This window comes from Flavobacterium channae (assembly GCF_021172165.1).
Taxonomy (GTDB): Bacteria; Bacteroidota; Bacteroidia; order Flavobacteriales; family Flavobacteriaceae; genus Flavobacterium; species Flavobacterium channae.
The window spans coordinates 2,651,993-2,767,335 of record NZ_CP089096.1 but is presented as its reverse complement, the minus strand read 5'-3'; the positions used below and the strand labels follow the sequence as shown (position 1 = coordinate 2,767,335).

The following is a 115,343-nucleotide window of genomic DNA, read 5'->3' as shown; positions in this document are numbered from 1 at the left end:
TTCTCAAAATCAGCCTGAGCTTTCACAATCGGAAAACCGCTTAATTTTAAAGAAAGATGAAACAAGTTGAACATTTGTTGGAATTTATCCAAAAGTAATAAATCTGAAAATAATCTTTCTTCTTTTTTCTTTTTTCTTTCTTCTTAAGAAATAGTACTTTTGCCAAACAACATAACAACACACAAAATGACTATTTTACTTCTTGGTTCTGGCGGTCGCGAACACGCACTAGCTTGGAAAATGCTTCAATCTTCAAAATGTACGTCTCTTTTTGTTGCTCCTGGAAATGCAGGAACAGCATCCATCGCAAAAAATGTGGATTTAAACCCAAATAATTTTGATGCTGTTAAAGCTTTTGTTCTACAAGAAAAAGTAGCAATGGTAGTAGTTGGACCAGAAGATCCATTGGTGTTAGGAATTTACGATTTCTTCAAAAATGATGCTGCACTTAACCATATTCCTGTAATTGGACCATCAAAAGTTGGTGCACAATTAGAAGGTAGTAAAGAATTTGCTAAAGAGTTTTTAGTAAAACACAACATTCCAACCGCTCGTTACGAAAGTTTCACTAAAGAAACCGTAGAGCAAGGTTGTAAATTTTTAGAAACTTTAGAAGCGCCATACGTTTTAAAAGCAGATGGATTAGCTGCTGGAAAAGGCGTTTTAATCTTATCGGATTTAGAAGAAGCGAAAACCGAATTACGAAATATGTTAGTTGGAGCTAAATTTGGACAAGCAAGTTCAAAAGTAGTTATCGAAGAATTTTTAGACGGAATCGAATTAAGCTGCTTCGTTTTAACCGACGGAAAATCATATAAAGTATTACCAACAGCAAAAGATTACAAGAGAATCGGAGAAGGCGATACAGGATTAAATACTGGCGGTATGGGTGCGGTTTCTCCAGTTCCATTTGCCGATGCGGTTTTATTAGAAAAAATCGAAACTCGAATTGTAAAACCAACCATCGCAGGTTTACAAAAAGACGGAATTGAATACAAAGGATTTGTTTTCATTGGATTAATCAACGTGAAAGGCGAACCAATGGTTATCGAATACAATGTTCGTATGGGCGATCCAGAAACAGAAGTGGTGATGCCAAGATTAAAAAGTGATTTAGTTGAAATTTTTGAAGCCATCGGAAATCAAGAATTAGATAAAATTACTTTGGAAATCGATGAAAGAGCAGCTACAACGATTATGGTTGTTTCAGGAGGTTATCCAGAAGATTACGAAAAAGGAAAAGAAATTTTCGGTTTAGAAAATATGACCGAGTCTATTCCATTTCATGCCGGAACAAAATTAGAAAACGGAAAAGTGGTAACTAACGGAGGTCGTGTAATTGCGGTAACTTCGTATGGAAATGACTTTCAAGAAGCCATAAAAAAATCTTATCAAAGTATAGCAAAACTACAATTTGATAAGATGTATTTTAGAAGAGATATTGGTAAGGATTTATAATCCTTGCTAATATCTTAAGATTATTTTAAAAATGAGTGTGCAGTAGTATCTTGTTCATCTTCATTGTTTGCTTTGAAGATGTTTAATTGCTTAATCCAATATGTCATTGCACCACAACAAATAATAATAAAAATCCAGTTTAAGATATTTGCAGTCCACCAATTAGTTAATTCTAGTTCTCTTAACCAATCCATTGGTAAGAATAAAAAATCTACGAAAAGTGATTGTATTCCTTCAAAAAATGATTTCATTTTGATAAAGTATTATATTTACACCACAAAAATATAAAATATTCGGATGTTAGCAAGCATTTTTAGTAAAACAAGACCATTTAATTATTTAGTAGTAGGTATTCTATCGCTTTTTTTCTTTTCTGTGAAGATAATTGCGTTAGCACAACCTAATGCTAATTGGATTTATTATGCTGAAGAATTTGGTTTGTATCTATTACTTTTTGGGTCATTATTCATTTTAAATTTCATTACCCTTAAGAACGGATTAACCAAAGGAAACAATTATGCGTTATTTTTATTCTTTGTTTTTCTTTTGTTCTTTTCCTCTATTTTCCAGAATAAAAACATCATTATTTCTAACTTTTTATTGCTTTTAGCATTAAGAAGATTAATTTCCTTGAAATCTTTATTGCAAACAAAAGAGAAAATTTTTGATGCTTCGTTTTGGATTTTCCTAGCGGCTTTATTTCACTTTTGGAGTATTTTTTACATTGTTTTGGTGTTCATAGCTATTATCCTTCACGTTTCAAAAGATTACCGAAATTGGATTATTCCTTTCATCGCTTTGTTTGCCGTAACCATTTTGTTCTTTCTAGCGAATAGTATTTTAGACAATACACTATTGAGTACACTGTTAGATAAAACGTATATCAGTTTTGATTTTTATTATTTCGAAAATGTTTACCAACGAATTGCTTTGGCCTTATTTACCTCAATAAGTTTGTTTTTCTTTGTAACGCATGTTTTTGATATACCAAATAAAGCTCTGAACATGCAATCGTCTCACAAAACCATTTTGTTTTCATTTATTCTTGGAGTTGGAATTTATTTACTTTCTGCCAATAAAAACAACGGATGTTTAGCGTTCTGTTTCGGACCTTTAGCTATAATTGGAGCCAATTTTATAGAGAAAATCGAAAACAATTGGGTGAAAGAAATTGTAGTTTATGCGTTATTAGGTTTGGGAATTTTCTTCTTTGTGATGCAATTATAATTTGATTCCGTAAGCTAAATCTCCAGCATAGCCTAAACCCGGAACAATGTAGTTGTGTTCGTTTAGTTTTTCATCCAAAGCCGCTACCCATAAGTGACAAGTTGAAGGAACGTTTTTCTCTAAATATTCAATTCCTTCTGGAGTTGCAATAACAACAGCAATATGAATCTCTTTAGGTTTTTGTTCCAAATGTAATTTGTGTAAAACTGCAACTAATGATTGTCCAGTGGCTAACATCGGGTCAATTAAAATTAAATTTTTTTCTTCGAATGATGGCGCTGCTTGATATTCTACTAAAATTTCAAACTTATCATCGTTGTTGTAATGATGACGGTAAGCAGAAACAAATCCGTTTTCTGCGTTGTCAAAAAAGCTCATAAAACCTTGATGCAAGGCCAAACCAGCACGTAAAATCGAACATAAAACGACAGGTTCTGCAATAGTTGTTGTGTGTTTGATGCCAAGAGGCGTTTGCACATCGATGTTTTTATAATCAAGTGTTTTGCTTAATTCATATGCCATTATTTCTCCAATACGTTCAATATTTTTTCGAAAACGCATGCTGTCTTTTTGGATGTTCACATCACGAATTTGAGCTAAAAAATGATTAAGAATACTGTTTTGTTCGGAGATATAATGAATGTGCATCGATTTTATTTTTTGTAATTCAGGATAAAAGTACAAAAAATCGCTATTTTTGTATCAATTTAAAAGAGATAATTATGTTTGCTGAATTTGCATTTCCCATTTTTGAACAAAGTATCAAAACGTATCACATTATTGACGATGTGTATCAACCAGTTGTAAATCCTTATGAAAAAGGGACAATTGAATATTTGTTGTTTGCAAAAAACTGGGTAGATACGGTGCAATGGCATTATGAAGATATCGTTCGTGATCCAAATATTGATCCGGTTGCCGCTTTAGATTTAAAACGTAAAATTGATGCTTCTAACCAAGTTCGTACGGATATGGTGGAATATATCGATAGTTATTTCTTAGATAAATACAAAGATGTTCAGGTAAAACCAAATGCAAAAATCAATACAGAAAGTCCAGCTTGGGCAATTGACCGTTTGTCGATTTTAGCTTTGAAAATTTATCACATGAACGAAGAAGCAACTCGTGCTGAAGCTACGGCTGAACACAGAGCAAAATGTCAAGAAAAATTGAATGTATTGTTAGACCAAAAGAACGATATGTTTACGTCAATCAGTCAATTAATCGAAGAAATTGAAGCGGGTGACAAATACATGAAAGTGTATAAACAAATGAAAATGTACAACGACGAGGAGTTAAATCCGGTGTTGTATCAAAATAAAAAATAGTCATCGTTTGATGTCTAAACCAAAACACATATTGGTAATAAGGCTCTCAGCCATGGGTGATGTTGCTATGACAGTTCCTGTGTTGAGAGCCTTAGTTTTGCAATATCCCGAAGTAAAAATCACAGTAGTTTCACGACCTTTTTTTCAGCCTTTTTTTGATGGAATTCCAAATGTGAATTTCTTTGGTGTGGATTTGAATAAACATCACAAAGGTTTTATCGGATTACTTCGATTATTTTCCGATTTGCGAAAATTAAATATTGATGTAGTTGCCGATTTACACAATGTACTTCGTTCTAAAGTTGTTCGAACCTTATTCGCTTTAAGCGGAAAAAAAGTCGCCGCAACCGATAAAGGAAGAACTGACAAGAAAGCCTTAACCAGTTTAACCAACAAAGTTTTTGCTCCAGTAAAATCAATGGTTGAAAGACATGTTGAAACGTTCAAGCAACTTGGATTTTCAGTTGATTTAACGAGTCCTAAATTTCCTAAAAAAGCAAATCTGTCGGATGAAATCATCTTAATTACTGGAAATAAAAACCAAAATTGGATTGGAATTGCGCCTTTTGCTCAATATGAAAGTAAAGTGTATCCAATTGATTTAATGCAAGAAGTAATTGATGGTTTAGCAGAAAATAAAAACCAAAAAATCTTCTTATTTGGTGGAGGCGACAAAGAAATTCAATTGTTAAATCAATTACAAAACCAACACGAAAATGTAATTGTTTTAGCTGGAAAACTAAAATTCAAGCAAGAATTAGAAGTGATTTCTAATTTAGACGTTATGCTTTCCATGGATTCCGGAAATGCACATATTGCAGCGATGATGGGTGTAAAAGTGATAACACTTTGGGGCGCCACACATCCTTATGCTGGTTTTAAACCATTCAATCAACTCGATGATTTTTGTTTGACTTCAGATAGAACTCAATATCCATTATTACCAACTTCTATTTATGGAAATAAAAAAGTGGAAGGTTATAAGGATGTGATGCGAACGATTTTGCCATCTCAAGTTATTGAAAAAATAAATTCCAATCTTACCTAGATAAAATTGGAATTTAGAATTTATTATTTGGAATTTCAACGATTATACATCATCAAAATCTATCTTAATAGTAGCTGTTGTTGGATGCGCTTGACATGCTAAAGTTAAACCTTCTGCAATTTCAGCATCGGTTAAAATTTGGTTCTTTTTCAAGACCGCTTCACCTTCTGTAATTCTACAAATACAACTGCTGCAAATTCCACCTTGACAAGAATACGGAACATCTAAACCTTGTTTCAAAGCCGCTTCTAATAATGTTTGCTTTTGACTCATTTCGAAAGTTGTTTCTTCATCATCAACTAAAATTGAAATTTTAGTGTGACCATCGGCGCTTACAACTGTTTCTCCTTCGCTTGAAGAGGTAGAGAATAATTCGAATTTAATATCTGAATCGGAAATATTATTTTCTTTTAAAGTGTCCGAAACCAAATTAATCATCTCTTCAGGTCCGCACAGATAAAATTTTGAAAATTCCATTTCGGCATGTTTGTTTTTCAAGATGAAATTCACCGTTGATTTATCAATTCGACCAGATAAAGCATTATCAGCCGTTGATTGACTGTACACATATTGCACAAACAAACGTCCTACATATTGTAACTGTAAATCATGTAATTGGTTGTGGAAAATGGTATCTTTTTCTGATTTATTTCCGTAAACCAAAACAAAAGTACTATTTGGTTCTTCTTCTAAAACCGATTTTAAAATCGAATAAACAGGTGTAATTCCGCTACCCGCCACGAAAGCCGCGTAATTTTTTTGACGTTCTGCTTTTGGTTCGAAAGTGAATTTTCCTTCTGGAGTTCCTACTTCGATTACATTCCCAACCGCTAATTTTTCATTGGCAAACTTAGTGAAGAATCCGTTTTGGATGGCTTTAACAGCAATTCGTAATTCGCCACTTTTTGGAGATGAGCAAATCGAATATGCTCTTCTAATTTCTTGTCCGTCAAGGGTGATTTTTAAGTTTACATATTGTCCTGCAACGAATTGGTAATATGATTTTAATTCGTCTGGAACATTAAAAAGAATCGAAACCGCATCGGCTGTTTCTTTGATGATTTCTTTAATGCTTAATTTATAAAATGATGACATGGTATTTTATTTTTTACAAAAATACTATTTATCAAGAAAATAGAAGATAGAATTTAGAAAATAGAGGTCAAAAAAATATACTTAAGAATATTATACATAAGAAAATTATGTATATATTTGTTTTGAAATTTTAGATTTATGAAAAATTCACAATTATATAAAGGTAGTTTAAACACCATCATTATGAAGCTTTTAGAAGAGCAAGGCCGAATGTATGGTTATGAAATTACGCAGAAAGTAAAAGAAATTACAAAGGGAGAATTGAACATCACCGAAGGTGCTTTGTATCCTGCTTTACACAAATTAGAAGCCGAGGGTTTACTGGATGTTGAGGTGGAAAAAGTAGACAATCGCCTAAGAAAATACTACAAGCTTACCGAAAAAGGCACCACAGAAACCGTAAATCGTTTAGCCGAATTGGAAGAATTCATCAAAAACATGCAAACGATTGTAAATCCTAAATTGAGTTATTAAGATGAAATTGACAGAAGAACAAATCACCTACATAGAGAACTACATCAAAAGTTTTGACATTAAATATTATGAAGTCTATATGGAAATTTTAGACCACATGATTTTGAGTGTGGAAGCTATTTTGGAAGAAAAAACAGAGATTTCTTTTGAAGATGCTGTGGTACAAGCGAAAAATGAAGGCTTTGGCAAAAAAGGGTTTAAAGGCATGATGGATGAAAAACTAAAATTAGCACAAAATCAAGCCAGAAGGCAAAACAACAAAATGATTAAGGAATATTTTACATTTCCTAAAATTGTGATGACTTTGTCTGTTTTTGTAGGTTATTTTGTTTTTTTGGGCTTTTTTGATGACCCTAAAAAAATCAACATCAATTGCATTGTTTTTATTGCATTATTGGCAATATTACAATTTGTTTATTTTTGGAAATTTAGAAAAATAAACAAATTGAATGTTTTAAAGACACAGGTTTTAAGTAATATGTATTTTTTGTCTTTTGCAGGGGTTAATATTACACAATTAATCTACAATTTAGGCAAAGAAACCCTCGATTTCAATCATATTCTAATGCGATTATTCATGACATCAGTTTTCACTTTTTCCTTGATTTCTTTATTGGTTTACATAGAAATTAGAAAGAAAACAATAGAGGAATTAAAAACTCAAATTTTTGTTTAAGATGATGTTGACCTCACAAAACATAAAATTTATAGACAACTACCTAAAAAACAGCGAAGTCATTTATTACGACATTCGCATGGAAATGCTCGACCATGTAGCGACGGCAGTAGAGCGAAAAATGCAAACCGAAAATTTAGATTTTTATGATGCTTTCAAAAGTTATATGGTGACGAATAAGAAGGAAATTTTGAAAGGAAATAAAGAAGAAGGATTATATTTTAAAGAACCTTTGAAAAAGTTTGTCTTATTTTCAATTCAACCAATTCAGATACTTTTAGCAATAGGTATTTTTTCTATAGTTTATTTTTTTTCTAATATATATGGGTTAAATGTATACTCAAATTATCTTTATCTATTCATAATTATAACTTATTTAATATTTGGCATTTCACATTTTTTACTAACTAAAAGAAAGAAATTCTATTACATTGATAGAAATTTTTCAATCATTTTTCTACTTTTTCAAATCGCAAATCCACTGCATAGAAATGCTAATGAAAATTTAGTAACTTTTGTTGTTTTTAATTCCAGTATATTATTTGTCTTTTTTGCTTTTCTCCGATTTTATTATTTAGAAATGAAGTCTTTTAAACAAAAAAATCGATTTTTATTCCAATGAAACTAACACCAGAACAAATAGAACGTCTTTACCAATTCACACGGCAACATTACGTGGAATGGTATGATTTACAAACGGAATTAGTAGATCATTTGGCTAATTCAATTGAAGCACAATGGCAAGAAAACCCTAAAGTTTCTTTTGAAGATGCTTTGCAAGTGGAATTCAAAAAATTTGGGGTTTTTGGGTTTATGACAGTTGTAGAAGAACGTCAAATTGCTTTAGGAAAAAAATACAATAAATTGGTTTGGAAACATTTTAAGTCGTTTTTTACAATTCCTAAAATAATTGGCACAGCTACTGTTTTTGCAATTTTAGTTCAGTTGATGTTGAAATTTGAACATGCTTATTTAATTATAATTCCAATTTTTGTGCTTTTTACTTTCTTGTTTTGGATTGGAATTGTAAAAATGTCAAGAAAAAACAAAAAAGAAGCGAAGCTTTCTGGAAAAAAATGGCTGTACAAAGACATCATTTTTGGATTAGGTTCATTCACAGGTTTTATTCCATTACCACTTCAGTTTGGATTACGAATAGAAGATACCGCTCAATTTGGTATAATTTCAGCTACAATTATTAGCGCAACGGTAGTTTGTTTTTTCTTATTGGGTTTTGTTATTCTTAAAATTATCCCATCAAAAGCAGAAGACTATTTAAAAGAAACCTATCCCGAATATGCATTAGAAAATGCCAATTAAACAAAAAGCCTACTTTATGAGTAGGCTTTCGTTTGTTATTCCATAAACAAGGCTTTTAATTCCGTTGCTTCGCTTGGTTTCATTTTTCCGGCTAAGACTAAGCTTAGTTGTTTTCTTCTTAATGCTGCGGCAAATCGCTCTTTTTCTAAATCGGTTTCAGGCACAATTGGTGGAACTGGAATTGGTCTTCCCGTTTCATCTACTGCTACAAAAGTATAAATCGCTTCGTTCGCTTTATTTTTAATTCCTGATTCACGGTCTTCAATCCAAACATCAATAAAAATTTCCATTGAAGTGTTGAATGTTCTAGAAACTTTGGCCTCTACAGTAACAACACTTCCTAACGGAATGGCTCTATTAAAAGCCACATGGTTTACAGATGCTGTAACGGTAATTCTTCTCGAATGTCTTCTTGCGGCAATACTCGCTGCTCTGTCCATACGCGCTAGCAATTCACCACCAAATAAGTTGTTTAATGGGTTCGTTTCACCTGGTAAAACTAAGTCGGTTAAAGTAGTTACCGATTCTGAAGGGAATTTTGGTTGCATTGTTTTTTTTGCAAAGATAAAGAGGAATTTTAAAATTAAATGCAAAAAAAAATCCCAAAATTGGGATTTCAATAATTATTACGCAAAGTGTTAAATTTTTATTCGATTAACAACCAAGCTTCCGCATTGTGCGATTTTTGAATGTTTTTTCTTTCAGTTTGAGCCTCGTTTAAGTTTTTGAAACTTCCGTAAACCACAGGATATAAATTGTGTTTGTTTATAGGAAGCATCTTAGCATTTTCAAAACCAGCGGCTTTTAATTCGGCAATAGCTTTGTTAGCATTCACTTCACTTCTATAAGCACCAGCTACCAAATGATAAGGCATTTTTTCTTCAACTGGAGCAGCTACACTTAATTCAACGGCTTCAACCGGAGCGCTAATTACAAAAGTCGCTTCTTGAATTTGTTGTTGTACTTTTTCTTGTACGTTTTTCTGAACCGCTAAAGTTTTAGTCTCAATTTGTTGATCGTAATACGTTTTATATCCAAAACCACCAGCGCCCAACATCACCACAAAAATAGCAGCATATTTCAAATACGAGTAATCTTTCTTTCTTTCAGGAGTAAAAATAATCGGAGTTTTTTCTTCTAAAGCTTCTACTTCTTGTTTTAAAATTTCTCTTGTAATTTCTGGAGAAACAAAAGGAGTTAATCCAAAAGAATCTGTTAAATAGTTTACCGTATTCGCCGGTTCAAAAACCCAATTCATTTCATTGTTAACCGAAATTTCGCCAATGTTTTTCAACACCACACGATTGCGGTTTTGTAACAAATACGTCCATTCGTTCACCACATCACCAATTTTGACTACGGCTAATTCGTATGACATTTTTTCTTGTAATGCCACATGATTTACCAATAAACCATCATTGTTTTTTACATTCACATTAAACGAAACCACTTTTTTAGGTGGAAAAAACGAACTTGCGCTTCCAGTAACGTTAGCGGACACAGTTTCGGTTAAAAACGCACCAAAGCCAGGAACAGTAACGCACTGATAACGATATAATAAGTCGGATATGTGTTTTTCTATCTGCATAACAACAAAGTTAGATAATCAATAGTAATATCAAAATTTTATCAACAAAAATTATTAACAATTCGCCATTGTGCTTATGTTTCTGTAAAAGAAAGCGTTATAAATTTCGATCTTTTATTTTATAATTTGGATTACAATTAAAAACTACTATTTTTGCTATCAATTATATATGCCAATTAAATTTTTTATACGCCATGACACAGTCAGATTTGTACTACACGCTTGCGTTGATGCAAGTGGAAGGAGTGGGCGATGTAATCGCTAAAAAACTCATCCAAAATTGCGGAAATGCCGCTGAAGTTTTTGCTTCAAAAAAATCACATCTTCAAACAATTGACGGAATTGGTTCGGTCGTAATCAAAAATTTGCAAGACAAATCGGTTTTTGCAAAAGCAGAATCAGAGTTACAATTCATTTCCAAAGAAAATATTTCTACTACGTATTTTCAATCAGAAAATTATCCCGAAAGATTAAAACATTGCTTTGATTGTCCTGTTCTTTTGTTTCAAGCAGGGAATATCGATTTACAAAATCGAAGAATAATCAGTATTGTAGGAACGCGCCAAATTACAACCTATGGGATGGAGTTTACCAAAAGACTAATTGAAGATATTACGCCATTAAATCCAATCATTGTAAGCGGTTTTGCTTATGGAGTTGATATTTATGCACATCAAATAGCGATGGATTGTGGATTGCAAACAATAGGTGTTTTGGCGCACGGATTGAATCAAATTTATCCTAAAGTACATAAAAAGTACATGGTAAAAATGGAACAAAATGGCGGTTTTTTAACTGAATTTTGGAGTACGAGCAAGCCAGATAAAGAAAATTTTATAAAAAGAAATAGAATAGTGGCAGGTATTAGCGAAGCTACTATTGTTATAGAAAGTGCCGAAAAAGGAGGTTCGTTGGTTACGGCAAATTTGGCTAACGAATACAACCGAGATGTTTTTGCAGTACCTGGGAGAATTTCAGACAAATACAGTCAAGGTTGTAATAATTTGATTAAAACACAGCGAGCTAATCTACTTTCTTCAGCGGCAGATTTGGTTTATATCCTTAATTGGGAATTACAACGCGAATCACAAAAAGTAGTACAAAAACAATTATTCATTACATTAACCGAAGAGGAGCAAACCATTTACAATTATCTTCAAAGAACGGGAAAAGAACTTATGGATATTATTGCACTAGAATGCGATTTTCCTATTTACAAGATTTCCACCATTTTATTAAATATGGAACTAAAAGGAATTATTAGACCATTACCAGGAAAGATGTTTGAGTTGGTGTAAATTTAGGACTCAAAATGTTATAAATTTTATGGTTTTGTTATAAAATTTAATCGATTTATATTTTTTAAAATAAAAGCAGTACTTTAGTAAAAAAGATTTTTTAGCATGTATACGCTTCCAAAAATTGAGCGATTTAATCAAAGTGTCGCTTCAAAATACAACATTTATAACAGTGTTTTTATCACTTTACCTTTCGACGAAATTAACAACACCGGTGTTTTGTTGCCTTTGTTTGCAGAGGTTTGCGAAAATGGATTTAAAAACCATCATAGCCCAGAAGAGATTTTTGACACATTTGTTTCAAAATATTTAGACAATCCAACACAGCACGAAAAGGAAACGTTGATGTTCCGTTTTATTCAATATATAGAAAGACAAGTTGTTCTTTTTGATGCTATTGAAGATGCAGCTTTTGCTGTTGTGAATAATTTGGAAGGAAGAGGTTCGCTTCGTGATATGAAAGAAAATGCGGAACAAAAAAACAAACAAGCCGATTTAAAAGAATTTTTAAATAGTTTTAAAATACGAACTGTTTTAACAGCGCATCCCACACAATTTTACCCAGGTTCAGTTTTGGGAATTATAACCGACTTAACCGAAGCTATCCGACTAAACGATTTAAATTCTATAAAAGAATTATTGGCGCAATTAGGAAAAACACCTTTTATTAAAAAAGAAAAACCTACGCCTTTTGATGAAGCGGTTAGTTTAATATGGTATTTGGAAAATGTATTTTATGAAACAGCTGGTGCCATGATGCAATACATCCAAAAGAACATTTTAAATGGCGAATTACCTAAAAACGACATTTTAAATCTTGGTTTTTGGCCTGGTGGCGATAGAGACGGAAATCCTTTTGTTACCACGGAAATCACTTTAAAAGTTGCTGATCGTTTACGAACTTCTATCTTAAAAAGTTATTATACTGATATTAGAAAATTAAAACGAAAACTTACTTTCTTAGGAGTCGATACCATAATCGCGGAAATTGAAAGCAAGTTGTATCGTTCTGTTTTTTATTCTCAGGGTGAATTATTTATTTCATTAGAAGAATTAAATCAAAAGTTATTAGAAGTAAAGCAATTGGTAACCGAAAAGCATCAGTCGTTATATATTGATGAAATCGATTTATTATTGAACAAATTAAATTTATTTGGTTTCCATTTTGCAACATTAGATATTCGTCAGAACAGTAAAATTCATGCAAAATTTTTTGATGCTATCATTGCTAACAAAAAATCAAGTTTCCCTGAAAATTACAAGAGCTTAACCGAAAACGAGAAAATACAATTTTTATCAGATGTTTCGTCTAATTTAGAAGTTACTGATTTTGATGACGAAATGGTAAAATCAACTATCGGATCAATTCGAGCAATGAAAACCATACAAGAAAATAATGGAGAAAGAGCTTGTAATCGATACATCATTAGTAATAACGAAAGTGCTTTGCATGTTTTCGAAACTCTAAGTATGTTCCATTTGTGTGGTTGGCAAAACCCTACAGTTGATATTGTACCACTTTTTGAATCGGTAGACGATTTAGAAAAAGCGGATCAGGTAATGGAAAAATTGTATACCAATCCTACTTATGCCAAACATTTACAACAACGCGGAAATGAACAAACCATTATGCTAGGTTTTTCCGATGGAACAAAAGATGGTGGTTATTTAATGGCCAATTGGGGTATATACAAAGCAAAAGAAGCACTAACTGCAATTTCAAGAAAATATGATATTAAGGTAGTGTTTTTTGATGGTCGTGGTGGACCTCCAGCTCGTGGTGGTGGTAAAACCAATAAGTTTTATGCTTCTTTAGGTCCAACGATTGAAAACCAACAAATTCAACTTACGGTTCAAGGGCAAACCATTAGTTCTAATTTTGGAACCTTAGATTCTTGTCGTTATAATTTAGAGAATTTATTAAGTGCTGGAGCAAGTAATCAGGTATTTACTAAAACCGAAAATGAGTTAACGGCTGAAGAAAAAGTAGTTTTACAAAAACTTTCAGAAATTAGCTATCAGAAATACGTTGATTTTAAAAATCACGAGATGTTTGTGCCTTATTTGGAACGAATGAGTACGTTGAATTATTACGCAAAAACCAATATTGGAAGTCGCCCTTCAAAAAGAAATGCTTCTGATAAATTGAATTTTGCCGATTTAAGAGCCATTCCTTTTGTAGGTTCGTGGAGTCAATTGAAGCAAAACGTTCCTGGTTTTTATGGCGTAGGAACAGCTTTGAAAATTTATGAAGAAAACAACGAATGGCAAAAAGTTTCCGATTTATACCACAATTCGTTATTCTTTAAAACCCTTATAGAAAACAGTATGATGGCATTGAGCAAATCGTTCTTTCCGTTAACTGCTTATATGAAAAACGACAAAGAGTTTGGCGAATTTTGGCAACTGATTTACACCGAGTTTTTAGAAACCAAACGTTTGTTATTAAAACTTTCGGGATACAAAGAACTAATGGAAAACTATCCAGACGGGAAAGCTTCCGTTGAACTTCGTGAGAAAATCGTGTTACCTCTTTTAACCATTCAGCAATATGCGTTATTAAAAATCAAAGAATTAAAAGAGAGCAAAAACCCAGATGAAAAACAAATTGAGGTATACGAAAAAATTGTAACACGTTCGTTGTTTGGAAATATTAATGCAAGCAGAAATTCGGCTTAGTTTTTGTGTTTGAAAAGAAAATTCAATGTTTATGCAAAAACTAGTAGTGTTAACGTTATTTTCTTTTTTCTTACTTTCTTGTACTGAGAAGGAAAAAACCTATGAAGAATTAGAAGCGGAAGTTTTGTGTGATGTGTTGCCGGAGGTTGCTAAATATGAATTGGAAAACTATTTTTTGTATTATCGACTTGAATCTCTACAAATTGATAGCACCAAAATTGAAGACAAGAAATATTTAAAAAAAATAAGAGATGAAAAAATTTCTAATATTATAAGTTTATTGAATGAATACAAAAAAGTTGAGATTGGAGTTTTAGATACTTTATATACTGCAAATAAAGTAAAAGAGGATAAAAATAATTATAAATTTGATTCATTAGGAGTTAGAGGATTAGATATAAAAGAATTTGAAAAATCCAATCTTAAAGTCCATTTAGTAAACTATAAAAACACTTTTGAAGGAGATGAAAGGAACTCTGAAACCCCTTTATTATTTTTATGTAGAGTTCTTATTAGTAAAAATGAAAATACAGCTAGATTTTCAGTTTATAAGTATTATGGTGGTTATGATGTAATTTGTTCCTTTTCAAAAGAAAACCAAAAATGGATTGTAAAAGAAATCATTAAAGAATAAAAAACCTCAAAATTTATACATCTAAACTTTGAGGTTTTTAATTTAATAGGAATTGGTTCTTAATATCCCAACTTCTCTCTTACTCTTTTCAAAACACCATTTGCTACTTCACCAGCTTTTGCAGCGCCTTCTAACAACAAACGATCTACTTCTTCTAAGTTGTTGATGTAGTAATTGTATTTTTCTCTAATTGGACCAAACTTGTCTAAAATCAATTCAAACAATTCTTGTTTGGCATGACCATAGCCATAATTTCCACCTAAATAATTAGCTCTCATTACTTCAGTTTGTTCAGGAGTTGCTAATATTTTATATAATGCAAAACAATTACAAGTGTCTGGGTTTTTTGGTTCCTCTAGTGGTGTACTATCGGTTTGAATTCCCATAATTTGTTTACGAAGCGCTTTATCATCTAAAAAGATATTGATAAAATTGTTTGCCGATTTACTCATTTTTCCACCATTTGTTCCAGGAACATACATGGTTTCTTCACTTGTTTTTCCTTCTGGTAATACAAAGGTTTCTCCCATTTGATGGTTAAAACGCGAAGCAACATCTCTGGTAATTTCGATATGTTGTAATTGGTCTTTTCCTACTGGTACAATATTGGCATCATACAATAAAATATCGGCCGCCATTAACATTGGATACGTAAATAATCCAGCATTTACATCTTCTAATCGATCAGCTTTATCTTTGAAAGAATGTGCTAATGTTAATCGCTGAAACGGAAAGAAACAACTCAAATACCAAGACAATTCTGCTGTTTGTGGTACATCAGATTGACGGTAGAAAATGACTTTATCAGTATTTAATCCGCAAGCAAGCCAAGTTGCTGCCGTACTATAGGTATTTTGTCTTAATTCTGCTCCATTTTTGATTTGCGTAATTGAGTGCAAATCGGCAATGAAAAGAAATGATTGATTATCAGGATTTTCTGCCATTTTAATTGCAGGTAAAATTGCTCCTAATAAGTTTCCTAAGTGAGGCGTTCCTGTACTTTGAACTCCGGTTAAAATTTTTGCCATTATTAAACTAATTTTTGCAAATGTAATCCATAATGTAAAAACGGAAAAGTAAAAGAGTTAAGTTTTATTAAAATCACTACTTTTGGAAATATAATTTATACCAATCGATGAAGTTTTTAAAATATCCACTGACCTTATTATACCGAATTTGGTTTTATATTTTGGTTTTGGTTCCTATAATCGTTTTATTTCCATTAATTTTTGCAACTATAATTAGCGAAAAAACGTATCCATTATTTTTTAAAATTGCTCGTATTTGGGCAAAAGTTATTTTAATAGGAATGGGTTTCAATTATTCTATTGAAGGTGATGAGGTTTTTGAAGAAGGTAAAAGTTATATGTTGGTGGCTAATCATACTTCAATGACAGATATTATGTTGATGTTGATTGCTGTTAAGAATCATCCGTTTGTTTTTGTAGGAAAGAAAGAATTGGCTAAGATTCCAATTTTTGGGTTTATTTACAAGCGTGTTTGCATAATGGTAGATAGAAGTAATAGCAAAAGTAGATATGCTGTTTTTGAAAGAGCTCAAAAAAGAATTCATCAAGGGTTGAGTATTTGTATCTTTCCAGAAGGAGGAGTTCCAGAAGAACATGTTGTACTAGATGAATTTAAAGATGGTGCTTTTAGAATTGCTATTGAACATGGTTTGCCAATTGTTCCAATGGTGTTTTTTGACAACAAAAAACGTTTTTCATATACATTCTTCAGCGGAAGTCCTGGAAGAATGAGAGCCAAAATATTTCCAATAATTGAAACAAAAGGAAAAACATTAGACGACAGACATGAGTTGAAAAAACAAGTTCGTCAAATTATTTTAACGCCATTAGAAAACGATTTAAAATAAAAAAGTCCAAACGCATTTGGACTTTTTCAGCTTCATTTTAAAAAGAAATGAAACATAACTTAACTAAAAATTTAAGCTTAACCAACAAAGCTTAAAAACTAAAACTTACACCAGTATACAACCCTATGAAATAAGGTTTAAAATTACTAGTGTTTTCACTAAACGTATTGATTTGGTATTTAAACATAGGTTGGAAATTAGCATTGAAGCTTTTCCAAAATGAATATTTAAAACCCAAACCGACATTACTACTAAAATGTATATTGTTTAAATTATTAGCTTTTCCAACTTCCATTTCTACACCATTTGCAACCAATGAAATATTGTTTTGGTTTAGAAATAAAGTACTCATACCGCCAATTAGTTCGATACCAAATTTTTTATCAATCAATTTGTAACTCAGTTCTAATGGAACTTCAATATAACTGATGTTTTGTTTTAAAGCACCTACGTTATTTTGAATCGAAACATTTTCAATATCGCCAGATAAAGTTTGTATTTCACTACTTTTTGAACTAAACACCATTTGACTCGCATCTGCATTTCTTGAAATTGCAGGAACATTACTTTCGGCACCACTCATTCTAGAATCAAAAATTACATCGTTTGTATTGTAACTAAGATTTATACTATTAACTCCAGTTTTTACACTCAATTTATCATTTATAGCGTAAATTCCAGCTAAACCATAACTTAAAGTAGTTGTGTAGTTTTTGCTATTTGAACTGAATTGCTCGTCAAGAGAAGAACCTTCTGCTAAGGAATTGAAATAAACAGGCGACGCGTTAGTGCTAATCGCCCATTTACTTCTTTTTTCTTCTTTTTCATCTTCATTTTTCCCAGCCTCTTTTTCTTTTAGCAATTCCTCTAACGGATTCGTTTCTTTCAAAACTTCAGCCACTAGAGTACTATCTTGAGTAATGATTTCATTTGAAACAACAACATTTGAATTGATTGTTTGAGTTGTAATGGAATCATTATTGTTGTTATTGACAATAGTTGAATTAGACGACTCTTTACCAAAGTAAGCATCAATACCTTCTTTATTAATTGAAGCCTTATCTTTTTTCTTATTGTCAACAACTAAATCAGTATCGTTTAAAATTTCATTCTCTACAATAGAATTGTTTTTGTTAGAATTGAATTTAGTTTTTCTTTTCGATTTGTTTTTTTGAACATTAGAAACAACAGCTGCGTCAGAATTTGTAAAAACAGCACGTTGTTGTTTGTTGTATTTTTTGTTTGTTTTTCGTCTTGAATTTTGATCAGCATTTGGTTCGGTGTATTTTTCAATTTTGTTGTTAGAAACCACAGAATTTTGTTGACCAGAATTGTTTCGAACTTTTTTATTTAGTAAATTCTTTTTAATTGTTGATTTGTTTTCTCTTCCGTTAAACTCTCGATAGGAGTTCTCTTGTTTTTGATATGAGTTTTCTGAATTGGTTTCAGATTCTGAACTGTTTAATTCAGAATCGTAAACTATTGCATTATCATTATCAATCGAAGAATTTGTTTCTAATCCGTTTTTATTTGTTGAAGATTCATCAGCATTTACAATTGTGTTTTCAAAATTTGGAACATTTTCAGTTTCATTATTATTTGCTGTAAAATTCCAAATTAATCCACCAACTAAGAACAAAGAAGCAGCTATTCCAGAATAGCGGAACCAAATTGGTATAACGCGTTTCTTTTTCTTCTTTTCATTAAGTCGACTAGCGATAATATCCCAAGATTCTTGAGGCGGTGTGGCTTCAAAATCTTTGAATTTCTCCTGAAATAATCGTTCTATATTTTTATTGTCTTTCATCTACTTTTTTTTACATCAAAACTATTATTTGATTCAATTTTATTCTTCAAAATTGCTTTAGCTCTTGCTAAATTTGATTTCGAAGTACCAATGTTAATTTCTAACATTTCTGAAATTTCTTTATGTGAGTATCCATCTAAAACATAAAGATTAAAAACCAATCGATACCTATCTGGTAATTCTTGAATGATTTTTGTTAGAAATTCCAAACTCACATTTTCATCGTCAATTTCTATTTCTTCTTCATCAGGAATTTTTTCAGAAACTATTTCAAAAACATTTTGTTTTCTGTATTGTTGTAAAACATAATTTATAACAACTCTTTTTGCCCAACCTTCAAAAGAACCTGTATTCTTATATTGACTTATTTTATCAAAAATTATTAAAAAACTTTCTTGTAAATTATCTTGAGCTTCTTCATAATTACGCGAATACTTCAAACACACAGTAAACAATTTTGGCGCTAGTAAGCGATAAATTTGCTCTTGTGCTTTAGTATTGTTGTTACTACATTCATGTATTAATTGCTCTAAGATCAATTTACTAAGTGTTAATTAACAGGAATATCATATTCTAAAAATGTGTCATTACCTTCTGTGTCTTCTCCAGTCCAAAATTTAAAAATGTAATTTCCAGTATTTGTAACTTTAAACGTAAAAGTTTCTTGAACTAAAACATTTTCAACAGGAGCACAATTGCCTCTTTCTTCAACTAAATTTTGTACTGCACAAGTTCTAACATTCAAGTCTTTTTCATAGTAAATCCCATACGGCGAATGACAATTTGTAGGTCTGTAATATTCCATCGTAATTTGATAAACTGCTCCAAGTTCAAATTCAGCTGGCATTTCAACTGAATGAACAGGTAAAATTTCAACATGAAAATCGTTGTCATCTAATTGACAAGAATTGAACAAAAACAGAATACTTACTAATAAAACTAATTTTTTCATTTTAATGATTTGTTATATAAGATAGATTCAAATTTAATTAAAAGGTTGCGTAACCTTAAAAAAAAATCACGCACTAGGCGTGATTTTTCTAAACGTTATTTTCTTTAATGGTTTCTTTGATTTTTTGTTCCAATTCGTCCATTAATTCTGGATTGTCTTTTATTAAGGCTTTAACCGCATCACGACCTTGTCCTAATTTTGTTTCACCATAACTAAACCATGAACCGCTTTTTTTGATAATTTCAAATTCTACAGCCAAGTCTAAAACTTCACCTACTTTAGAAATCCCTTCTCCATACATGATGTCAAATTCAGCAGTTCTAAATGGTGGTGCTACTTTGTTTTTTACAACCTTTACTTTAGTTCTGTTTCCTAAAACATTATCACCATCTTTAATTTGTGTCGATTTACGAATATCAATACGAACTGAAGCATAAAACTTCAACGCGTTTCCACCCGTTGTTGTTTCAGGGCTTCCAAACATAACACCAATTTTATCACGTAATTGGTTAATGAAGAAAACAGTACAGTTTGTTTTATGAATAGTTCCTGTTAATTTTCTTAATGCTTGAGACATCAAACGAGCGTGTAATCCCATTTTAGAATCACCCATGTCGCCTTCGATTTCACTTTTTGGAGTTAAGGCAGCAACCGAGTCAATTACCACAACATCTACAGCTCCAGAACGAATTAAACTTTCAGCAATTTCTAATGCTTGTTCTCCATTGTCTGGTTGCGAAATAATTAAATTGTCAATATCAACCCCTAATTTCTCAGCATAAAAACGGTCAAATGCGTGCTCGGCATCAATAAATGCTGCAATTCCACCCGCTTTTTGAGCTTCTGCAATGGCGTGTAATGTTAACGTGGTTTTACCTGACGATTCTGGTCCGTAGATTTCTATGATTCTTCCTCTTGGATATCCATTTACTCCAAGAGCCAAATCAACACCTAATGAACCTGACGGAATAGCTTCTACTTCTTCAACAGCGCTATCACCTAATTTCATTACGGTTCCTTTTCCGTACGTTTTGTCAAGTTTGTCTAATGTTAGTTGTAAGGCTTTTAATTTTGCGTCTTTATCTGAGCTCATAATAAAATATTTTTCGTAAAAATACATCTTTTTTTATTCGATACAAAAAATGTTAATATGTTTTGATAGGCTATTAAAGATTTGATTTTTAATCAATTTTATTACCTTTGTGCCCGAATTCTTCCATTTAGAATTCATAACATAATTCTGTACAGACGTGATTTATCACGTCTCTAATCTTAAAACGTTTATAGCATGCAACTGTATAACACTTTAAGCGCAGAAGAAAGAGCTCAATTAATTGATGAAGCCGGAAAACAACGTCTTACATTATCTTTCTATGCGTATGCCAAAATTGAAGATCCCAAAAAATTTCGCGACGATTTATTTATCGAATGGAACAAACTCGATGCTCTTGGTCGAACGTATGTAGCCAAAGAAGGTATCAATGCTCAAATGTCGGTTCCAGCCGAAAATTTTGAAGCTTTTAGAGAAACTTTAGAAGCTTACGATTTTATGCGTGGCATTCGATTGAATGTTGCTGTAGAACACGACGACCATTCGTTTTTAAAATTAACGGTAAAAGTTCGTGATAAAATTGTAGCCGATGGTTTGAACGACGAAACGTTTGATGTAACCAATATTGGAGTGCATTTAAAAGCGAAAGAATTCAATCAAATTTTAGAAGATCCAAACACGATTGTAGTAGATTTTAGAAATCATTACGAAAGTGAAATCGGTCATTTTAAAGGTGCAATTACTCCAGATGTAGAAACTTTTCGTGAATCGTTACCAATTATTAACGAACAATTAAAAGATTTCAAAGAAGATAAAAACTTGGTGATGTATTGCACCGGAGGAATTCGTTGCGAGAAAGCATCGGCGTATTTCAAACACCAAGGTTTTAAAAATGTTTTCCAACTTGAAGGCGGAATTATTAATTACGCCAAACAAATCAAAGAAGAAGGTTTGGAAAGTAAATTCATTGGAAAGAACTTCGTTTTCGACCACAGATTAGGGGAAAGAATTACCGACGATATCGTTTCGCAATGTCACCAATGTGGAAAACCTTGCGACAATCACACGAATTGTTTGAACGATGGTTGTCATTTATTATTCATTCAATGTGACGAATGTAAAGCAGCTATGGAAAATTGTTGTTCTACCGAATGTTTAGAAATCACGCATTTACCATTAGCCGAACAAGTAAAACTTCGTAGAGGAAAACAAGTAGGAAATAAGGTTTTCCGAAAAGGAAAATCAGAAAATTTGAAATTCAAACATTCAGGAGAACTTTCTGACAAACCTTTGGCTGTAGCCCAAAAAACCAAAGACATTCGTCAAAAAATAAAAGTAAAAAAAGTATTGCTTGGTAAAGCCGAACACTATTATGTGAAAGCACAAGTAGGACTTTTCGTTATAGAAAATCAAGAGTTAAATCTTGGTGACAGCATTCTAATTTCGGGACCAACAACTGGAAACCAAGAATTGATTCTAGAAAAAATGTTCGTAAACGGAACTGAAAATTCATCAGCTAAAGTTGGCGATAAAGTAACTTTTGAAGTGCCTTTTAGAGTAAGATTATCCGATAAATTATTTAAAATTATCAGCTAATGACAACTTCTGGAAGAATAGAATTAATGGCGCCTGCAGGAAATTTCGAATCCATGCAAGCAGCTTTAGATAATGGTTGCGACTCAATTTATTTTGGTGTAGAACAATTAAACATGCGAGCTCGTGCAACTGTGAATTTCGTTTTAGATGATTTGCCAGAAATTGCGCGTCGTTGCAACGAAAAAAACGTTAGAACCTATCTAACTTTAAATACCATTATTTACGATCATGATTTATCGATTGTAAAAACACTTTTGACTAAAGCTAAAGAAGCAGGAATTACAGCCGTAATTGCATCTGACCAAGCGGTGATTATGACGGCTCGTACGATGGGAATGGAAGTGCATATTTCTACCCAATTGAATGTAACCAATATAGAAACGGTAAAATTCTACGCCATGTTTGCTGATACGATTGTTCTGTCTCGCGAGTTGAGTTTACGCCAAGTAAAGAAAATCACCGATGATATTGAAAAAGAGCAAATAAAAGGACCAAGTGGCAATTTAGTTGAGATTGAAATCTTTGGTCACGGAGCTTTGTGTATGGCGGTTTCAGGAAAATGTTATTTGAGTTTACATTCGCATAATTCTTCTGCTAACAGAGGCGCTTGCAAACAAAATTGCCGAAAAAAATACACGGTTATTGATCAAGAATCGGGATTTGAAATTGAGATTGACAACGAATACATGATGTCTCCAAAAGATTTGTGCACGTTGGATTTTCTTGACCAAGTAATCGATTCAGGAATAAAAGTTTTGAAAATTGAAGGTCGTGGTAGAGCTGCTGATTATGTTGCAACAGTTATCAAAACGTATCGCGAAGCTATTGACTCGTATTACGAAGGAACTTTTACTAAAGAAAAAATCAATACTTGGATGGCTGCTTTGGCAACGGTTTATAATCGAGGTTTTTGGAGTGGTTATTATTTGGGACAAAAATTAGGCGAATGGTCTGATAACCCTGGCTCAAATGCAACTCAACGAAAAGTATATGTTGGAAAAGGAATGCATTATTTTCCAAAATCGAATATTGCCGAGTTCAAGATTGAAGCTTATGATATTAAAAAAGGCGACAAGATTTTGATAACCGGACCAAGCACTGGAGCTCAAGAATTAATTTTAGATGATTTCTTTGTTAATGATGCATCTTCAGAAAAAGCTACAAAAGGAGATAGTTGTACATTGAAAGTTCCATTTAGAATTCGTTTATCGGACAAAATGTATAAAATTGTAGAAAACTAATGGTTGTTGTTACGCTTCAAAGAGACAAATGTATTGGTTGCAATTATTGTGTTGAAATGGCTCCGGCGCAATTTCAAATGTCAAAAAAAGACGGAAAATCTGTATTAATTAAAGCGGTCGATTCTAAAGGATTTCACACATTAAAATCGCCAGATCACGCAATAGTAGAGAATTGTGAATTAGCAGCAAAAGCTTGTCCAGTACATATAATTTCCGTAAAAGAAACATAATTTTTTAAGTTTAAAATACTAATAAAAGACCTATTTCGTTTTAAATGAGATAGGTTTTTTTGTTTTGTAAAACTTCAAAAGGCTAATTTGAAAGTTTCCATAAAAAATCAATATCTTTACGCTCAAAAACATTTTGAAACGTAGTCCTTTTGAGGACAATCACTATATATTTAAATTATGGCATGTACAAACTGTTCAACCGCTGATGGTGGTGCACCAAAGGGGTGTAATAATAATGGGACTTGCGGCACCGATAGCTGCAACAAACTTTCGGTATTTGATTGGTTGTCAAACATGACATTACCAGGAGGGCAGGCGCCTTTTGATGCGGCTGAAATCCGTTTCAAAAATGGTAGAAAAGAATTTTTTAGAAATACAGAAAAGCTAACTTTAGCAATAGGAGACATTGTAGCTACAGAAGCTTCTCCGGGTCATGATATTGGGATAATAACTTTAACAGGCGAATTGGTTAAAATTCAAATGAAAAAGAAAGGTGAAAATCCTGATAAAGAATTAGCTAAAATTTATAGAAAAGCTTCACAACGCGATATTGATATTTGGACAGAAGCTCGAAATAAAGAAGAAATTGTGCGTATGCGTGCAAGAGAAATTGCCATAAATTTAAAACTAGAAATGAAAATTTCTGATGTAGAATTTCAAGGTGATGGATCAAAAGCAACGTTTTATTATACAGCAAATGATCGAGTAGATTTTCGTCAATTAATTAAAGAATTTGCACAAGAATTTAAAGTAAGAATCGAAATGAAACAAGTTGGTTTCCGTCAAGAAGCAGCTCGTTTAGGAGGAATTGGTTCTTGCGGAAGAGAATTGTGTTGTTCAACTTGGTTAACCGATTTTAGAAGTGTTAATACTTCAGCAGCTCGTTATCAGCAATTGTCATTAAATCCACAAAAATTAGCAGGTCAGTGTGGTAAATTAAAATGTTGTTTAAATTACGAATTAGATACTTATTTGGATGCGCTTAAAGACATGCCAGATATTGATACTAAATTATATACGGAGAAAGGTGATGCGTATTGCCAAAAAATCGACATATTTAAAGAAATTATGTGGTTTTCTTATGCAAATGCACCAGCACAATGGTTAGTATTGCCTGTGTCTAAAGTAAAAGAAATCTTGGCTGTTAATAAGAAAAAAGAACGTGTTGCTGCTTTAGAAGATTATGTAGTTGAAACAGTTCAAGAGGTAGAGAAAAAATTTGAAAATGTTGTTGGTCAGGATAGTTTAACACGTTTCGATCAGCCTAAGAAAAAGAATAACAATAAAAATAAAAAACGTAAACCATCAAATTTTAAAAATGCTCCAAAAAAAGAATAAACTTATTGGGTTAATGATGTTGTCAATGCTTTTTTTCTCTTGTGATAAAAAGCAGTTTTTTAGCGAATACAAAGAGTTAGACGGCACATGGAAAAAATCGGACACTTTGCGTTTTGCATTTGAACAAAATGATACTGTAAACCCGTATCATTTGTTTTTAAATGTAAGAAACAATAACGATTATCCGTTTAATAACATGTATTTGATTGTTACTTTAAAAGAGCCAGGAAAAAAACCTACGATTAAAGTGGATACTTTAGAATATCAAATGGCAAATCCAGATGGGACTTTAATGGGTGAAGGTTTTTCGGATATTAAAGAAAGCAAACTGTGGTATTTAGAAAATTTTATTTTCAAAAGACCAGGAAAATATAACGTTGAGGTAGTTCAGGCGGTTAGAGAAACAGGAAAAGTAGATGGTGTTGCTGAACTTAACGGAATTACAGAACTAGGATTAAGAATTGAAAAAATAAAATAGTATGGCTACTAAAAAAGCAAATACAAACGATTTTTCAGAGTACAAAAGAAAATTTTGGCAATTATTCGCTTATGGATTTTTAGGGGTAATCTTATTATTCCTTTTTGCTTCATGGGGATTTTTCGGAAAAATGCCATCGTTTGATGATTTAGAAAATCCAGATTCAAATGTTGCAACCGAAATTATTTCTTCAGATGGAGTTGTAATTGGTAAATTCTACAAAGAAAATAGAACACCTGTTAAGTATGAAGAATTGCCTCAGCATTTAGTAAAAGCTTTAGTTGCTACTGAAGACGAACGTTTTTATGAGCACTCAGGTATCGATGCTAAAGGAACATTAAGAGCCGTTGTTCGTTTAGGTAGAGATGGTGGAGCAAGTACATTAACACAACAGTTAGCAAAAAACCTTTTCCATGGTGAAGGTTCTAAATTTATTTTATTCAGAATTATTCAAAAAGTAAAAGAATGGATTATTGCTATTCGTTTGGAACGTCAATATACAAAACAAGAAATCATTGCTTTGTACTTGAACCAAGTAGATTTTGTTAATGGTGCAGTTGGAATTCGTTCTGCAGCAAAAATCTATATGAATAAAGAACCAAAAGATTTAACTATCGAAGAAGGCGCTTTATTCGTTGGAATGTTAAAAAACCCATCGTTGTATAATCCAAACAGAAAAAAAAGAGCCCAATTAGTATTAGATAGAAGAAATACAGTTTTGGGACAAATGGTTAAAAACGATGTAATTACTGAAGCTCAAAAAGAGCAGTTAAAAAAGTTGCCAATCAAACTGGATTTCAGACCAGAAAGTCATTCTGAAGGTAGTGCAACTTATTTCAGAGAGTACTTAAGAGATTACATGAAAAAATGGATTAAAGACCATTTAAAACCTGATGGAACAGAATATGATTTGTATCGTGATGGGTTAAAAATTTATACTACTATCGATTCTAAAATGCAACAATATGCTGAGGAAGCGGTAACCGAACATTTAAAAAATTTACAAAAAGAATTTTTTATAGCGGCTAAAGGAAAAGAAAACGCACCTTTCGTAGACATTACTCCAGAGCAAACGCAGCAAATCATGATGCAAGCCATGAAAAATTCAGAACGTTGGAGAAAAATGGACTTGAATGGCAAGACAAAAGATGAAATAATAAAATCTTTTGAAGTTCCTGCAAAAATGAAAATCTTTACTTATGAAGGTGAAAAAGATACCATCATGAAACCTAAAGATTCTATCATTTACTACAAACACATGTTACAAACCGGTATGATGGCAATGGAGCCAAGAAACGGTCACATTAAAGCATGGGTTGGAGGAGTTAATTATAAATATTTCCAATACGATCACGTAGGTCAAGGAGCAAGACAGGTAGGGTCAACATTTAAGCCTTTCTTATATGCAACTGCTATTGAACAATTGGGTATGTCGCCTTGTGATTCAATTATTGATAGTTATTTTACAATGCCAAAGGGTAAATGGGGAATTGATGCTGATTGGTCGCCTAAAAATTCAGATGGAAATTATAGAGGAACCATTACGTTACAAAAAGCACTTGCCAATTCGGTCAATACGGTTTCTGCAAAATTAATTGATAGAGTGGGTCCACAAGCTGTAGTTGACATGGCAAAAGAATTGGGTGTTACTTCAGATATTCCAGTTCAACCTTCAATTGCGTTAGGAGCAGTTGATATTACAGTTGAGCAAATGGTAGGTGCCATGAGTACATTTGCTAATCAAGGAGTTTATGTAAAACCAACATTCATTATCAAAATAGAAGATAAAAATGGTGTGGTTTTAGATCAGCCAACTCCAGTTACAAAGGATGTAGTTAACAAAGATGTAGCCTATACAGTAATTAAATTAATGGAAGGTGTAACTCAGTCTGGAACAGGAGCAAGATTGAAATACGGTGGTGGTGGTTTTATCCAATACGATTATAGTTTTGGAAACCCAATTGCAGGAAAAACAGGAACTTCTCAAAACAATTCTGATGGATGGTTTATCGGAATGGTGCCAAATTTAGCTACTGGAATTTGGGTAGGAAATGAAGATAGAGCAGCTCACTTTAGAGCAACAAGATTAGGACAAGGAGCTACTATGGCATTACCAATTTGGGGTCTTTTCATGAAGAAATGTTATGCTGATAGCGATTTAGATGTTTCTAAAGAACCATTTGAAAGACCCGAAGATTTATCGATTAAGGTAGATTGTTGGACACCTAAAAAAGTAGTAGATTCTACTGCAGTTCCAACAGACGAACCTGACATGGATGAATTTGGATTATAAAAAACAACAACAAACTAAATATGATTTCTAGAAAAGTTAACAACGTTAAAGAGGCTTTAGAAGGCATTCAAGACGGACAAACCATCATGTTAGGTGGTTTTGGTCTTTGTGGTATTCCTGAAAATAGTATTGCTGAATTAGTTCGTAAAAATGTAACCAATCTAACTTGTATTTCAAACAACGCAGGAGTTGATGATTTCGGATTGGGATTACTATTACAAAAACGCCAAATTAAAAAAATGATTTCTTCGTATGTGGGAGAAAATGCAGAGTTCGAACGTCAAATGCTTTCAGGGGAATTGGAAGTGGAATTAACACCACAAGGAACCTTAGCGGAAAAATGTCGTGCTGCACAAGCCGGAATTCCTGCATTCTTTACGCCAGCAGGTTACGGAACTGAAGTAGCGGAAGGAAAAGAAGTTCGAGAATTTAACGGAAAAATGCATGTTTTAGAACACGCTTTCAAAGCTGATTTCTCTATTGTTAAAGCATGGAAAGGTGACGAAGCAGGAAATTTGATTTTCAAAGGAACAGCTCGTAACTTTAATGCACCAATGGCTGGCGCAGCAAAAATTACTATTGCTGAGGTAGAAGAATTGGTACCAGCTGGTACTTTAGATCCAAATGAAATTCACATTCCAGGAATTATGATTAATCGTATTTTCCAGGGTGAGAAATTTGAGAAAAGAATTGAGCAAAGAACCGTTAGACAAAAATAATTAGCCAATGTGCAAATGAGCCAATGTGACGATGAGCCAATTAGTCAATAAAATAATTGACATATTGATACATTCTCAAATTGACACATTAAAATAGGCACATTGACACATTATCAAATTGACACATTACATTATGGCATTAGATAAAAATCAAATCGCAAAAAGAATAGCACAAGAAGTTAAAGATGGTTATTATGTTAATTTAGGAATCGGAATACCAACTTTAGTTGCCAATTATGTTCGTACAGATATTTCAGTTGAATTTCAATCAGAAAATGGTGTTTTAGGAATGGGACCTTTCCCTTTTGAAGGTGAAGAAGATGCCGACATCATCAATGCTGGAAAACAAACTATTACTACTTTACCAGGAGCGAGTTTCTTTGACTCAGCATTTAGTTTCGGAATGATTCGAGCTCAAAAAGTAGATTTAACCATTTTAGGAGCTATGGAAGTTTCTGAAAACGGCGATATTGCCAACTGGAAAATTCCAGGAAAAATGGTAAAAGGAATGGGTGGCGCTATGGATTTAGTAGCTTCGGCAGAAAATATTATCGTAGCTATGATGCACGTAAATAAAGCAGGAGAATCTAAAATCTTGAAAAAATGTACGCTTCCATTAACGGGTGTTGGTTGTGTGAAAAAAGTCGTTACGGAATTAGCGGTTTTAGAAATCACACCAAAAGGATTCAAATTGTTAGAACGCGCACCAGGAGTTTCAGTAGAAGACATCATCAAAGCAACAGAAGCCGATTTAATCATCGAAGGAGAAATTCCAGAAATGAAAATCGATTAGCCAATGAGGCAATTAGTCAATGTGTCAATTTGCTTAACTATAGTTCAATTGAAACATCGACACATTAAACAAATATATAAGCCATGATAACATTTCAAGAAAAGTACAAAAACAATTTAATTCTTTTAAAATCATTTGAATTTGCTAAAAAAGTAGTTCAATACACAGAAAAATTAGAAGAAGACAGAAAGTATGTAATCGCCAATCAACTATTAAAATCAGGAACTTCAATAGGAGCAAATATTAAAGAAGCTCAAAATTCTGAAAGCAAAGCAGACTTTATTCATAAAATGAAAATTGCAATGAAAGAAGCCGATGAAACCGAATTTTGGTTATTTCTTTGTAACGAATTAGAAAATTATCCAAATGCAGAAGAATTACTAACGGAAGTTTTTGATATATTAAAAATTACAAATAAAATCATTTCAACAACCAAAAAAATTAGTCAATAAGGCAATGAGACAATATGCCAATTAATTGATGAGTTAGCAATTTAATAATTGACTAATTTTCAAATTGACACATTGTATCGGCACATTGACACATTTTCAAATTGACACATTAACATGTTCCCAAAAGTAATTTTAAAATCAGGCAAAGAAAAATCTATACAACGTCGTCATCCTTGGATTTTCAGCGGTGCAGTTTATGGCGTAAGTCGTGAAATTAACGATGGTGAAATGGTTGATGTTGTGGATGCAAAAAATAACCATTTAGGAACAGGTTATTTTAGCGATAAAGGAAGTATTGTTGTCCGAATTTTGACTTTTGGTGATGAAGTTTTTTCTGAGAATTTTTGGGTAACCAAACTACAATCGGCTTGGTATTTACGCACCCAAATATTGGATTTTGAAGTTACGAATGCTTTTCGTGTGATTCACGGAGAAGGCGATGGGATTCCTGGATTAATCATTGATTATTACGATAATAATTGGGTAATTCAAGCGCATTCCATTGGAGTTTTTCTTCAAATGGAGAAAATAGCTGAAGCCATAAAATCCAATTTTCCAGACTATTGCGAAACTATTTATTGCAAAAGTTCAGGAACTTTACCAAATACAGGAACTGATTATTTCTTATTCGGAAATAAAGTAGAAGCAGTTGCAAAAGAGAACAACATTTTGTTTTCGGTAAATTGGGTAGAAGGTCAAAAAACAGGTTTCTTCTTAGACCAACGCGAAAATAGAAAGTTACTAGGCGAATTTTCAAAAGGCAAAAAAGTACTAAACACCTTTTGCTACACAGGCGGATTTTCAATTTACGCCATGAGTGCTGGAGCAGAATTAGTAACTTCGGTAGATATTTCTCAAAAAGCTGTGGATTTAGCAGCCAGTAATATGGAATTAAATTTCCCAAAAGCCAATCATAAAGCTGTTGCTGACGATGTGTTCAACTTCATGAAGGAGAATCATCAAATTTACGATGTAATTGTTTTAGATCCACCAGCTTTCGCGAAAAGCATCAAAAGTAAACACACCGCAACGCAAGCTTACAAACGTTTAAATATTGCCGGATTAAAAGCTTTAGCTCCAAACGGAATTTTATTCACATTCTCGTGCTCGCAAGTCATTGACGATGTTTTGTTTTACAATACGGTTGCCGCCGCCGCGATTGAAACAGGAAGAAACATTAGAGTTTTACACAAATTAGAACAAGGGCCAGATCACCCAACCAATATTTACCATCCAGAAGGTCATTATTTAAAAGGATTGGTGTTGTTTGTGGAATAGATTTCAAAGTGTTAAGTAATCTGTCCTACTAAATTTGTATCGATTTTTTTAGGATGGTAGTTTTCAAAACTAAAAAGATGTTCAAAATTGATTTTTTTAAAATTTTCGATGAAGTTATTTCCATTTTTCAGGAATAGTTGCATTATCGCTTTTTTCTTTGTTAAATACAATTTCATCCATTATAGAATTTCTAAATCTAAAAGAGTTATCTTCTAATTTGGTTATTTTTTTCCCTTTTGCAATTTCTTTCAGATCATAGCTAAAGTTGCAAGGAGGGAAGTAAATTTTAATTGCAATATTTGGATAATGCGTCTTAATAAATTCAAGTGGAGGAACTAAATCACTATCTGCGGATATTAATATAATTTTATCTACCAGTCCTAATGCGCTGTCACCAACCATATTAACAGAAATGTTAACATCAGTTCTCTTTTCTTCTGGTTTCGAAAAAGATATTCCACAACCAGAACAAGTAATTTGTTTATCATAATATTTCCCTCTAATAACTTCAAATCGATCTTCATTTAATAACGAATTAGCTTTAAATAAGGCGCTTTGACGACTTTGTTTGTTTCTGTTTAAAGGAGGGGCAGTAAAGTATTTAACTTTTTCGAGAACTTCACCATTCATTAAAAATTGCTCACTTAATTTTACAAAATCTATCCAATAGAATTTTTTCCAATTTGCATCCATTCTGGATTTGTTTCGCAAACCATAGTAAAAATTAAACCCATCAATGTAAACAATAGTTCTCATAAATTTTTACAAAAAAAAAGCTACCTAAGTCGGTAGCTATACTTTACTTGACAGTAAAGCGTGACGTTTATGGTGCAAAATTAGCACATAATTTTATTTTTTAAACAAAAGTTGCGTTATTTTAACACAACTTTATCTAATATTGAATTTATTTAAATAATAAAATCTATTGATTTTATTTATAATATTTATTAAATAAATTTATTACTAATTAAAAAACTATATATCAACAACTCTTTTATTATTTACAAATTCATAAAGAAATCGTTTCCTTTATCATCAGTAATAATAAACGCAGGGAAGTCTTTTACTTCAATTTTTCTTACGGCTTCCATACCTAATTCTGGGAAATCAACAACTTCAACCGATAAGATATTTTCTTTTGCTAAAATTGCAGCAGGACCACCAATCGAACCTAAATAGAATCCGCCGTGTTTTTTACAAGCGTTCATTACGTCTTTGCTTCGGTTTCCTTTAGCTAACGTAATCATACTTCCACCAGCCGCTTGGAATTCGTCAACATAAACGTCCATTCTTCCAGCAGTCGTTGGACCAAAACTTCCTGAAGGCATTCCGTCTGGAGTTTTTGCAGGACCAGCATAATACACTGGATGATTTTTGAAATACTCTGGCATTGGTTTTCCAGCATCTAATAATTCTTTGATTTTGGCATGCGCAATATCACGAGCTACAATCAAAGTTCCGTTTAATTTTAAACGTGTTTTGATAGGATATTTTGACAATTCTGCCAATACTTCTTGCATTGGTCTGTTCAAATTAACTTCTACAGCAGGTTCTAAATGTGGAGCTGTATCTGGTAAAAATTGACCTGGATTGGTTTCTAATTGTTCTAAGAAAATACCATCTTTTGTAATTTTTCCTTTAATATTTCTATCGGCAGAACATGATACTCCCATTCCAACAGGACAAGATGCAGCATGACGAGGTAAACGAATAACTCGAACATCATGCGTTAAATATTTTCCACCAAATTGAGCACCTATTTGACTTTCTTGACAGATGATTTGAATTCTTTTTTCCCATTCTAAATCGCGGAAAGCTTGTCCAGACATGTTTCCAGAAGTTGGTAGATGGTCATAATAACCTGCAGAGGCTTTTTTAACAGCAGCTAAATTTGCTTCGGCAGATGTTCCACCAATTACGATTGCCAAGTGATACGGAGGACATGCTGCTGTTCCTAAATCCATAATGCGCTCGCGAATGAATTCGTCTAAAGATTTTTCATTCAACAACGATTTTGTTTTTTGATATAAGAACGTTTTGTTTGCCGATCCACCACCTTTTGTTAAAAACAAGAATTCGTATGAACTTCCTTTTTTAGCATAAATATCAATTTGAGCTGGTAAGTTTGAACCCGAATTTTTCTCTTCAAACATCGAAATCGGAACAATTTGCGAGTAGCGAAGATTTTTATTTTGGTACGTATTGTAAATTCCTTTAGACAACCACTCGCCATCATCAACACCAGTGTACACGTTTTCACCTTTTTTAGCAACTACAATCGCAGTTCCAGTATCTTGACAAGAAGGCAATTGCCCTTCAACGGCTACTGAAGCATTTTGCAATAAATTATAAGCTACAAAACGATCATTATCTGTTGCTTCCGGATCATCGATAATATTTCGTAGTTTTTGTAAGTGAGCAGAACGCAACATAAACGAAACGTCGTCCATGGCTTCTTGCGCTAATAATTCTAACCCTTTTGGGTCGACTACTAAGATTTCTCTATCGCCTAATTTTTCTACTTTTACGTAATCTGAAGTTAATTTTTTGTAGTGCGTATCATCTTTTAAAATAGGATACGGGTCTTGATATAAAAAGTCCATTTGTGTATGTTTTGAAAGGTAAAGTTACGGATTTTTGATGGGAATGAAAAAATGAATTTTGGTTAATTGGTATTGAATTAATTACTCTAATCTCATCGTTTTAAGTATAGGATTAGCGATAACAAAGTTAAAGCCAATATCTTTTATTACTGAAGTATTGTTTTTGTAGATAATTTGATAGTATCTGCCATCAGTATAAATACTTTTTATTTTTTCATCTCCCCAAGAAAAAAAATCTAATTTGTATTTCTGATTAAAATTCAATTTTACATCTTTTGCTTTTGAAAGAAGAATTTCTAAGAAAAAAATTTCCGAATCCTTAAGTTTTATTGAATCATCAAAAGAGCAATTCATCAATTTTTCATTAAAAATGAAGTTTTGATTGTAATTAATATTTACTTGCTGATATAGATAACTTAGCTCAGTTAAAGCTTTCTTTAAATCAATTGGACATTCAATGTAAGACGAAATAGTTTTTACAATTTTACCATTTTTAATAAAAGTAATATAGTTTGTTTGCGAATCTGTTGCAGAGTATGTGTATACGTCTTTTAATTTTTTAAATTCAATTTTATCGAAAATATTAAAAATTTGTTTTATTCTGTTTTTTTCTATTTCAGCAGTGTAATTTCCATCAAAAACTGTATTATGACCAGTGGCTTTAAAAAAATATTCACCATTTCTATTTATGTAAGTTGAGTTAATTGGACAATCTCCAAAGCAGGGTCCTCTGTCAATTATTATTGCATCATAAAAAGTACTATTTGAATAGTTAGAAGTTCTTTTTACAAATTCATATTTTTTATCTTCATTTGATAATTTAATAATTAAATTATCTTTAACCTTTTTTAATATTATAGTATCATTTTTATTAATGCTCTTATTGAAATAAATCAATTTATTTCCAGTATAAATATATTTAGTTTTTGATCCTAAATAATAACTACTATAATTGTATTGAGTATTTTCTATTTCTCCAAATCTAGTTTTCGTTTCAATAGTATAAAAAAAAGGTTTTTTAAAATCGATTATACTATCATTACAAATATTAAAGCCTTCTATATCTAAATGTCTTAAAAGTGATTTTTTCTGATTTTTTTTAGAATCTAATTCTCTTTCAAAATACCAATTACCATAAATTTCTTCATTCTTGTTTTTAGAACATGAGAAAAATATTATAAAACAGACGATTAAACATAATTTTTTCATTGACTAATTTTAAAGTAAAAACGAGCTTGATATTAATTTATTATCATTTAAAAAAACCAACTTGCCACAAAAATCGCTGTAATTACACAAATTAAATCTACTAAAAGCATGGTGCCTAAAGTGTATCGGGTATTTTTAATTTTTACCGAACCAAAATAAACTGCAATTACATAAAAAGTAGTTTCGGCACTACATTGAAAAATAGAACTCAATCTTCCGGTTAACGAATCCGCACCAAAAGTACTCATGGCATCCAACATAAAACCACGTGAACCACTTGAACTGAATGGGCGTAACATGGCAACAGGTAAGGAATCGGTAATTTCTTTACTAACTCCAATATTGGAGAAGAAAAACGAAATTCCATTACTCATAATTTCAAATAAGCCACTGTTTCTAAAAAATGAAATGGCAACTAACATTCCCATAACATAAGGAAAAATGGTTACACCTGTAGTTAATCCGTTCTTAGCACCCGAAACAAAAGCATCAAAAATGGTGGTTTTATCCTCAACAAATTTCTTTTCTTTTACAAAGGCATAAATTAATGTAATTCCAATTATGGCAACCAACATTAATCCAGATAAGTTGGATGTAAAAAAGTTCTTTTCAACCAAGTTTAAACCGTTAATGTAAAATAACAAACCGGCAATCGCAGCAATAACAGTCATTAACCCTACAACAAGTGTTGCACTTCTAAAATTAATTTTTTGTCTTATTCCAACAATAATCATTGCTGCAATTGTTCCAATGAATGACGTAATAATACAAGGCAACATTACATCGGCTGGGTTAGCTGCATTAGCCGCAGCACGATAACCAATAATTGAAGTTGGGATTAAAGTTAAACCAGCTGCATGTAAACACATAAACATGATTTGGGCATCGCTGGCCTTATCTTTTTCAACATTCAATTCTTGTAGACTTTCCATAGCTTTTAATCCAAATGGAGTAGCTGCTGAATCCAATCCTAAAAAGTTAGCGGCAAAATTCAAAGTCATATAAGAAACCGACTCGTGATTTTTTGGCACGGATGGGAAAATTTTAGAGAAAAACGGACTTAACTTTTTGGCTAATTTTTCTGAAGCTCCAGATATGATAAGTAATTCCATTAAACCACAGAAGAATGCTAAATAAGCCATAAGTGGCAAAATGATATCAAATAAACTGGTTTTACAAGTAGGTAATAATCCATCTGATTTTTGTTTACCACTATAAATTTTTACCGTTTGATTTTTAAACACATAAGTTGTGTCAATATTTAAAGTATCTCTATTAAGGTTATAAGTTTTGTCTTTTGATTTTTGAATACTATCTTTTATGAATACAGGAATTTCATCAATGAATTTTTCAGAAATAAGTATAGGATCGTCTTTTTTACCATTCAATACATAATCGATAGAATAATACTGAGAAGAAAACAGTCCAAAAACAATAAAAAAGATGGAAGAAACAAATATGACTAACCAAAATCTACTTAAAACCATATGCTTGTATTTTTTCGTAAATGTAATATTAAAACAAAAAAGAACAATGTTTTTAAAAAAATATAAAGAATTAGGGGTTTTAATAAATAATTATATATTTGTAAAATTAATATCAACATAACCTACTAACTATTATGAAAATCAGAAAATTACTGTTTGTTTTTACGCTTACTTTTTCGGGTTTTGTTTTTTCGCAAACCAAGGAAGATGCAGTAAAAATAACCAAAGATTACGATTTAGTTAAAATCAAAGAATTAGAAGTTGCTTTAAAGAAAAAAGAAGCAGCTGAAAAAAAAGCAGCATATGAGGCAGCTGAAAAAAATGGTTGGCCAATTATCATTAAAAATGAAGATGGAACTTTTCAAGAATTAATGAAATTAACTCCTGATGGTTTCCCTATTTATTATTCTACTGACAATGTAAATGCAGCAAGATCAACAAGAACAAATTATCTTAATACAGGTGGTGGCTTAGGCTTATCTTTAGACGGTCAGAATATGGTTGCTCGTGTATGGGATGGAGGAACAGTTAGAAGAACACACAGAGGATTTGAAACAGGAAGAGTTACAACGGTTGATGATGCTTCAGGAACTAGTTACAATGATCACTCTACTCATGTTACAGGAACAATTATGGCTAATAGATGGAGTGTTGGTTCTAATAGTATTAAAGGAATGGCTACTCAAGCAACAGCAAGAACTTTTAACTGGACAGATGATGAATCAGAAGCGCTTTCAGAAGTGGCAATGGGAATGTTACTTTCAAATCATTCATATGGAGTGCCGTTAGTGAGTAATGGAAATACTTTACCTGCTTGGTATGTGGGTTCATATGTAGAAGATTCAAGGGTTTGGGATGAAATTGCCTTCATTTCTCCTTATTATTTGCCCGTTTATTCTGCAGGAAATGATGGAACAAATAATAATACAACTCCAATTGCTCCTGGATTTGATAAATTGGTTGGAAATAAAGTTTCAAAAAATGTTTTAACAGTTGCCAATGCAGAAGATGCTACTATTAATGCTGATGGTACATTAAATAGTGTAATAATTAATTCAAGTAGTAGTCAAGGTCCAACTGATGATCGAAGAATTAAACCAGATATTGCAGGCAACGGAACAGGAGTAAATTCTGTTGTAAGCACAACAGACATAGCTACTGGGCAAATGTCGGGAACTTCAATGGCTGCTCCAAATGTTACAGGAACATTATTATTGTTACAACAACATTCTAAAAATCTTACTAATAGTTTTATGAAGGCTGCAACTTTAAAAGGATTAGCTTGTCATACAGCTGATGATGCAGGTGTTGCAGGACCAGATCCAAAATTTGGTTGGGGATTATTGAATGCTAAAAAAGCTGCTGAAACACTTTCAAATAATGGACTTTCTTCTTGGGTTTCTGAAGAGAGATTAAATCAAGGACAAACTTTTACAATGACTGTTGCATCTACAGGTGGAGCAAATAATCCATTAATAGCTTCAATTACCTGGACAGATGTACCAGGTGAAGCAAACAACGGTCAGAGATTAACACCAAATGATCCATTTAGAGCATTAGTAAATGATTTAGATATTAGGATTACTAAAGATGGAAATACATATTATCCTTGGAGATTAGATGTAGCTTCACCAACATCTCCAGCACTAAGAAATGGTGATAACAATGTTGATAATGTTGAAGTAATAAAAATTGATGCTCCAGCTGCTGGTAATTATGTAATCACAGTTACTCACAAAGGAAATTTAGTTAATGGTGGTCAAAATTATTCATTAGTAGTTACAGGAATTGCTTCAAGCATTGCACTTATACCTACTTCTGATAATTTAGAGTTATGTAGTAATCAAACGGCATCATATACATTTAATTATAAACAAACAGGAGCAGGAACAACTAATTTTTCTGCAACAGGAATTCCTGCAGGAGCAAATGTTTCTATTTCACCAACAAGTTTAAGTGCTGATGGAACTGTTACTATGACTGTTTCAAATTTAGCAGCAGTAATTCCTGGAGAATATAATATTGGAATTGTTGGAAACAACGGAACAGAATCAGAAACAAGAACAAAAGTTTTAAAAATTTACAGTTCAACATTTAGTCCAGTTGTAATGGTTTCTCCTTCAAATGGATTCAATGGAACAGCTACAACAGTTAATTTGGATTGGGATGCTAATATTAATGTTGAAAGTCAAATTGTTCAGGTTTCAACAAGTCCTTCATTTACAACTTTTGTTGTAAATCAATCAACAACTGCTTCAAATTATATTGTTTCAGGTTTATTAGAAGATACATTATATTATTGGAGAATTGTACCATCAAACAGATGTGGTGCTGCAACTGAAAGTTCTGCGGCTGTTAGTTCTTTTAGAACAGGAATTTTATCTTGTGGACATACTTTCTCTGCAACTGATTTTTCAAACGCAACTGTAGCTGATGTTGCAAATTCAAGTGCAAGTGTTCCAGTAACAATTACTGGAGGTCATACAATTGGTGAAATGAGAATTTCATTTGCAATGACACATACTTATGTACAAGATATGACAATTGTATTACAAGGACCAGCTTCTATTGGAAGTCCAATTATTACATTATTAAACCAACCATGTGGAGATAACGATGACATTAATTGTAGATTTGTAGATTCAGGAACTGATCCTGCTTGTACTGGTGTTCCTGCAATTTCAGGTGATATTGCACCACTTGATCCTTTAAGTAATTTAAACGGATTAGCTGCTGATGGAGTTTGGACTTTACTTGTTGATGATCCATTTAATGGTGATGGTGGAACAATTAGTAACTTTACTATTGAAATTTGTGCGGTTACGGCTTCATTAAGTTCTAATGATAATGTTTTAAATTCATTAACTGTGTATCCAAATCCTGCAAAAGGAATTGTTAATATTGATTTAGCTGGAGCTGTTACAGGTGATACTACTTATGAATTATTTGATGTTCAAGGAAGAAAAGTTATTACTAAGGTTTCTTCAAATAATATTGAGACATTAAACGTTGAAAATTTATCTGACGGAATTTATATGTTAAGCATTCAAAATGGAAGTGCTAAAACAACTAAAAAAGTGGTTATCAATAAATAATCATATTTAGATAATAAATAAAAAGGGAGCTAATTAGCTCCCTTTTTTTATACATGAATTATTTCTTCTTCAATTAATAAATCTTCTCGTCTTAATCGCAAGAAAATTTGTGCTACCGCAATAACGTCTTTTTCGCAGTAGGTTATGATTCGGTCGATATCATTTTCTACATAAAATACATGAGCTACTTCGCTACCGTCGATATCGTCTTTTGGAGAAGGTATTCCTAAAACTTTAGTTAGTAGTTTTAATGAAGTGAAATGTTTGTAATCGCCAAACTTCCACAATTCTAAAGTGTCTAAATGTGGGACTTCCCATGGTTTTTTACCAAATAAGTTTAATTTATCTGGAAGTGCAATTCCGTTTATGATCATTCTTCTGGCAATGAAAGGAATGTCAAATTCCTTAGCATTATGTCCGCACAGCACATGTTGGGCACCATTAAAATGAGTGTTTAATAAATTTGAAAAATCTTGAAGAATTTTCTTTTCTTCTCCCCAAAAACTAGTTACACGAAAGTTTCTAATATCCGCTTTGTTTACAAAGTAACCAACAGAGATAGTAATGATTTTTCCAAATTCGGCCCAAATACCAGCACGCTCGTAAAAATCTTCGGCAGATACTTCGTCTTTACGTTGGTATTGTGTTTTTTGTTCCCAAAGTTGCTGCGTTTCATGGTCTAAACCTCTATAATTGTGATATTCTGGAACTGTTTCAATATCTAGAAACAAAATGTTGTTTAAATTTATTTTCTCAATCATTTTTGTATGGTTTATAGTTGATGTTTAATTGTTTCCAATTTAAAATTTTTATTTCTTTCTTTTCTCAAGCATATTATAAGCTTCTTCTACATAAACATATAAATCTTCGCTGTGCGGATCATAAGAAGTTTGTACTCCTTTTAAATGACCAAGACGAACAATGATTAATTGGTCTTCTGGGATAACAATCACAAACTGACCTAAATGCCCACGCATATAATATAAATTTTTACCTAAAAAATTATGCATCCACCAACCGTAGCCATATTGAGGACTTTTTTCAAATCGTGGAGTAACACATTTTTTCACAAATGCACTATCTAATAGTTGTTTTCCATTCCATTTTCCATTGTTTAAATAAAGTTTGCCAAAACGAGCAAAATCTCTTGCATTACTTGCAATACAGCAATAAGCTTTTTCAATTCCGTCTGGTTCATGATCCAATTGCCATAACGCATCGTTTTCAGCTCCCATTGGTTGCCAAAAGTTTTTCGAAACATAATCCGATAAATATTCGCCTGTTGCTTTTTCAATACACATAGCCAACAATTGTGTTGCGCCACTTAAATATTTGAATGATTGACCTGGTTTTTCATTGATGTTTAAATTCAAAATAACCTCTTTTAAATCATCATCAAAATAGGCTCTGGTAACAATAGAAAACGGGCTGTAATATTTTTCGTCCCAACTTAATCCAGAAGCCATAGAAGACAAATCGCCTACAGTAACTTCTTTTGCGTATTTACCTTTTAATTCTGGGAAAAAGTCAGTAACTTTTTGATCTAAACTTTTTATTTTTCCTTCCATTATAGCTTTCCCCATTGCCATAGTAACAACACTTTTTGCCATAGAAAAAGAATTGGATTTGGAATTTTTATCAAATCCATCAAAGTAACTTTCGTGCCAAATACTATCATTTTTAATGATAAGATAAGCAATGGTTTTAAGTTCTTTGTGATTCTTTGCTAAATTAGCTGTTGCAGGAACTGAATTGTAATCGGAACCAATTGCCCAAGGTTGAGCAGCTCCTTTTTTTATTTCTCTATTTGGAAATTCTTTATAATCTTCTAAAAAAGCAGTTGTATATCCTTTAAAATAAATTGTCCTTACGGCACGCAAAAGATAATCTACATCAAAAATATACATGAGTAGAATGATACTCGCTAATGTTATAGCGAACCATTTGAAAAATTTTAAAAGGAATTTCATTTGTTATTTTTAAAAGGATTGCGTTATAAAAATAACAAAAAAAGAGAACTGAATTTTAAAAATCTAAAACAAACTTTTTTGTTTCACAGGATTTTCATGTTCTAGCAACCATTTTTTTCGCCATAAGCCACCAGCATAACCAGTTAGCGATCCGTCTGTGCCAATTACTCTATGACATGGAATTACGATCCAAAGTGGATTTTTTCCGTTTGCAGAAGCAACTGCTCGAATAGCTTTAACATCACCTATTTTTTTCGATAAATCAAGATAAGAGCATGATTTACCAAAAGGAATTTCTTGTAATTCCTGCCACACTTTTTTTTGGAATTCTGTTCCTGAAGGATTTAATTTTAATGAAAAATTAGTTCTAGAACCTTCAAAATATTCATGAAGTTGATTTACAGCATTTTTTAATTCTTCAGGGATTTCATTGCTTAAAGGCGTTTCATCATTCAAAATGTGAATTTTAGATATTCCATTTTCATCACCTTGAATTTCGGCAAACCCTAAAGGAGTATTAATAATGACTGTTTTCATTTTGTAAAGATAAAAAAAACCACCTTTAATAAAGGTGGCTTAATAAGATGTAAAAAGCTGAATTAATAATATTGTTATGATTTAATTTCTTCTTTTTTATCAGTTGCAGTATTGTCTATAACTTTTCCTTTGAAAGAAAGAGTTTTTACAGACTCAACTCCATTTTCAGTAGTTGTAATTGTAACTGATTTTTGGAAAGGACCTGCGTTAGCAGCGTTAAAAGTAGCAGCAACCATTCCTTTTTCTCCTGGTTTAATAGGAGTTTTAGTGTAATTAGCAGCAGTACAACCACAAGCTGGTCTAACGTTAGTAATTAAAATAGTTTCTTTTGTAGTATTAGTGAAAGTGAATTCATAAGTTACAGGTTTCCCTTTTTCAATATCACCAAAATCATGAATTTCTTGATCCCATTTGATTGCAGATTGAACTGGTGCAGCTGGAGTTTTAACTTCAACAGGAGCAACTTGCATAGATTTAGACGCTTCAATTTTAGCATCTTTCACTTGTGCAAATGAAGCAGATGCAACAAAAAGTGCGATAATAGATAATTTTACTGATTTCATACTCTATAATATTTTTAGTTATTTTAAATTTGTTGATACAAAACTAAAAAAGTTTTATTTTTCTATTGTTAATTAGATTTTAATGATTGTTAATGACATGTTAACAAGGGTTTTTAATGGCACTTTTTTTGTAATATCGAACTCATTATGAAGTTTAACAAATTTAATACCGTAATCTTAGCTGGGTTTATAGCAATTGTTGGTGTAATCGTAATGCAATTGTTTTTACTTAATCAAGCCTATATTTTTGAGAAGAAGGATATCGAAGATAAAATTCATTTTGCATTGCAAGATGTGGTTAATAAAATCTATAGAGACAATAAAAAAGAGCTTCCAATAGGCAATCAAATTAAAAAAGTTTCAGAAAATTACTTTGTTGCAAATGTTAATGATGTTTTTGAAAATAATATTTTAGAGCAATATTTAAAAAACGAGTTTGAAAAAGTAAAGTTGGAATTAGATTATGAATATGCTATTTATGATTGTAGTTCTGATGCAATGGTTTATGGGAACTATGTTTCTGCAAAAGGAAAAGAACCTTCAAAATTTTGTGCCGATTGTTTCTCTAAAAATAGTGATTTAACGTACTATTTTGCAGTTCGTTTTCCCAATATCAAACAAACCTATTTTAGAAGTTTATCTCAATATTGGATTTTTACAGGAGTATTATTCTTAGTTTTAATCATATATGTGTATTCCGTTTTATTGATGTTAAAGCAAAAGAGATATACCGATTTGCAGAAAGATTTTATCAATAATATGACGCATGAGTTTAAAACACCATTGGCTTCTATTTTGATTGCTTCCAATTACGCCAATACTCAAAAGGAAATTATCGATAATCCTAAGCTTTCAAAATACATGCAGATTATTATCAACCAAAGTAATAAGCTGAACCAACATATCGAGAAAATTCTATATGTAGCCAAGACGGAAAGTAAACAAATTGAATTGGAAAAATCGAAAGTTGATTTGAAAGTATTATTGGAATTAGTTCGAGAAAACATAATTTTAAAACATCAAAAAGAGATTAATATAGACATTCAATTAGAGCGAAATTATATCGTTCAGGCAGATGAATTTCATTTTTATAATTTGATTTACAACATAATGGATAATGCAGTAAAATATTCTAATCAAAATCCAGAAATCAAAATCCAATCAAAAGAAAATTCAAAAGGATTGACTTTAAAATTTACTGATAACGGTTGTGGAATTCCAGAAAATGATTTGCCATTTGTTTTTGATAAATTCTATCGTGTAGCAAGAGAAGACAGTAAAGATATTGAAGGTTTTGGCATTGGACTTTCGTATGTAAAACGCGTTTGCGAATGGCATAAATGGAAAGTCGAAGCCAAAAATAATGAAGAAAAAGGAATCACTATAACCATCCAAATAAATAAAAACGATTATGAGTAAAAAGCGCATTTTGTATGTTGAAGACGACGAAACTTTAGCGTTTTTAACCGCTGATAATTTAGAGCAACATTTTGATGTAACGCATTGTGCGAATGGGAAAGAAGCTTTTCAATTGTTTTGCAAAGAGTCTTTCGATTTGTGTGTTTTGGATATTATGTTGCCCGATATGGATGGATTTGAAATGGCAACTGAAATTAGAAAACGAAATCAAGAAATTCCGATTATTTTCCTTTCGGCAAAAACCATGAAAGACGACCGTATTAAAGGTTTAAAATTGGGTGCTGATGATTATTTGGTAAAACCATATTCAATAGAAGAATTGATTTTAAAAATAGAAATTTTCTTAAACCGAAGCCAAAAGTCGACCGATAATTCAACACAAAAACAATATACTTTTGGAAGTTTTCAGTTTGAACCCGAGAATTATTTATTAAAAAATGACAATCAAAGCATAACTTTAACCGAAAGAGAAGCGTCACTTTTAAAATTGTTTTTAGACAATCCAAACACTGTTTTAAAACGCGAAAAAATATTAATGGAATTATGGGGAAGCGATGATTATTTCTTAGGCAGAAGTTTGGATGTATTTATTTCAAGATTACGAAAAATCATAAAAGAAGAAACCCACGTGAGAATAGAAAACATTCCGCGCGTGGGCTTTAAATTGGTAGTTGAGTAACGTTTACTCGAAACTCATCATATATACTTCTAAGGCTTTGCGTTCTTCAGCCGACATGGCTTTTGTAATAGCAAAGTTCGTCTTCATGGTTTCGTATTGAGTTGGATCAACAATAGGTTTACCTTCTTCGTTGATGAAAGCAGCAATGCTAGCTCCTTTTTCTTTGTAAATCTTTGCAATTTCTTTAATAGAAGGACCTACAACTTTTGCATCTGCTTTATGACAAGCGGTACAGGTTCCTTTTCCTTCGAAAAGTTCTTGCCCTTTGGTGAATAATGGATCTACAGTAGTTTCAGTTACTACTTCTGTTTTTTCTTGAACAGGATTTCCGTAAGCATCAGTTTCTTTTTTTTCACCACAATTCGTTAAGGAAATAGCTAATGTGAAAACAGCAAACGATTTTAATATAAGTTTCATTTTGATATAATTTAGAAATATCGATAAAATTACAATATCGATTTCACTTAGTTTGTGACAAATGTCACATTACTTTTTATTTAATAGAATAGCCGCTTCTTTCGCAAAATAAGTCGAAATCAAACTAGCGCCTGCTCTTTTGATACACATTAATTGTTCCATCATAATTTTGTCATGATCTAACCAACCTCTTTCTGAAGCGGCTTTAATCATAGCATATTCTCCCGAAACATGGAAAACCGTTACCGGAACATCCACTGCATTTTTAACTTCACGAACGATATCCAAATAAGCAATTCCCGGTTTTACCATTACCATATCAGCTCCTTCTTCTACATCCCAAAGCGCTTCTTTTACTGCTTCGATGCGATTAGCGTAATCCATTTGATATGTTTTTTTGTCTTTTGGAACTTCTATATCGGCATCTTTTGGAGCTGAATCCAAAGCATCACGAAACGGACCGTAAAATGCCGAAGCATATTTCGCCGAATAACTCATAATTCCAACATTATGAAATCCCGCAGCATCTAAACCTTGACGTAAACGTAAAACACGTCCATCCATCATATCACTTGGGGCAACAAAATCGGCACCCGCTTTTGCGTGAGAAACCGCCATTTTTACTAAAGCATCATTGGTGGCATCGTTAGCTACATCACCTTTTTCGATAATTCCATCGTGACCATAAATTGAATATGGGTCTAACGCTACATCTGGCATTACAATCATTTCTGGACAAGCGGCTTTGATGGCACGAATAGCTCTTTGCATCAAACCATTATCGTTCCAAGCTTCTTTTCCAGTATTGTCTTTTAAATCATCACTAACTTTAACATAAATATTTACGGCACGAATTCCTAAAGCGAATAATTCTTTCACTTCTTCCACCGTTAAATCTAATGTACGACGGAAAATTCCTGGCATAGAAGGGATTTCTACTTTTGTGTTTTCCCCTTCCATTATAAACATCGGAAACATAAAATCAGCCGGACTCAAGCTGGTTTCGCGAACTAAACTTCTTATTGATTCGTTTACTCTTAAACGACGGCCTCTGTGTATTGGAAACATAATTTGTTATATTTGAAGCAAAGTTAAAAAATATATAGGTTATATGCCTTTTAAAGAATTAAAGTTTTGTTATAATTGGAGAAGTTATCAAGAAAAATTTCTTTCTAATTTTCAATCTCATATTTATGATAATCATCTACATGTAATTGCTCCACCAGGTTCTGGTAAGACAATTTTAGGACTAGAAATAATGAGACGATTAAACAAAAAAACTTTAATCTTAAGTCCTACTTTAACAATTAGAAATCAATGGCACGAAAGACTTAAAAGTTTTTTTTTAAACGATTCTGATTTTAACAGTTACTCATTCGATATTAATGATCCTAAAGATGTTATTTTTTCAACGTATCAATCTTTGCATTCTTTTTTCAAAAAATGTAATTCCAAGGAAAGTTATTTTGAATATTTCGAGAAGAACAAAATTGAAGTTATAGTTTTGGATGAAGCCCATCATTTAAAAAATGAATGGTGGAAATGTTTGTATGAACTAAAAGAGCATCATAAGCAAACTATAGTCGCTTTAACAGCTACACCACCATACGATAGTGATGCTTTAGAAGTAAACAAATATTTTAAATTATGTGGTGATATAGATGATGAAATAGCAATTCCAGATTTGATTAAAGAAGGAGATTTGTGTCCGCATCAAGATTATGTTTATTTTTCTAAACCAACAGATGTAGAAATAAATTATATTGCTGATTTTAGATTAAAAGTTGCTTCGTTTTTTGCTTCGCTTGAATTTAATTCAGGATTAATTAACATTGTAGAAAATCATAGGTTTGTAAAAAAGGCGCCATTATTTACATCTGAAATATATAATAATCCAGAGTATTTTTCTGCTTTATTGATATATTTAAATCATTGTAAAAAAGAGATTGCCATCGAAAATTTTTACATTTTAGGATTTAATAAAAAAGACAAAATTGAAATTCCAAAATTTGATTTGCAATGGGCTCAAATATTGCTTCAAAACCTGCTTTTTATAGATAGGAAAAGCTTAATAGAAGAAGAGGTTTTTCTAGAAAGCTTTGAAAATAATGTTAGAAAAATTCATGCTATTGAAGAAGGGTTTGTTGATTTTGTTGGAACAAAAAAACTGTATCGTTCTTTATCTAATAGTAGTAGTAAACTATCAAGTATTGTTTCGATTATTGAAAACGAAAGGAGAAATTTAGATAAAAAATTAAGAGCAGTAATACTTACTGATTATATTAAGAAAGAATTTCTAACGGTTTCAAATAATGAAGAAATAGATAGGTTAGGAGTTATTCCAATTTTTCATCGATTAAGAAAAAATTTACCGAAAAACGAATTAGCAGTTTTAACAGGCTCTATTGTTATTGTTCATAACGATTTGAAAAAGGAACTTTCTGAACAGATTGATTGTATTTTTGAACCTTTAGAAGTTGATAATGAATTTAACGTTATAAAAATTAATGGTTCTTCAAATCAAATAGTTAAAACAATAACTAATTTATTTGAACAAGGAAAGATTAATATAGTAATTGGAACTAAGTCTCTCTTGGGAGAAGGTTGGGATGCACCATCAATCAATACTTTGATTTTAGCTTCATTCGTTGGTTCGTTTGTGTCTTCAAATCAAATGAGAGGAAGAGCAATTCGTTCATTGAAAGGTGATAAAAACAAAACAGGAAATATTTGGCATTTAGTTTGTTTGGATTCTTCTGATAGAAATGGAGGTAGCGATATTGCTACTTTAAAAAGAAGATTCGATTCTTATGTAGGAATATCAAATAAAGAACCTATAATTATAGAAAGTGGAATTGATAGATTGAATTTACCATATAATTTTGAAGATTTCAATTTTGAAATTTTTAATAGTGAGACTTTAAAAGCTTCTGATAAAAGAGATTTTTTAATTAAAGCTTGGGATGGTGCAGTAAGTAAAGGAGCAACTTTGTCAAGAGAAATTAAACAGTACTACCAAGGTGAAAATGAATATCAAGTAGAAAAACAGCAAAAATTTAAAGATGTAATTAGAACAACATTTACCGAAATAACTATTGGATTATCAATATTTCTGCCTCAGTTTTTAATAAAAAATTTAAATATTTTATTAACCAAAGGAATGTTGGCCTTTATTTATACGTTAATAACTGGATTAGGAATTACATTTGGAGTTAAATCATACAAAGTAATTAAGGCTTATATTCAGTTTGGTTATTTGCATAAAGATTTGGAAAAAATTGGTCAAGCACTTGTTGATGCAATGATTGAAAAAAATTTTTTCATGACAACAAAAAATCAAATAACACTTCAGTCGTATTTAAATTCAAATGGAGATGCTATTATTTCTATAAAAGGAGTATCAGAATTCGAAAGTGCGTTGTTTATAAATGCAATAGAACAAATCATACAACCTATTCAAAATCCAAGATACTTGATTGTTAAAACAAGTTGGTTTAGAAAAAATTTTGAGATTGAAAATTATTATTCTGTTCCTGATATTTTTGGTGATAAAAAAGCAAATATTCTAGTTTTTGAGAAACATTGGCAAAATCAAGTAGGTGAATCTAAAATTTTGTACACAAGATTTCTTGAAGGGCGAAAATTGCTTTTAAAAGCTAGAATGTTTCATATTAGTAATAGCTTTAAAGAAACAACAAAAAAGGCCGTAATCTGGAATTAATTACAGCCCTTTTTTATATCCAATCAATAGGTTCTTTTAAAACTTTTAGTAATTTTTCTTCTTCGCTTCCTGGTTCAGGATGATGGTCATATACCCATTGTACATGTGGTGGTAAACTCATCAAAATACTTTCGATTCTTCCGTTGGTTTTTAGCCCGAAAAGTGTGCCTTTATCATGAACCAAATTAAATTCCACATAACGACCACGACGTATTTCTTGCCAAGTTCTGTTGGCTTCTGTATACGATAAATCTTTTCTTTTTTCCACAATCGGGACATAAGCTTGTAAGAAAGAGTTACCAACTTCGGTTACAAAGTTGTACCAATCCTCCATCTTCATATTTTCGTTCTCTTTCAAATAATCAAAAAATAATCCGCCAATGCCACGTGCTTCAAATCGGTGATCGTTCCAAAAGTATTCGTCGCACTTCTTTTTATAGTTCGGATAAAATTCCGGGTTATGTTTGTCGCAAGCTGTTTTACAAGTTTGATGAAAATGTTTGGCATCTTCTTCAAACAAATAATAAGGCGTTAAATCTTGTCCACCTCCAAACCATTGATTGATGATATTGCCGTTTTCATCATACATTTCAAAATAACGCCAATTGGCATGAACGGTTGGAACCATTGGGTTTTTTGGATGAATTACTAAACTCAATCCACAAGCGAAAAAATCGGCTTCTCCTACACCAAACATTTTTTGCATGGTATCGGGTAGTTTACCATGAACAGCCGAAATATTTACACCGCCTTTTTCAAAAACCTTTCCGTTTTCAATAACGCGTGTTCGACCGCCACCGCCTTCTGGTCGTTCCCAAATATCTTCTCGAAATTGGGTGCCACCATCAATATTTTCTAATCCTTTACAGATTTGATCTTGTAGGTTTTGTATGTAGGTGTAGAATTTGTTTTTCATATTAATCAGTTTTAAGTTGCAGTTTTCAGGCGCAGTTCATTTGTAAACTGAGACTGAAACTGTCTACTTTTGATACTCTTTCACCGCTTCAACAAACGCTTTAGCATGATCAACGGGAATATTTGGTAAAATTCCGTGACCTAAGTTTACGATGTATTTGTCTTTTCCGAATTCGTCAATCATTTCGTGTACCATTTTTTTGATGGTTGGTATTGGAGAAAGTAAACGACTTGGATCAAAATTCCCTTGTAAAGTAATATCGCCACCAGTTAAATAACGGGCATTTCTTGGAGAACACGTCCAATCTACTCCTAAAGCAGATGCTTTTGATTTTGACATTTCATTTAAGGCAAACCAACACCCTTTACCAAAAACAATAACTTCTGTTAAGGGAGCTAATGCTTCTACAATTTGGTTAATGTATTTCCAAGAGAATTCTTGATAATCTACTGGAGATAACATCCCTCCCCAAGAATCAAAAATTTGAATTGCGTTACAACCGTTTTTTACTTTTTCTTTTAAGTATAAAATTGTAGTATCGGTAATTTTTTGTAATAAAGCATGAGCCGCTTCTGGTTGTGAAAAACAAAAACCTTTAGCTGTATCATAACTTTTAGAACCTTTTCCTTCTACAGCATAACAAAAGATGGTCCATGGCGAACCAGCGAAACCAATTAACGGAACTTCGTTATTCAACATTTCTTTTGTTAATTTAATAGCATCCATTACATAACCCAACGATTCATTCACGTCTGGAATGAACACTTGGTTTACTTGCTCCATTGAACGAATTGGATTTGGGATAATCGGACCAATGTTGTCTTTTAATTCTACATCAATACCCATAGCTCTAGGAACTACTAAAATGTCAGAGAATAAAATAGCTGCATCTGGTTTTACAATTCGAATAGGTTGAACAGTAATTTCGGCTGCTAATTCAGGAGTTTCACAACGTGTAAAAAAATCATATTTATCACGTAATGCTCTAAATTCTGGTAAATATCTTCCGGCTTGACGCATCATCCAAACGGGTGGACGTTCAACGGATTCTCCTTTTAATGCTCTTAAAAATAAGTCGTTCTTTATCATTTTGTATGCTTTGTGCTTTAAGCAATAGCTATAAGCGTTTGTAATAATTTATTGCGCTTGTAATTACATTTTCAATTGTAGGCTGATCTGCAATTACAATATTTTCTGTTTTGTTTTTCAATGCATTTGCTGTGGTAGTTCCAATACAAAAGCATGTTTTGTGTTCTATTAAATTGTTCTCTAGAAAACTTGTAACTCCTGAAGGGCTATAGAACAAAATGCCATCAAACGAATCTTTTATTTGGTGTGGTTTAATGGTAGTTTCATATACGACAATTTCGTTATAAGCGATTTCATTTTGTTTAAAATAATCTGGAATAGTGTTTTTTCTAATGTTTCCACAAAAGAAAGTAAATGAACTATTCTGATAATTATCGTCTATTATTTTAACCAAATCTTCAGCGTAATCGGCAAAAGCTTCAACTACAAACTTTTGCATTTCTAAATACACTTTTGTTTTAAGTCCTACGCATAAAACAGGTTTTGTATTTAGATTTTTTATATCAGATTTCAGAACACTTTTAACCGCTTGTTTGCTTGTAAAAATCAAGTAGTCGTTTAGCTTTGGTGTTTCAAATGAAATCGATTTGGTTTGAATGAAATTCTTTTCTATACAATCAATTCCAGCATCAGAAAACTTCTTTTTTAATGCTTTAGGAAGCTTTTTTGTAGAGAGAATACGATTCATTTAACTTCTAATTTGTTGTTCTTCTTGTCCGATGCAATACGTTTCAATGTCTTTATTGTAACCATAAACTACCAAAATATCATCTTCTTGTACTATAGTGTCTGGTGCCGGACGTCCGATTGATTCTTTAATAATCGATTTTTTTCCAATTAAATTACGTTTTTCTCTCTTACGAATAATAGTAATTAAGGTTAAATGATATTTATCAATAGAATCTAATTCTTGTAATGTTTTTCCAAAAAACTCTGGTTTTGCTTTTACTTCAGAAATAGTAAAATTATCATCTAATTGGTAATTTTCTAAAGTTGATTTAAAGTTGATTTGCTTCGTTAATCTATCAGCAGATTCTTGCTCAGGATGAATAATACTATGAATTCCCATTGCTTCAAGAACCGTATCGTGAATTGGCGATAAAGCTCTACTGATGATTTTTACATCGCTTAATTTTTTAATAATAGCAGTTGTAATAATAGCAGCACCTTCATTTTCTCCAATAGCAACTACAACTTTGTCGGCATCCTTTAAAGGTAAAGCTTCATACGATAATTCATTAGTAGAATCTAAGGCAATAGCATGCGAAATTTTATCTTTTACTAAATTTACTTTTTCGATGTTTTTATCAACACCAATTACTTCATTTCCTGTTTCAGTTAAACTGATAGCAAGCGACATTCCGAAGTTTCCTAAACCAAATACTATAATTTTCATTTGGACAAGTTTAGTTAATTAAAATATTTTCTTTTGGATATTCGTAGAATTGATGATTCAATCTTCGTAATAATCCAACCATTAAGTTAAGCATTCCTATACGACCAATAAACATACAAGCTATTAAAACATACTTACTTGGTTCTGTTAAAGTAGGTGTAAAGTTTAAAGATAAACCTACAGTACTGTATGCTGAGAAACATTCAAAAGCAACAGTAAGAAGAGGTGTATTCTTTGGTTCAAATATTAATAAAGCAACAATTGAAATACCAATTGTTATTAATGATATACATAAAATAGCAAAAGCACGCGAAGTTGATTCTGCAGAAATTCTTCTACCAAAAAGTTGTATTCTACTTTTTCCACTTGCAACAGCAAAAATGTTTAAGGTTGCTAAAGCGAAAGTACTTGTTTTAATACCACCGGCAGTTGAAGCAGGCGAACCACCAATCCACATTAAGAAGATGATGAACAACAACGAAGGCACATTCATTTGTGTAAAATCAACAGCGTTAAATCCGGCTGTTCTTGGTGTAACCGAATTGAAAGCCGCAGCAGTAACTTTACCAAAAGTTGTTGAATGTTCTAATAAAGTATTGTTGTATTCTGATATAAACAAGAAAATAAATCCTCCAATTAATAATAATAACGTGGTATAAATTACAATTTGAGTATTCAGTGTAATGATTCTAATTTTCTTATGGATGATTTTCTTATCGAAAAACTCAACAAAATGTATTTTTATTTTTTGGTAGAAATTGAAAACAATATTGTGTCCTAAACCACCTAAAACAATCAACACAATTAATATCCATTGCAAATAGTAATCAAATCGGATACCTTCATCATAAATTCCGGCAGATAAAATAGAAAAACCAGCATTACAGAATGCAGATATCGAGTGGAATATTGAAAAGAAAAATTTATTTTCAATTGAGGCAACTTCAATAATTGAAGAGTAAATAAATAAAGCACCAACAATTTCTACTGCTAAAGTAAACATAACAACATTAAGTGCCGCTCTAAAAACGTCTTTTAAACCTTCATGAGCAATAAAATCTTTAGTATTTAAACCTTCTTTAAATGAAGAACTTCCTCTAAAGAAAAAGGCGAAGAAAGAAGTGAAAGTTAAAATTCCAATTCCTCCTAATTGAATTAATACTAAAATTATGGATTGTCCAACAAGAGTAAAAGCAGATGAAGTATCAACTACCGTTAAACCAGTAACACAAACAGCACTTGTTGAGGTAAATAATGCATTTGTAAAGGTAATTCCGTTTGTGGTTGCACTAGGAAGCATTAATAAAAAGCCACCCATTAAGGCTAAAATCACAAAACTTCCTACAAAAACAATAGCAGGGTTGAAGTAGATATCATAAATATGACGAACTAAAACCAAAAGTCGTAACAAGAAATAAAAGATCAAACCACCTTCTAGGAGAGGTTTTACTTTTTGCAAGATATAATGAGTTGGAAATTCTAAATTTAAAATTGAGATTATTCCAGATATCGACAAAATAGCCGTAAGCAAAACCATATTTGCCAAGGCTACTTTTTTGTTGCTCTTGTATTTATAGATAAAAAACTTAAATGCGTTGAATGCTAACAGACCGATTGATAATAAAATCAAGCCTATTACGTGAGGTGAATTGTAGTTTTCTTCAAAATCATATCCAAAGTCAAATACAATAAAGAGTAAAACAATGATATCAAAAAAACGATATAAATAATTGAGTAATGATTCTTTCTCCATTTTGGAATAAAATTACTTTTTTAAATCACGACGGATACTTTCCATTAAAGTTTTTCCACCATTGTTTAAAATTTCTTCGGCACAATTTTTCCCGAAGTTTTTATAAGAATCAAAAGTACAACTTTTTTTGATTGTGTGTTTTTCTTTTCCGTCTAAAGAAAATAAAACGCCTTCAAATTCAATCTCTTTTGAATTAAATTTTGCCAATGCACCGATAGGAGCAGTACAACCACCTTCCAAAGTTTTCAAAAATTCGCGTTCAATCTCGGTGCAAATTTCGGTTTCTTTATGATTAAGTTTAGCAAGTGCTTCTTTACAAAATTCGTCTTTTTCCATGGCAACCACTACCATAGCTCCTTGAGCTGGTGCTGGAACCATCCAATCTAAATCGATATAATTTTCAGGTTTTAAATTGATGCGTTCTAAACCTGCAGCAGCAAAAACAGCCCCGTTCCAATCATTATCTTGAAGTTTTTGCATGCGTGTATTTACATTTCCACGTAAATCAACCACGTTATGGTTTGGATATTTATTTAACCATTGCGCTTGACGTCGTAAACTTCCAGTAGCAATTGTTCCTTCCGAATTAAGGAAAGAAGTGTTCCCTTTATGAACAAGAATATCAACTGTGTTAGCGCGTTCTAAAACAGCAGCTTGAACAATACCGATAGGTAGAGCAGTAGGAACATCTTTCATAGAATGCACAGCAATGTCTACTTGATCATTCAACATAGCAATGTCTAATGTTTTAGTGAATATTCCAGTGATTCCTAATTCGTATAATGGTTTGTCTAGAATGATATCGCCTTGAGATTTAACCGCTATAATTTCTGTTTTATAGCCTAAATCATGAAGTTTATTTTGTACTGTGTGTGCTTGCCAAAGAGCTAATTCACTATCACGAGTTCCTATTCGGATTATTTTACTCATTATTTTGCAACCGTTTCTAATTGGAAAATTTTTTCAATCCATTCAATACTTTCATCCACCATTGTTTCGTCATCTTTTAAATGATTTGCAAAGTGATTTGTTATTTTTTGAATGATTCTAGCTGTTATAATTTCAGCTTGTTCTTCATCAAAATTAGCCAATTTTTTTCTTTGAAAGTTTAATTCTCCTTCTTTAATTGTATTTAGTTTGGCTTTTAAAGCATGAATCGTAGGAGCAAATTTACGTTGTTTTGTCCATGCAATAAATTCATCTTTAATTTCGTCAATTATAGCTTCAGCAGCCGGAATGTGTTTTTTTCTATTCTCTAAAGTTTCATCCGTAATCTGAGACAACTCGTCCATATGAACTAATGTAACGCCTTCTAAATCGCGAACATTTTCGTTTACATTTTTAGGAATTGATAAGTCTAAAATTAATAAAGGTTTTTTAAGATTTAAGATAGCTTTATCAATTGTAGGATTTTGTGCTCCTGTTGCCACGACAACTACATCCGCTTTTTGAAGTTCAATTTGTAAATCAGCGTAATCTTTTACAATAACATTAAGTTTTTTGGCTAATTTTTCGGCCTTTTCTTTTGTTCGGTTAATTAATGTTATGTGTTCGTGTTTTGTATGTTTTACTAAGTTTTCACAAGTATTTCTTCCGATTTTTCCTGTTCCAAAAAGCAGAATGTTTTTCGAAGCAATATCTTCAACATTTTTAAAAATGTATTGTACAGAAGCAAATGATACAGAAGTTGCACCAGAGGAGATTTCGGTTTCGTTTTTAATTTTTTTACTAGCTTGGATAACTGCATTGACCAATCTTTCTAAAAAAGCATTTGCTAAGTCAAGTTCTTTGCTTTTTACGAAGGCATTTTTCAATTGACTTATTATTTCAAAATCTCCTAAAATTTGACTATCTAATCCAGTTCCAACACGAAACATATGTGAAATTGCTTCACTATTTTTGTATACGAAAGCAACTTTTTGAAAATCTTCAACAGTACCTTGGCTGTTTTCACATAACAATTTGATTAATTGAAAAGGATGTTGAGCAAATCCGTAAATTTCAGTTCTATTGCATGTTGAAGTTACAATTAGGTTATCAATACCTTCTTCTTTGGCTTGGTTTAATAAGCTGGTTTTAGCTTGGTCATCCAAGTTAAATTTCCCTCTCATTTCGGCATCAGCTTTCTTGTAACTTAAACCCACGGCATAGAAAGTTGGATGCTTTGCAAATGTATTGTTTTCCATGTGATATACTCTTTCCTAAAAGTTAAACAAAATTATATTTTACCTTTTTATAAAAACAACGCTAAAAGGACTTTTTGTGTCGCTTAAAGATATTTTGACTTAATATTCTCTTAATAGCTTTGTTTTTGCTAAATTTGTAATAAACAAGAGGGTTGATTATGTTTTTATATAGAACAATTCTAAATAATAATTTTTTAACCAACTCAACTTATATACGAAAAAATATCGCTAAGGGTTCATTGTGTAAAATTATTTCTGTTGAAAAATTTCAATTATCTTCCATTTGTCTTTGTTTTTTATTGTGCATCAATATTTGCGCAAGGCGAATCTAATATTTGGTATTTTGGTACAAATGCAGGATTAAATTTTAATAATAATCCTCCAACACCTCTTTTAGATTTACCCACAGTAGGCATGTTTTCTTCTGAAGGATGTTCAACAATAAGTGATGGTAACGGAAATTTGTTGTTTTATTCCAATGGTGAAAAAGTTTGGAACAAAAATTTTCAAATCATGTTTAATGGCGATAATTTGGCAGGGCATAATTCTTCAACTCAATCATCTGCTATTATACCTTATCCGGGTACTTATAATAATGCTGAAAACAGATTTGACAAGTATTTTTTAGTTACATTGGATCAATATATTGAACAAAATCCTAGTGTTAATAACAAAGGGGTTTGTTTTTCAGAAATTGATATGACAATGGATGGAGGATTTGGAGGTGTTACAGCAAACAAGAATATTCATCTTTTCGGAACTTCTACAACTGAAAAGGTTTGCGTTGTACCGCATAGTAATGGTTGTGATTTTTGGGTAATTTGTAAAGTTGTAGATAGTTATGATTTTTATGCTTACCACATTTCAAGTAGCGGTTTTAATGTTACACCAGTAGTTAGTAGAACGTCTATTTTTATGAATGCAACTCCAGGACAAATGAAAGCTTCATCTAATAACAAATTGCTTTCTTATGTTTTACCTTCTTACAGCTCCAATCCGGGTTTGTATGTTTTTAATTTTGATAATACAACAGGTTTAATTACGGATAAGTTTGCAGATTTAACTAGTGAAAATCAGTATGGAACAGAATTTTCGCCAGATAGTAAAGTATTGTACAAATGTAGTGGTGTGCAAATTCATCAATATGATGTATCTGTAGCATCAAATGCGGATTTTGTTGCTTCTAAAATAACGACTATCTCTTCAACATCGGGCTTACAATCTATGCAGCTTGGCCCTGATGGAAAAATTTATATCGCCAGATTAATATTAAATGGTTTTCCAAATTATATGGGAGTCATCAACAATCCTAATGTTTTAGGTACAGGATGTAATTATGTGCCTTTGCAACAATATTTAGGAGGGCGTTTTTGTATGGCAGGATTGCCAAATCAGTTAAATAGTTTAATACCATATAATGATATTATTATAGAAAACGAATTTTGTAATGCAATACAAGTTTCATTAGAAAACAATACTAACGTTAACAGCTACTCTTGGAATTTATCTTATGCTAGCTCACCAGGAACTTTCATAAGTAGTTCAAATGAAGAGAATCCTACTTTTAGTTTTCCAGATTATAGTCAAAATTATATTATAACTTGTAATATGGTTTCAAATTGCTACAATAAAACCTACGAGTTATTATATAGACCAACGGCACCAACTTATATAACGCCTACATTTAATATTTCAGCAACTGAATATTGTCAAAATCAAACACCAGAAGTATTATCTACAGTTTCTGTTGAAGGTATTTCAGGAACTTGGCTACCGAATAACATAAACACAAGCGTTGCTGGTACAATAACCTACACTTTTACACCAAGTCCTAATCAGGTTCAATGTGCTAATCCAGTTTCTATTACGATTACTGTTAATCCAGTAGTTTACTTCTCTTTTTCAGATGTAACTATTTGTGAAAATGAAGCAATTGTATTTCCTTCTACAAATGGAATTGTTGGAACATGGTCTCCAGCAAATGTTAGTAACACTCAAAGTACCATTTACACTTTTACACCAAACGAGGCATGTAGTCAACCAGCAACTTGGCAAGTTTTTGTTATTGAAAGTTTTTCAAATTTAAATCTAGTTACTTATGATACTACTATAATTGCAAATGTTGATAATCCAAATGATTTGCTTTTGTATCAATTAGATAATAATAATTTTCAGGGATTGAATTTTTTTGAGAACGTAATGCCGGGTTGTCATACAGTAACTGTTACAGATTTAAATCATTGTACAACACTTTCATCTTCGGTTTTTATTTTTGATTATCCTAAATTTTTCTCACCAAATAAAGATGGATATAATGATTTTTGGAATATTATTTTGGAAAATACAGCTACTAAACTGTATGTTTTTGATCGTTATGGAAAGTTATTGAAAGAAATACGTCAAAATGAAATAGGTTGGGACGGAACATATAATGGGAACAAGCTTCCAGCAACAGATTATTGGTTTGTATTAGAATATGAAGAATGTGGTATTCAAAGAATATTTAAATCAAATTTTACTTTAATTAGATAATAATAAAATACAGTTATGAATTCTTTAGAAGAAATAAAAATTGAAAACGAATTTATTTTATTGCGTTTTCAAAATGATAGTAACGAAACAATTAAAATTGAACGACCTGTAAATCAAGGACTTATTCAGTTTCATTTTGGTTTAAAGGGAAAAGGTAAATTTATATTTAATCAAGGGAATTACGCTTTAGATTTAAAAGAAGAGAAATCGTTATTGTTTTATAATCCTCAAAAAGAATTACCTATTGAATTAGAATTAGCGCCAAACACCTGGGTGATTTCTGTTATTGTTTCTATTAAAAAATTTCACGGTTTATTTTCTTCTGAAGCTGAAAACATTCCTTTTTTAAGCGAGGAAAACAAAGATAAAAAGTATTATAAAGAAAATGACATAAGTCCTTCAATGTCAATTGTTTTGAGTCAGATATTTCATTATAATTTAAACTCGTTTATTAAAAATTTATATTATAAAGGGAAAGGGTATGAATTATTGAGTTTGTACTTTAATCGTACTGAAGATCCAAATGCAGAACAATGCCCTTTTTTAATTGATGAGGAAAATGTATTAAAAATTAGAAAAGCAAAAGATATTATCTTGAATAATATGGCAGAACCCCCAGGACTTCAGGAATTAGCTGATCAAGTTGGACTAAATTTGAAAAAACTTAAAATGGGTTTTAAACAAATTTATGGTGATACAGTCTACGGTTTTTTGTTTGACTATAAGATGGATTATGCAAGACAACTTTTAGATAGTGGATCTTATAATGTAAACGAAGTGGGGTTAAAAATCGGATATAGTACAGGAAGTCACTTTATTGCGGCTTTCAAGAAGAAGTTTGGAACAACTCCTAAAAAATATTTGATGAATTTGAATGCTAATATTGAATAGTTCAATTATATTGATTTTGTAAATCGTATCATAAATAAAAAACGTATATAAAACTTTTCTTAAGAATAAGATTGATTACTTTTATAAAAAAAAGAAAATGAAAAAAGGAGTACTGTTAATTAATTTAGGTTCGCCAGATAGTCCTGAACCTAAAGATGTTAGAAAATATTTAGATGAATTTTTAATGGACGAACGTGTTATCGATGTCCCTTATTTACTTAGAGCCTTACTAGTAAAAGGAATCATTTTAAATACTCGTCCAAAAAAATCAGCTAAAGCATACAAAAAAATTTGGTGGGAAGAAGGTTCACCATTAATTGTGTTATCAAAACGATTACAAAATAAAGTTCAAGAACAAGTAAGTATTCCGGTTTCTTTAGCCATGCGTTATGGAAATCCAAGTTTAGAAGCAGGATTAAAGGAATTGCATAATAAAGGTGTCGATGAAGTTTTGTTGATTCCATTATACCCACAATTTGCAATGGCAACTACTGAAACTATTTTAGTGCTTGCCGAAGATATTCGTAAAAAGCAATTTCCTAATATGGAATTTACTATCCTTCCGGCTTTTTATAACCAACCAGATTATGTGCGAGATTTATCGAATTCAATAAAAGCAGCTTTAGATAATTTTAAATCTGATTATTTGTTGTTCTCTTATCATGGAGTTCCTGAACGTCATATAAGAAAATCGGATGTTACTAAATCGCATTGTAAAATAGATGGCAGTTGTTGTAATACGCCATCAAAAGCGCATGAGTTTTGTTACCGCCATCAATGTTATGAAACAACAAGACAAGTTGCTGAATTTTTAGGTTTAGAAGAAGGAAAATATAGTACTTCTTTTCAGTCGCGTTTAGGTCGTGATCCTTGGTTGCAACCTTATACAGACGCCACTATTGATGGTTTGGCTCAAAAGGGAATCAAAAACTTAGCAGTTGTAACACCAGCTTTCGTGTCGGATTGTTTGGAAACATTAGAAGAAATAGGAATGGAAGCTGCACATAGTTTTAAAGAAAACGGAGGAGAAGATTTCTTGTCGGTTCCGTGTTTGAATGATAATGATGATTGGGTAAAAACAATGAGTCGCTGGATCGATCAATGGGCTTTTCAAAATAGTTAAAAAATGGAATTTTATAATTACTTAAAATCACTGCATTTAATTTTTGTAGTAACTTGGTTTGCTGGGTTATTTTACATGGTTCGCCTTTTTGTATATCATGCCGAAGCAAAACAAAAACCACAACCTGAACAAGATATTTTGATTAAACAATACCAATTGATGCAATACCGTTTGTGGTATATTATTACCTGGCCAAGCGCTATTTTAGCGAGTCTTTTTGCTTTTTGGATGCTATATTTCAATTATGGCTTGATTTATGCTGATTATTTTCAGGTAAAATTATGCTTTGTTTTTTTGTTATATTTATATCATTTAAAATGTCATCAAATTTTTTGTCAGCTTCAAAAAAATGAATCGAAACATTCATCTAGTTTTTTTAGAATTTGGAACGAAGGTGCTACTATTATACTTTTTGCAGTAGTTTTTTTAATAATTGTTAGAGATGCAATTAACTGGATTTATGGTGTAATAGGCATTATAATATTTTCAATTTTACTAATGCTAGGATACAAATTGTACAAAAAAATTAGAGAAAAAAACAACAGCTAATAGTAGCTAAAGAATGGACAGAATTTTCAATTTTAGAACTCTTTCATTACGCGTAAGAATATTTCTTTCCATGATATTCTTAACGATGATTGCTTCTGTCCTTATAGCAGCCGTTTCTATTTATCAGTTTAGAAAAGAAGCACGTGAATACCATCAAGACAGATTAGAAAGAAAAGAAGCTGCCATAACTGAACATATAAATTATGTGCTTCAAACTACTACTTATCCTTTAAGCACCGAGAATATTCCGCTGATTTTCAAAGAAAAAATATTTGAATTATCGGACATTCATAGTATGGAAATTAATTTTTTTGATCTTAAAGGAAAACTTTTAATTTCATCAAAAGCAATTTTCAAACTAGATAAAGACAAACCTAAAATTAATCCTTCAACTTTAAAAATTATTCAATCGTCAATTGATAAACGTTATATTGAATTTTCAAAAGTTGACGGGCAATCGTTTCGATCTTCTTATTCTTATTTAAAGGACACGAAGTTTAAACCGATGGGAATTTTAAATTTACCTTATGAAGAAAACACTGAGTTTTACGATAATGAGGTACAAAATTTCTTAATTCGATTCGGACAGGTTTATGTTTTTATGTTCTTTATTTCTATCGTATTATCTTACTTCTTATCGAGTTATATCACAAAATCTTTAAAGATTATCAGCGATAAAATTCAGGAAACACAATTGAATCAACGTAATGAAAAAATCGTAATTGAAGATGGTAGTAAGGAAATCAACTTGTTAATTAAATCATATAATAGTATGGTTGATAAGTTAGAGGAAAGTGCCACCATTTTAGCGCAAAGCGAAAGAGAACAAGCTTGGAGAGAAATGGCTAAGCAAGTAGCGCATGAAATAAAAAATCCACTAACGCCAATGCGATTAACCATTCAAAGTTTTCAAAGAAAATTTGATGCCAATGATCCTGATATTACAAAAAAACTAAACGATTACACTAAAATTATTTTACAACAAATAGACACCATGAGTTCTGTGGCAAACGCTTTTTCCAATTTTGCAACAATGCCAGCACAACAGAACGAAACATTAAATGTGGTTTATATTGTAAAAATAGCATTGGAGATTTTTAACGAAGATTTCATTCAATTTTCTGCGTTAGAAGATGAAATTATTGCCAAATTAGACCGAACACAATTAATACGTGTAATCACCAATTTGGTAAAAAATGCTATTCAGGCGATTCCGGAAGAACAAGAAAACAAATCGGTTTTTGTAACTGTTTTTAGACAAGATAACGAAGTGAAAATCGCTGTAAAAGATAATGGAAAAGGAATTTCACAAGAAAACTTGGAACGTGTTTTTGAACCTAAATTCACAACAAAATCAAGTGGAATGGGACTTGGACTCGCAATTATTAAAAATATAATTGAAAATTATAACGGAACCATTACCTTTGAAACAGAACCAAATGTAGGGACAGAATTTTTAGTTTCTTTCCCAATAAATAAATAATCAACACTATCAAAATGGAAAATATTCTTATTGAAAAACAAGATGCAATTGCTATTATTACAATTAATAGACCTACAAAATTAAACGCTTTAAATAAAGCTACAATTCAAGAATTACACGAAGGATTTAAATCATTAAATGAAGATAAATCGGTTAAAGTTATTGTTGTGACAGGAAGTGGAGAAAAAGCTTTTGTGGCTGGAGCCGACATTTCAGAATTTGCACATTTTTCTGTAGAAGAAGGAGGCAAATTAGCTGCTCAAGGTCAGGCATTATTGTTTGATTTTGTTCAAAATTTAGACACACCAGTTATTGCTGCAGTTAATGGTTTTGCATTAGGTGGAGGATTAGAATTGGCAATGTCGTGTCATTTTAGAGTTGCTTCAGATAATGCTAAAATGGGATTACCAGAAGTAACATTAGGCGTTATTCCAGGTTACGGAGGAACACAACGTTTGGCACAATTAGTAGGAAAAGGAAGAGCAATGGAAATGATTATGACAGCGGGAATGGTTGATGCTGAAACGGCAAAAAACTATGGTTTAGTAAATCATGTAGTTCCGCAAGCAGAATTATTAGAATTTGCTAAAGGAATTGCTTCAAAAATAACTAAAAATTCTAGTGTTGCTATTGCAAAAGCAATTCAAGCAGTTAATGCAAATTATACCGATGGAATTAATGGTTTTAATGTTGAAATTGAAAACTTTGGTTTTTGTTTTGGAACCGAAGATTTTAAAGAAGGAACAACTGCATTTTTAGAAAAACGTAAAGCAGAGTTTCCAGGGAAATAATTAAAGTAAAAAGTGTTCAGTTTGAGGATATCTAAACTGAACACTTTTTTTATTCTTGTCCGTCCCATTCGGCATAAAACTGACCTAAAAAAGTAACCATAAAATCGTGGCGCTTTTGAGCAATTTTTTTACCTGTTTCGGTATTCATTTTGTCTTTTAAAAGCAATAGTTTTTCATAAAAATGATTCAGTGTTGGGGATTCACTATTTTTATACTCATCTTTTGTCATATTCAATTTGGGCTGAATATTTGGATTGTATAAAGGGCGATTTTTAAACCCACTAATTGAACGTTCTCGCAATTCCAATCGCTCCAATCGCATCTAATCGATCGGCATCTTGTACAATTTCTAATTCTTTAGAATTAAATTTCTTTTCAAAATTCCCACCTTTAAACGAGATATTTTCAATAATTGCAATTACATGCAGAATAACATCTTCTGAAACGTTTTGTGATTCTAAAAAAGTTCTGGCTGTTTTTGGGCCAACAGTTTCATCTCCATTATGAAATTTAGAATCAGCAATATCGTGTAACAGCGCGCCAAGTTTAACAACTTCTAAGTTGCATTCTTCTTCGGAGGCAATTAATAAAGCATTTTTATAAACACGCTCTATGTGAAACCAATCATGACCGCCTTCGGCATTTTCTAATTGTTTTTTTACAAAAAGTATAGTGTTGTCAATTAATGTCATTTTGTGAAAGATGAATTATTTTACCAAAGCAGGTTCAACCCATTTAAAAATATGACTTGTTTCTGGGATTACTATTCGTTCAGAAATTTTGGCCATTCTACTAGGAAGTTTCATTAGATAATCTCTTGCTTTCTCTGCTTCATCAGATAAATTTGCAATTTTATCAATTTCCCATTTGTCAATTAATTTTTGCATAATATCTACATAATCAACAGCCGTATAAACGCCTATTCTTTGTGCAGAATCTGAAAATTGTTCAAAAGCAGTGCTTATTTTTTGACCACTTTCTCTTAAAAAGTGTGCCGGCATTATAATTTTGTGCTTCATCATGTGTTGGAAGGCCAACATCATTTCGCTTGGATCTACTTTAAAAATTTGGTTTACAAATTCGCTGTAAGCTAAGTGATGACGCATTTCATCTCCAGCAATTAAATTACACATTTTATGAAGTTTTTTATCTCCATATTTTTTAGCAATTAATGCAACTCTATTGTGCGAAACATAAGTAGCTAATTCTTGGAAAGAAGTGTAAACAAAGTTTTTGTAAGGATCATTGCTTGTTCCAATGTCAAAACCATCATTAATTAAATGGTGCGTTGTCATTTCAACTTCTCTCATATTTACTCTTCCTGAAAGATATAAATACTTGTTTAAAACATCTCCATGGCGATTTTCTTCACCAGTCCAATGTTTTATCCATTTGTTCCAACCATTACTTTTTTCTTCAGGATTTACTCCTTCAACATTCATCAACCAAGATTCGTAAGTTGGTAAGGCTTCTTCAGTAATAGTATCACCAACTAAAGTTACCCAAAAATCGTAAGGTAAATCTTTGGCAATTTCTCTTAATTCTTTTACATCTTCAAAAAAAGTTTCATTTTGAGAATTTGGCAATAAATCAGTTGGTTGCCAAATTTTCTCAACCGGAATTAAGAATTCTTCCATGAAATGATCGATCTTTTTTTCCAAGAACTGCATCACTTCTAAACGGACGTTTTGTATAGACATGGGTTATTTTTTTATGTGTTCTGTTATAATTTTTTCAGTTTTTTCAAATATCTCTTCAAATGGAACCTCAGAAATTTTCATAGGTTCATGAATAAGTAGCTCTAATTTTGTTCCTAATCCTAATGGAAATTGACCAAACTTTGTCATCTTCCAAGAATTGTTAATTGTAATAGGTAAGAAGTAAGCGTCAGGAGCAAATTTGTACAACATTTTTAATCCATTTACTGCAAATGGTTTTGGTGTTCCTGTTTTGCTTCTTGTTCCCTCTGGAAATATAACGACAGAATAGTTGTTTTTATTTACTAATTCGGCTACTTTTTTAATTTCTGGTAAAGCTTGCTTTGGATCTTTTCTATCGATTAATGCCGATCCACCATGGCGTAAATTATAAGAAACACTTGGAATTCCTTTTCCTAATTCAATTTTACTAATGAATTTTGGATGCACTTTTCTTAAAAACCAAATAATAGTTGTGATATCATGTAAACTTTGGTGATTGGCTACAATAATTAAAGGTTTGTTTTCCGGAACATTTTCCATTCCTTTAATGTGATATGTTGTTCCTAAAACATGCGCTGTTCTAACTAAAAATAAATTTAGGTAAGCAACACTTATACGATGTGCATTATATCCAAAAAGATTAAAGCAAACCCATTGTATAGGATGAAAAACAAATAACCAAAGTAAAAATAGAATGTAATAAACTATTGAAAGTGGATAGGATAGAATTTTTTCCATTTGAAACCAATTTGTGCAAAAGTAAGTTATAAAATAAAAAAACCACCATATTTGGTGGTCTTTCTATATGCTTGCATAGTAAACATTTCTATTTTTTAATCAATAATTGTGCAAACGCCATTTACGCAATCAATATTACTTGGAGCAGTTACTACCATACAATCAGAAACAGCTCCAGTTTGTATATTATATTCGTTGTCCATTTCGTAATATTCATCAACTAAGTTTTGTAATGTAACTTGATCTACCGAGTTTGGATAAACCAAAAATTCTCTTGGTCCACCACAAGGTTTAGCACCAAACGCAATCGAATTACATCCTGAAGCTTCAGCACAAGAATAACTGTTGATATAATCGAGAATTTCTTGTTTTTTTTGAGCCAGTTGTTGAGGTGTAACCGTAGCAACTGATTCATCTTCATTGCATTGAAAACTTTGCAATAGCGTTGCTAAAAGCAAAAATCGAATGATAGTTTTCATAATCTTTTTTCTAATTAGATTAAAAAATCATGAAAAGGTTGCGTTATTTAATTAGCAAAACTCGTTGTAAGCGTCTTTTAAATTTTCAGCAATTAATTCTGCTGGACGACCTTCAATATGATGACGCTCTAACATGTGAACTAATTCTCCATCTTTGAATAATGCCATACTTGGAGAAGACGGTGGAAAAGGGAACATTTCTGCTCTTGCAGCATCAACCGCATCTTTATCAACTCCTGCAAAAACAGTGATTAAATTAGCTGGTTTTTTTCCTCCTTCTAAACTCATTTTTGCTCCTGGACGTGCATTTCTTGCAGCACAACCACAAACAGAATTGATTACAACTAAAGTTGTTCCTTCAGCTTTGATAGCGTTTTTTACGTCATCTGCTGTATATAAATTTTTGAAACCTGCATCTGTTAATTCAGCACGCATTGGGTTTACCATTTCTTCTGGATACATAATGTATATTGTTATAAGTTAACGAATGGCAAAGTTACGAAGTTTTTTGCTTGTTACAGAATAGCAATTCATAAAGATTTGTTATGATTTGATAGTTTGTTTTTATTTAAAAATTCTTAAAAATAACGCCTTTATAAAAAGCATTTTTGGACATTTCCAAATCACTTGTAAATCCTCCGAAAAAGTAGTTTCTTCATCTAAAAATTTAAAAATGACAGTTGAATTTCCTTTTTGAAACATGGATGAAAATATTTTAGAACCCAACTGATTTTTAGCACTTAAAATATCTATTAGCAACAAATCATAAAACCAAAATTTGTCTTTTTTATGGAATTTAGTGAAGTCGGATTCTGATTTTAGAAATTGAACCAAAGCTTTTGATTTTTTTGAAGCGTTTTTAAATGTATAACCGGTACTAGCTTTGGTCCAGCCGCCAGCCGAACCGATATTGATGATGTTTTTCGTGTTGTGTTTCCAAAAAGGATAGCACGTCATCGGAATGTTTCCGTGTTCTTTTTCGATGATTTCGTATTCGGTTATACCAAGATTTTCAATGTATTTTTGAATTTCACCTTCGTATTCTTCTTTTGAAAGTAAATCTCTTGAAAACAAGGTGTATTCTAGCAAAGCTTCAGTTGAAGATGTTGGTAAAACATACATAAAGCGTGTATTGCCTTTTTGCTTCACCGAAAAATCCATGAAAGTGGCGCAATTTGGAGTAAAAACCGCTTCTTTACTTTTGATAAACCAACCAATGAAATGTTGTTGAATTAAAGGGAATTTGTTTTGTTTTTTTACAATTTCTGGATTGTAAATAGAATTGAAGATTTTGTTACAAGTGAAAGTTACTGATTCTGTTTTTACAACACAATGATTGCCTAATTCAGTAAAATCAACTACTGTATGATTTAAAAAATGAATGTTTTTATGATCTGAAATCTTCTTGAAAACCAATTCGTAAAAATCTAAACCATTAATTTTCTTGTATTGATAAGGCGTTAATTCTAAAATTCGATTGAATTTTTCATTAGTAAAAATCGCTTGATTCCATTTTTTTGAAACGATTTCATCAAATAAATTATCTTCTTCCCAAAAACACCAAGTTCTATCGTTTGCTTTTTTAGTGTTTTCATCAATTAGCAAAATGGATTTATCCTCAAACTTTCCAGATAAAAGCATTTCATAAACGGTCATTAAAGCCGATAATCCTGAACCTGTAAAAATGTAATGATAATGTTGCATTAATAAATGGTATATCGAATTCCTAAAAAACCTCTAATTCCTTGGTTGGGTGCATAGACGTAACTTGGGTCAAAAGTTAAGGCGTATGGATTTGTTGGTGTCGCTAAAACATTTCCATTCGTATCATATTCTACACCTTCATCAAAAGGATCATTTGCTCTAGCTATCAAAAATGGAGTGCTTTTGTTAGGCGTCCAATTCAATATATTTTTCACACCTCCATAAAGTTCAAAACTACGAAATTTTTTATAAGTAAATTGAATGTTTTGCAAACTCCAAATAGGAGAATATTCGGGTCTTGGATCTAAATCACTTAATAATGGCAAACGCATCGGACCATATAAATTTCCAGTGTAGTCGATGGCTAAAAACCATTTTGGAATTTCGTACGTTATAGCCCAATTGGCGCTATATTTTTCTGTTAAAGCAGGTGTTGAACTTACTCCGTTTTGCACATTTTTCGGTTCCATAATTGTGAAACCAACAATTGCTTTCAATCCAAAAGGTGTAACCAAATCGACATTGCCACTAATTCCTAAAGTTTGTGCATAACCGTTTAAGTTGGTATAAATAATTTGGTTCGGATTTGTGTCGTAATCTGGAATAATTTGGTTGTTAAAATACGTGTACCAAGCCGAAGTTTCAAATCCTAAAAAAGTGCCGTTTTCAAATCTAATTTTTTTCAAATAATTTAAATTGACGTTGTAGGAAGTTTCAGGTTTTAAATCTTCGGTAATTATTACATCTCTTGAACCTGTTAAAGCGGCGTGCTCTTCGGTAAATAAATTTACGATTCGAAATCCAGTTCCCGCATTAATTCGGAATACATCGTTTTCTGTTGGATTCCATTTGTAAGCAATTCTCGGTGTAAATATGTTGCCGTGATTGTTGTTGTAATCGTATCTAGCACCTAATAAAATATGATGTTTTGGAGCCAATTTTATTTCATCTTGAAGAAAAATGCTATAGATTTTTGTTTGTTCTGCAGTCGTTGTAGCTGTTGTATTATCGTCATAATATTGATAACGAAAAGCAGCTCCCAATAACAAATTGTGGTTTTCTAATTTTTTATCCCAAGTATATTGTCCGAAAGCATTTTTTTGATTCGCTAAGTAAATGGTATTTCCGTACACCGAATTTTGGTCGTGTGCTGTCATTGAAAACGATAAATTCATGTTTTCTGTAGTTGGTAATTGATATTTACTCAAAAGTTCTAAACGTTTTGTATAAATACTTTCACCATACACTTCCGAGCCACCACGATACGATTTGTTCCATTGCATTTCGCCACCCCAACGGTCTTCGTAAAAAAGGCGTCCTGCGATGGTGAACTCTTTATTGTTTTTTCGATCGAAATTCCATTTGTTGAAGACGGAAATTCGTTCTTGCAAGGTTACATCGGTAAAATTATCGTTGTTGTTGTCAATAGGTTGGTTGTAATTGTAATAATTGATGCCGACTAGGGTCATTGCTTTTTTCCCAACCGAACTTTTCCAACCTAAATCCACATTGTTTTCCAACCAAGAAGTTGAAAATATATCAGCCGAAAATAATGGAGCGGTTGTTGGTTTTTTTGTAATGATATTGATTAATCCACCAACAGCTTCACTTCCGTACAAACTTGAAGCTGGACCTTTTACCACTTCAATTCTGTCGATTAATGAGTTTGGAATTCCAGATAAACCGTAAACTGTTGAAAGTGCACTAACAATTGGCATTCCGTCAATAGTAACCATTGTGTACGGGCCTTCTAATCCGTTAATATGAATGTCGCCCGTGTTGCAAATATTACAATTGAGTTGTGGTCGAACGCCATTTACGTTTTGTAAAGCTTCAAAAATATTTGATGTTGGGTTTTTCTTTAAAAAGGCTGTCGTATACACTTCGACCGGAACAGGCGTTTCCATTCTTGAAACAGGTTTTAGTGTTCCTGAAACCACCACATCATCTAAAACATTTGCATCTTCAATTAGGTTAAAGTTAAGGGTTGTTTCGTTGTTTTCTGTGACCGTTATGTTCTTTTTTTCGGGTTTAAACCCAATGTAGGAAGCGGTAATTGTATAAGAACCTACAGGTATATTTTCAAATGTATACATTCCGTTTTCATTGGTTTCTACTCCTTTACTAAGTTCTTTTATATAGATAGTAGCATAAGCTAAAACCTCATTATTAGAGGTCACTTTTCCTTTTATGGTGTTTTGTGAAAAAGTAAAAAGTGAAAAAAGCAGGGTTGTATAAATAAATATTTTAAAAATCATAAAATTAAATTTAGATAAATCTAAAAATAAAACATTTACAAAACTAAAAAACTTTATATATTTGTAAAAATGAATTGTTTATGACCATTTCGGAAGAAAATTATATTAAAGTTATTTATCATTTGTCGTTGGTTTCTCCAAAAGGTGTCAACACGAACGCTATTGCGGGAATGCTCGATACCAAAGCGTCATCTGTTACCGATATGTTGAAGAAACTATCGGATAAAAATTTGGTGAGTTATCAAAAATACCAAGGTGTTACATTAACGGATAAAGGGTTTTATTTAGCCAAAATGATTGTAAGAAAACACCGTTTGTGGGAAGTTTTTTTAGTAGATAAATTAAGTTTTTCTTGGGATGAAGTGCACGAAATAGCTGAAGAATTAGAACACATTAAATCCGAAAAATTGATTAATAGATTGGATGCGTTTTTAGGATTTCCAGTAGCTGATCCACACGGAGATCCTATTCCTGATGCAAAAGGTGTGATTAAAAAAATTGAGAAACAACTTTTATCAGAAGTAGAAATTAATGCATCTTTTCACTGCGTCGGTGTAAAAGATTCTTCTACCGATTTTTTAAAATATTTAGACAAGCAAAAAATAGCATTAGGTTCGGTTGTAAAAGTAATTGACAAAGAAGATTTTGATGATACTTTAACGGTTGAAATCGATGGAAAACGCTTAACGATTTCGAATAAAATTGCTAATAATTTATACGTTCAATAATTATGTTTGATTCAATTATTCATTTTTTTGAGAGTATTGATCCCATTTTGGCGGCATTTTTAGCCACTACATTTACTTGGGGTTTAACGGCATTTGGTGCTTCATTTGTGTTCTTTTTTAAGAATATGAATCGTGTAGTGTTAGATGGAATGCTAGGTTTTACTGGAGGTGTTATGGTGGCAGCAAGTTTTTGGAGTTTATTAGCTCCTGCTATCGAAATGAGTCATGGTGATGGTTTTGTAAAAGTAATTCCAGCTGCGGTTGGATTTGCTTTGGGTGCTATGTTCATTTTTGGATTGGATAAAGTATTGCCTCACATGCATATTAATTTCAAAGAAACTGAAGGAATAAAATCGCCTTGGCAACGTACAACTCTTTTGGTTTTGGCTATTACATTGCATAATATTCCAGAAGGATTAGCTGTTGGTGTTTTGTTTGGTGGTGTTGCAGCAGGAATTCCAGAAGCATCAATTGCAGGAGCAGTTACTTTAGCCATAGGAATTGGAATTCAAAATTTCCCTGAAGGAATTGCCGTTTCTATGCCATTACGAAGAATGGGAATGGGTCGTATGAAAAGTTTCATGTATGGCCAATCCTCGGCAATCGTTGAACCTATCTTTGGAGTAATTGGTGCTGTTGCAGTTACTTTTTTCACTCCAATTTTGCCTTATGCATTAGCTTTTGCTGCTGGGGCCATGATTTTTGTTGTTGTTGAAGAAGTTATTCCCGAGACTCAACAAGATAAAAATACAGATATCGCCACATTAGGTTTTATAGGTGGTTTTATTGTAATGATGGTTTTAGATGTGGCTTTAGGTTAATGACATGCGCAATCATCACCGCAAGGTTTTGATTTTTTAGTGCGTTTTTTCCAAAAGAATTTCTTAACCAAAAATCCTATGGCTATAGCTAAAGAAAGATAAACTAATATTTGTTGCATATCCATATTCTAAAAATATATTCCAGTTCCTAAAGTTACAAAATTATAATTTGGTGAAGCAATTTTTAAATGCTCATATCCAAAAGAGAAGAAATAATTCTTTTTGTGATATTTTCCTCTTAGCTCAAATGAATTTACGGGTAAGCCGTTTATTCTACACCATAACATAGCGGTATTAAAGCTGATGTTTTTGATGATGAAAGCATCGGCATTTAAGCCGTATGAAAAGCCAACTTTTTGCACATCATTTGCTACATAAGTTGCACCAAGTGTCCATCCAAAATTGAATTTTTTAAATCGAATTCTATCATAAGCCAAATTAAATTGAAATAATGAAAGATTGGAGAATTGGTTTGTAAATAAATTTTTCTCTAATAATTCACGATAATCAGCTTGTAAATAAAAGTATTGAAACGGTCTAATCTTTGCTTTTAAGTGATTTCCTAATAACTTGTTACTACTGTAAAGAAAATGATTTTCAACATCAAATCGCATTATATTGCCAATTTCTATGCTGTCATTATCATTTTGAAAATTTCCTGATTCACCATCAAAATAAGGATATTTAGAAAGCGGATTGTAAAGATGTTCTTCTGAATTATAATCACCTATAGTGGAATAAAAACTCACAAATAAAAATCCTTCTACAAATAAACCAACTAATCCATAATCATCTGAAGAACTTCTAGAAGAACTAGATGTATTGCTTCTTGTCCCAGAAGAACTACTTGAACTTCCCGATTTTAATTCACTTTTAGATTTATCAACTTTTTGTGAAAACGAACTATTTAAAGTTAAGATTGCAACTAAAGCGAGTAGAAATTTTTTCATCGATTTTGTTTTATAAAAACAATCAAAAAGTATGCCTTTTATTTTAAAACTTGATATGCAATTAATGCTGTTATGTAGGCAAATCCACTCATGAAAACCAATTGTATTATTGGCCATTTCCAAGAATTAGTTTCTTTTTTAACAATGGCTAAAGTAGAAATACATTGCATAGCAAACGCATAAAATAGCAACAATGAAATTCCTGTAGCAAAATTGAATATTTTCTTACCCGTTTCAGGATGTACTTCTGCAGCCATACGATTTTTTATGGTTGTTTCTTCTTCGCTATGACTTCCAACACTGTAGATTGTTGCCAATGTTCCAACGAAAACTTCACGAGCAGCAAAGCTGCTAACTACTGCAATACCTATTTTCCAATCATAACCAAGAGGTTCAATCATTGGTTCAATAGTTTTTCCCATAAAACCGATATACGAGTTTTCTAATTTGAAAGAGTTTACTTGGTCTTCAAATTCTTCTGCAGTTATTGTTTTATGTTGGTTTTGTTTTGTGATTATTTTTTCAGCATTATTAAAATCATCGCTTAATCCGTGAGAACCTAAATACCATAAGATTACTGACAAAGCTAAAATGATTTTTCCAGCACCCGTAACAAACGCTTTTGTTTTTTCTAATACATTTATTCCAACATTTTTAATCATCGGAATTTTATAACTTGGCATTTCAACTACGAAGTATGATTTGCAGTTTAATTTTAATAATTTATTAAGCAAGTAAGCCGAAAAAACTGCCATTCCAAATCCTAATAAATACAATGCCATTAGGGTTAGTCCTTGTAAACTTAAGAATCCTAGAACTCTTTTTTCAGGGATAATTAGTGAAATTAATATAGCATAAACAGGTAACCTTGCCGAACAAGTTGTAAAAGGTGTAACTAAAATAGTTATAAGTCTTTCCTTCCAATTTTCAATATTTCGAGCACTCATAATTGCCGGAATAGCACAAGCAGTTCCCGAAATTAAGGGTACAATACTTTTTCCAGACAAGCCAAATCTTCGCATGATTTTATCCATTAGGAAAACCACACGACTCATGTAGCCACTTTCTTCTAAAACAGAAATAAATAAGAACAAAAAGGCAATTTGGGGAATAAAAATAACAATTCCGCCAATTCCTGGAATTAATCCTTCGCTAATTAAATTGGTAAATTCTCCTGCCGGTAAATGTTGTTTAGCAAGTGAACTAAAATTAGCAAAAGTTTCATCAATGAAATCCATAGGAATGCTACTCCAGTCAAATAAAAACTGAAATATTAGCATTAATATTCCGAAGAAAATAACGTAACCAAATATTTTATGAGTTAAAACACGATCTATTTTTGCTCGAATATCGGTTGCTTTAGATTGATCGATTTTTTGACCAATTTTTAGTGTATCGTTAATGAATTGGTAGCGTTTGATGGTTTCTTTTTGTTGCAAACGCTTTAAATCGGCATGCGATTTTGTAAACGAACTCTTAATTTCGTTTCGTTCTAAATTTAAAAAGTTAACATCTTGCGTTATTACCAACCAAAGTTTGTATAACAACTGATTTGGGAATGCTCTTCTTAAATTATTAAAGTAATCTGGATCTATCGAAGAAGCATGCAAACAAGGTTCGGTAGAAATATTTTGATAGTTAAGAATAAGTTCTTTTAAATAATCAATTCCAATTTTTTTACGCGAACTAATTAAAGCAATCTTCGTTTTTAGTTCTTTTTCTAAAACTGGAATATCCAATTCAATACCTTTCAATTTCATTCTATCCGCCATATTAATGACTAAAATGGTCGGAATTTCTAAATCTTTAATTTGGGTAAAAAGGAGTAAATTTCGTTTTAAGTTTTCCACTTCGGTCACCACAACGGCAACATCTGGAAAATCTTCGTCGTTTTTGTTGAGTAATAATTCAATCACTACATTTTCGTCAATCGAACTGGCATTTAAGCTGTAAGTTCCGGGTAAATCGATGATTTTTGCCTTTATGGTTTCGTTTAATTTACAAACGCCTTGTTTTTTTTCAACGGTGATTCCTGGGTAATTTCCCACTTGTTGATTCAATCCTGTTAATTCATTAAAAACCGATGTTTTGCCCACATTTGGGTTTCCAATTAAAGCAACTTTGATAGGATTTTTACTCATGAGAATTACATTTTGGTAACCGTGATTTCTTTAGCCGTTTCTAATCGAATGGCTACATGCGAATCATTTACGTTAAAATACAAAGGATCGCCTAAAGGCGCAATTTGAATTAAAGTAATGGAATTTCCAGGTAAACATCCCATTTCTAAAAGCTTTAGTGGGATTTCATCTAGATTGATGGAGGTTATTTCGGCAACTTCTCCAATTTTAAGTTCGGAAGAACTAATTTCCATTTCCTTATTTAGATTGAATTAAAATACAAAAGTAAAAATTATAATTGTACTAATCTTGATATTTATCAACTTTAATAAAATATTTTGTTTTTATAGTCTTATTGATTTTCACAAAGCCACAAAATATCTTCTAAAAGTTGTTGCATGTTTTTAGTTTTTGGATCGTTGGTAGGTTGGTCTAAGTTAGTACCATCATAAAACCCTCTTATCCTTTTGTTTTTGTCAACAAGAATAAAATTTTCAGTGTGCACCATATCATATAGTTCTTCAGGTTTTCCTGTTTTGACTGCTAAATAGGATTTTCGTGCTAAATAATAAATGTCTTTTTTGTCTCCAGTTACTAAATTCCAACGCGAATCATCAACTCCTTTTTCAATAGCATATTTCTTTAGAACTTCTGGCGTGTCAATATCAGGAGTAACAGAAAACGATAGTAATTTGACTTTAGGATTGTTTTTTAATTGACCTTGTAACCAAACCATATTATTGGTCATTTTAGGACAAATAGTAGGGCAAGTAGTGAAAAAGAAATCGGCTACGTATATAGTATTCTCATAATCTTTTTGAGTGATTAATTTTCCATTTTGATTCGTAAAAGCAAAGTCTGCAATTTTATGATCATTGCCAATATGTTGTACTGTAGAATCAACTAACTCAGGATTTATATCCCTTGGAGAATATATTGGGAGTGTTTTTTTTGGACTAAGCAAAGAGTAAATTCCGAAATAAATCCCAATAGAAAGTATTGAAAAAAACAGAATAAATTTTTTATATGGTTTAAGGAATACTAACATAAAAATTTTTTTCAAAAATAATGATAATTCAAAAGTAATTGGTCATAATTAACCGTTATACAGTTGTTAAAATTCGAATAAGTTAATTTTCTTCGTTATCTTTGTGAGATTATCTTCAAAATATATAGTTTTATGATTAAAAATTACCTGATTGTTAGTTTATTGTGTTCCTTTTTAGGATTTTCACAATTTAATCCTACAGCTCCGTGGATGAGTGAAATAAACACTACTAAAAAAGGAGAAACTACTATTGATGAATTAGTTACTGCTTTTAATCAATATTGGTTAACGCATGATAAAAACGTAAAAGGTTCTGGTTACAAGCCTTTTATGCGTTCAGAGTTTCATTGGAGAAGCTTCACAAACGAGCAAGGTTATATTCAATCTTCAGAAGAATTTTGGAACGCTTGGAGACAAAAAAATCAATCTAAAGCGAATAGACGTACAACGATGTCTTTGCCTGTTAGTAACTGGCAACCTGTTGGACCATTTACACATACCAATACAGGTTCTTGGTCTTCAGGGCAAGGAAGAGTAAACATTGTTCATGTTGATCCTTCAAATCCTAGTACTATTTATTTAGGCGCTCCAGCAGGTGGTATATGGAAATCAACAAATAATGGTTCTACATGGACACCACTTACTGATGAATTGCCTCAAATTGGGGTTTCTGGTATTGCGGTAGATTATTCAGATTCAAATACAATTTATATTGCAACCGGTGATAAAGATGCTGGAGACTCTTATTCGGTTGGGGTTTATAAATCAACTGATGGAGGAGCAACATGGAACCCAACTGGAATTATGGGCACAACAACAAATCCATCAAGAGCTGGAGATATTTTGATTCATCCTACAAATAATCAAATGCTTTGGTGTGCCACTAATAATGGAATTTATAGAACAACAAATGCAGGAGCAACATGGTCGAGAGTGAGACTAGGAGATTTTTCTCAGGGAAGTATTAGATTAAAACCAGGTGATCCAAATACAGTTTATGCGGTTTCAAATAATGTTTTTTATCGTTCTACAAATGGTGGTTCCTCATTTACTCAAGTATCAACGGGATTACCAACTAATTCAAGTAGATTACTTTTAGATGTAACGCCAGCTAATGCGAATTATGTTTATATTTTAAGTGCTGCAACTGGTGGTGGGGATTTTCAGGGAATCTATCGCTCAACAGATGGAGGAACAACTTTTACAGCAAGAAATACAACAACTGATGTTTTTGAATCTAATCAATCTTGGTATGATTTAGCTTTAGCAGTTTCACCTACAAATGCAGAAGAGATTTATACAGGCTGTTTGAATGTTTGGAAATCTGTTAATGGAGGAACTTCGGCTACAAGACTTAATAACTGGAGTAATCCAACAGGACCATCTTATACACATGCTGATATTCATTACTTAGGATTTCACGGAACAAGATTGTTTGCAGGAACCGATGGAGGAATTTATGTTTCAGATAACAATGGTAGCAATTTTACAGACTTAACAGCTGGTGCTCAAATCAGTCAATTTTATAGAATAGCAGTGTCAAAACAATCTTCAGCAAATATGGTTGGAGGATTACAAGATAACGGCGGACATGCCTACAGTGGAGGACAATGGAAAAATTACTATGGAGCTGATGGAATGGACACTGCAATTAATCCAAACAATCAAAACCAATATTATGGGTTTATCCAAAATGGAGGAACATTATATATAAGTAATTCAGCTGGTGACGCTATTACAGGCTCGGTAACATCGCCTGCTAGCGGAAATTGGATAACACCCTTAACAGTGAATAGTTCAGGAGAATTATTTTCAGGTTTTGATGGGTTATATAAACTAGTTGGAACAAGTTGGACAATTCAAAATGTTGATCCATTAGGTTCTGGAAATCTAGAAGTAATTTCGGTAGATCCTTCTAATGATGATATCATGTATGTTGCAAATGGTTTGGGTTTATATAAAAGTACAAATCGTGGAATAAACTTTACAAATGTGTATAATTCACCTAGTGGTAGTATAGAATCAATAAAAGTACATTCTTCAAATAGCAATATTGTTTATTTAGTTACTGGTGGTAGTACAGGACTTGTATTAAAATCTACAGATGGAGGTGTTATTTTTAGTGATATATCTGATGGACTTCCTTCTATAGGGAAAAATTGTATCGTTCACCAAGGAAGAAATACAGATAATCCATTGTATTTGGGAACAACTTTAGGTGTTTATTACCGTGATGATTCAATGTCACAATGGGAACCATTTGATACCAACTTACCAAATGTTTCGGTACGTGATTTAGAAATCAATTTAGAAGATGCTAAATTAATTGCGGCTACTTACGGAAGAGGAGTTTGGGAAACAGCAATTCCTGTTCAATTAGTGTCTGATGATGTTAAGTTTATTGCTATTGAAAATCCAGGTATCAACATAAATTGTGATAATAATGTTGTGCCTCAAATTCAAGTTAAGAATAATGGTTTAAATAATATAAATTCTGTAGCAGTTAGTTATACTATTGATGCTACTCCTTATAACTATAATTGGAACGGAACAATTTTATCGAATGAAACAGTAACTATCGATTTGCCAGTAGTCATGTTATCAAGAGGAATGCATTCTATGAGTGTAACAACTACAACAGCAAATGATACTTATCCAGATAACAACCAAGGGAGTGCTTCATTTTATATCAATGATGCAGGTACAATTGGTGTTACAAATCCATTTACTAATGCAACAGATGCTTTAATTTCTTACAAAGAAGGAGCTTCAGGCGCACAATGGTTAAGAACAGTAAGAACAGATGGTTTAACATCTTCAGGAAATACAGTTTATTCTACTAATTCAAATGGGAATTATCCGAATAATACAAAAGCTTATTTAGTTTCTCAATGCTACAACTTGTCAAATGTGATTAATCCACAAATAAGTTTTGCAATGAAATATGATCTTGAACAAAATTGGGATATTGCTTATGTAGAATACTCTACAAATTTTGGAGCTTCATGGTCTGTTTTAGGCACAATGGGGGCAACATGGTACAATAGCGATAGAACTTCTGCAACAGCTGGGAATGATTGTTATAACTGTCCTGGTGCGCAATGGACAGGTTCAAATACGACTTTAACAACATATAGTTATCCTTTAAATGCATTGAACTCAGAGACTAATATAATTTTTAGAATTGTATTCCACTCGGATCAATCAGTCGATGGTTTAGGAGTTAATGTAGATGATTTTTTAATTGACGGTACTCTTTCTAATCAAAATTTTGATTTGCAAAATATAGTATTGTATCCAAATCCTTCAAAAGGAATTTTCAATTTAGCAGTTGGTACAAATGAAGTTTCTGCAATTGAAGTTTATGATTTAACTGGAAAAATTGTAGTGTCTAAAAACGATTTAGGTATTTCAAATGGTGAAATTCAATTGAACATGTCTTCAGTAGCGCAAGGTGTTTATTTTGTGAAAATTACTGCTAATAACCAATCAATAGTTAAAAGAATTATTAAAGAATAAACTATGAATAAATCAATTTTAAACGGAGGTTTAAGCTTGCTTGTTCTTTCGCTTGCAATTTCATCTTGTAAGTCAGGTAAGGAGGCAACTTCACAAAAACAATCTATAGGGATAAACACTAGTTTTATGGATAAAAAAGTGAATCCTGCAGACGATTTTAACCGTTATGTAAATGGAACTTGGTTAGATAAAACCGAAATTCCTGCTGATAGAACGCGTTGGGGTAGTTTTGATGAACTTCGAAAAAACACTGATGATGATGTAATGGCGATCTTAAAAGAAGCTATTAATGATAAAACCATCGATCCAAATTCCGATCAAGCAAAAGCAATTAATCTATACAAAACAGTTCTAGATACTGTTAGTAGAAATAAAGCTGGAATTGATCCTTTAAAACCATATTTGGCAAAAATCAATAACGTAAAGAATGCTGACGAATTAGTAGCCTTATTAGCTGAGATGGAACCAGAAATGGGATTAGGTTTCTTTGGAAGTTATATTGGAGCTGATGCAAAAAACAGTAACAAAAACGTAATTTATGTAGGAACAGGTAGCCTTGGTTTACCAGATAGAGATTATTACGTTTCAGATGCACCAGACAACAAAGAAAAGCGTGAAAAATATATTGCTCACGTATCTAGAATGTTACAATTCATTGGTGAGTCTGCAGCAACTGCTAATGACAATGCTAAGAAAATTTTAGCTTTAGAAACTAAAATGTCAACAGCTACTTTAGATAGAGTAGAACGTAGAGACAGAAGAAAAACGTATAACCCAATGAGTTTTGCTGATTTACAAAAATTAGCTCCAACTGTAAAATGGGAGGCATATTTTCAATCTGTTGGTATCGGAAAAGTAGATTCTTTAGTTGTTTCACAACCAAAATATTTACAAACGGTTGAAACTATCTTAAAAGATAACCAAGTAGAAGATTGGAAAGCCTACATGCGTTGGACAGCTTTAAGAGGTTCTGCAGGTTTACTTTCAACTGAAATCGAAAATGCAAACTTTGATTTCTACGGAAAAACCTTAACTGGAGCTGTGAAACAACGTCCAGCTGAAGAAAGAGCATTGGCAACTGTTAATGGAAGATTAGGTGAAGCATTAGGGAAATTATATGTTGCTAAAAAATTCCCGCCAGAAGCAAAAGCAAAAGCGCAAGCTATGATTGCTAATGTTATGAAAGCTTTTGATAACAGAATTGACAATTTACCTTGGATGACAAAAGTAACTAAGGAAAATGCAAAAATAAAATTGAATAAATTTCGTGTGAAAATTGGTTATCCAGACAAATGGAAAGATTATTCAGCTTTAGTGGTAAAATCTCCTGAACAAGGCGGAACTTATTTTGATAATTCAAGAATGTATGCGAAATGGAGTCACATGAAAAATCTTGAGAAATTAGGTAAACCTGTTGATAAAGAAGAATGGGGAATGTCGCCTCAAACGGTAAACGCTTATTTCAGTCCTACAAACAACGAGATTGTTTTCCCAGCGGCTATTTTACAACCTCCTTTCTACGATTACAAAGCTGACGAAGCGGTAAATTATGGTGGAATTGGTGCCGTAATCGGACACGAAATTTCGCACGGATTTGATGATTCTGGTTCAAGATATAATGCAGACGGAAATTTAGTTAACTGGTGGAGTGAAGACGATTTAAAACAATTCACTACATTAGGAAGTGCTTTAGCAGACCAATATTCAGCATTAGAACCACTGCCAGGAATTTTTGTTGATGGTAAATTCACTTTGGGTGAAAACATCGGAGATTTAGGTGGTGTTAATGCAGCATTTGATGGTTTACAAATTTACTTGAAAGAAAATGGTAATCCTGGTTTAATTGACGGATTTACTCCAGAACAACGTTTCTTCATTTCTTGGGCAACCATTTGGAGAAGTAAAATGCGTGATGAAGCAATTAAAAACCAAGTAAAAACGGATCCACATTCACCTGGAATGTATCGTGCTTATGTGCCGTTACAAAATGTTGAAGCGTTCTACAAAGCGTTTAATATCTTACCACACAACGGTATGTATTTACCTTATGAGAAACGTGTGAAAATTTGGTAATCAAATTCGAAATACAATCAAATCCCATCTTTTTAGGTGGGATTTTTTATTTCTTCTTAATTGCTCGATTTACAATATAAAGACCAACAATCGTGATTGTTCCTCCAATAATAATCGCGGTAGTTAAAGGTTCATTGAATAGCAAATAACCAAAAAACAACGCCACCATTGGATTAATGTACGCATATAAACTACTAATCTCAGTCGGTAAGTTTTCTAATGCATAAATAAAAGCAATAAAGGTTAATACCGAACCAAAAACTACTAAATATCCAATCGACCACCAAGAAATGGCCGGAATTTCATTCAGCGGAACCGAAGTGCCATTTAATCCAATTACACTCGAAATCACAATACTCGAAATCAACATTTGCAATCCTAAACTGAAATACGGATTGAAATTCGTTTTATTTTCTTTGATATAAATAGAAGATAATGCCCAGGTAAACGTAGCAATCACGGAAAGTAAAATTCCAAATCGGAATTCGGGTTCTAAGAAATCGTTGAGATAATCGTAGAAAATAACGCAAATACCACCAAAAGCAACAATCAAACCTACAACTGCTTTCCAAGACGTTTTTTGTCCTCGAAACAAGCTGATAATTACTATCCAAAGTGGAAAAATGGAGCCAATAATAGCACCTAAACCACTCGAAATATATTTAACGCCCCAAGTGCTCAAACCGTTGCTCAGCATGAAATTTAGCACACTCAAAACAAAAATATTGCGCCATTGTCTTTTGTTTGGCCAAGGGTGTTTTTTAATTATAAAATATAGCAGATAAAGTGATCCACCAAAAAGCTGACGAAGTGCTACTAATTGCATTGGCGGCATATATTTAACACCTTCTTTAGATGCAATCCAGGTGGTTCCCCAGAAAAAGCTTATCCAAATAAGAGCTAAAATGGGTAAACCAATCGCATTTTTCTTTTGTTGAATGTAATTATGAAAAACACTAAAATAGGCCATAGCTAAATTTCTTTTTGGAACAAATAACCTAAAATGGTTTCCACTTTTTTACTGGAAATTATTTTTCCTATTGATTCCGAATTTTCTACAAAGGTAGGTAATGGTAAATTTAGAATTTCGGCTTTTTTGTGATAATATTCTTTTCGTGTAGGATGTTGAGGTGCAACAGCATTGAAGGTTTCGTTCCAGTTGTCAGACTGAGCTTGTCGAAGTCCTTTATCAATTAAAGTTTCAATAATTCCAATACAATCTTCTCTCTGAATCATGTTTATAGGGGCATCTGGATTTTCAACATTGGTTTTCCCAGCCAAAAATTTTATAGGATGACGATCATCTCCAAGTAAACCACCAAAATGAATTACTGTAGTTTTAAAATGCGGATTCGATTGTAAAAGAGTTTCGGCAATTACTAATTGCTTGCCACTTTCGGTGTCAGGATTTGGTTTTGTTTCTTCTGTAATTTCGACAATTGGAAAACTATCACCATATACTGAAGTCGAGCTTACGAATATAACTTTCTGAATTCCTGATTTTTCGATATAGGGAATCAAAGTTTTGATTTTATTTACAAACGTCATTTCACTAGAAGACGAAATTTCTCTTCTCAATCCAGGTGGAATATCAATCACTAAAACATCGGTTTCTTTCAGAAAATCTTCCATATTTCCAATGATTTGATGTTCCTCCAATTGAATTTGGTAAGGCAATATCCCAGCATTTTTCAACACCTCTAATTTACTTTCCGAAGTCGTAGAACCTTTTACTTCGTAACCTTTTGAAAGCAATGATTTGGCTAAGGGTAAACCCAGCCAACCGCAGCCGAGTATGGCAATCTTTTTTCTTTCTTTTTTCATCTATTTTCTTAACTATCTTTCTTCACCAACATATAAAAATCGTCTTCCAAAGCACGATACCCTTGATCGTACAAAAAGAAATACGTGTTGCCAGTTTTGGTTTGTAATATGCTTGTGAAAAACTCAAAATCGAAACCTTTGCTTAGCAATTTAGTTTTGGTAGTTTTTGATTTTTCTTCCGGGTTTAGCTCACAAAGTATACGGTAATTTTTACGCAATTTGTTGTTAATGTTGCGCATTAAATTGTTCTGGTCTTTGTTCATTTTGTTGTTGTACGCATTGCGGCAGCCATCCGAACAAAACTTTTTGTCTTCGCGACCAATGATTTTATCGCCACATTCTAAACAGGTTTTACTCATGACTTACTTCTTAAAATTAAATTTCATTTCCTTGCCGCTTTCTTCAAAAACCACGTAAAGATTAATTTCGTTATCCGAAATTTTCTCAAAAGTAAATTTGTCAAAATAAGCATGCGTTGGGGTGACTTTTACCAATTCGAAATTTTCACTTACTTCCGCTTTTTCCCAACCTTTTAAATCCACATCAAAATGTTTGAGTTGTAATAAAAGGGTTTTGTCTTTTTCAATAATATGTCCTAATTCATAAAAAACAACTTTTTCGTCCACTACTAGTTTAAAATTAAACATCATAGTATTACCAATAGGTTCGCTCCAAGTTTCTTGACAAATGCCACCTAAAGCTTCGCCTGTCCAATTTCCAACAATCCATTTTACATCTTGCAAAGTGGCTTTTGGCGAACCTTTTTCATCGTTATAATTTAAAGTGTTTTGGGCAAAACCCAAAGTTGTGAATAATAAAAATACAACTAACTTTTTCATAATTATTTTCTGGATAAATGAGATTCTGAACCGAGTTCAGAATGACAAAATTGAATTATTTATTTTTTTTAAGTTGGTACAAGTCATCTCGACGATCTTTCATTGTTCGAACACTTCCGTGTTCGTGTAATTCTTTTAATAAATCGATGTCAACATCAACAATTAATGTCATTTCTGTATTTGGCGTAGCTTCTGCTTTTATTCCGTTACTTGGGAATGCAAAATCGGAAGGTGTAAATACCGCTGCTTGTGCATACTGAATATCCATGTTGTTTACCTTTGGTAAGTTTCCAACACAACCAGCAATAGCAACATAGCATTCGTTTTCAATAGCACGCGCTTGAGCACAATGTTTTACTCGTGTATAACCGTTTTGTGTATCGGTTAAAAAAGGCACAAACAAAATATTCATTCCTTCATCAGCCATTAATCTTGATAATTCTGGAAATTCTACATCATAACAAATCATGATTCCAATTTTACCACAATCGGTATCAAAAGTTTGAATGGTATCGCCACCTGTAATTCCCCAATGAAACACTTCGTTTGGTGTAATGTGGATTTTGCGATACATTTCATTTGTTCCATCTCGTTTACATAAAAAACCTACGTTATATACATGTCCGTTTTCGATAAAAGGCATACTTCCGGTAATGATGTTGATGTTATATGAAATAGCAAATTCTTGAAATTTTGAACGAACAGCTTCAGTATGGCGGGCCAATTCTCGAATTGCTTCTGCTTCTGACAAATGATTGTAATCGGCCATTAAAGGTGCGGTAAAAAACTCAGGGAAAAGAGCAAAATCACTACCATAACCCGAAACGGCGTCTATAAAAAATTCGGCTTGCTCAAACAACGCATCTAAATTTCCTAGCGAACGCATTTGCCATTGAATTAGACCCAAACGAACAATACTTTTTTCTGTATTTATCAATTTTGGACTATCATCATAATAAATATTATTCCATTCTAATAAAACAGCATATTCTTGCGATTCTACATCGCCTTCTAAATAATTTTTAAGCACTCGAACTTCGTGGAAATCATTACTCAATTGGAAGGACAAAACAGGATCGTAAATCTCTTTCTTTTTTACTTTTTCAATATAAATTTTTGGTGTTATTTCGTCTTTATATTTCCCGTAGTTCGGAATTCTACCAGCAAAAATGATGGATTTTAAATTCAATTGCTCACACAATTCTTTTCTTACATCATATAATCGTCTTCCCAATCGTAATCCACGATATTGCGGATTTATAAAAACATCTATTCCGTATAAAACTTCTCCGTCTGGGTTATGTGATTTGAAAGAATAATTTGCAGTAATCGCTTTGTAGGTTCTTGTTTTAAAAGCAAAATCTTCAGTTACTAAAAGCGATAAGGCGGAGCCTACTACAACTCCGTCAACAACAATAACTAGTTGTCCTTCTGGAAATTTTTCTAGTAAAAGTTCAATTTGATCTTCTTTCCAAAATGAATCCATCATATCAGGATACGATTCAATCATGGATTTTTTTAATTCTTTGTAATCTTCTATTTTAAGATTACGTAATTCGATAGACTTAATATTTGTTGGCATATATAATTGATTTTCAACAAATATAGTAAAAATAAATTCCGTTTACAAACGCTTACAAATATTTACAACCGAAATTAAGTGACTAAATACCGAATAACGTTTTTTTGTTGCCCCATCTTTGCACTGTCGAAATGAACGAAACAATTCAAAAAACAAGTTCAATTTCAAAAATCAATTTTATTAATAATTTAAATTTTACACGCCATGAAAAACAGAGTACAATTAATCGGACACGTAGGACAAGAACCTGAAGTTAAAAACTTAGAAGGAGGAAAAAAATTAGCTAACATTTCTATTGCAACTAATGATGTATATTACAAAGACAATGGAGATAAAGTTGAAAAAACAGAATGGCACCGAGTTACTGCTTGGGGAAAAACAGCTGAAATAATTGAAAAATATGTAGTAAAAGGAAAAGAAATTGCTATCGACGGAAAACTTACAACAAGAAGTTACGATGACAAAGACGGAAACAAACGTTATGTAACTGAAATTGTAGCAAATGAAGTTTTGTTGTTGGGTAAATAATGCATTGTATTTCTCTTAAAAGAGCTCTAGAAATTCTAGGGCTTTTTTATTTTGATTGAAATTTCAATTATTTATCAACACTAAAACGTTTTCGTAATCAATGGGATTTTTTAATTATAATTAAAAATTTAACTTTATTTTACTAAAATCGTAATTATGAAAACAAAAATTTACAATTTATGCATTCTTTTGTTTCTTTTGTTCTTTTCGGTTCGGAGTTATTCGCAAGTTGGAATAAACACTTCTTCGCCATTAAGTACGTTAGATATCAACGGAAATTTATCTGTTAAAACTATAACAGTAAATGGGACAAATACAGGTGGAGGAGGAACAGCCGCACTTTTAGATGATGGAGTTTATATTTCGGTAAGACCTTTAGCGACAGATGACAAATTTCAGTTACCAAACCCAACATTAGTGCCTGGACGGGTTTACATTATTAGAAATATTCAAAATACTGTAACAGCTCAGTTAACAACAACCTCTGGAATGTTTTTTCCTAAAAACTCAACAACTGGGAGTTCAAATTTATATATGTACGAAGGTAATCTAAGAACGGTTATCGTAATAAGTGACGGAGTAAATTGGACTTACATAAATTAGGAATTCATTGCATTTTGTAATTCTTCTACAAACAATCCCATGTGGTAACCATCAATTAAACCATGGTGCGCAAATACCCCCAGCGCCATTGTTTTCTTCCCGTTTTCAGATATTAATTTTCCAAAAGAAACTTTTGGGCAACTGTCTTCAACTTTTAGATTTCTAGAATGTGTTAGTCCAGTGAAATTAATCCATGGAACGGCAGAAAAATGAATAATATTTTCAGGATATTCTCGAGTTAAAATTCCAGTAGTGTTTTGAATTCTCTCCACTTCTTTTTGAACTCTTTTGTTGAATTCATTTATATCTTCATGAAACTCGATATATGAAAAACCAAATGTTTTATCGTCTCTCATAATCGTAGCTGAAACATCAATTTGGTCATACACAAACACTTTTTCACCTTCAATTCGATATCTAAAATTTTCAATTTTATTTACTGCTGCTAACGTTTTATGAAGGTAATACACAAAGAAAGAAATCTGCATCTCTTTAGCTTTTTGATAAGCAATTGTACAATCTATATTGCTTGTTGTACCAAAGAAAGGCTCATCAAAAGCAGAAAAAAAATGAAAATGTTCTTTTCTATTCCAGTTGGCAATATCTAGTTCTCTTTTCATTTTAGCAGAGGTAAAATTTCGGTAATATTGGTAAACGATTTGAAGTTTTCATGTTGAATTTCAAAATCAATTTTCTCATATTCCCAAGTTGTATGATAAGGAATGTGAATACCAAATCCACCAATATTTAAAACAGGTAAAACATCCGATTTTAACGAATTTCCAATCATTAAAAAATCTTCAGGTTTACATTCCAAACGGCCCAACATTTTTGTGTAATCCAATTCGGTTTTGTCGCTTAATACTTCAATATGATGAAAATAATGTCCAATTCCCGAATCGTGTAATTTACGATGTTGGTCTTTTAAATCGCCTTTAGTAGCAACTACCAATTTATAATTTCCTTTTAGCTCATCTAGAACTTCGGTTACATTTGGCAATAATTCAACTGGCTTTTGAAGTAAATCTTTACCAATGGTTAAAATTTGTTCGATTCCTTTACCAGAGATTTGATGATTAGTCAGCTGTAAAGCGGTTTCAATCATGGATAATGTAAACGCTTTTATTCCGAAACCATACAAAGGCAAGTTTTTTACCTGATGATTTAATATTAAACCTAAAATTTCTTGGCTTGAAGCATAATCTTGAAACAATACGCAAAAGCGCTCTTGAGCCTCATCAAAATAAGGTTCATTGTGCCACAAAGTGTCATCTGCGTCAAATGCGATTGTTTTAATATTTTTCATTTAGTTTATAGTTGCACCATTAATTACACCTTCAGCATCTGGGTTTACAAAAACTAATTTTCCTTCTGCATTATTTGTCATTAAAATCATACCAGCACTTTCTACACCACGTAACGCTCTTGGTGCAAGGTTGGCTAAAACAGTAACGCGTTTTCCAATAACTTCTTCTGGTGAAAAATGCTCTGCAATTCCAGAAACAATGGTTCTAACATCGATTCCTGTATCTACTTTTAAAACCAACAATTTATTTGCTTTTGGCATTTTTTCTGCTTCTAAAATAGTTCCAACACGTAAATCTAGTTTTGTAAAATCATCAAAAGTAGCTACTTCTTTTTGAGGTTCCGCTTTTGCGTTTTCCGCTTTATTGGCATTTTTAGTTGCCTCCAATTTGTCTAATTGTTTTTGAATTGTTTCGTCTTCGATTTTTTCAAACAAAATTTCAGCTTCATTTATTTTATGACCAGCTTTAGTTAGATTCCAATCATTAAAATCTAAATTCCAGTTATTTAAATTGATGTTTAAAATTCGAAGTAATTTTTTAGATGTAAAAGGTAAAAAAGGCTCAGAAAGTATGGCTAAAACAGAAGCAATTTGCAATGCTACATACATTTGTGTTTTAACACGTTCTGGATTTTCTTTTATCATTTTCCAAGGCTCTTCGTCGGCTAAATATTTATTTCCTAAACGAGCCACATTCATCATTTCTCCTAATGCTTCTCTAAAACGGTAGCGTTCTATTGAAGAAGAAATAACACTTGGATATAATTTTAATTCATTTAAAACATTCAAATCTACTTCAGAAAACTCGTTTGGAGTTGGTACAATTCCGTCGTAGTATTTGTTTGTTAATACAACAACTCTATTAATAAAGTTTCCATAAATAGAGGCCAATTCGTTATTGTTTCTCGCTTGAAAATCTTTCCAGGTAAAATCGTTGTCTTTTGTTTCAGGTGCATTTGCTGTTAATGCATAACGAAGTGAATCTTGTTTTTCTGGGAAATCGATTAAATATTCGTGTAACCAAACTGCCCAGTTTTTTGAAGTTGACAATTTGTTTCCTTCTAAATTTAAAAACTCGTTAGCTGGAACATTATCTGGTAAAATATAACTTCCTTCAGCTTTTAACATCGCTGGGAAAATAATACAATGGAATACAATATTATCTTTTCCGATGAAGTGAACCAATTTAGTATCTTGATCTTTCCAATATGGCTCCCAATCTTTCCCTTCGCGAGCAGCCCATTCTTTTGTAGCCGAAATATATCCGATAGGCGCATCAAACCAAACGTATAATTTTTTTCCTTCAGCACCTTCAACAGGAACGTCAATTCCCCAATCCAAATCACGTGTTACTGCTCTTGGTTCTAAACCACCATCAACCCAAGATTTTACTTGTCCGTAAACATTTGGTTTCCAGTCGTTTTTATGACCTTCTAAAACCCATTCTCTTAAGAAAGATTCGTATCTGTCTAAAGGTAAAAACCAGTGTTTTGTTTCTCTTAAAATAGGTGTTTCACCTGTTATAGTTGATTTAGGATTAATTAAATCAGTTGCGTTTAAAGTAGAACCACATTTTTCACATTGGTCACCATAAGCTTCAGGATTATCGCACTTTGGACAAGTTCCAGTAACAAAACGGTCTGCTAAAAATTGGTTTGCTTTTGCATCGTATAATTGTTCCGTTGTTTCTTCAATAAAATCGCCTTTATCGTACAGTTTTCTGAAGAAATCAGCAGCAGTTTTATGATGAATTTCTGATGATGTTCTTGAATAATTATCAAAAGAAATGTCGAAATCTTTAAATGATTGACGGATAATTCCATCGTATTTATCAATTACTTGTTGAGGCGTAATACCTTCTTTTTTTGCTTTCATTGAAATAGCAACTCCATGTTCGTCGCTTCCGCACATAAAAGCTACATCTTTACCTTGTAAACGTAAATAACGTGCATAAATATCGGATGGAACATAAACACCTGCTAAATGGCCAATGTGAATTGGTCCGTTTGTATAAGGTAAAGCAGCAGTAATTGTATATCTTTTTGGATTTTCTAACATATCATCTTAAAATTTGATGCAAAAATAGTGAACAATTTTATCTTAATTCTTATCTAGAAATACTTTTAGTGAATCTTTCGATAAAAATATTGATTAAAATACCAAAACATAAAAAACAAAGCGGTAAGAATGGAATATACCAAACGATAAAATTGAGATGGTAATGAACGTTAGAATGTTGGATAAATAAGAAAAACCAAGACAATGGTGCAATTATTGAAAACCAAGTTGTAAAAACAATGGCTTTGTGTTTTTTAAAATCAATTTTTAAAAGAAAAAGACTTGTGATAAAAATTAAAATTAAAAGAAGTACAAAAGGTACACTTGGTTTTATCCAAGAAAATGCATCGCCAGAAAGGTATTTAATCAAAATTTGGACATACATATTGTTTGAAATTTCGGCAGTTTTGCCTTCGATTACAACGCTAGCAGTTCTGGTGTTATAAGAATACAAAATATGATTGATTCCTTCGGAAAAACTCCCTTTTAAATATTTTAGTTGTAGTAATAAAACAAACATTTCAACTAGTATTCCGGTGATAAGAACAATTCCTGTTTTAAAACCAAAAAGAAGAAAATCGTTTATTTTTTTATGGTTTTTTATGTAGTTGAAAACAATTGGTGCGTAAACCGCAATTAAGGTTGTGGTAATGTATTCAAATCCATTAAAAAAACATTTTAAAAAGATGCTAATAAAGGTTAAAAGAAATATTTTTCTAGGATTTGATTTGAAAAATTCCAGCGCTAACAACATGGTTAAAAATGGAATGTAAAAAGCCCAAAGACACCACCACAAACTTGAAGTAAAAAGCCAAATCCAACTAGAAATTGCAACAAAAAACAACATAACCAAACTAGGAATTACTCCGAAATTTCTCTTGCACCAACCTATAAAAATGCTAAAAATAAAAGCATTTAGCAGTAAAGTAAAGTTTTTAAGAATTTCAAAATTGGTAACTAAATCAAAAGGAGAAATTTTATTGAAAGTTGCATATGCTATTCCTTGTCCGCCAGTTTGCGAATTGTAGGTATAAAACGCTTTGTAGTTTTCTCTTTCGGTTTTGTTCTTCAATAACTTAAATTGGTTGATAGAGTTTTGTTTGAATTCTTCGTCTTCCAAATCTGTTTTTAGCATTCCTGGTAAACCCGAATACGATAAAATTCCCGATCTTTCACTTTCTATTAATCTACCAGTTATAAGTGATTCCGACACATAATCGTATGGAATTCCATCTTCAGTATTGTATTTAAAAAAGCAAAATAGAGTTATAGTCGAAAAGAAATACAACCAATATTTTTTTAAGAAATTCATTTATTGTTGAGGAGTATTTGTTATGAAAATTCATCAAAAATAATCGTTTAGTGACGAAATTTCGAATTTTAATTCGATTTTGTTTACTTTTGAGTTAATAAAATCTTACTATGTATAGATTTATACTTGTATTAATTTTAATAACAAACTTTTCTCATTCCCAAAAGAAAATGAAAATTCCACCTTATTTAAAAAAAGGCGACACGGTTGCTATTGTGTGTACAGCACGTAAATTTTTTCCTGAAGAAGCAAAACCTGCAATAGAATTATTAGAATCTTGGGGTTTAAAAGCCAAATTAGGAAGAACTATTGGTTTAGATAGTTGTCAACTTGGCGGAACAGATGCTGAACGAACAGCCGATTTTCAGGAAATGATGGACAACGATAATATTAAAGCAATTTGGTGTGCTCGTGGCGGTTATGGAACGGTGCGAATTATAGATTCTTTAGATTTTACCAAATTTAAAAAGCATCCAAAATGGATAATGGGTTTTTCAGATGTTACAGTTTTACATAGTCAATTAAATGTAGAACGAGTGGCTACTTTACATTCCATTATGCCATTTACAGTTCCAAAGGCACCAGAAGAAGTTAAAGAAACTTTACGTAAAGCGATTTTTGGTGAAACAATTTCGTATTTGGTTCCATCAAAGTCATACGATATTAAAGGAAAAGCTTCTGGAGAATTGGTTGGTGGAAATATTTCAATTTTATATAGTTTATTAGGTTCCAAATCATCGATAGATACTAATGGTAAAATTCTATTTATTGAAGATTTAGACGAGTATTTGTATCATATTGATAGAATGATGTACAATTTAAAACGCAATGCTTATTTCAAAAATGTAAATGGAATTATTGTGGGAAGCATGGCCGATATGCACGATAATGAAATACCATTTGGGCAAAATGAAGTGCAAATTATTACAGCTATTGCAAAAGAATATAACATTCCAATTGCTTTTGAGTTTCCTGCAGGACATCAAAGAGATAACCGAACATTAGTTTTAGGAAGCCAAGTGGAATTTGAAGTAAACGAAAAAGAAGTAATTTTGTTATTCAAATAAAAGATTGCTTCGTAAACTCGCAATGACATGGCTGAACATAACGATTTAGGAAAACTTGGAGAAGAATTAGCGGCCGACTATCTTGAAAAAAACGGTTATGACATTTTAGAAACCAATTGGATTTTCGACAAAGCAGAAATCGACATAATTGCTCAAAAAGATGCCGTTTTAGCAGTTGTTGAAGTTAAAACTCGTTCAAGTTTGGAGTTCGGTTCGCCTCAAGAATTCGTTAAACCTAAGAAGATACAATTGTTGGTTAAAGCTGTAAATGAATATATTACGCAAAATGACTTGGAAGTTGAGGTGCGGTTTGATATTATTTCCATTTATAAAGAAAATGGAACCTTCCAAATAGAGCATATAGAGGAAGCCTTTTATTATTTTTAATGTTAAATTTATAACAAATTGTTTTTTATTTGTATATTTACCCCATACAAACAACAAAATTAAACATGAAAACGATTTCATCAGTAGTAGAACAATATATAAAATCGAAACCTTTTTTATTAAGTTCGCTTTCACAAGGTATTATAAATTTAACTTCTTTGGCTCGTATTATGATGCCAGAATTAGAAGCACATTTAGGTAAAGATGTTAAACAAGGAGCTGTAGTAATGTCTTTAAAAAGACTTTCAGAAGAGCTTGATTTTAAAATCAACTACAAGATTTCTAAAGTATTAAAAAACATTGGTGAAATTACAGTTCGTTCTTCATTAACCGATTTTACCTATACAATATCAGATACACTTTTAGATAATCAAGCAAAACTGATTTCTGAAATTAACAAACAACAGGATATTTTCTATACTTCATCTCGTGGGGTAAATGAAACAAATATTGTAACAAGTACTTCTGTTGACCATATTGTTGAAGCAATTTTCAAAAATGAAAAACTTACTCATAAAATAGAGAATCTTTCTTCTATAACAGTTAAGCTGCCTCAAGAAAACATTTCAACGCCTGGGGTTTATTATTATATTTTTCAAAGATTAGCGTGGGAAGGAATAATTATTCACGAAGTAATTTCAACTACAAATGAGTTTACGATTATTGTAAGTGATGACCAAATTGATGTTGCTTTCAAAGTTATAAAAGACCTTAAAAATGTGTTTGACTAACAAAAAGTCTACTATTTTTTTTCACATCAAAAAAAGAAACGTATTTTTACCATTCTATACATACTAAAAAGCAATTTTAGTAGTTAAAGACAAAAACGTTTTTTACTTTGAAAAGATCTATATTAAAATACTCTTTTACAGTTGGTTTTATCTTTATTTTAATAGCGTGTTCTGTTAGAAAAGATAAATTTATTAACCGTAATTTTCATGCTGTTAACACAAAATATAATGTTTTATACAATGGTTATTTAGCATTAGATAAAGGGTTAGAAGATTTAAAGACTACTTACCAAGATAATTTTTGGGAAATATTGCCTATTGAAAGAATGCCTGAAAATGAAGAGGCAATGTTGCCAGGGCAAACCAAAAATCAAAATTTTGAACGGGCTGAAGAAAAAGCGGTAAAAGCTATTCAAAAACATTCTATGAATATTGCTGGTACCGAAAAAAATCCTCAAATGGACGAAGCTTATTTGCTTTTGGCAAAAGCACGTTACTACGACAATCGTTTTATTCCATCACTAGAAGCTTTAAATTACATTTTATACAAATATCCTTTAAGCGATCGTATTTATCATGCTAAAGTTTGGCGCGAAAAAGTAAATATTCGATTAGATAATGATGATATTGCTATTAAAAACCTTAAAAGACTTTTAAAGGATAAAAAAATTGAAGGTCAGGATTTAGCAGATGCTAATGCCATGTTAGCTCAAGCTTACATGAATGTTCAGGTTAAAGATACTGCAATTGCCGCTTTAAAAGTAGCAAAAGAAGAAACTAAAAGTAACGAAGAAAAAGCGCGATATACTTTTATTTTAGGTCAGTTATATGAAAGTCTTGAATATAATGACAGTGCTTATGCTGCATTTCAGGAAGTAATTGATATGAATAGAAAATCTCCAAGAAGATATGTTATTCAGGCACATGCAAAACAAGCGAGTCAGTTTGATTATGCAAAAGGAGATACTTTAGTTTTCACTGAGAAGTTCAACAAACTTTTAGAAGATAGAGAAAACCGACCTTATTTAGATGTTCTTAATCATCAAATGGGAATTTTTTATGATAAACTTGGTTTAAACGAAAAAGCCAAAAAATATTATAATAAATCAATAAAATTACTTTCTCAAGATAAATATCTAGTTTCCTCAAATTATAGAAATCTTGGTGAAATTTTCTTTAGAGAAGCAAATTATAAAACTGCTGGTAAGTATTATGATAGTACTTTATTACGTTTAGATGATAGAACTCGAGAATATCGTAAGATTAAGAAAAAAAGAGACAATTTAGACGACGTAATCAAATATGAAACTATTGCACAACAAAACGATAGTATTTTGAAAGTTGTTGCCATGAGCGATTTGGATAGAAAATCGTATTATGAAAATTATATTACTAATTTAAAGATTGAAGACGAGAAGAAAGCTAAAATTGCTGCCGAAAAAGCAGAGAAAGAAGCAAATATTCAAGCAAGTTTAAATAATAATAACAATAGTGATATTTCTCCAAAAGGTGGAAAAACTCTTGGAAAAATTGATGCAACAGATAACAACATAAAAAATGCTTCAATGTTGCCACCAGGAATGGGTGTGGGTACTGATAATTCTAATTTTTATTTTTATAATCCAGTAGCTGTTGATTTTGGAAAAAAAGATTTTCAAAACAATTGGGGAAAAAGATCGTTGAAAGACAATTGGAGATGGTCTTCCGATAAAGGAAATATAAACGACTTCAAAGATGATAATCAAAAAGATACAGATGCTCTTAAAGATTCAACTGTTGTAGTTGAAAATCCTAAATACGATACAGGTTTTTATTTGAAGCAAATCCCAACAGATAAAAAACTGTTAGATAGTTTAACTAAAGATCGTGATTTTGCTTATTACCAATTAGGATTAATATACAAAGAAAAATTTAAAGAATATGAATTGGCCGCTTCTCGTTTGGAGCAGTTATTAAAAAACAAGCCTGAAGAACGTTTGGTGCTTCCAGCAATGTACAATTTGTATAAAATTTATCAGCAAATTTCGCCTTCAAAAGCCGCAGAAATGAAGCAACAAATTTTGTCTCAATATCCTGATAGTCGTTATGCCCAAATTTTGAATAACCCCGAAGTAGAAATAATGGATAACGATAATCCAGAATTGGTTTTTAATGCATTGTTCAAGAAATATAACAACAATCAAATAAGAGAAGTGTCAACGGAGTTGGATGAGGCTATTTTTAAATTCGCTGGAGAAGAATCATTGCCAAAATTTGAGATGCTAAAAGCCAAAACAATTGCAAGATTGCAAGGTGTTGAAGAATATAAAAAAGCCTTAAATTTTGTAGCTTTAACCTATCCAAATGCACTTGAAGGAAAAGAAGCTGAAAAAATGGTTCAAATGGAAGTGCCGTTAATTGAAGCGCTTGATTTTGGTTTAGCTCAACCAACAGGTTACAAAATTATTTTTCCTAAGAAGTATCCTTACGATAAAGATGTAAAAAATCTAACCGAAAAAATAGCTAAGTATATCAAAGATACCAATGCAGTTGCTCTAAAAACATCCGAAGATATTTATACGTTAACAGACAACTTTATTGTAATTCATGGTTTTGATAACAAAGATGCAGCAATATCGGTATTGTCGGTACTGCAGCTACATAAAAATTATAAATTAACCGACAAAGTTTACATTATTTCCACGGAAGATTATAAGATTGTACAAATGAAAAAGAAGTTGGAAGAATGGATTTTGTTAAACAAATAAGAACCTCAAATCCCTATTAATATGTTTGAAAAAGAGAAAAATCAAGATCATTTATTAGGAAAAACTAATAGAATAGTAGACGGAACTACTATTACAGGAGATATTACCACTTTCGCCGATTTTCGTTTAGACGGTAAGCTAAAAGGAAATTTCACTTCTGAAGGAAAAATTGTAATTGGTCCAACTGGTGAAGTTATAGGTGATATCGTTTGTAAAAGTATCGACATCGAAGGTATATTTTCAGGAAAGTTACAAGCCGAAGGAATGCTAAATGTAAAATCAAAAGCACATATTACAGGAGAGGTAATTGTTGGTAAATTAGCTGTTGAACCAGGTGCTAGGTTTGAAGCAAGTTGTGAAATGAGAACTCAAACCAAATAATGGACTCCAATAAGAAACAAGCCAATAAATGGTTGGTTTTTATCAATATCCCATTTCAAATGGGATTGATTATTTTTTTAGGAGTTATGTTAGGACAATGGTTAGATGAAAAATTTAAATTAGAAGGTTCAATATTAACAATAATTTTTTCATTATTAGCCGTTTTCACAGCGCTTTACAATGTAATTCGACAGGTTAATAAAATGAGTAATGATAAAAGAGAATGATAAAGAAAATTACACGTTTGTTTGTTTATTTAGTTCCAGTGTCGGTTTTGTTTTACTTCATTCAGGAATTTATTTTAACTACTTTTTTTAATCAAATAGATTTTAAAATAGCAACCCTTTCAATTTATTTGTTTCATTTTTTAACGGTTGCTGTTTCGTATACTTTATTAGTGTTGGTTAATAAGTATTTTTTTCAGCAAACAGGGTATGCTTTTTTAGCGTTTGGAATTGTCAAAATGGGGCTTTCGGTATTCTTTTTAATGCCAGTTATTGATTCTGATATTACTAATAAAATTCCAGATGTATTGTCTTTTTTTATACCCTTTTTCTTGTTTTTATTGATGGAAACTATCTTTTCGGTTAATTTACTAAATAGTTCTGATTTGAAAGAAAACAATTAAAAAGGTTTTTTACCATACTTTTTTTAAAAATTATTATAATATGTTTTCATTTTTTAATTAATAATGTACCTTTGCACAAAATTTAGAGGAAATAAATTTTACTATTATTAGTATAAGTATATGAGAATAGCAAATCGCACAATTCAATTTTTGTTTTCGTTATCATTTTTGATTTTACCATTAGTGGCTTCTGCAAGCGGAGGACATTCAGAATCATCTGATAAAGAGTTTAGCGCTACAGAACTTATTAATTCACACATTGGAGATTCACACGAGTTTCATATAGCTGATTGGAATGGACACGCAATTTCATTGCCATTACCTATCATTCTTTGGACAGATAATGGATTAGAGATTTTTTCTGCTTCAGAATTTCACCATGACAATACAGGTCATCATGTAGCTAAAGATAGATTTGTTAGATATAATGAAGTGATTTTTTATGCTGATAAATTTGAAACTTTAAAAGAAGAAGATAAAAGCGCATTCAATTTTGAAGCTCGTCCTTTGAATTTTTCAATTACAAAGAATGTTTTCTCAATGCTGATGTCTGTGATTATTCTTTTAGTATTGTTTATTACTGTGGCTCGTTCTTATAAAAAGAACAGTATGGCTCCAAAAGGATTGGCTGGTTTCTTAGAGCCATTAGTAATTTTTGTTAGAGATGATATTGCTATTCCTAATATTGGAGAAAAGAAATATGGAAAATACATGCCATATTTATTGACTATCTTTTTCTTCATTTGGATTAACAATTTAATTGGTTTAATTCCTTTCTTCCCATTTAGTTCTAACTTAACTGGAAATATCTACTTTACATTTGTAATGGCATTTATTACATTTTTGATTACAACTTTAAGTGCAAACAAAGCATATTGGGGACACATTTTTGCACCACCAGTGCCAAAAGCGTTATATCCAATTATGTGGCCAGTTGAAATTATTGGAATGTTTACAAAACCTTTCGCATTGATGATTCGTTTATTTGCTAACATCACTGCGGGTCACATTATTATTTTGAGTTTAATTTCATTAATATATATATTCAAAACAGTTGCAATTGCTCCAGTTTCAGGTGCTTTTGTATTGTTTATGAGTGTTTTAGAAATGTTAGTTGCTGCTTTACAAGCGTATGTATTTACATTGTTATCAGCATTATTTATTGGTCAGGCTGTTGAAGAGCACGACCATCACTAAGATTGAGTTTTATTAATTATTAACTATATAAATATTTTATTATGGTATTAGCTGGAATCGGTGCTGGATTAGCTGTAATTGGAGCTGGAATCGGTATTGGAAAAATTGGTGGATCTGCTATGGACGCTATGGCAAGACAACCAGAAGTTGCTGGTAAAATTCAAACTGCAATGATTATTGCTGCTGCTCTTATCGAGGGTGTTGCTTTATTCGCTGTTGTAGTTGCATTAATTGCAAAGTAATTAAAACATAAACTTCTTACAGCGGTTGGCTGTAAGAAGTTTTATTACAAAACTAAATTAACAATATAGATATATGAACTTTACTTCACCAGAAAGCTTAGTATTTTGGACAACCTTAATTTTCGTTGTATTTTTTCTTTTAATGAGAAAATTTGCATGGAAACCTATTTTAGGAGCAGTTAAAGGTAGAGAAGACTCAATTAACAACGCCTTATTAGCAGCTGAAAATGCTAAGAAAGAAATGCAAAACTTGAAGTCGGATAATGAAAAATTATTAGCTGAAGCTAGAGCTGAAAGAGATTTAATGATTAAAGAAGCAAGAGAAATCAAAGAAAAAATGATTGCTGATGCTAAATCTGAAGCGCAAGCACAAGGCGAAAAAATGATTGAAGCAGCAAAAGCTTCTATCGAAAGTGAGAAAAATGCAGCTATGGCAGAATTGAAAAATCAAGTTTCTTCTTTGTCATTAGAAATTGCTGAGACATTATTAAAAGAAGAATTATCTAACAAAGAAGCTCAAACTAAATTGGTTGAGAAAATTTTAGGTGACGCTAAATTAAACTAATATCATGGCAGGAACTAGAGCAGCAATTCGATACGCTAAAGCTATTTTGGACATTGCCAAAGAAAATAATTCTGTTGATGCAGTAAATGCTGATATGACTTCTATTGCAAAAGCAATTAAGGAAAGTGCAGAATTAAAAGACTTTTTGCAAAGCCCAATTGTTAAGGGAGAAATTAAATTTTCTTCTTTAAATGAAATTTTTACTTCTGCTCAAAAAGAGACAAAAGGATTATTTCAATTGCTTTTAGCTAACAAAAGATTTGAATTATTAAACGATGTTGCTTTACAGTTCAATGCTTTATACGATGAACTTAATGGAATTGAAATAGCGAAAGTAACAACTGCTGTTCCAATGACTTCTGAGTTAGAAGCTAAAGTATTGGCAAAAATTGCATCGTTTTCAAATAAAAAAATTACCATTCAAAATATTGTAGATCCAGCTATCATTGGTGGATTTATTTTAAGAATGGGTGACAAACAATACAATGCATCTGTATCAAGCAGACTGCAAAATTTAAAAAGAGAGTTTAGTAATTAATATACCATTAAAGATATATCAAAATGGCGGAAATTAAACCTGCTGAAATTTCAGCAATATTAAAACAACAATTATCAGGTTTTGAATCTGGTGCATCGTTAGAAGAAGTTGGAACTGTACTTCAAGTTGGAGACGGTATCGCTCGTGTTTACGGATTGTCAAATGCTCAATATGGTGAGTTAGTACAATTCGAAAACGGATTAGAGGCTATCGTTTTGAACTTAGAAGAAGACAATGTTGGGGTAGTACTTTTAGGACCATCAACAGGAATCAAAGAAGGTTCTACAGTAAAAAGAACACAACGTATTGCTTCTCTTAAAGTAGGAGAACAAATGGTAGGTCGTGTTGTGGATACTTTAGGTAACCCAATCGACGGTAAAGGTCCAATTGGTGGTGAGTTATATGAGATGCCATTAGAAAGAAAAGCTCCTGGAGTTATCTTCCGTCAGCCAGTAACTGAACCATTACAAACAGGTGTTAAAGCAGTAGATGCTATGATTCCAGTTGGTCGTGGACAACGTGAGTTAGTTATTGGTGACCGTCAAACTGGTAAATCAACAGTTTGTATCGATACTATCTTAAATCAAAAAGAATTTTATGATGCAGGTCAACCAGTATTCTGTATCTATGTAGCTGTAGGTCAAAAAGCTTCAACTGTTGCTGCTTTAGCAAAAACATTAGAAGAAAAAGGAGCTATGGCATATACAATCATCGTAGCGGCTAATGCTTCAGATCCTGCTCCAATGCAAGTTTACGCTCCTATGGCGGGTGCTGCAATCGGAGAATATTTCAGAGATTCTGGTCGTCCAGCTTTAATTGTTTATGATGATTTATCTAAACAAGCAGTAGCTTACCGTGAGGTATCTTTATTATTAAGAAGACCACCAGGACGTGAGGCTTACCCTGGAGACGTTTTCTACTTACACTCTCGTTTATTAGAAAGAGCTTGTAAAGTTATTGCTAACGACGAAATCGCTAAAAACATGAACGATTTACCAGATTCTATCAAAGGTATCGTTAAAGGTGGTGGTTCGTTAACAGCGTTACCAATTATCGAAACACAAGCAGGTGACGTTTCTGCATATATCCCAACAAACGTAATTTCGATTACAGACGGACAGATCTTCTTAGATGGTGATTTATTCAACTCTGGAGTTCGTCCTGCTATCAACGTAGGTATTTCGGTATCTCGTGTTGGAGGTAATGCGCAAATCAAATCAATGAAAAAAGTAGCAGGTACATTAAAATTAGACCAAGCTCAATTCCGTGAATTAGAAGCTTTCGCGAAATTTGGTTCTGATTTAGATGCTGTAACTTTAAACGTTATCGAAAAAGGTAAGAGAAACGTAGAAATCTTAAAACAAGGTTTAAACTCTCCATTTAACGTAGAAAGTCAAGTTGCAATTATCTATGCAGGTTCTAAAAACTTGTTAAGAAATGTGCCAGTTGATAAAGTAAAAGAATTCGAAAAAGATTATTTAGAGTTCTTAAACGCGAAACATAGAGATACTTTAGATGCTTTAAAAGCAGGTAAATTTGATGACAAAATTACTGACGTTTTAGAAAACGTAGCTAAAGAAATTTCAGCAAAATATAATTAATTAGGTCAAAGGTTTGAGGTATTAGGTAAAAGAAATTTCTGTCCTAATACCTTTAACCCATAACCCAATACCAAATTAACAAAATGGCAAACTTAAAGGAAATACGTAATAGAATTACTTCTGTTTCATCTACGATGCAAATTACATCGGCGATGAAAATGGTTTCTGCTGCAAAATTAAAAAAGGCGCAAGATGCAATTACTGCTATGCGTCCATATGCAGAAAAACTTACTGAACTATTACAAAACTTAAGTGCAACTCTTGAAGGAGAAGTAGGAGGTGCTTTTACTGCTCAAAGAGAAGTTAAAAAAGTACTTATAGTTGCGATTACTTCAAACAGAGGTTTGTGTGGTGCGTTTAATACAAACGTTATCAAACAAGTAAAAGTTGTTGCTGATGCTTACCAAGGTAAACAAGTTGATGTTTTTGCTATTGGTAAAAAAGGAAATGATGTTTTACGTAAAACGCATAATGTAGTTGATGTTCAAAATGAAGTTTATGACAACTTAACTTTTGAAAATGCTGCTGCTATTGCACAACTATTAATGGATAAGTTTGTTGCAGGTGATTACGATAAAATCGAAATTATTTACAACGAATTTAAAAACGCGGCTACTCAAATTGTAAGAACACAACAGTTTTTACCTTTAGCTCCAATTGTTGGTGGTGAAGTAGTAGCTTCAGATTATATTTTTGAACCTTCAAAAGAAGAAATTGTGTTAACATTGATTCCAAAATCATTAAAAACACAATTATACAAGTCTATTAGAGATTCGTTTGCAGCAGAACACGGAGCGCGTATGACAGCAATGCATAAAGCAACTGATAATGCTACAGAATTAAGAAACCAATTAAAATTAACTTACAACAAAGCGCGTCAAGCAGCAATTACAGGAGAAATCTTGGAGATCGTTGGTGGAGCGGAAGCTTTGAATAACTAATTTTAATTCAGATATTAAAGAGAGTCCCGATTTATTTGGGACTTTTTTGTTTTATATTTGTGAGAATAATAAACAATTATTTTCTATAGTTGATTTTATATTTTATGAAAAAATTATTTCTCCTTATTATTTTAGTTTTTAATTTTTCATGCATGAAAGATACTTTCATTGTCAATCCTAGAAGTATTAAAGAAGCAAAAGAAAGAAATGCTTTTATTAAAGAGTTTATGGGTGATGATAATGTGATTTCTTTTGAAGGTAATGAATATTTGATAGATGAAGTTTATTTGACTTATGGAATTGACAGTAAAAAAGTTCATAAACAGGCTGTTTCTTTGATTTTTAAAACAATAAATACTAAAACAAGAAAAATTGATTGTCCTGATGATTATACCAAATTTGAAATAATTATTGACACAATAAAATATGATTTAGGAGAAAGAACTCAAAGTTTAGAAAGTACAATACCAACTAGTACTAGCGATTTTGTGTTAGTTTATTATGATAACAAGATTAAGAAGATTATTAATTTTAAAGAAAAGTAGAAAATATAATTATCATCAATAATCAAATATTGCAAAATCATATTTCCCACAAAGAAATTCTAAACAAAATCATATTTCATTTAACAAAACCTTTTTTACCTCATTTATTTTTATTGGTATATTTGTAAGAACAACAATTTTTACCAATGAAAAAATTCTCTTATTTCGTTCTGTTATTTTTATCCTTTTTTGGTCATTCGCAAAATCTTCTTTTAGAAGAAATCATGAAAGGAAATGAATTCATCGGACACCAACCCGAAAATCACCGTTGGTCTATTGATGGGCAAACTGTTTTATTCGATTGGAATCCAAACAACGAAATAGGAAATACTACTTATTTTTGGAACACTTCGTTACAATCACCACAAAAAGTAACAACTTCAAATCCTGTTTATGATTTGAATTTCATGGCATCTCAAAAAGATTACGATGTGGTGTATTATACCAATCAAGGTGTTTTGTATTCGTATACGAAATCGACTAAAAAGACCAAAAAAGTAATTCAGCAAGCAGACCGCATTAATGCAATTGAAAGAGGATTAAATTCGAATGTTATTTTCTTTCAACAAAATAGAAATGTGTATCAATTCAATACTAAAGATTTTTCGATTATTCAGTTAACCAATTTTAAACCTGGAAAAGAAGGTAAAGTATCAAAAGAAGAAGATTCGTTCTTAAAAAGTCAACAAGACGAATTGTTTCAATTTGTTCGTGATTATGAAGCCTCTTCAAATTGGTATCAAGCGAAATCTAAAAACAAAAGAGAGAAATTCCCAAAAGAAATCTTCTACGATAAATCATCATTAGAACAAGTAAAAGTGTCGCCTGATGGTAAATTTGTTACTTTTAGACTTTCCGATTATCCAAACCAAACATCAACTAATGTTGAGCATTTTATCACTTCTGATGGTTTTACCGAAAGTAAAAAAGCAAGAGCAAAAGTTTCTACGGATGGTTTTAGTAAACATAAATTCGGAATTTTCAATGTTGAAAAAGATACTACGTATTATGTTTCATTTTCGAATTTATCTGGAATCAAAGACAAACCAAAATACTTTCAAGAATACGATAACCTTAAAGATATTTCAGACTATGAAACAGGAATTGTAATGATGAGTCCGGTTTATAGCAAAGACGGAAAAAATGCCGTTTTAGAAATCAGAAGTCAAGACAATAAACACCGATGGATTGTACAATTGGATTTGGTTTCAGGTAAAATCTCAGAATTGGATCATCAACACGATGAAGCTTGGATTGCTGGTCCTGGAATCCCAAATTATAGTTTTGGTGGCGGAACTTTAGACTTTATTGATAATGCTACTATTTACTTTCAATCAGAAGCAACTGGTTTTTCACATTTGTATACCTACAATTTAAAAACTAAGAAAAAAGAGCAGTTAACAAAAGGAAATTGGGAAGTTCGTGAAGTAAAATTATCTAATGATGCCAAATCATTTTATATCACAACCACGACAACACATCCGGGTAATAGAAGTTTTTATAAATTGGATATCGCTTCTAAAAAAATGACTGGAATTTTAACCAAAGATGGCAACTACGAAGTAGAAGTGTCTCCTGATGAAAAAACACTTTTGGTGCGCTATTCGTATAAAAATAAACCTTGGGAATTGTATGTTGGAGCAAATAAACCAAATTCGGATTTGAAACAAATTACGTTTTCAACTTCTTCAGAATTTAAAAAATACAATTGGAAAACTCCAGAAGTTATTTCGTTTAAAGCGGAAGATGGAACTTATGTTTATGCTCGTTTGTACCAACCTAAGACGGAAAACAAGAACAAAGCAGCTGTGATTTTTGTTCATGGCGCTGGTTATTTGCAAAATGCACACAATTATTGGAGCACGTATCACAGAGAATATATGTTTCACAACCTTTTGTCTGATTTAGGTTACACAGTTTTAGATATTGATTATAGAGCAAGTGATGGTTATGGTCGTGATTTCAGAACAGGAATTTACCGTCACATGGGCGGAAAAGATTTATCGGATCAATTGGATGGTAAGAAATATTTGGTTCAAAATTTAGGAATCGATGCGAATAGAGTTGGAATTTATGGTGGTTCTTACGGAGGTTTTATTACGTTAATGGCATTGTTAACGAAACCTGGAGAATTCAAAGCGGGAGCTGCATTGCGTTCTGTTACCGATTGGGCGCATTACAACCAAGGATATACGTCTAACATTTTGAACTTCCCAGAAACTGATCCTGAAGCTTACAAGAAAAGCTCACCAATTTATTTTGCTAATAATTTACAAGACAGATTGTTGATGTTACACGGAATGGTTGATGATAATGTACAATTTCAGGATATTGTTCGTTTAACACAACGTTTTATCGAATTAGGTAAAAAAGATTGGGATTTAGCAGTTTTCCCTGTTGAAGCACACGGTTTTACCGAAACGTATTCTTGGGTTGATGAATACCGAAGAATTTTAAATTTATTCAACGAAAATCTATTAGAAAAGTAAAATGCACGAGTTAGTAGAGTTGGTTTCAAAAGAACAAATGTTAGCGCAATTGCCCATTATTCAGCAATTGTATCCCGATTATACGTTCGAAATTTATGGCAATTTGCTTGATAAAATGATTCCGCACAATTACAAACAATTAATTGTGGTGGAAAACAATACAACAGTTGGTTTGGCCGGTTTTTGGATTGGAACAAAACTTTGGAGCGGCAAATATTTAGAACTAGATAACGTTGTGGTACATAACGATTTTCGTTCAAAAGGAATTGGAAGTATTATGACCGAATATCTTAATCAAAAAGCAATTGATGAAAATTGTAATATGATTGTTTTAGATGCTTATACAACCAACTTTGGAGCACAAAAATTCTACATGAATCATGGATTTGTGCCCAAAGGGTTTCATTTTGTAAAATATTTAAAATAGAAAATATGAAAAAGATATTGCCATTATTGTTGATGATGATTATTTCAAGTTGTTCTTGTCAAGAAAAAATTGTTAATGAATCTAGAGTTTCAGCCTTTTACCAAGGTTGGACTGCTGGTGTACGCGGTGGCGGAAGCGGTATTAATTTTAATTTAGAATTAAAAAAAGAATTGCCTTCAAACGTTCAATTAAAAAAACTTGTTTTTAAAGGATATGAAGTGCCGTTCGACAAGCAAGATGATTTGCATTTTATGGCAATGATTAAAACAGAAGCCAACCAACAAAAATTTGAAGGAGACAATTCACAATCCTACTCAAGCCCGAAAAGCAGCATAAAAACGAAAGACAACGAAGCAATTTTGATTTTTACAAAAGACGGAAAAGAATACCAGCAAAAAATTACCAATGTTGTTGAAAAACCAGCTTTAGAATATCCTTCTGCAAAACCAAAGTTTTAATTACATTTGTTATTCTAAAACCAATCAGAATTGAGTCTCTACAAAAGTCTTTTTAAGCAAACGGCAATCTATGGCATAGCAACGGTTTTGCCTAGAATTATGAGTTTTATTCTAAATCCAATTTTAGTTTATTATCTTACAGATAAGCAAAAAATGGGTGAGGTTTCTGTTATTTTTTCTTATTTGGTTTTCTTCAATGTACTTTTATCTTACGGAATGGAAACTGCTTTTTTTCGTTTTTACAGCAAAGAAGAAGATAAAAGTAAAGTGATTTCAACATCAACCATTTCACTTTTTTGGTCAACAATAGGATTTTTGGCTTTGTTTCTTTTGTTTAGAAAAGATTTGGCAGATTGGTCAGAAATCAACGTGCAATATGTTGTTTTTACCATTTGGATTTTGGCATTAGATGCATTAGCAATTATTCCGTTTTCAAAAATTAGAGCCGAAGGTCGTCCAATAAAATATGCAATAATTAAGATTTCAAATGTTTTAATCTATTTGCTGTTGAATGTTTTTTTCTTGATTTATTTACCAGACATCGCAAATGAATCTTCAAATCCAATTATTCAAACCATCTATCACGATGACTTTCAAATAGGCTATATTTTTGTTTCGAATTTAATTGCAAGTTTGGTTACATTGTTATTTGTTTTACCCGATTATTTCAAAATCAAATGGCAATTCGATACTGATTTGTGGAAGAAAATGATGCAATATGGTTTGCCAATTTTAGTTGCTGGAATTGCTTTTGCAATCAACGAACATTTCGATAAAATCTTATTGGATTGGATGCAAGTAGATATGGCAGATATCGGTGCCTATTCGGCTTGTTATAAAATTGGAATGTTTATGGTGTTGTTCCGAACAGCTTATACTTTAGGAATTGAACCGTTTTTCTTTAGTCATGCTAAAAATGAAAATGCACCTCAAACCTATGCAACTATTACCAAATATTTTGTCATTTTAGGTTCGTTCATTTGTTTAGGAGTTATTGTTTTTGCCGATATTTTAAAATTGATTTTGGTGCCAAAAGCTATTTATTGGGATGCTATGAATGTAGTGCCATTAATTGTTTTAGCGAATTTCTTTTTAGGGATTTATACGAATTTGTCAGTTTGGTACAAATTAATTGATAAAACAAGAATTGGAGCCTATATTTCCATTGTTGGAGCATTAGTAACTTTAGTTCTAAACTTAATTTTAATTCCAATGATAAGTTACATGGGTTCGGCTATTGCGACGATTTTTGCATACGGAACCATGATGTTGATTTCGTATTACATGGGACAAAAGAAATATCCAATTCCTTACGATAAAAAATCAATATTTACCTATTTAGGATTAGCAATTGTGCTTTCCGGAATTTCGTTTTATGTGCCAATTTTACGTGAAACTTATGTATTCGGAATTGCATCAATATTGTTTTTTGCGTACTTTGTGTACCGAAATGAAAAAGAAACCATTTTAACGATTATCAGAAGAAAATAATATGCAAATTAAAATCATTAATAAATCCAATCACGAGTTACCGAACTACGAAACTATTGCTTCGGCTGGAATGGATTTACGTGCCAATATCTCAGAACCGATTACCTTAAAATCATTAGAAAGAACGATTGTAAAAACTGGACTTTTTATTGAATTACCAATAGGATTCGAAGCTCAAGTTCGTCCTAGAAGCGGACTAGCAGCTAAAAAAGGAATCACCGTTTTAAATTCGCCAGGAACAGTAGATGCTGATTATCGCGGTGAAATAGGAGTTATTTTAGTAAATTTATCTAATGAAGATTTCGTAATCGAAAATGGAGAACGCATCGCCCAATTAATCATTGCCAAACACGAAAGAGCGGAATGGATTGAAGTAACCGAATTATCAGAAACTTCACGAGGAGAGGGCGGTTTTGGTAGTACGGGAGTAAAATAAGTGTTCAGAAAAAACATCAAAAATATAATCTTAGCGAGCTTTGCGAAAAACCTTTGCGAGCTTTGCGTTTAAAATATAAAACATGAAAATAATAGTACCTATGGCAGGTCGTGGTTCACGTCTGCGTCCACATACATTAACTGTTCCAAAACCATTAATTCCGGTTGCAGGAAAACCTATCGTTCACAGATTGGTAGAAGATATTGCTGGTGTTTTAAATCAGAAAATAGACGAAGTTGCGTTTATTATTCATGAGAGTTTTGGTAAAAAAGTAGAAGAAGATTTAATTGCTATTGCACAAAAATTAGGCGCAAAAGGAACTATTTATTATCAAAATGAAGCTTTAGGAACAGGTCATGCCATTATGTGCGCAAAGGATTCTTTATCTGGACCAGCAGTTATTGCTTATGCTGATACGTTAATTCGTGCCGATTTTGATTTGGATACAACTGCTGATAGCGTTATTTGGGTAAAACAAGTTGACCAGCCAGAAGCTTTTGGAGTAGTAAACTTAAATGCTAATGGTGAAATCATAGAATTGGTTGAAAAGCCAAAAGAGTTTGTCTCTGATTTAGCAGTTATCGGAATTTATTATTTCAAAGACATTGCGGTGTTGAAAAACGAATTGCAATCGGTGTTAGACAATAACATTATTCACGGTGGTGAATACCAAATTAACGATGGTATTAAACAAATGATGGCAAAAGGCATGAAATTTGTACCAGGAAAAGTAGATGAATGGATGGATTGTGGAAATAAGAACGTTACCGTAGAAACGAACACAAGAATGTTAGGCTTTTTACACAACGATGGAGAAAATTTAGTAGCTTCTGATGTAAGATTGGACAATGCTACAATTATTCCACCTTGTTCAATTGCTGAAGATGTGGTGTTGATTAATGCAACTGTTGGGCCAAATGTATCTTTAGGAAAAGGTTGTCACGTTATTAATTCAACGATTAAAAACAGTTTGATTCAAACACACGCTCATATTAAAAATGCCAATTTAGATAATGCGATGATAGGAAATCACGTGAATTTTGATGGTAATTTTACAAGTATTAGTATTGGAGATTATTCGGTTTTAGAATAAATGATTAGAAAAAAACACATAGCTTTTTTGGCGTTCCTGCTTTTTAGTTTTGGGAATCAATTGTTAGCGCAAGAAAATCCCGATTCAATTGCATTGGTAGACGATCAATTAGAAAATAATTTTTACGAAGCGGTAAAACAACGTGGCATTGAAAATTATGATAAAGCTATTGTGGCAATTCAAAAGTGTATTGAAAAAGAACCGAAAAATGCAGCTTTTCAATATGAATTAGGAAAAAATTATTTGAGCCAAAAAAACTATGTCGATGCGGAAAATGCTTTTAAGAAAGCAGTAGAGTTAGATAACAAGCAACGTTGGTATTGGAACGGTTTGTACGACGTTTATTACCAAACTAAAGATTATCAAAAATCTATTCCAGTTGTAGAAAAATTGATTGAGTTTGACGAAAACATGAAAGAAGATTTGGTTTCGTTATATATGAATACCAATCAACATGGTAAAGCTTTCGAGTTGTTGAAGAATATGGAAGCCAAATCTAAGCTGTCGAGCACAATGGAGTTTTATAAACTCAAGTTACAAGAAACAAATGCATATTCAAAACCTCAAAAAGAACAATTGGAAGAAGCGATTCGTAAAAATCCAAAAGTTGAACAAAACTATATCGATTTGATTGTTTTATACACTAGTTTCAATCAGGAGGACAAAGCGTTTGAAGTCGCAAAACTATTGGAAAAAGAAATTCCAAATTCCGATTGGGCTCACGTAAGTTTAGTAAAATTCCATTTGAACAATAACGATGGAACAAATGCTTCCAAGTCGATGTTTAAAATCTTAGAAAACGATCGAATGGATTTAAAAATCAAGCATCGTGTATTTAATGAATTTTTGATTTTTGCAGTTAAAAATCCTGACTACTTAATAGATATTGATAGAGCTATTCCATATTTTGATAATGACAATCAAATAAATGTAGCTAAAGAAGTAGCTAAATTTTTCTGGAAAAAAGACAATTTAGATAAAGCATCATATTACTTTGAAAAAGGAATTAAGAAAAGTCCAGAAGATATTGAAGCAATGGAATTGTATTTAGAAGTTTTGGTTCAAAAGCAAGATTTTAAATTACTTTCTAAAAAAGCGGAAGAATTTTTAGAATCATTTCCTACTCAAGTTGGTTTTTATTTTTATGCAGGTTATGGTTACAATCAATTGAAAGAATATAAAAAAGCTAAAGACATTTTAGAAAATGGCTTAGATTTTGTTGTTGAATTCAATCCAAAAGAATCTGGTGTTTACAACAATCGTTTCAATGTTAATTTTTACAAACAGTTAATCATAAGTTGCGAAAATTTGAATGATAATGCCAAAAAACAAGTGTACACAAACAAATTAAAGCAATTACAAAAATAAATGAAATCAATTATCGCTACATTTTTATTACTCGTATTGGTTGGTTGTAAAACCCAGCAAAATGTTGCTACAGCAGCAGCAAGTGATAATACCGAAGTCGTAAAAATAATAAACGGACACTATCAAAATCAACACGATTTTAGTACTTTAAATATAAGAGCAAATGCGCGATACGAAGACGAAAAACAATCACATTCTATGAATGCTGATATTCGCATTAAGAAAGATGAAATCATTTGGATTAACATTAAGTTTTTAGGTATTCCAATGGCTAAAGCGTTAATTACTCCAACAAAAGTGAGCTATTACGAAAAAATAAATAACACTTATTTTGAAGGTGATTTTAGTTTGTTGAGCAATTGGTTAGGAACCGATTTGGATTTTAATAAAGTGCAAAATTTGTTTTTAGGAAAAGCTATTGATGATTTAACTAAAGACAAATGGATTTCTGAAATAAACGAAAAATTGTACAAGTTAACTTTACCAAAAGATACTGATGTTAAAAAGGAATTCTACTTTGAAGCAGCAAATTATCTTTTGAAAAAAGAAACCATTAATCAAGAAAGTCAAGGAAGAAGTTTGGAGATTAAATATCCATCTTACAAAGAAGATAAAAAGATGTTTTTGCCAAATGAAATTAATATTAAAGTGGAGCAAAAAGATAAAGTAACTATTGATATTGAATATAAAAACACAACATTTAACGAAAATTTGAGTTATCCTTTTTCAATACCTAGTGGTTATACGGCTGTTGAAATCAATTAATATTTTATTTAAGTAAAAAAACTACCTTTGTAAAAATCTAAATTGCATGAACCATTTTTTCAAAATTCTATTTTTCTTTTTATTCACAACAATGTGTTTTGCACAATCTTCTGAACAACAAAAGTTAGAAGAACGCAAGGCGCAAATCCTGAAAGAGATTTCGGAAAGTAAATCAAGATTAGAAGCAGAAAAGAAAAGAGAAAAATCGGTTTTAGGTCAAATTAGTCAGCAAAAGCAGTTAATTCAATTAAGACAAAAATTACTAAATACAACCGCAAAACAAACAAGAGTTTTAAGTGATGAGATTTATCTAACACAGTTAGAAATGAATAAATTGAATCGTGAACTTAAAGTGCTTAAGGAAGATTACGAAAAGATGATTGTAAAATCATACAAAAGTAGAAATGAGCAAAGTAGAATTATGTTTATTTTATCTTCCGAAAATTTCCTTCAAGCTTACAAACGAATTCAGTATATGAAACAATATGCCGGATTTAGAAAAATGCAAGGTGAAGAAATTAAAGAAAAGCAGTTAAAATTAGCACAAGCAGAAAAGCGTTTATCGGAAAGTAAAAAAGAAAAAGAGATCGTTTTACAACAAACCGAAAAAGAAAAGCAAGAGCTAGAAAAAGAAAAGCAAGAACAAGAGCGCTTAGTAAAAGTTATCCAAAAAGATAAAAAGAAATACGCTGCTGAAATAGACAAAAAACAAAAAGAAGCAAAAGCAATTGATGCAAAAATTAAAAAGATTATTGCTGATGAAATTGCTGCCGCTAATAAAAGAAATGCTGCTAAATCAGGAACAACAGTTCCAAAATCAGGGACAACTGCTGCTTCTAAATTTGTTTTAACTGCTGAAGGAAAAGTTGCTTCAGATAATTTTAAAGCGAACAAAGGAAAATTACCTTGGCCAGTAGCAAAAGGATATGTTTCATTAAAGCATGGAGATCAACCACATCCGGTTCATAAAAATTTAACTATTCATAATAGTGGTGTTGAAATTTCTACAGAACCTGGTTCTTCTGCAAGAGCTGTTTTTGGTGGAGAAGTTTTACAAGTACAAGTAATTTCTGCTAATAATAAAGCCGTTTATATTCAGCATGGAGACTTTATTACAGTTTATCTAAATTTAGAATCGGTAAGCGTAAGCAAAGGTCAAAAAGTAAGTATAAAACAGAATATTGGTAAAATTCATACTGATTCTTCTGGAAAAGCAGTAATTAAATTTTTAGTACTACAAAATACAACAACTTTAAACCCAGAAACTTGGTTGAGTATGTAATATAGAATGAGGTCAAAACGGCCTCATTTTTTTTGAATTCTTTTTACCTTTATCATATAAATTAATTACATGAATTTAGCCGACATCAAAATCCTTCATATCGATAGCAATCATCCTTTACTTTGGGAACAATTAGAACAAGCTGGTTTTAGTAACCAAGCCGATTTTACTTCCACAAAACAAGAAGTAGAAGATAAGATTGAGAATTATCACGGAATAGTAATCAGAAGTCGTTTTAAAATTGACAAGACGTTTTTAGACAAAGCAACTAATTTGCAATTTATTGCTCGCGTTGGTGCCGGATTAGAAAGTATCGATTGTGATTATGCAATCGAAAAAGGCGTGCATTTAATTGCTGCTCCAGAAGGAAATGCAAATGCAGTTGGGGAACATGCACTCGGAATGTTATTGTCGCTTTTTAATAATTTAAACAAAGCAAACAACGAAGTAAAATCGGGACAATGGAAACGAGAAGCCAATCGTGGACATGAATTAGAAGGGAAAACGGTTGGAATCATTGGTTATGGAAACATGGGTAAATCATTCGCTAAGAAACTTCGCGGATTTGATGTAACGGTTTTGTGTCACGATATTTTACCCAATATGGGCGATAGTAATGCAGATCAAGTTTCATTATCAGAACTTCAAGAAACAGCAGATGTGTTGAGTTTGCATACGCCTTGGACACTAGAAACGGATAAAATGATAAATGCTGACTTTATTAATAAATTCAAAAAATCATTTTGGTTTATCAATACCGCAAGAGGAAATTCAGTAGTAACAGCTGATTTAGTTGAAGCATTACAATCGGGTAAAATATTAGGCGCTGGTTTAGATGTTTTGGAATACGAAAAACTATCTTTTGAAACTTTGTTTGAAGGAGAAAAACCTGCTGCTTTTGAATATCTTTTGCAGGCTGAAAATGTGTTATTAACGCCTCATATTGCTGGTTGGACATTTGAAAGTCATCAAAAACTAGCGCAAACTATTGTAGATAAGATTTGTAAGATTTATAAATAAAGATTGTAACATTTATTTTGGTTGTCGACTAATAAAGAAAATATTTTTATATTAGCATTTTATGGCGAAATCCGAAAAGCCTTACGAGTAGGAGACAACTAAAACAATCAATTTTACAATGGAATCACAAAAAGTAGACATGTTCATGATGACAAACGCTAAATTCTTTGAAGGTCATCAATTGAATGCGATCAGAGAGCGTTTATTAAAAATGGATGATGAAAAATGGCCGATGGTACAAACTATTCAGTTTAAAGATCCAACAACAGCTTTACTTTTATCAATTTTTGCAGGTTCATTAGGTATTGATCGTTTTTATATTGGCGATACTGGAATGGGAGTTGGAAAATTACTTACTTGTGGTGGTTTACACGTTTGGACAATCGTAGATTGGTTTTTAATTCAAGGTGCTACCAAAGAGAAAAACATGGAATTATTCAACAGAACTTTTATGTTCTAAATAATGCATAAAAACAAGCTATATTTATTTCTTTTATTCGCTTGTTTTGTAGGGTATAGTTGGTTGCTTTTTTCGTTGCAACACGAACACGAAATTCAAAGTCAAGAATTTACCGTTTGTTTGTTTAAAAAAGTAACCACTGTTCCTTGTCCTTCTTGTGGAACTACTCGTTCTGTAATGCAACTCTCACACGGAAAATTTCTTTCGGCAATTTTAATTAATCCTTTCGGAATATTAGTTGGATTAATAATGATTATAACTCCTATTTGGATAAGTTATGATCTCATTCAAAAAAAAGACTCTTTTTATACAACTTATTTAAAAATAGAATCCATTTTAAGAAAGCGAAAAGTAGCTATTGTATTAATCGTTTTAGTTATTGCTAATTGGATTTGGAACATTAAAAAAAATCTATGATTACAACAAAAAAATTTAATTATAAACCTCACGAATCGGAATTAGAGCGTGCATCAAACAGTTATTTGATGTCATTGGTTGCCGTTATTGGTGGTTTGCCTTTACCTATTTTAAATTTAATGGCAAGTGTGTTTTTCTACTTAGGAAATAGAAAAAGTACGCCTTTCGTAAAATGGCACTGTACACAAGCATTGGTGTCGCAATTGGGCTTGTTTTTCTTTAATAGTGCCGGATTTTGGTGGACAGTTTCAATCTTGTTTTATGATGAAAAAGTAACCAATTATTACTTTGCTTATATTATTACATTAGTGTTTTTTAATTTACTTGAGTTTATCTCAACATTAATTATAGCAACTAAAGTAAGAAGAGGTGAGCACACAGAATTTTTCTTTTTTGGAGATGTAACTAATTTAATTTGTAAGACAAATGAAAGTATTAAGTAAAGGACTGGTTATTGTAGCACTATTTTTTGGTGTTTGGATGTTGTTGTCGCAAATTAATTTTGTAAAATATTTTAAAGTAAAAGAAGCCAGAACTGG

Annotated in this window: 113 protein-coding genes and 1 pseudogene (2 of these 114 running past the window's edge); 66 read left to right on the top strand and 48 right to left on the bottom strand. The window is 31.9% G+C overall.

What is annotated here, in order from left to right; all coding sequences use genetic code 11:
- Positions 1 to 74, bottom strand: the start of a protein-coding gene (locus tag LOS89_RS12880; protein ID WP_231837085.1) for a phenylacetate--CoA ligase family protein. Its footprint begins 1,237 nt before the window's first position; the window shows 74 of its 1,311 coding nt (coding positions 1–74); its start codon is at positions 72 to 74; its stop codon lies off the left edge, out of view.
- A gap of 112 nt (positions 75 to 186) precedes the next feature.
- Between LOS89_RS12880 and purD the strand changes: the two genes are divergently transcribed.
- Positions 187 to 1,458 carry a phosphoribosylamine--glycine ligase gene (gene purD, locus LOS89_RS12875; RefSeq protein ID WP_231835643.1) on the top strand — a complete coding sequence of 424 codons (1,272 nt, stop codon included), beginning with the start codon at positions 187 to 189 and terminating at the stop codon, positions 1,456 to 1,458.
- Positions 1,459 to 1,478: 20 nt separating this feature from the next.
- On the opposite strand, the gene LOS89_RS12870 is transcribed toward purD, so the two are convergent.
- Positions 1,479 to 1,709 carry a DUF6341 family protein gene (locus tag LOS89_RS12870; RefSeq protein ID WP_133609015.1) on the bottom strand — a complete coding sequence of 77 codons (231 nt, stop codon included), beginning with the start codon at positions 1,707 to 1,709 and terminating at the stop codon, positions 1,479 to 1,481.
- Between the two features lie 46 nt (positions 1,710 to 1,755).
- Between LOS89_RS12870 and LOS89_RS12865 the strand changes: the two genes are divergently transcribed.
- On the top strand, positions 1,756 to 2,685 hold the full coding sequence (locus LOS89_RS12865; RefSeq protein ID WP_231835642.1) for a DUF6427 family protein: 930 nt from the start codon (positions 1,756 to 1,758) through the stop codon (positions 2,683 to 2,685).
- On the opposite strand, the gene upp is transcribed toward LOS89_RS12865, so the two are convergent.
- Entirely contained in the window at positions 2,680 to 3,333 is a 654-nt protein-coding gene (gene upp / locus LOS89_RS12860; protein ID WP_231835641.1) for a uracil phosphoribosyltransferase, read from the bottom strand. The genes LOS89_RS12865 and upp overlap by 6 nt on opposite strands.
- Before the next feature lie 74 nt (positions 3,334 to 3,407).
- Here upp and LOS89_RS12855 point away from each other — a divergent pair, with 74 nt between their 5' ends.
- Complete coding sequence (locus tag LOS89_RS12855) at positions 3,408 to 4,013, top strand: DUF4254 domain-containing protein (RefSeq protein WP_231835640.1); 606 nt, start codon at positions 3,408 to 3,410, stop codon at positions 4,011 to 4,013.
- Between the two features lie 10 nt (positions 4,014 to 4,023).
- The gene (locus LOS89_RS12850; RefSeq protein WP_231835639.1) at positions 4,024 to 5,061 is read left to right on the top strand and encodes a glycosyltransferase family 9 protein; all 1,038 of its coding nucleotides are present in this window, start codon (positions 4,024 to 4,026) and stop codon (positions 5,059 to 5,061) included.
- 42 nt (positions 5,062 to 5,103) lie between these two features.
- On the opposite strand, the gene LOS89_RS12845 is transcribed toward LOS89_RS12850, so the two are convergent.
- Entirely contained in the window at positions 5,104 to 6,156 is a 1,053-nt protein-coding gene (locus tag LOS89_RS12845; RefSeq protein ID WP_231835638.1) for a ferredoxin--NADP reductase, read from the bottom strand.
- 138 nt (positions 6,157 to 6,294) lie between these two features.
- Between LOS89_RS12845 and LOS89_RS12840 the strand changes: the two genes are divergently transcribed.
- The 4 genes from LOS89_RS12840 to LOS89_RS12825 are packed head-to-tail and all read left to right on the top strand — an operon-like array spanning position 6,295 to position 8,626.
- Positions 6,295 to 6,630, top strand: coding sequence for a PadR family transcriptional regulator (locus tag LOS89_RS12840; RefSeq protein WP_073581536.1), 336 nt, complete (start codon positions 6,295 to 6,297; stop codon positions 6,628 to 6,630).
- 1 nt (position 6,631) lies between these two features.
- Positions 6,632 to 7,306 carry a hypothetical protein gene (locus tag LOS89_RS12835; protein WP_231835637.1) on the top strand — a complete coding sequence of 225 codons (675 nt, stop codon included), beginning with the start codon at positions 6,632 to 6,634 and terminating at the stop codon, positions 7,304 to 7,306.
- Position 7,307: 1 nt separating this feature from the next.
- On the top strand, positions 7,308 to 7,928 hold the full coding sequence (locus LOS89_RS12830; RefSeq protein ID WP_231835636.1) for a hypothetical protein: 621 nt from the start codon (positions 7,308 to 7,310) through the stop codon (positions 7,926 to 7,928).
- Positions 7,925 to 8,626, top strand: a complete 702-nt coding sequence (locus LOS89_RS12825) for a hypothetical protein (protein WP_231835635.1) — start codon at positions 7,925 to 7,927, stop codon at positions 8,624 to 8,626. The genes LOS89_RS12830 and LOS89_RS12825 overlap by 4 nt, the downstream gene beginning before the upstream one ends.
- 35 nt (positions 8,627 to 8,661) lie before the next feature.
- Here the strand turns inward: LOS89_RS12825 and LOS89_RS12820 are convergent, their stop codons facing one another.
- Both LOS89_RS12820 and LOS89_RS12815 read right to left on the bottom strand, forming a co-directional pair.
- Positions 8,662 to 9,174 (bottom strand): acyl-CoA thioesterase, encoded by a 513-nt coding sequence (locus LOS89_RS12820; protein ID WP_231835634.1) that lies wholly within the window; start codon positions 9,172 to 9,174, stop codon positions 8,662 to 8,664.
- A gap of 98 nt (positions 9,175 to 9,272) precedes the next feature.
- A complete protein-coding gene (locus tag LOS89_RS12815; protein WP_231835633.1) occupies positions 9,273 to 10,214 on the bottom strand; it encodes an HU domain-containing protein in 942 nt (313 codons plus the stop codon).
- 194 nt (positions 10,215 to 10,408) lie between these two features.
- Here LOS89_RS12815 and dprA point away from each other — a divergent pair, with 194 nt between their 5' ends.
- From dprA to LOS89_RS12800, 3 genes are all read left to right on the top strand, one after another.
- Entirely contained in the window at positions 10,409 to 11,512 is a 1,104-nt protein-coding gene (gene dprA / locus LOS89_RS12810) for a DNA-processing protein DprA (protein ID WP_231835632.1), read from the top strand.
- A 105-nt stretch (positions 11,513 to 11,617) separates the two neighbouring features.
- Positions 11,618 to 14,191 carry a phosphoenolpyruvate carboxylase gene (locus tag LOS89_RS12805; RefSeq protein ID WP_231835631.1) on the top strand — a complete coding sequence of 858 codons (2,574 nt, stop codon included), beginning with the start codon at positions 11,618 to 11,620 and terminating at the stop codon, positions 14,189 to 14,191.
- A 31-nt stretch (positions 14,192 to 14,222) separates the two neighbouring features.
- Positions 14,223 to 14,825: a hypothetical protein gene (locus LOS89_RS12800; protein WP_231835630.1), complete on the top strand. Its 603-nt coding sequence runs from the start codon at positions 14,223 to 14,225 to the stop codon at positions 14,823 to 14,825.
- 59 nt (positions 14,826 to 14,884) lie between these two features.
- On the opposite strand, the gene trpS is transcribed toward LOS89_RS12800, so the two are convergent.
- On the bottom strand, positions 14,885 to 15,853 hold the full coding sequence (gene trpS, locus LOS89_RS12795) for a tryptophan--tRNA ligase (RefSeq protein ID WP_231835629.1): 969 nt from the start codon (positions 15,851 to 15,853) through the stop codon (positions 14,885 to 14,887).
- A gap of 107 nt (positions 15,854 to 15,960) precedes the next feature.
- On the opposite strand from trpS, the gene LOS89_RS12790 reads away from it, so the two are divergent.
- A complete protein-coding gene (locus LOS89_RS12790) occupies positions 15,961 to 16,701 on the top strand; it encodes a lysophospholipid acyltransferase family protein (RefSeq protein WP_231835628.1) in 741 nt (246 codons plus the stop codon).
- Between the two features lie 91 nt (positions 16,702 to 16,792).
- Here the strand turns inward: LOS89_RS12790 and LOS89_RS12785 are convergent, their stop codons facing one another.
- The 4 genes from LOS89_RS12785 to recA form a co-directional block, all read right to left on the bottom strand.
- A complete protein-coding gene (locus LOS89_RS12785) occupies positions 16,793 to 18,508 on the bottom strand; it encodes a hypothetical protein (RefSeq protein WP_231835627.1) in 1,716 nt (571 codons plus the stop codon).
- The gene (locus LOS89_RS12780; RefSeq protein ID WP_231835626.1) at positions 18,505 to 19,047 is read right to left on the bottom strand and encodes an RNA polymerase sigma factor; all 543 of its coding nucleotides are present in this window, start codon (positions 19,045 to 19,047) and stop codon (positions 18,505 to 18,507) included. Before LOS89_RS12780 ends, LOS89_RS12785 begins: the two co-directional genes overlap by 4 nt.
- Positions 19,048 to 19,058: 11 nt before the next feature.
- Complete coding sequence (locus LOS89_RS12775) at positions 19,059 to 19,460, bottom strand: hypothetical protein (RefSeq protein ID WP_231835625.1); 402 nt, start codon at positions 19,458 to 19,460, stop codon at positions 19,059 to 19,061.
- An 88-nt stretch (positions 19,461 to 19,548) separates the two neighbouring features.
- Entirely contained in the window at positions 19,549 to 20,553 is a 1,005-nt protein-coding gene (gene recA / locus LOS89_RS12770; protein WP_231835624.1) for a recombinase RecA, read from the bottom strand.
- 195 nt (positions 20,554 to 20,748) lie between these two features.
- Between recA and trhO the strand changes: the two genes are divergently transcribed.
- The 10 genes from trhO to LOS89_RS12720 all read left to right on the top strand — a co-directional run bounded on the left by trhO (position 20,749) and on the right by LOS89_RS12720 (position 30,929).
- Positions 20,749 to 22,107, top strand: coding sequence for an oxygen-dependent tRNA uridine(34) hydroxylase TrhO (gene trhO, locus LOS89_RS12765; protein WP_231835623.1), 1,359 nt, complete (start codon positions 20,749 to 20,751; stop codon positions 22,105 to 22,107).
- The gene (locus tag LOS89_RS12760; protein ID WP_231835622.1) at positions 22,107 to 23,348 is read left to right on the top strand and encodes a peptidase U32 family protein; all 1,242 of its coding nucleotides are present in this window, start codon (positions 22,107 to 22,109) and stop codon (positions 23,346 to 23,348) included. Before trhO ends, LOS89_RS12760 begins: the two co-directional genes overlap by 1 nt.
- Positions 23,348 to 23,578 (top strand): ferredoxin, encoded by a 231-nt coding sequence (locus LOS89_RS12755; RefSeq protein ID WP_231835621.1) that lies wholly within the window; start codon positions 23,348 to 23,350, stop codon positions 23,576 to 23,578. The genes LOS89_RS12760 and LOS89_RS12755 overlap by 1 nt, the downstream gene beginning before the upstream one ends.
- 177 nt (positions 23,579 to 23,755) lie before the next feature.
- The gene (locus LOS89_RS12750) at positions 23,756 to 24,916 is read left to right on the top strand and encodes a PSP1 domain-containing protein (RefSeq protein ID WP_231835620.1); all 1,161 of its coding nucleotides are present in this window, start codon (positions 23,756 to 23,758) and stop codon (positions 24,914 to 24,916) included.
- A complete protein-coding gene (locus tag LOS89_RS12745; protein WP_231835619.1) occupies positions 24,897 to 25,394 on the top strand; it encodes a gliding motility lipoprotein GldH in 498 nt (165 codons plus the stop codon). Before LOS89_RS12750 ends, LOS89_RS12745 begins: the two co-directional genes overlap by 20 nt.
- Position 25,395: 1 nt before the next feature.
- Positions 25,396 to 27,687, top strand: coding sequence for a penicillin-binding protein 1A (locus LOS89_RS12740; RefSeq protein WP_231835618.1), 2,292 nt, complete (start codon positions 25,396 to 25,398; stop codon positions 27,685 to 27,687).
- A gap of 20 nt (positions 27,688 to 27,707) precedes the next feature.
- The gene (locus LOS89_RS12735) at positions 27,708 to 28,406 is read left to right on the top strand and encodes a CoA transferase subunit A (protein WP_231835617.1); all 699 of its coding nucleotides are present in this window, start codon (positions 27,708 to 27,710) and stop codon (positions 28,404 to 28,406) included.
- Positions 28,407 to 28,539: 133 nt separating this feature from the next.
- On the top strand, positions 28,540 to 29,199 hold the full coding sequence (locus tag LOS89_RS12730) for a CoA transferase subunit B (RefSeq protein WP_231835616.1): 660 nt from the start codon (positions 28,540 to 28,542) through the stop codon (positions 29,197 to 29,199).
- A gap of 83 nt (positions 29,200 to 29,282) precedes the next feature.
- Positions 29,283 to 29,651 carry a four helix bundle protein gene (locus LOS89_RS12725; protein ID WP_231835615.1) on the top strand — a complete coding sequence of 123 codons (369 nt, stop codon included), beginning with the start codon at positions 29,283 to 29,285 and terminating at the stop codon, positions 29,649 to 29,651.
- A gap of 114 nt (positions 29,652 to 29,765) precedes the next feature.
- Positions 29,766 to 30,929: a class I SAM-dependent rRNA methyltransferase gene (locus LOS89_RS12720; protein WP_231835614.1), complete on the top strand. Its 1,164-nt coding sequence runs from the start codon at positions 29,766 to 29,768 to the stop codon at positions 30,927 to 30,929.
- Positions 30,930 to 31,043: 114 nt separating this feature from the next.
- Here LOS89_RS12720 and LOS89_RS12715 read toward each other — a convergent pair whose 3' ends face one another.
- The 4 genes from LOS89_RS12715 to LOS89_RS12700 all read right to left on the bottom strand — a co-directional run bounded on the left by LOS89_RS12715 (position 31,044) and on the right by LOS89_RS12700 (position 36,228).
- Positions 31,044 to 31,685: an NYN domain-containing protein gene (locus tag LOS89_RS12715; protein WP_231835613.1), complete on the bottom strand. Its 642-nt coding sequence runs from the start codon at positions 31,683 to 31,685 to the stop codon at positions 31,044 to 31,046.
- Positions 31,686 to 31,930: 245 nt separating this feature from the next.
- Positions 31,931 to 33,532 (bottom strand): fumarate hydratase, encoded by a 1,602-nt coding sequence (locus tag LOS89_RS12710; protein ID WP_231835612.1) that lies wholly within the window; start codon positions 33,530 to 33,532, stop codon positions 31,931 to 31,933.
- An 81-nt stretch (positions 33,533 to 33,613) separates the two neighbouring features.
- A complete protein-coding gene (locus LOS89_RS12705; protein WP_231835611.1) occupies positions 33,614 to 34,741 on the bottom strand; it encodes a DUF6438 domain-containing protein in 1,128 nt (375 codons plus the stop codon).
- A 47-nt stretch (positions 34,742 to 34,788) separates the two neighbouring features.
- Complete coding sequence (locus LOS89_RS12700; RefSeq protein WP_231835610.1) at positions 34,789 to 36,228, bottom strand: spore maturation protein; 1,440 nt, start codon at positions 36,226 to 36,228, stop codon at positions 34,789 to 34,791.
- A 134-nt stretch (positions 36,229 to 36,362) separates the two neighbouring features.
- On the opposite strand from LOS89_RS12700, the gene LOS89_RS12695 reads away from it, so the two are divergent.
- Entirely contained in the window at positions 36,363 to 39,323 is a 2,961-nt protein-coding gene (locus tag LOS89_RS12695; protein ID WP_231835609.1) for a S8 family serine peptidase, read from the top strand.
- A 47-nt stretch (positions 39,324 to 39,370) separates the two neighbouring features.
- Here LOS89_RS12695 and LOS89_RS12690 read toward each other — a convergent pair whose 3' ends face one another.
- The 4 genes from LOS89_RS12690 to LOS89_RS12675 all read right to left on the bottom strand — a co-directional run bounded on the left by LOS89_RS12690 (position 39,371) and on the right by LOS89_RS12675 (position 42,393).
- Positions 39,371 to 40,084 (bottom strand): 3'-5' exonuclease, encoded by a 714-nt coding sequence (locus LOS89_RS12690; protein ID WP_231835608.1) that lies wholly within the window; start codon positions 40,082 to 40,084, stop codon positions 39,371 to 39,373.
- 48 nt (positions 40,085 to 40,132) lie between these two features.
- A complete protein-coding gene (locus tag LOS89_RS12685) occupies positions 40,133 to 41,293 on the bottom strand; it encodes a serine hydrolase domain-containing protein (protein ID WP_231835607.1) in 1,161 nt (386 codons plus the stop codon).
- 63 nt (positions 41,294 to 41,356) lie between these two features.
- A complete protein-coding gene (locus tag LOS89_RS12680; RefSeq protein WP_231835606.1) occupies positions 41,357 to 41,830 on the bottom strand; it encodes a methylated-DNA--[protein]-cysteine S-methyltransferase in 474 nt (157 codons plus the stop codon).
- Between the two features lie 74 nt (positions 41,831 to 41,904).
- Positions 41,905 to 42,393, bottom strand: coding sequence for a DUF1573 domain-containing protein (locus LOS89_RS12675; protein ID WP_231835605.1), 489 nt, complete (start codon positions 42,391 to 42,393; stop codon positions 41,905 to 41,907).
- Between the two features lie 147 nt (positions 42,394 to 42,540).
- On the opposite strand from LOS89_RS12675, the gene LOS89_RS12670 reads away from it, so the two are divergent.
- Together LOS89_RS12670 and LOS89_RS12665 are read left to right on the top strand one after the other, a co-directional pair.
- Complete coding sequence (locus LOS89_RS12670) at positions 42,541 to 43,812, top strand: sensor histidine kinase (RefSeq protein WP_231835604.1); 1,272 nt, start codon at positions 42,541 to 42,543, stop codon at positions 43,810 to 43,812.
- Positions 43,805 to 44,491, top strand: coding sequence for a response regulator transcription factor (locus LOS89_RS12665; RefSeq protein ID WP_231835603.1), 687 nt, complete (start codon positions 43,805 to 43,807; stop codon positions 44,489 to 44,491). Before LOS89_RS12670 ends, LOS89_RS12665 begins: the two co-directional genes overlap by 8 nt.
- 3 nt (positions 44,492 to 44,494) lie before the next feature.
- On the opposite strand, the gene LOS89_RS12660 is transcribed toward LOS89_RS12665, so the two are convergent.
- On the bottom strand, positions 44,495 to 44,908 hold the full coding sequence (locus LOS89_RS12660; protein ID WP_231835602.1) for a c-type cytochrome: 414 nt from the start codon (positions 44,906 to 44,908) through the stop codon (positions 44,495 to 44,497).
- A gap of 69 nt (positions 44,909 to 44,977) precedes the next feature.
- The gene (hemB, locus tag LOS89_RS12655; protein ID WP_231835601.1) at positions 44,978 to 45,976 is read right to left on the bottom strand and encodes a porphobilinogen synthase; all 999 of its coding nucleotides are present in this window, start codon (positions 45,974 to 45,976) and stop codon (positions 44,978 to 44,980) included.
- A 43-nt stretch (positions 45,977 to 46,019) separates the two neighbouring features.
- On the opposite strand from hemB, the gene LOS89_RS12650 reads away from it, so the two are divergent.
- The gene (locus tag LOS89_RS12650; protein WP_231835600.1) at positions 46,020 to 48,629 is read left to right on the top strand and encodes a DEAD/DEAH box helicase family protein; all 2,610 of its coding nucleotides are present in this window, start codon (positions 46,020 to 46,022) and stop codon (positions 48,627 to 48,629) included.
- A 13-nt stretch (positions 48,630 to 48,642) separates the two neighbouring features.
- Here the strand turns inward: LOS89_RS12650 and hemF are convergent, their stop codons facing one another.
- From hemF to hemA, 7 genes are all read right to left on the bottom strand, one after another.
- Complete coding sequence (gene hemF, locus LOS89_RS12645) at positions 48,643 to 49,545, bottom strand: oxygen-dependent coproporphyrinogen oxidase (protein ID WP_231835599.1); 903 nt, start codon at positions 49,543 to 49,545, stop codon at positions 48,643 to 48,645.
- A gap of 63 nt (positions 49,546 to 49,608) precedes the next feature.
- The gene (hemE, locus tag LOS89_RS12640) at positions 49,609 to 50,634 is read right to left on the bottom strand and encodes a uroporphyrinogen decarboxylase (RefSeq protein ID WP_231835598.1); all 1,026 of its coding nucleotides are present in this window, start codon (positions 50,632 to 50,634) and stop codon (positions 49,609 to 49,611) included.
- Positions 50,635 to 50,662: 28 nt separating this feature from the next.
- Positions 50,663 to 51,322, bottom strand: a complete 660-nt coding sequence (locus LOS89_RS12635) for a uroporphyrinogen-III synthase (RefSeq protein ID WP_231835597.1) — start codon at positions 51,320 to 51,322, stop codon at positions 50,663 to 50,665.
- Complete coding sequence (locus tag LOS89_RS12630) at positions 51,323 to 52,030, bottom strand: potassium channel family protein (protein WP_231835596.1); 708 nt, start codon at positions 52,028 to 52,030, stop codon at positions 51,323 to 51,325. It abuts the gene before it with no gap.
- Between the two features lie 10 nt (positions 52,031 to 52,040).
- On the bottom strand, positions 52,041 to 53,783 hold the full coding sequence (locus tag LOS89_RS12625; RefSeq protein ID WP_231835595.1) for a TrkH family potassium uptake protein: 1,743 nt from the start codon (positions 53,781 to 53,783) through the stop codon (positions 52,041 to 52,043).
- Positions 53,784 to 53,795: 12 nt separating this feature from the next.
- Positions 53,796 to 54,716 (bottom strand): hydroxymethylbilane synthase, encoded by a 921-nt coding sequence (gene hemC, locus LOS89_RS12620; protein ID WP_231837083.1) that lies wholly within the window; start codon positions 54,714 to 54,716, stop codon positions 53,796 to 53,798.
- Positions 54,713 to 55,969 (bottom strand): glutamyl-tRNA reductase, encoded by a 1,257-nt coding sequence (gene hemA / locus LOS89_RS12615; protein WP_231835594.1) that lies wholly within the window; start codon positions 55,967 to 55,969, stop codon positions 54,713 to 54,715. The genes hemC and hemA overlap by 4 nt, the downstream gene beginning before the upstream one ends.
- Before the next feature lie 258 nt (positions 55,970 to 56,227).
- Between hemA and LOS89_RS12610 the strand changes: the two genes are divergently transcribed.
- From LOS89_RS12610 to LOS89_RS12585, 6 genes are all read left to right on the top strand, one after another.
- Positions 56,228 to 58,501 carry a T9SS type B sorting domain-containing protein gene (locus LOS89_RS12610; RefSeq protein WP_231835593.1) on the top strand — a complete coding sequence of 758 codons (2,274 nt, stop codon included), beginning with the start codon at positions 56,228 to 56,230 and terminating at the stop codon, positions 58,499 to 58,501.
- Positions 58,502 to 58,516: 15 nt separating this feature from the next.
- Positions 58,517 to 59,392: a helix-turn-helix domain-containing protein gene (locus LOS89_RS12605; protein WP_231835592.1), complete on the top strand. Its 876-nt coding sequence runs from the start codon at positions 58,517 to 58,519 to the stop codon at positions 59,390 to 59,392.
- 97 nt (positions 59,393 to 59,489) lie between these two features.
- The gene (hemH, locus tag LOS89_RS12600; RefSeq protein WP_231835591.1) at positions 59,490 to 60,515 is read left to right on the top strand and encodes a ferrochelatase; all 1,026 of its coding nucleotides are present in this window, start codon (positions 59,490 to 59,492) and stop codon (positions 60,513 to 60,515) included.
- 3 nt (positions 60,516 to 60,518) lie between these two features.
- The gene (locus tag LOS89_RS12595) at positions 60,519 to 61,064 is read left to right on the top strand and encodes a CopD family protein (protein ID WP_231835590.1); all 546 of its coding nucleotides are present in this window, start codon (positions 60,519 to 60,521) and stop codon (positions 61,062 to 61,064) included.
- A 70-nt stretch (positions 61,065 to 61,134) separates the two neighbouring features.
- On the top strand, positions 61,135 to 62,547 hold the full coding sequence (locus LOS89_RS12590; protein ID WP_231837082.1) for a sensor histidine kinase: 1,413 nt from the start codon (positions 61,135 to 61,137) through the stop codon (positions 62,545 to 62,547).
- An 8-nt stretch (positions 62,548 to 62,555) separates the two neighbouring features.
- Positions 62,556 to 63,338, top strand: a complete 783-nt coding sequence (locus tag LOS89_RS12585; protein ID WP_231837080.1) for an enoyl-CoA hydratase/isomerase family protein — start codon at positions 62,556 to 62,558, stop codon at positions 63,336 to 63,338.
- A gap of 49 nt (positions 63,339 to 63,387) precedes the next feature.
- Here the strand turns inward: LOS89_RS12585 and LOS89_RS12580 are convergent.
- The 7 genes and pseudogenes from LOS89_RS12580 to LOS89_RS12550 all read right to left on the bottom strand — a co-directional run bounded on the left by LOS89_RS12580 (position 63,388) and on the right by LOS89_RS12550 (position 70,217).
- Positions 63,388 to 64,030 (bottom strand): annotated as a pseudogene (locus tag LOS89_RS12580) (HD domain-containing protein).
- Between the two features lie 15 nt (positions 64,031 to 64,045).
- Entirely contained in the window at positions 64,046 to 65,038 is a 993-nt protein-coding gene (locus tag LOS89_RS12575) for an acyl-ACP desaturase (RefSeq protein WP_231835589.1), read from the bottom strand.
- Positions 65,039 to 65,041: 3 nt separating this feature from the next.
- The gene (locus tag LOS89_RS12570) at positions 65,042 to 65,776 is read right to left on the bottom strand and encodes a lysophospholipid acyltransferase family protein (protein WP_231835588.1); all 735 of its coding nucleotides are present in this window, start codon (positions 65,774 to 65,776) and stop codon (positions 65,042 to 65,044) included.
- A 95-nt stretch (positions 65,777 to 65,871) separates the two neighbouring features.
- Positions 65,872 to 66,255, bottom strand: a complete 384-nt coding sequence (locus LOS89_RS12565) for a hypothetical protein (protein ID WP_231835587.1) — start codon at positions 66,253 to 66,255, stop codon at positions 65,872 to 65,874.
- A gap of 51 nt (positions 66,256 to 66,306) precedes the next feature.
- Entirely contained in the window at positions 66,307 to 66,717 is a 411-nt protein-coding gene (locus LOS89_RS12560; protein ID WP_231835586.1) for a BrxA/BrxB family bacilliredoxin, read from the bottom strand.
- Between the two features lie 102 nt (positions 66,718 to 66,819).
- Complete coding sequence (locus LOS89_RS12555) at positions 66,820 to 67,959, bottom strand: lycopene cyclase family protein (protein ID WP_231835585.1); 1,140 nt, start codon at positions 67,957 to 67,959, stop codon at positions 66,820 to 66,822.
- On the bottom strand, positions 67,959 to 70,217 hold the full coding sequence (locus LOS89_RS12550; protein ID WP_231835584.1) for a TonB-dependent receptor: 2,259 nt from the start codon (positions 70,215 to 70,217) through the stop codon (positions 67,959 to 67,961). The genes LOS89_RS12555 and LOS89_RS12550 overlap by 1 nt, the downstream gene beginning before the upstream one ends.
- Before the next feature lie 80 nt (positions 70,218 to 70,297).
- On the opposite strand from LOS89_RS12550, the gene LOS89_RS12545 reads away from it, so the two are divergent.
- Together LOS89_RS12545 and LOS89_RS12540 are read left to right on the top strand one after the other, a co-directional pair.
- Positions 70,298 to 70,945 carry a metal-dependent transcriptional regulator gene (locus LOS89_RS12545; protein ID WP_231835583.1) on the top strand — a complete coding sequence of 216 codons (648 nt, stop codon included), beginning with the start codon at positions 70,298 to 70,300 and terminating at the stop codon, positions 70,943 to 70,945.
- 2 nt (positions 70,946 to 70,947) lie between these two features.
- Positions 70,948 to 71,766: a ZIP family metal transporter gene (locus tag LOS89_RS12540; RefSeq protein WP_231835582.1), complete on the top strand. Its 819-nt coding sequence runs from the start codon at positions 70,948 to 70,950 to the stop codon at positions 71,764 to 71,766.
- 128 nt (positions 71,767 to 71,894) lie between these two features.
- On the opposite strand, the gene LOS89_RS12530 is transcribed toward LOS89_RS12540, so the two are convergent.
- The 4 genes from LOS89_RS12530 to LOS89_RS12515 all read right to left on the bottom strand — a co-directional run bounded on the left by LOS89_RS12530 (position 71,895) and on the right by LOS89_RS12515 (position 75,884).
- Positions 71,895 to 72,716 carry a hypothetical protein gene (locus tag LOS89_RS12530; RefSeq protein WP_231835580.1) on the bottom strand — a complete coding sequence of 274 codons (822 nt, stop codon included), beginning with the start codon at positions 72,714 to 72,716 and terminating at the stop codon, positions 71,895 to 71,897.
- Positions 72,717 to 72,754: 38 nt separating this feature from the next.
- Positions 72,755 to 74,857 carry a ferrous iron transport protein B gene (gene feoB, locus LOS89_RS12525; protein WP_231835579.1) on the bottom strand — a complete coding sequence of 701 codons (2,103 nt, stop codon included), beginning with the start codon at positions 74,855 to 74,857 and terminating at the stop codon, positions 72,755 to 72,757.
- 5 nt (positions 74,858 to 74,862) lie between these two features.
- Entirely contained in the window at positions 74,863 to 75,090 is a 228-nt protein-coding gene (locus LOS89_RS12520; protein ID WP_231835578.1) for a FeoA family protein, read from the bottom strand.
- 98 nt (positions 75,091 to 75,188) lie between these two features.
- Positions 75,189 to 75,884: an SCO family protein gene (locus LOS89_RS12515; RefSeq protein ID WP_231835577.1), complete on the bottom strand. Its 696-nt coding sequence runs from the start codon at positions 75,882 to 75,884 to the stop codon at positions 75,189 to 75,191.
- A 132-nt stretch (positions 75,885 to 76,016) separates the two neighbouring features.
- Here LOS89_RS12515 and LOS89_RS12510 point away from each other — a divergent pair, with 132 nt between their 5' ends.
- Both LOS89_RS12510 and LOS89_RS12505 read left to right on the top strand, forming a co-directional pair.
- Positions 76,017 to 79,403: a T9SS type A sorting domain-containing protein gene (locus LOS89_RS12510; protein WP_231835576.1), complete on the top strand. Its 3,387-nt coding sequence runs from the start codon at positions 76,017 to 76,019 to the stop codon at positions 79,401 to 79,403.
- Positions 79,404 to 79,406: 3 nt separating this feature from the next.
- Positions 79,407 to 81,476, top strand: coding sequence for a M13 family metallopeptidase (locus tag LOS89_RS12505; RefSeq protein ID WP_231835575.1), 2,070 nt, complete (start codon positions 79,407 to 79,409; stop codon positions 81,474 to 81,476).
- A 46-nt stretch (positions 81,477 to 81,522) separates the two neighbouring features.
- Here LOS89_RS12505 and LOS89_RS12500 read toward each other — a convergent pair whose 3' ends face one another.
- From LOS89_RS12500 to LOS89_RS12480, 5 genes are read right to left on the bottom strand one after another with little or no spacing between them, the layout of a single operon-like run.
- Entirely contained in the window at positions 81,523 to 82,446 is a 924-nt protein-coding gene (locus LOS89_RS12500) for a DMT family transporter (protein WP_231835574.1), read from the bottom strand.
- Positions 82,447 to 82,448: 2 nt separating this feature from the next.
- Positions 82,449 to 83,300, bottom strand: a complete 852-nt coding sequence (locus LOS89_RS12495; RefSeq protein ID WP_231835573.1) for an SDR family oxidoreductase — start codon at positions 83,298 to 83,300, stop codon at positions 82,449 to 82,451.
- Between the two features lie 8 nt (positions 83,301 to 83,308).
- Complete coding sequence (locus LOS89_RS12490; protein WP_231835572.1) at positions 83,309 to 83,659, bottom strand: hypothetical protein; 351 nt, start codon at positions 83,657 to 83,659, stop codon at positions 83,309 to 83,311.
- Positions 83,660 to 83,662: 3 nt separating this feature from the next.
- Positions 83,663 to 84,139, bottom strand: a complete 477-nt coding sequence (locus LOS89_RS12485; protein ID WP_231835571.1) for a DUF6265 family protein — start codon at positions 84,137 to 84,139, stop codon at positions 83,663 to 83,665.
- Between the two features lie 55 nt (positions 84,140 to 84,194).
- A complete protein-coding gene (locus LOS89_RS12480; protein WP_231835570.1) occupies positions 84,195 to 85,721 on the bottom strand; it encodes a carbon-nitrogen hydrolase family protein in 1,527 nt (508 codons plus the stop codon).
- 204 nt (positions 85,722 to 85,925) lie between these two features.
- Between LOS89_RS12480 and LOS89_RS12475 the strand changes: the two genes are divergently transcribed.
- On the top strand, positions 85,926 to 86,249 hold the full coding sequence (locus LOS89_RS12475) for a single-stranded DNA-binding protein (protein WP_231835569.1): 324 nt from the start codon (positions 85,926 to 85,928) through the stop codon (positions 86,247 to 86,249).
- 156 nt (positions 86,250 to 86,405) lie between these two features.
- Positions 86,406 to 86,852, top strand: coding sequence for a hypothetical protein (locus LOS89_RS12470; RefSeq protein ID WP_231835568.1), 447 nt, complete (start codon positions 86,406 to 86,408; stop codon positions 86,850 to 86,852).
- Here LOS89_RS12470 and LOS89_RS12465 read toward each other — a convergent pair.
- The 4 genes from LOS89_RS12465 to LOS89_RS12450 are packed head-to-tail and all read right to left on the bottom strand — an operon-like array spanning position 86,849 to position 91,528.
- Complete coding sequence (locus LOS89_RS12465) at positions 86,849 to 87,472, bottom strand: chloramphenicol acetyltransferase (protein ID WP_231835567.1); 624 nt, start codon at positions 87,470 to 87,472, stop codon at positions 86,849 to 86,851. The genes LOS89_RS12470 and LOS89_RS12465 overlap by 4 nt on opposite strands.
- Complete coding sequence (locus LOS89_RS12460; RefSeq protein WP_231835566.1) at positions 87,469 to 88,158, bottom strand: HAD family hydrolase; 690 nt, start codon at positions 88,156 to 88,158, stop codon at positions 87,469 to 87,471. The genes LOS89_RS12465 and LOS89_RS12460 overlap by 4 nt, the downstream gene beginning before the upstream one ends.
- Positions 88,159 to 90,216, bottom strand: coding sequence for a methionine--tRNA ligase (gene metG / locus LOS89_RS12455; protein WP_231835565.1), 2,058 nt, complete (start codon positions 90,214 to 90,216; stop codon positions 88,159 to 88,161).
- A gap of 49 nt (positions 90,217 to 90,265) precedes the next feature.
- Positions 90,266 to 91,528 carry a hypothetical protein gene (locus LOS89_RS12450; RefSeq protein WP_231835564.1) on the bottom strand — a complete coding sequence of 421 codons (1,263 nt, stop codon included), beginning with the start codon at positions 91,526 to 91,528 and terminating at the stop codon, positions 90,266 to 90,268.
- Positions 91,529 to 91,698: 170 nt separating this feature from the next.
- Between LOS89_RS12450 and LOS89_RS12445 the strand changes: the two genes are divergently transcribed.
- The 28 genes from LOS89_RS12445 to LOS89_RS12310 form a co-directional block, all read left to right on the top strand.
- Complete coding sequence (locus tag LOS89_RS12445) at positions 91,699 to 92,595, top strand: S66 peptidase family protein (RefSeq protein ID WP_231835563.1); 897 nt, start codon at positions 91,699 to 91,701, stop codon at positions 92,593 to 92,595.
- Positions 92,596 to 92,622: 27 nt separating this feature from the next.
- Positions 92,623 to 92,982: a YraN family protein gene (locus tag LOS89_RS12440; RefSeq protein ID WP_231835562.1), complete on the top strand. Its 360-nt coding sequence runs from the start codon at positions 92,623 to 92,625 to the stop codon at positions 92,980 to 92,982.
- A gap of 65 nt (positions 92,983 to 93,047) precedes the next feature.
- The gene (locus LOS89_RS12435) at positions 93,048 to 93,713 is read left to right on the top strand and encodes an aspartate kinase (protein WP_231835561.1); all 666 of its coding nucleotides are present in this window, start codon (positions 93,048 to 93,050) and stop codon (positions 93,711 to 93,713) included.
- Between the two features lie 107 nt (positions 93,714 to 93,820).
- Positions 93,821 to 96,460, top strand: a complete 2,640-nt coding sequence (gene porW, locus LOS89_RS12430) for a type IX secretion system periplasmic lipoprotein PorW/SprE (protein WP_231835560.1) — start codon at positions 93,821 to 93,823, stop codon at positions 96,458 to 96,460.
- A gap of 21 nt (positions 96,461 to 96,481) precedes the next feature.
- Complete coding sequence (locus LOS89_RS12425) at positions 96,482 to 96,841, top strand: bactofilin family protein (RefSeq protein WP_231835559.1); 360 nt, start codon at positions 96,482 to 96,484, stop codon at positions 96,839 to 96,841.
- A complete protein-coding gene (locus LOS89_RS12420; protein WP_231835558.1) occupies positions 96,841 to 97,068 on the top strand; it encodes an AtpZ/AtpI family protein in 228 nt (75 codons plus the stop codon). The genes LOS89_RS12425 and LOS89_RS12420 overlap by 1 nt, the downstream gene beginning before the upstream one ends.
- Entirely contained in the window at positions 97,065 to 97,469 is a 405-nt protein-coding gene (locus LOS89_RS12415) for a DUF6168 family protein (RefSeq protein ID WP_231835557.1), read from the top strand. Before LOS89_RS12420 ends, LOS89_RS12415 begins: the two co-directional genes overlap by 4 nt.
- A 120-nt stretch (positions 97,470 to 97,589) precedes the next feature.
- Positions 97,590 to 98,666, top strand: a complete 1,077-nt coding sequence (atpB, locus tag LOS89_RS12410; protein WP_231835556.1) for a F0F1 ATP synthase subunit A — start codon at positions 97,590 to 97,592, stop codon at positions 98,664 to 98,666.
- Between the two features lie 41 nt (positions 98,667 to 98,707).
- On the top strand, positions 98,708 to 98,908 hold the full coding sequence (gene atpE, locus LOS89_RS12405) for an ATP synthase F0 subunit C (protein WP_026717725.1): 201 nt from the start codon (positions 98,708 to 98,710) through the stop codon (positions 98,906 to 98,908).
- Between the two features lie 73 nt (positions 98,909 to 98,981).
- A complete protein-coding gene (locus LOS89_RS12400) occupies positions 98,982 to 99,473 on the top strand; it encodes a F0F1 ATP synthase subunit B (RefSeq protein WP_231835555.1) in 492 nt (163 codons plus the stop codon).
- A gap of 4 nt (positions 99,474 to 99,477) precedes the next feature.
- Positions 99,478 to 100,011: an ATP synthase F1 subunit delta gene (gene atpH / locus LOS89_RS12395; RefSeq protein ID WP_231835554.1), complete on the top strand. Its 534-nt coding sequence runs from the start codon at positions 99,478 to 99,480 to the stop codon at positions 100,009 to 100,011.
- A gap of 23 nt (positions 100,012 to 100,034) precedes the next feature.
- Entirely contained in the window at positions 100,035 to 101,612 is a 1,578-nt protein-coding gene (gene atpA / locus LOS89_RS12390; protein WP_231835553.1) for a F0F1 ATP synthase subunit alpha, read from the top strand.
- Between the two features lie 83 nt (positions 101,613 to 101,695).
- The gene (gene atpG, locus LOS89_RS12385) at positions 101,696 to 102,553 is read left to right on the top strand and encodes an ATP synthase F1 subunit gamma (protein ID WP_231835552.1); all 858 of its coding nucleotides are present in this window, start codon (positions 101,696 to 101,698) and stop codon (positions 102,551 to 102,553) included.
- 152 nt (positions 102,554 to 102,705) lie between these two features.
- On the top strand, positions 102,706 to 103,098 hold the full coding sequence (locus LOS89_RS12380) for a hypothetical protein (RefSeq protein WP_231835551.1): 393 nt from the start codon (positions 102,706 to 102,708) through the stop codon (positions 103,096 to 103,098).
- 146 nt (positions 103,099 to 103,244) lie between these two features.
- Positions 103,245 to 105,587: a S9 family peptidase gene (locus tag LOS89_RS12375; RefSeq protein WP_231835550.1), complete on the top strand. Its 2,343-nt coding sequence runs from the start codon at positions 103,245 to 103,247 to the stop codon at positions 105,585 to 105,587.
- A 1-nt stretch (position 105,588) separates the two neighbouring features.
- Entirely contained in the window at positions 105,589 to 106,014 is a 426-nt protein-coding gene (locus LOS89_RS12370; protein ID WP_231835549.1) for a GNAT family N-acetyltransferase, read from the top strand.
- Positions 106,015 to 106,019: 5 nt separating this feature from the next.
- Positions 106,020 to 106,472: a hypothetical protein gene (locus tag LOS89_RS12365; RefSeq protein ID WP_231835548.1), complete on the top strand. Its 453-nt coding sequence runs from the start codon at positions 106,020 to 106,022 to the stop codon at positions 106,470 to 106,472.
- Between the two features lie 30 nt (positions 106,473 to 106,502).
- The gene (locus LOS89_RS12360) at positions 106,503 to 107,963 is read left to right on the top strand and encodes a lipopolysaccharide biosynthesis protein (RefSeq protein WP_231835547.1); all 1,461 of its coding nucleotides are present in this window, start codon (positions 106,503 to 106,505) and stop codon (positions 107,961 to 107,963) included.
- A gap of 1 nt (position 107,964) precedes the next feature.
- Positions 107,965 to 108,399, top strand: a complete 435-nt coding sequence (gene dut, locus LOS89_RS12355; RefSeq protein ID WP_231835546.1) for a dUTP diphosphatase — start codon at positions 107,965 to 107,967, stop codon at positions 108,397 to 108,399.
- An 82-nt stretch (positions 108,400 to 108,481) separates the two neighbouring features.
- The gene (locus LOS89_RS12350; RefSeq protein WP_231835545.1) at positions 108,482 to 109,492 is read left to right on the top strand and encodes a sugar phosphate nucleotidyltransferase; all 1,011 of its coding nucleotides are present in this window, start codon (positions 108,482 to 108,484) and stop codon (positions 109,490 to 109,492) included.
- The gene (locus tag LOS89_RS12345) at positions 109,493 to 110,860 is read left to right on the top strand and encodes a tetratricopeptide repeat protein (protein WP_231835544.1); all 1,368 of its coding nucleotides are present in this window, start codon (positions 109,493 to 109,495) and stop codon (positions 110,858 to 110,860) included.
- Positions 110,861 to 111,625 carry a lipoprotein insertase outer membrane protein LolB1 gene (gene lolB1 / locus LOS89_RS12340; RefSeq protein WP_231835543.1) on the top strand — a complete coding sequence of 255 codons (765 nt, stop codon included), beginning with the start codon at positions 110,861 to 110,863 and terminating at the stop codon, positions 111,623 to 111,625. It begins immediately after the preceding gene.
- Between the two features lie 46 nt (positions 111,626 to 111,671).
- Positions 111,672 to 112,907, top strand: coding sequence for a murein hydrolase activator EnvC family protein (locus tag LOS89_RS12335; RefSeq protein WP_231835542.1), 1,236 nt, complete (start codon positions 111,672 to 111,674; stop codon positions 112,905 to 112,907).
- A 69-nt stretch (positions 112,908 to 112,976) separates the two neighbouring features.
- Positions 112,977 to 113,927: a 2-hydroxyacid dehydrogenase gene (locus LOS89_RS12330; RefSeq protein WP_231835541.1), complete on the top strand. Its 951-nt coding sequence runs from the start codon at positions 112,977 to 112,979 to the stop codon at positions 113,925 to 113,927.
- Positions 113,928 to 114,045: 118 nt separating this feature from the next.
- On the top strand, positions 114,046 to 114,387 hold the full coding sequence (locus LOS89_RS12325) for a TM2 domain-containing protein (RefSeq protein WP_231835540.1): 342 nt from the start codon (positions 114,046 to 114,048) through the stop codon (positions 114,385 to 114,387).
- A 3-nt stretch (positions 114,388 to 114,390) separates the two neighbouring features.
- Positions 114,391 to 114,804 carry a DUF2752 domain-containing protein gene (locus LOS89_RS12320; RefSeq protein WP_231835539.1) on the top strand — a complete coding sequence of 138 codons (414 nt, stop codon included), beginning with the start codon at positions 114,391 to 114,393 and terminating at the stop codon, positions 114,802 to 114,804.
- Positions 114,801 to 115,247 carry a magnetosome magnetite crystal formation protein family gene (locus tag LOS89_RS12315; protein ID WP_231835538.1) on the top strand — a complete coding sequence of 149 codons (447 nt, stop codon included), beginning with the start codon at positions 114,801 to 114,803 and terminating at the stop codon, positions 115,245 to 115,247. Before LOS89_RS12320 ends, LOS89_RS12315 begins: the two co-directional genes overlap by 4 nt.
- A protein-coding gene (locus LOS89_RS12310) for a M48 family metallopeptidase (protein ID WP_231835537.1) crosses the window boundary here: on the top strand, positions 115,231 to 115,343 show its 5' end (the start). The gene runs 688 nt beyond the window's last position; 113 of the gene's 801 nt are visible here — the first part of the coding sequence; it begins with the start codon at positions 115,231 to 115,233; the stop codon falls past the right edge of the window. Before LOS89_RS12315 ends, LOS89_RS12310 begins: the two co-directional genes overlap by 17 nt.

Excerpts from the sequence above, each read along its gene's own strand:
- LOS89_RS12680 (WP_231835606.1), bottom strand. The coding sequence starts at position 41,830 with ATGAAAACAGTCATTATTAATACTCCTTTAGGGTTTGCCGAAATTCAA.
- LOS89_RS12465 (WP_231835567.1), bottom strand. The coding sequence starts at position 87,472 with ATGAAAAGAGAACTAGATATTGCCAACTGGAATAGAAAAGAACATTTT.
- LOS89_RS12560 (WP_231835586.1), bottom strand. The coding sequence starts at position 66,717 with ATGTATCCAGAAGAAATGGTAAACCCAATGCGTGCTGAATTAACAGAT.
- LOS89_RS12835 (WP_231835637.1), top strand. The coding sequence starts at position 6,632 with ATGAAATTGACAGAAGAACAAATCACCTACATAGAGAACTACATCAAA.
- LOS89_RS12805 (WP_231835631.1), top strand. The coding sequence starts at position 11,618 with ATGTATACGCTTCCAAAAATTGAGCGATTTAATCAAAGTGTCGCTTCA.
- LOS89_RS12700 (WP_231835610.1), bottom strand. The coding sequence starts at position 36,228 with ATGGTTTTAAGTAGATTTTGGTTAGTCATATTTGTTTCTTCCATCTTT.
- LOS89_RS12685 (WP_231835607.1), bottom strand. The coding sequence starts at position 41,293 with ATGAAATTCCTTTTAAAATTTTTCAAATGGTTCGCTATAACATTAGCG.
- LOS89_RS12545 (WP_231835583.1), top strand. The coding sequence starts at position 70,298 with ATGACCATTTCGGAAGAAAATTATATTAAAGTTATTTATCATTTGTCG.
- LOS89_RS12380 (WP_231835551.1), top strand. The coding sequence starts at position 102,706 with ATGAAAGATACTTTCATTGTCAATCCTAGAAGTATTAAAGAAGCAAAA.
- LOS89_RS12670 (WP_231835604.1), top strand. The coding sequence starts at position 42,541 with ATGAAGTTTAACAAATTTAATACCGTAATCTTAGCTGGGTTTATAGCA.
- LOS89_RS12375 (WP_231835550.1), top strand. The coding sequence starts at position 103,245 with ATGAAAAAATTCTCTTATTTCGTTCTGTTATTTTTATCCTTTTTTGGT.
- LOS89_RS12675 (WP_231835605.1), bottom strand. The coding sequence starts at position 42,393 with ATGAAATCAGTAAAATTATCTATTATCGCACTTTTTGTTGCATCTGCT.
- LOS89_RS12555 (WP_231835585.1), bottom strand. The coding sequence starts at position 67,959 with ATGCAACATTATCATTACATTTTTACAGGTTCAGGATTATCGGCTTTA.
- LOS89_RS12845 (WP_231835638.1), bottom strand. The coding sequence starts at position 6,156 with ATGTCATCATTTTATAAATTAAGCATTAAAGAAATCATCAAAGAAACA.
- LOS89_RS12815 (WP_231835633.1), bottom strand. The coding sequence starts at position 10,214 with ATGCAGATAGAAAAACACATATCCGACTTATTATATCGTTATCAGTGC.
- LOS89_RS12330 (WP_231835541.1), top strand. The coding sequence starts at position 112,977 with ATGAATTTAGCCGACATCAAAATCCTTCATATCGATAGCAATCATCCT.
- LOS89_RS12505 (WP_231835575.1), top strand. The coding sequence starts at position 79,407 with ATGAATAAATCAATTTTAAACGGAGGTTTAAGCTTGCTTGTTCTTTCG.
- LOS89_RS12865 (WP_231835642.1), top strand. The coding sequence starts at position 1,756 with ATGTTAGCAAGCATTTTTAGTAAAACAAGACCATTTAATTATTTAGTA.
- LOS89_RS12840 (WP_073581536.1), top strand. The coding sequence starts at position 6,295 with ATGAAAAATTCACAATTATATAAAGGTAGTTTAAACACCATCATTATG.
- LOS89_RS12785 (WP_231835627.1), bottom strand. The coding sequence starts at position 18,508 with ATGAAAGACAATAAAAATATAGAACGATTATTTCAGGAGAAATTCAAA.
- LOS89_RS12625 (WP_231835595.1), bottom strand. The coding sequence starts at position 53,783 with ATGGAGAAAGAATCATTACTCAATTATTTATATCGTTTTTTTGATATC.
- LOS89_RS12830 (WP_231835636.1), top strand. The coding sequence starts at position 7,308 with ATGATGTTGACCTCACAAAACATAAAATTTATAGACAACTACCTAAAA.
- LOS89_RS12665 (WP_231835603.1), top strand. The coding sequence starts at position 43,805 with ATGAGTAAAAAGCGCATTTTGTATGTTGAAGACGACGAAACTTTAGCG.
- lolB1 (WP_231835543.1), top strand. The coding sequence starts at position 110,861 with ATGAAATCAATTATCGCTACATTTTTATTACTCGTATTGGTTGGTTGT.
- LOS89_RS12800 (WP_231835630.1), top strand. The coding sequence starts at position 14,223 with ATGCAAAAACTAGTAGTGTTAACGTTATTTTCTTTTTTCTTACTTTCT.
- LOS89_RS12475 (WP_231835569.1), top strand. The coding sequence starts at position 85,926 with ATGAAAAACAGAGTACAATTAATCGGACACGTAGGACAAGAACCTGAA.
- LOS89_RS12575 (WP_231835589.1), bottom strand. The coding sequence starts at position 65,038 with ATGTCTATACAAAACGTCCGTTTAGAAGTGATGCAGTTCTTGGAAAAA.
- LOS89_RS12315 (WP_231835538.1), top strand. The coding sequence starts at position 114,801 with ATGATTACAACAAAAAAATTTAATTATAAACCTCACGAATCGGAATTA.
- LOS89_RS12445 (WP_231835563.1), top strand. The coding sequence starts at position 91,699 with ATGAAAATTCCACCTTATTTAAAAAAAGGCGACACGGTTGCTATTGTG.
- LOS89_RS12400 (WP_231835555.1), top strand. The coding sequence starts at position 98,982 with ATGAACTTTACTTCACCAGAAAGCTTAGTATTTTGGACAACCTTAATT.
- LOS89_RS12495 (WP_231835573.1), bottom strand. The coding sequence starts at position 83,300 with ATGAAAAAAGAAAGAAAAAAGATTGCCATACTCGGCTGCGGTTGGCTG.
- LOS89_RS12590 (WP_231837082.1), top strand. The coding sequence starts at position 61,135 with ATGATATTCTTAACGATGATTGCTTCTGTCCTTATAGCAGCCGTTTCT.
- LOS89_RS12750 (WP_231835620.1), top strand. The coding sequence starts at position 23,756 with ATGGCATGTACAAACTGTTCAACCGCTGATGGTGGTGCACCAAAGGGG.
- LOS89_RS12370 (WP_231835549.1), top strand. The coding sequence starts at position 105,589 with ATGCACGAGTTAGTAGAGTTGGTTTCAAAAGAACAAATGTTAGCGCAA.
- LOS89_RS12490 (WP_231835572.1), bottom strand. The coding sequence starts at position 83,659 with ATGAGTAAAACCTGTTTAGAATGTGGCGATAAAATCATTGGTCGCGAA.
- LOS89_RS12710 (WP_231835612.1), bottom strand. The coding sequence starts at position 33,532 with ATGGACTTTTTATATCAAGACCCGTATCCTATTTTAAAAGATGATACG.
- LOS89_RS12660 (WP_231835602.1), bottom strand. The coding sequence starts at position 44,908 with ATGAAACTTATATTAAAATCGTTTGCTGTTTTCACATTAGCTATTTCC.
- LOS89_RS12715 (WP_231835613.1), bottom strand. The coding sequence starts at position 31,685 with ATGAGAACTATTGTTTACATTGATGGGTTTAATTTTTACTATGGTTTG.
- LOS89_RS12320 (WP_231835539.1), top strand. The coding sequence starts at position 114,391 with ATGCATAAAAACAAGCTATATTTATTTCTTTTATTCGCTTGTTTTGTA.
- atpH (WP_231835554.1), top strand. The coding sequence starts at position 99,478 with ATGGCAGGAACTAGAGCAGCAATTCGATACGCTAAAGCTATTTTGGAC.
- LOS89_RS12515 (WP_231835577.1), bottom strand. The coding sequence starts at position 75,884 with ATGTTAGTATTCCTTAAACCATATAAAAAATTTATTCTGTTTTTTTCA.
- LOS89_RS12635 (WP_231835597.1), bottom strand. The coding sequence starts at position 51,322 with ATGAATCGTATTCTCTCTACAAAAAAGCTTCCTAAAGCATTAAAAAAG.
- LOS89_RS12720 (WP_231835614.1), top strand. The coding sequence starts at position 29,766 with ATGTTCCCAAAAGTAATTTTAAAATCAGGCAAAGAAAAATCTATACAA.
- feoB (WP_231835579.1), bottom strand. The coding sequence starts at position 74,857 with ATGAGTAAAAATCCTATCAAAGTTGCTTTAATTGGAAACCCAAATGTG.
- LOS89_RS12595 (WP_231835590.1), top strand. The coding sequence starts at position 60,519 with ATGGAATTTTATAATTACTTAAAATCACTGCATTTAATTTTTGTAGTA.
- LOS89_RS12500 (WP_231835574.1), bottom strand. The coding sequence starts at position 82,446 with ATGGCCTATTTTAGTGTTTTTCATAATTACATTCAACAAAAGAAAAAT.
- LOS89_RS12350 (WP_231835545.1), top strand. The coding sequence starts at position 108,482 with ATGAAAATAATAGTACCTATGGCAGGTCGTGGTTCACGTCTGCGTCCA.
- LOS89_RS12440 (WP_231835562.1), top strand. The coding sequence starts at position 92,623 with ATGGCTGAACATAACGATTTAGGAAAACTTGGAGAAGAATTAGCGGCC.
- LOS89_RS12450 (WP_231835564.1), bottom strand. The coding sequence starts at position 91,528 with ATGAATTTCTTAAAAAAATATTGGTTGTATTTCTTTTCGACTATAACT.
- LOS89_RS12365 (WP_231835548.1), top strand. The coding sequence starts at position 106,020 with ATGAAAAAGATATTGCCATTATTGTTGATGATGATTATTTCAAGTTGT.
- LOS89_RS12730 (WP_231835616.1), top strand. The coding sequence starts at position 28,540 with ATGGCATTAGATAAAAATCAAATCGCAAAAAGAATAGCACAAGAAGTT.
- LOS89_RS12705 (WP_231835611.1), bottom strand. The coding sequence starts at position 34,741 with ATGAAAAAATTATGTTTAATCGTCTGTTTTATAATATTTTTCTCATGT.
- LOS89_RS12530 (WP_231835580.1), bottom strand. The coding sequence starts at position 72,716 with ATGAAAAAATTTCTACTCGCTTTAGTTGCAATCTTAACTTTAAATAGT.
- LOS89_RS12775 (WP_231835625.1), bottom strand. The coding sequence starts at position 19,460 with ATGAAAAAATTAGTTTTATTAGTAAGTATTCTGTTTTTGTTCAATTCT.
- LOS89_RS12435 (WP_231835561.1), top strand. The coding sequence starts at position 93,048 with ATGAAAACGATTTCATCAGTAGTAGAACAATATATAAAATCGAAACCT.
- LOS89_RS12760 (WP_231835622.1), top strand. The coding sequence starts at position 22,107 with ATGACAACTTCTGGAAGAATAGAATTAATGGCGCCTGCAGGAAATTTC.
- LOS89_RS12335 (WP_231835542.1), top strand. The coding sequence starts at position 111,672 with ATGAACCATTTTTTCAAAATTCTATTTTTCTTTTTATTCACAACAATG.
- LOS89_RS12415 (WP_231835557.1), top strand. The coding sequence starts at position 97,065 with ATGATAAAGAAAATTACACGTTTGTTTGTTTATTTAGTTCCAGTGTCG.
- LOS89_RS12425 (WP_231835559.1), top strand. The coding sequence starts at position 96,482 with ATGTTTGAAAAAGAGAAAAATCAAGATCATTTATTAGGAAAAACTAAT.
- purD (WP_231835643.1), top strand. The coding sequence starts at position 187 with ATGACTATTTTACTTCTTGGTTCTGGCGGTCGCGAACACGCACTAGCT.
- LOS89_RS12690 (WP_231835608.1), bottom strand. The coding sequence starts at position 40,084 with ATGATTGAGAAAATAAATTTAAACAACATTTTGTTTCTAGATATTGAA.
- LOS89_RS12605 (WP_231835592.1), top strand. The coding sequence starts at position 58,517 with ATGAATTCTTTAGAAGAAATAAAAATTGAAAACGAATTTATTTTATTG.
- LOS89_RS12565 (WP_231835587.1), bottom strand. The coding sequence starts at position 66,255 with ATGAAAACTATCATTCGATTTTTGCTTTTAGCAACGCTATTGCAAAGT.
- LOS89_RS12695 (WP_231835609.1), top strand. The coding sequence starts at position 36,363 with ATGAAAATCAGAAAATTACTGTTTGTTTTTACGCTTACTTTTTCGGGT.
- LOS89_RS12630 (WP_231835596.1), bottom strand. The coding sequence starts at position 52,030 with ATGAAAATTATAGTATTTGGTTTAGGAAACTTCGGAATGTCGCTTGCT.
- LOS89_RS12755 (WP_231835621.1), top strand. The coding sequence starts at position 23,348 with ATGGTTGTTGTTACGCTTCAAAGAGACAAATGTATTGGTTGCAATTAT.
- LOS89_RS12820 (WP_231835634.1), bottom strand. The coding sequence starts at position 9,174 with ATGCAACCAAAATTCCCTTCAGAATCGGTAACTACTTTAACCGACTTA.
- atpB (WP_231835556.1), top strand. The coding sequence starts at position 97,590 with ATGAGAATAGCAAATCGCACAATTCAATTTTTGTTTTCGTTATCATTT.
- atpA (WP_231835553.1), top strand. The coding sequence starts at position 100,035 with ATGGCGGAAATTAAACCTGCTGAAATTTCAGCAATATTAAAACAACAA.
- atpE (WP_026717725.1), top strand. The coding sequence starts at position 98,708 with ATGGTATTAGCTGGAATCGGTGCTGGATTAGCTGTAATTGGAGCTGGA.
- atpG (WP_231835552.1), top strand. The coding sequence starts at position 101,696 with ATGGCAAACTTAAAGGAAATACGTAATAGAATTACTTCTGTTTCATCT.
- metG (WP_231835565.1), bottom strand. The coding sequence starts at position 90,216 with ATGTTAGAAAATCCAAAAAGATATACAATTACTGCTGCTTTACCTTAT.
- recA (WP_231835624.1), bottom strand. The coding sequence starts at position 20,553 with ATGAGCTCAGATAAAGACGCAAAATTAAAAGCCTTACAACTAACATTA.
- LOS89_RS12540 (WP_231835582.1), top strand. The coding sequence starts at position 70,948 with ATGTTTGATTCAATTATTCATTTTTTTGAGAGTATTGATCCCATTTTG.
- LOS89_RS12520 (WP_231835578.1), bottom strand. The coding sequence starts at position 75,090 with ATGGAAATTAGTTCTTCCGAACTTAAAATTGGAGAAGTTGCCGAAATA.
- LOS89_RS12550 (WP_231835584.1), bottom strand. The coding sequence starts at position 70,217 with ATGATTTTTAAAATATTTATTTATACAACCCTGCTTTTTTCACTTTTT.
- dut (WP_231835546.1), top strand. The coding sequence starts at position 107,965 with ATGCAAATTAAAATCATTAATAAATCCAATCACGAGTTACCGAACTAC.
- dprA (WP_231835632.1), top strand. The coding sequence starts at position 10,409 with ATGACACAGTCAGATTTGTACTACACGCTTGCGTTGATGCAAGTGGAA.
- LOS89_RS12735 (WP_231835617.1), top strand. The coding sequence starts at position 27,708 with ATGATTTCTAGAAAAGTTAACAACGTTAAAGAGGCTTTAGAAGGCATT.
- LOS89_RS12850 (WP_231835639.1), top strand. The coding sequence starts at position 4,024 with ATGTCTAAACCAAAACACATATTGGTAATAAGGCTCTCAGCCATGGGT.
- LOS89_RS12480 (WP_231835570.1), bottom strand. The coding sequence starts at position 85,721 with ATGCCAACAAATATTAAGTCTATCGAATTACGTAATCTTAAAATAGAA.
- LOS89_RS12745 (WP_231835619.1), top strand. The coding sequence starts at position 24,897 with ATGCTCCAAAAAAAGAATAAACTTATTGGGTTAATGATGTTGTCAATG.
- hemA (WP_231835594.1), bottom strand. The coding sequence starts at position 55,969 with ATGGAAAACAATACATTTGCAAAGCATCCAACTTTCTATGCCGTGGGT.
- upp (WP_231835641.1), bottom strand. The coding sequence starts at position 3,333 with ATGCACATTCATTATATCTCCGAACAAAACAGTATTCTTAATCATTTT.
- LOS89_RS12325 (WP_231835540.1), top strand. The coding sequence starts at position 114,046 with ATGGAATCACAAAAAGTAGACATGTTCATGATGACAAACGCTAAATTC.
- LOS89_RS12420 (WP_231835558.1), top strand. The coding sequence starts at position 96,841 with ATGGACTCCAATAAGAAACAAGCCAATAAATGGTTGGTTTTTATCAAT.
- hemH (WP_231835591.1), top strand. The coding sequence starts at position 59,490 with ATGAAAAAAGGAGTACTGTTAATTAATTTAGGTTCGCCAGATAGTCCT.
- trhO (WP_231835623.1), top strand. The coding sequence starts at position 20,749 with ATGCAACTGTATAACACTTTAAGCGCAGAAGAAAGAGCTCAATTAATT.
- hemB (WP_231835601.1), bottom strand. The coding sequence starts at position 45,976 with ATGTTTCCAATACACAGAGGCCGTCGTTTAAGAGTAAACGAATCAATA.
- LOS89_RS12470 (WP_231835568.1), top strand. The coding sequence starts at position 86,406 with ATGAAAACAAAAATTTACAATTTATGCATTCTTTTGTTTCTTTTGTTC.
- LOS89_RS12510 (WP_231835576.1), top strand. The coding sequence starts at position 76,017 with ATGATTAAAAATTACCTGATTGTTAGTTTATTGTGTTCCTTTTTAGGA.
- hemE (WP_231835598.1), bottom strand. The coding sequence starts at position 50,634 with ATGATAAAGAACGACTTATTTTTAAGAGCATTAAAAGGAGAATCCGTT.
- LOS89_RS12870 (WP_133609015.1), bottom strand. The coding sequence starts at position 1,709 with ATGAAATCATTTTTTGAAGGAATACAATCACTTTTCGTAGATTTTTTA.
- LOS89_RS12570 (WP_231835588.1), bottom strand. The coding sequence starts at position 65,776 with ATGGAAAAAATTCTATCCTATCCACTTTCAATAGTTTATTACATTCTA.
- LOS89_RS12345 (WP_231835544.1), top strand. The coding sequence starts at position 109,493 with ATGATTAGAAAAAAACACATAGCTTTTTTGGCGTTCCTGCTTTTTAGT.
- LOS89_RS12740 (WP_231835618.1), top strand. The coding sequence starts at position 25,396 with ATGGCTACTAAAAAAGCAAATACAAACGATTTTTCAGAGTACAAAAGA.
- LOS89_RS12485 (WP_231835571.1), bottom strand. The coding sequence starts at position 84,139 with ATGAAAAAGTTAGTTGTATTTTTATTATTCACAACTTTGGGTTTTGCC.
- LOS89_RS12855 (WP_231835640.1), top strand. The coding sequence starts at position 3,408 with ATGTTTGCTGAATTTGCATTTCCCATTTTTGAACAAAGTATCAAAACG.
- trpS (WP_231835629.1), bottom strand. The coding sequence starts at position 15,853 with ATGGCAAAAATTTTAACCGGAGTTCAAAGTACAGGAACGCCTCACTTA.
- LOS89_RS12825 (WP_231835635.1), top strand. The coding sequence starts at position 7,925 with ATGAAACTAACACCAGAACAAATAGAACGTCTTTACCAATTCACACGG.
- LOS89_RS12725 (WP_231835615.1), top strand. The coding sequence starts at position 29,283 with ATGATAACATTTCAAGAAAAGTACAAAAACAATTTAATTCTTTTAAAA.
- LOS89_RS12790 (WP_231835628.1), top strand. The coding sequence starts at position 15,961 with ATGAAGTTTTTAAAATATCCACTGACCTTATTATACCGAATTTGGTTT.
- hemF (WP_231835599.1), bottom strand. The coding sequence starts at position 49,545 with ATGAAAAACAAATTCTACACCTACATACAAAACCTACAAGATCAAATC.
- LOS89_RS12650 (WP_231835600.1), top strand. The coding sequence starts at position 46,020 with ATGCCTTTTAAAGAATTAAAGTTTTGTTATAATTGGAGAAGTTATCAA.
- LOS89_RS12460 (WP_231835566.1), bottom strand. The coding sequence starts at position 88,158 with ATGAAAAATATTAAAACAATCGCATTTGACGCAGATGACACTTTGTGG.